117 protein-coding genes, 6 pseudogenes and 1 other annotated feature (1 of these 124 cut by a window edge) are annotated in these 107582 nt (G+C 59.7%); of the genes and pseudogenes, 52 read left to right on the forward strand and 71 right to left on the reverse strand.

What is annotated here, in order from left to right; genetic code table 11:
- Nucleotides 1-213, reverse strand: a pseudogene (locus NCHU2750_RS29390) (IS3 family transposase) (its annotated part extends 627 nt beyond the left edge of the window); the annotation flags it as partial.
- Nucleotides 214-277: 64 nt separating this feature from the next.
- On the opposite strand from NCHU2750_RS29390, the gene NCHU2750_RS29395 reads away from it, so the two are divergent.
- Nucleotides 278-1330, forward strand: a complete 1053-nt coding sequence (locus tag NCHU2750_RS29395; protein ID WP_119945155.1) for an IS110 family RNA-guided transposase — start codon at nt 278-280, stop codon at nt 1328-1330.
- Nucleotides 1331-1568: 238 nt separating this feature from the next.
- Here NCHU2750_RS29395 and NCHU2750_RS29400 read toward each other — a convergent pair.
- Nucleotides 1569-1832, reverse strand: a pseudogene (locus NCHU2750_RS29400) (transposase); the annotation flags it as partial.
- 98 nt (nt 1833-1930) lie between these two features.
- Between NCHU2750_RS29400 and NCHU2750_RS29405 the strand changes: the two are divergent.
- Nucleotides 1931-3033 (forward strand): IS3 family transposase gene (locus NCHU2750_RS29405; RefSeq protein WP_119945156.1). Its coding sequence is split into 2 segments (ribosomal slippage): nt 1931-2192 and nt 2192-3033, totalling 1104 coding nucleotides; the frame shifts between segments, so codons are not numbered across the junction.
- An 88-nt stretch (nt 3034-3121) separates the two neighbouring features.
- Here NCHU2750_RS29405 and NCHU2750_RS29410 read toward each other — a convergent pair.
- Entirely contained in the window at nt 3122-3832 is a 711-nt protein-coding gene (locus tag NCHU2750_RS29410) for an HlyD family secretion protein (protein ID WP_119945296.1), read from the reverse strand.
- A 133-nt stretch (nt 3833-3965) separates the two neighbouring features.
- Between NCHU2750_RS29410 and NCHU2750_RS29415 the strand changes: the two genes are divergently transcribed.
- Both NCHU2750_RS29415 and NCHU2750_RS29420 read left to right on the forward strand, forming a co-directional pair.
- Nucleotides 3966-4658, forward strand: coding sequence for a TetR/AcrR family transcriptional regulator (locus NCHU2750_RS29415; protein WP_119945157.1), 693 nt, complete (start codon nt 3966-3968; stop codon nt 4656-4658).
- A 275-nt stretch (nt 4659-4933) separates the two neighbouring features.
- The gene (locus tag NCHU2750_RS29420; RefSeq protein ID WP_245480575.1) at nt 4934-5959 is read left to right on the forward strand and encodes a sugar phosphate isomerase/epimerase family protein; all 1026 of its coding nucleotides are present in this window, start codon (nt 4934-4936) and stop codon (nt 5957-5959) included.
- Nucleotides 5960-6177: 218 nt separating this feature from the next.
- On the opposite strand, the gene NCHU2750_RS29425 is transcribed toward NCHU2750_RS29420, so the two are convergent.
- A complete protein-coding gene (locus NCHU2750_RS29425) occupies nt 6178-6597 on the reverse strand; it encodes a cupin domain-containing protein (RefSeq protein WP_245480576.1) in 420 nt (139 codons plus the stop codon).
- 10 nt (nt 6598-6607) lie between these two features.
- On the reverse strand, nt 6608-6895 hold the full coding sequence (locus tag NCHU2750_RS29430; RefSeq protein ID WP_119945159.1) for a putative quinol monooxygenase: 288 nt from the start codon (nt 6893-6895) through the stop codon (nt 6608-6610).
- 109 nt (nt 6896-7004) lie between these two features.
- On the opposite strand from NCHU2750_RS29430, the gene NCHU2750_RS29435 reads away from it, so the two are divergent.
- Nucleotides 7005-7859, forward strand: coding sequence for a LysR family transcriptional regulator (locus NCHU2750_RS29435; protein WP_119945298.1), 855 nt, complete (start codon nt 7005-7007; stop codon nt 7857-7859).
- Nucleotides 7860-8061: 202 nt separating this feature from the next.
- Here the strand turns inward: NCHU2750_RS29435 and NCHU2750_RS29440 are convergent, their stop codons facing one another.
- The 3 genes and pseudogenes from NCHU2750_RS29440 to amyA all read right to left on the reverse strand — a co-directional run bounded on the left by NCHU2750_RS29440 (nt 8062) and on the right by amyA (nt 12661).
- Nucleotides 8062-8754, reverse strand: coding sequence for an SDR family NAD(P)-dependent oxidoreductase (locus tag NCHU2750_RS29440; RefSeq protein WP_119945160.1), 693 nt, complete (start codon nt 8752-8754; stop codon nt 8062-8064).
- Between the two features lie 457 nt (nt 8755-9211).
- Nucleotides 9212-11086: pseudogene (malQ, locus tag NCHU2750_RS29445) on the reverse strand (4-alpha-glucanotransferase); the annotation flags it as partial.
- 113 nt (nt 11087-11199) lie between these two features.
- Nucleotides 11200-12661: pseudogene (gene amyA, locus NCHU2750_RS29450) on the reverse strand (alpha-amylase).
- A gap of 171 nt (nt 12662-12832) precedes the next feature.
- Here amyA and NCHU2750_RS30765 point away from each other — a divergent pair.
- Nucleotides 12833-12976 carry a hypothetical protein gene (locus tag NCHU2750_RS30765; RefSeq protein WP_162939854.1) on the forward strand — a complete coding sequence of 48 codons (144 nt, stop codon included), beginning with the start codon at nt 12833-12835 and terminating at the stop codon, nt 12974-12976.
- 400 nt (nt 12977-13376) lie between these two features.
- Here NCHU2750_RS30765 and NCHU2750_RS29455 read toward each other — a convergent pair whose 3' ends face one another.
- Nucleotides 13377-13895 carry a 2'-5' RNA ligase family protein gene (locus tag NCHU2750_RS29455; RefSeq protein WP_245480577.1) on the reverse strand — a complete coding sequence of 173 codons (519 nt, stop codon included), beginning with the start codon at nt 13893-13895 and terminating at the stop codon, nt 13377-13379.
- The gene (locus NCHU2750_RS29460) at nt 13892-14527 is read right to left on the reverse strand and encodes a TetR/AcrR family transcriptional regulator (protein WP_119945162.1); all 636 of its coding nucleotides are present in this window, start codon (nt 14525-14527) and stop codon (nt 13892-13894) included. The genes NCHU2750_RS29455 and NCHU2750_RS29460 overlap by 4 nt, the downstream gene beginning before the upstream one ends.
- Nucleotides 14528-14616: 89 nt before the next feature.
- Here NCHU2750_RS29460 and NCHU2750_RS29465 point away from each other — a divergent pair, with 89 nt between their 5' ends.
- The gene (locus NCHU2750_RS29465) at nt 14617-15390 is read left to right on the forward strand and encodes an SDR family oxidoreductase (protein WP_119945163.1); all 774 of its coding nucleotides are present in this window, start codon (nt 14617-14619) and stop codon (nt 15388-15390) included.
- A 22-nt stretch (nt 15391-15412) separates the two neighbouring features.
- On the opposite strand, the gene NCHU2750_RS29470 is transcribed toward NCHU2750_RS29465, so the two are convergent.
- The 5 genes and pseudogenes from NCHU2750_RS29470 to NCHU2750_RS29490 all read right to left on the reverse strand — a co-directional run bounded on the left by NCHU2750_RS29470 (nt 15413) and on the right by NCHU2750_RS29490 (nt 17702).
- Nucleotides 15413-15739: a hypothetical protein gene (locus NCHU2750_RS29470; RefSeq protein WP_119945164.1), complete on the reverse strand. Its 327-nt coding sequence runs from the start codon at nt 15737-15739 to the stop codon at nt 15413-15415.
- Nucleotides 15736-16479 carry an exonuclease domain-containing protein gene (locus tag NCHU2750_RS29475; protein WP_245480581.1) on the reverse strand — a complete coding sequence of 248 codons (744 nt, stop codon included), beginning with the start codon at nt 16477-16479 and terminating at the stop codon, nt 15736-15738. The genes NCHU2750_RS29470 and NCHU2750_RS29475 overlap by 4 nt, the downstream gene beginning before the upstream one ends.
- Nucleotides 16480-16573: 94 nt before the next feature.
- Nucleotides 16574-16860, reverse strand: a pseudogene (locus tag NCHU2750_RS31075) (endonuclease/exonuclease/phosphatase family protein); the annotation flags it as partial.
- An 81-nt stretch (nt 16861-16941) separates the two neighbouring features.
- On the reverse strand, nt 16942-17142 hold the full coding sequence (locus NCHU2750_RS29485) for a hypothetical protein (protein ID WP_119945166.1): 201 nt from the start codon (nt 17140-17142) through the stop codon (nt 16942-16944).
- 89 nt (nt 17143-17231) lie between these two features.
- Nucleotides 17232-17702: a hypothetical protein gene (locus NCHU2750_RS29490; protein ID WP_119945167.1), complete on the reverse strand. Its 471-nt coding sequence runs from the start codon at nt 17700-17702 to the stop codon at nt 17232-17234.
- A gap of 137 nt (nt 17703-17839) precedes the next feature.
- On the opposite strand from NCHU2750_RS29490, the gene NCHU2750_RS29495 reads away from it, so the two are divergent.
- Both NCHU2750_RS29495 and ligD (NCHU2750_RS29500) read left to right on the forward strand, forming a co-directional pair.
- Entirely contained in the window at nt 17840-18148 is a 309-nt protein-coding gene (locus tag NCHU2750_RS29495; protein ID WP_119945168.1) for a hypothetical protein, read from the forward strand.
- A gap of 61 nt (nt 18149-18209) precedes the next feature.
- Entirely contained in the window at nt 18210-20864 is a 2655-nt protein-coding gene (ligD, locus tag NCHU2750_RS29500; protein WP_119945169.1) for a DNA ligase D, read from the forward strand.
- 303 nt (nt 20865-21167) lie between these two features.
- Here the strand turns inward: ligD (NCHU2750_RS29500) and NCHU2750_RS29505 are convergent, their stop codons facing one another.
- The 3 genes from NCHU2750_RS29505 to NCHU2750_RS29515 form a co-directional block, all read right to left on the reverse strand.
- Complete coding sequence (locus NCHU2750_RS29505) at nt 21168-22025, reverse strand: SDR family oxidoreductase (protein ID WP_119945170.1); 858 nt, start codon at nt 22023-22025, stop codon at nt 21168-21170.
- Between the two features lie 67 nt (nt 22026-22092).
- Nucleotides 22093-22662: a type 1 glutamine amidotransferase domain-containing protein gene (locus NCHU2750_RS29510; RefSeq protein WP_119945171.1), complete on the reverse strand. Its 570-nt coding sequence runs from the start codon at nt 22660-22662 to the stop codon at nt 22093-22095.
- A gap of 47 nt (nt 22663-22709) precedes the next feature.
- Nucleotides 22710-23240, reverse strand: coding sequence for a DUF4142 domain-containing protein (locus tag NCHU2750_RS29515; protein WP_119945172.1), 531 nt, complete (start codon nt 23238-23240; stop codon nt 22710-22712).
- Between the two features lie 161 nt (nt 23241-23401).
- On the opposite strand from NCHU2750_RS29515, the gene NCHU2750_RS29520 reads away from it, so the two are divergent.
- From NCHU2750_RS29520 to NCHU2750_RS29540, 4 genes are all read left to right on the forward strand, one after another.
- Nucleotides 23402-23884 (forward strand): pyridoxamine 5'-phosphate oxidase family protein, encoded by a 483-nt coding sequence (locus NCHU2750_RS29520; RefSeq protein ID WP_119945173.1) that lies wholly within the window; start codon nt 23402-23404, stop codon nt 23882-23884.
- 562 nt (nt 23885-24446) lie between these two features.
- Nucleotides 24447-25196 carry an ImuA family protein gene (locus tag NCHU2750_RS29530; RefSeq protein ID WP_119945174.1) on the forward strand — a complete coding sequence of 250 codons (750 nt, stop codon included), beginning with the start codon at nt 24447-24449 and terminating at the stop codon, nt 25194-25196.
- Entirely contained in the window at nt 25120-26631 is a 1512-nt protein-coding gene (locus NCHU2750_RS29535; RefSeq protein WP_119945175.1) for a Y-family DNA polymerase, read from the forward strand. The genes NCHU2750_RS29530 and NCHU2750_RS29535 overlap by 77 nt, the downstream gene beginning before the upstream one ends.
- The gene (locus NCHU2750_RS29540) at nt 26628-29885 is read left to right on the forward strand and encodes an error-prone DNA polymerase (protein ID WP_119945176.1); all 3258 of its coding nucleotides are present in this window, start codon (nt 26628-26630) and stop codon (nt 29883-29885) included. Before NCHU2750_RS29535 ends, NCHU2750_RS29540 begins: the two co-directional genes overlap by 4 nt.
- A gap of 313 nt (nt 29886-30198) precedes the next feature.
- Here NCHU2750_RS29540 and NCHU2750_RS29545 read toward each other — a convergent pair whose 3' ends face one another.
- The 3 genes from NCHU2750_RS29545 to NCHU2750_RS29555 all read right to left on the reverse strand — a co-directional run bounded on the left by NCHU2750_RS29545 (nt 30199) and on the right by NCHU2750_RS29555 (nt 31612).
- The gene (locus NCHU2750_RS29545) at nt 30199-30459 is read right to left on the reverse strand and encodes a DUF982 domain-containing protein (RefSeq protein ID WP_119945177.1); all 261 of its coding nucleotides are present in this window, start codon (nt 30457-30459) and stop codon (nt 30199-30201) included.
- Between the two features lie 123 nt (nt 30460-30582).
- A complete protein-coding gene (locus NCHU2750_RS29550) occupies nt 30583-30801 on the reverse strand; it encodes a hypothetical protein (protein WP_162939855.1) in 219 nt (72 codons plus the stop codon).
- A gap of 178 nt (nt 30802-30979) precedes the next feature.
- Nucleotides 30980-31612: a hypothetical protein gene (locus NCHU2750_RS29555; RefSeq protein WP_119945179.1), complete on the reverse strand. Its 633-nt coding sequence runs from the start codon at nt 31610-31612 to the stop codon at nt 30980-30982.
- Between the two features lie 149 nt (nt 31613-31761).
- Between NCHU2750_RS29555 and NCHU2750_RS29560 the strand changes: the two genes are divergently transcribed.
- Together NCHU2750_RS29560 and NCHU2750_RS29565 are read left to right on the forward strand one after the other, a co-directional pair.
- The gene (locus NCHU2750_RS29560; protein ID WP_119945180.1) at nt 31762-32079 is read left to right on the forward strand and encodes a PepSY domain-containing protein; all 318 of its coding nucleotides are present in this window, start codon (nt 31762-31764) and stop codon (nt 32077-32079) included.
- A gap of 31 nt (nt 32080-32110) precedes the next feature.
- Nucleotides 32111-32722 (forward strand): general stress protein, encoded by a 612-nt coding sequence (locus NCHU2750_RS29565; protein ID WP_119945181.1) that lies wholly within the window; start codon nt 32111-32113, stop codon nt 32720-32722.
- A gap of 101 nt (nt 32723-32823) precedes the next feature.
- Here the strand turns inward: NCHU2750_RS29565 and alaE (NCHU2750_RS29570) are convergent, their stop codons facing one another.
- The 6 genes from alaE (NCHU2750_RS29570) to NCHU2750_RS29600 all read right to left on the reverse strand — a co-directional run bounded on the left by alaE (NCHU2750_RS29570) (nt 32824) and on the right by NCHU2750_RS29600 (nt 35850).
- Nucleotides 32824-33285, reverse strand: a complete 462-nt coding sequence (alaE, locus tag NCHU2750_RS29570; protein WP_119945182.1) for an L-alanine exporter AlaE — start codon at nt 33283-33285, stop codon at nt 32824-32826.
- Nucleotides 33282-33611: a hypothetical protein gene (locus tag NCHU2750_RS29575; protein WP_119945183.1), complete on the reverse strand. Its 330-nt coding sequence runs from the start codon at nt 33609-33611 to the stop codon at nt 33282-33284. Before NCHU2750_RS29575 ends, alaE (NCHU2750_RS29570) begins: the two co-directional genes overlap by 4 nt.
- The gene (locus tag NCHU2750_RS29580) at nt 33608-34285 is read right to left on the reverse strand and encodes an SOS response-associated peptidase (protein WP_119945184.1); all 678 of its coding nucleotides are present in this window, start codon (nt 34283-34285) and stop codon (nt 33608-33610) included. Before NCHU2750_RS29580 ends, NCHU2750_RS29575 begins: the two co-directional genes overlap by 4 nt.
- A gap of 4 nt (nt 34286-34289) precedes the next feature.
- Nucleotides 34290-34565: a hypothetical protein gene (locus NCHU2750_RS29585; protein ID WP_119945185.1), complete on the reverse strand. Its 276-nt coding sequence runs from the start codon at nt 34563-34565 to the stop codon at nt 34290-34292.
- A gap of 354 nt (nt 34566-34919) precedes the next feature.
- Complete coding sequence (locus tag NCHU2750_RS29595) at nt 34920-35444, reverse strand: hydrolase (RefSeq protein ID WP_119945186.1); 525 nt, start codon at nt 35442-35444, stop codon at nt 34920-34922.
- Nucleotides 35445-35448: 4 nt separating this feature from the next.
- Nucleotides 35449-35850, reverse strand: coding sequence for a DUF2177 family protein (locus NCHU2750_RS29600; RefSeq protein ID WP_119945187.1), 402 nt, complete (start codon nt 35848-35850; stop codon nt 35449-35451).
- A 125-nt stretch (nt 35851-35975) separates the two neighbouring features.
- Here NCHU2750_RS29600 and NCHU2750_RS29605 point away from each other — a divergent pair, with 125 nt between their 5' ends.
- Nucleotides 35976-36263 (forward strand): hypothetical protein, encoded by a 288-nt coding sequence (locus NCHU2750_RS29605; RefSeq protein WP_119945188.1) that lies wholly within the window; start codon nt 35976-35978, stop codon nt 36261-36263.
- 8 nt (nt 36264-36271) lie between these two features.
- Nucleotides 36272-38911, forward strand: a complete 2640-nt coding sequence (gene ligD, locus NCHU2750_RS29610; protein ID WP_119945189.1) for a DNA ligase D — start codon at nt 36272-36274, stop codon at nt 38909-38911.
- Nucleotides 38912-38914: 3 nt separating this feature from the next.
- On the opposite strand, the gene ku (NCHU2750_RS29615) is transcribed toward ligD (NCHU2750_RS29610), so the two are convergent.
- Together ku (NCHU2750_RS29615) and ku (NCHU2750_RS29620) are read right to left on the reverse strand one after the other, a co-directional pair.
- Nucleotides 38915-39727, reverse strand: coding sequence for a non-homologous end joining protein Ku (ku, locus tag NCHU2750_RS29615; RefSeq protein WP_119945302.1), 813 nt, complete (start codon nt 39725-39727; stop codon nt 38915-38917).
- 12 nt (nt 39728-39739) lie between these two features.
- On the reverse strand, nt 39740-40645 hold the full coding sequence (gene ku / locus NCHU2750_RS29620; protein ID WP_119945190.1) for a non-homologous end joining protein Ku: 906 nt from the start codon (nt 40643-40645) through the stop codon (nt 39740-39742).
- 206 nt (nt 40646-40851) lie between these two features.
- Between ku (NCHU2750_RS29620) and NCHU2750_RS30770 the strand changes: the two genes are divergently transcribed.
- On the forward strand, nt 40852-41016 hold the full coding sequence (locus NCHU2750_RS30770; RefSeq protein ID WP_162939856.1) for a hypothetical protein: 165 nt from the start codon (nt 40852-40854) through the stop codon (nt 41014-41016).
- 80 nt (nt 41017-41096) lie between these two features.
- Here the strand turns inward: NCHU2750_RS30770 and NCHU2750_RS29625 are convergent, their stop codons facing one another.
- The 4 genes from NCHU2750_RS29625 to NCHU2750_RS29640 form a co-directional block, all read right to left on the reverse strand.
- Nucleotides 41097-41315, reverse strand: coding sequence for a hypothetical protein (locus NCHU2750_RS29625; RefSeq protein ID WP_119945191.1), 219 nt, complete (start codon nt 41313-41315; stop codon nt 41097-41099).
- A 73-nt stretch (nt 41316-41388) separates the two neighbouring features.
- Nucleotides 41389-41850 carry a large conductance mechanosensitive channel protein MscL gene (mscL, locus tag NCHU2750_RS29630; protein WP_119945303.1) on the reverse strand — a complete coding sequence of 154 codons (462 nt, stop codon included), beginning with the start codon at nt 41848-41850 and terminating at the stop codon, nt 41389-41391.
- Between the two features lie 97 nt (nt 41851-41947).
- The gene (locus tag NCHU2750_RS29635; protein ID WP_162939857.1) at nt 41948-42613 is read right to left on the reverse strand and encodes a hypothetical protein; all 666 of its coding nucleotides are present in this window, start codon (nt 42611-42613) and stop codon (nt 41948-41950) included.
- 59 nt (nt 42614-42672) lie between these two features.
- Nucleotides 42673-44820, reverse strand: a complete 2148-nt coding sequence (locus NCHU2750_RS29640) for a histidine kinase dimerization/phosphoacceptor domain -containing protein (RefSeq protein WP_119945193.1) — start codon at nt 44818-44820, stop codon at nt 42673-42675.
- Between the two features lie 234 nt (nt 44821-45054).
- On the opposite strand from NCHU2750_RS29640, the gene NCHU2750_RS29645 reads away from it, so the two are divergent.
- The 3 genes from NCHU2750_RS29645 to NCHU2750_RS29655 all read left to right on the forward strand — a co-directional run bounded on the left by NCHU2750_RS29645 (nt 45055) and on the right by NCHU2750_RS29655 (nt 49828).
- A complete protein-coding gene (locus NCHU2750_RS29645) occupies nt 45055-46188 on the forward strand; it encodes a PAS domain-containing protein (protein WP_119945194.1) in 1134 nt (377 codons plus the stop codon).
- Nucleotides 46185-46610: a response regulator gene (locus NCHU2750_RS29650; RefSeq protein WP_119945195.1), complete on the forward strand. Its 426-nt coding sequence runs from the start codon at nt 46185-46187 to the stop codon at nt 46608-46610. The genes NCHU2750_RS29645 and NCHU2750_RS29650 overlap by 4 nt, the downstream gene beginning before the upstream one ends.
- A 179-nt stretch (nt 46611-46789) precedes the next feature.
- Nucleotides 46790-49828 carry a PAS domain-containing protein gene (locus NCHU2750_RS29655; protein ID WP_119945196.1) on the forward strand — a complete coding sequence of 1013 codons (3039 nt, stop codon included), beginning with the start codon at nt 46790-46792 and terminating at the stop codon, nt 49826-49828.
- Between the two features lie 44 nt (nt 49829-49872).
- On the opposite strand, the gene NCHU2750_RS29660 is transcribed toward NCHU2750_RS29655, so the two are convergent.
- On the reverse strand, nt 49873-50121 hold the full coding sequence (locus NCHU2750_RS29660; RefSeq protein WP_162939858.1) for a hypothetical protein: 249 nt from the start codon (nt 50119-50121) through the stop codon (nt 49873-49875).
- 245 nt (nt 50122-50366) lie between these two features.
- Between NCHU2750_RS29660 and NCHU2750_RS29665 the strand changes: the two genes are divergently transcribed.
- Both NCHU2750_RS29665 and NCHU2750_RS29675 read left to right on the forward strand, forming a co-directional pair.
- Nucleotides 50367-52208 carry a PAS domain S-box protein gene (locus NCHU2750_RS29665; RefSeq protein ID WP_119945198.1) on the forward strand — a complete coding sequence of 614 codons (1842 nt, stop codon included), beginning with the start codon at nt 50367-50369 and terminating at the stop codon, nt 52206-52208.
- A gap of 466 nt (nt 52209-52674) precedes the next feature.
- A complete protein-coding gene (locus NCHU2750_RS29675; RefSeq protein WP_502703887.1) occupies nt 52675-52980 on the forward strand; it encodes a response regulator in 306 nt (101 codons plus the stop codon).
- Between the two features lie 212 nt (nt 52981-53192).
- Here NCHU2750_RS29675 and NCHU2750_RS29680 read toward each other — a convergent pair whose 3' ends face one another.
- Nucleotides 53193-53897, reverse strand: a complete 705-nt coding sequence (locus tag NCHU2750_RS29680) for a Crp/Fnr family transcriptional regulator (protein ID WP_119945201.1) — start codon at nt 53895-53897, stop codon at nt 53193-53195.
- 136 nt (nt 53898-54033) lie between these two features.
- Here NCHU2750_RS29680 and NCHU2750_RS29685 point away from each other — a divergent pair, with 136 nt between their 5' ends.
- Entirely contained in the window at nt 54034-54276 is a 243-nt protein-coding gene (locus NCHU2750_RS29685) for a DUF6894 family protein (RefSeq protein ID WP_119945202.1), read from the forward strand.
- Between the two features lie 75 nt (nt 54277-54351).
- On the opposite strand, the gene NCHU2750_RS31360 is transcribed toward NCHU2750_RS29685, so the two are convergent.
- The 5 genes from NCHU2750_RS31360 to NCHU2750_RS29710 all read right to left on the reverse strand — a co-directional run bounded on the left by NCHU2750_RS31360 (nt 54352) and on the right by NCHU2750_RS29710 (nt 59430).
- Nucleotides 54352-54552 carry a DUF2934 domain-containing protein gene (locus NCHU2750_RS31360; RefSeq protein WP_119945203.1) on the reverse strand — a complete coding sequence of 67 codons (201 nt, stop codon included), beginning with the start codon at nt 54550-54552 and terminating at the stop codon, nt 54352-54354.
- Nucleotides 54553-54887: 335 nt separating this feature from the next.
- Nucleotides 54888-57020 carry a catalase gene (katE, locus tag NCHU2750_RS29695; RefSeq protein ID WP_119945204.1) on the reverse strand — a complete coding sequence of 711 codons (2133 nt, stop codon included), beginning with the start codon at nt 57018-57020 and terminating at the stop codon, nt 54888-54890.
- Nucleotides 57021-57089: 69 nt separating this feature from the next.
- Complete coding sequence (locus NCHU2750_RS29700; RefSeq protein ID WP_119945205.1) at nt 57090-57590, reverse strand: YciE/YciF ferroxidase family protein; 501 nt, start codon at nt 57588-57590, stop codon at nt 57090-57092.
- A 265-nt stretch (nt 57591-57855) separates the two neighbouring features.
- The gene (locus tag NCHU2750_RS29705; protein WP_119945206.1) at nt 57856-58047 is read right to left on the reverse strand and encodes a CsbD family protein; all 192 of its coding nucleotides are present in this window, start codon (nt 58045-58047) and stop codon (nt 57856-57858) included.
- A gap of 102 nt (nt 58048-58149) precedes the next feature.
- Entirely contained in the window at nt 58150-59430 is a 1281-nt protein-coding gene (locus NCHU2750_RS29710) for an MFS transporter (RefSeq protein WP_162939861.1), read from the reverse strand.
- Nucleotides 59431-59713: 283 nt separating this feature from the next.
- On the opposite strand from NCHU2750_RS29710, the gene NCHU2750_RS29715 reads away from it, so the two are divergent.
- The 7 genes from NCHU2750_RS29715 (at nt 59714) to NCHU2750_RS29745 (ending at nt 67946) form a co-directional block, all read left to right on the forward strand.
- Nucleotides 59714-60829: a Gfo/Idh/MocA family protein gene (locus NCHU2750_RS29715; RefSeq protein WP_119945208.1), complete on the forward strand. Its 1116-nt coding sequence runs from the start codon at nt 59714-59716 to the stop codon at nt 60827-60829.
- A 66-nt stretch (nt 60830-60895) separates the two neighbouring features.
- Nucleotides 60896-62728: a glycoside hydrolase family 15 protein gene (locus tag NCHU2750_RS29720; protein WP_119945209.1), complete on the forward strand. Its 1833-nt coding sequence runs from the start codon at nt 60896-60898 to the stop codon at nt 62726-62728.
- A 109-nt stretch (nt 62729-62837) separates the two neighbouring features.
- Nucleotides 62838-64259, forward strand: a complete 1422-nt coding sequence (locus NCHU2750_RS29725; protein ID WP_162939874.1) for a sugar porter family MFS transporter — start codon at nt 62838-62840, stop codon at nt 64257-64259.
- Between the two features lie 18 nt (nt 64260-64277).
- Nucleotides 64278-65951 carry an MFS transporter gene (locus NCHU2750_RS29730; protein WP_119945211.1) on the forward strand — a complete coding sequence of 558 codons (1674 nt, stop codon included), beginning with the start codon at nt 64278-64280 and terminating at the stop codon, nt 65949-65951.
- A gap of 59 nt (nt 65952-66010) precedes the next feature.
- Nucleotides 66011-67129, forward strand: coding sequence for an HlyD family secretion protein (locus NCHU2750_RS29735; protein ID WP_245480560.1), 1119 nt, complete (start codon nt 66011-66013; stop codon nt 67127-67129).
- 98 nt (nt 67130-67227) lie between these two features.
- Complete coding sequence (locus NCHU2750_RS29740; protein ID WP_119945212.1) at nt 67228-67461, forward strand: DUF2934 domain-containing protein; 234 nt, start codon at nt 67228-67230, stop codon at nt 67459-67461.
- Nucleotides 67462-67565: 104 nt separating this feature from the next.
- A complete protein-coding gene (locus tag NCHU2750_RS29745; protein WP_119945213.1) occupies nt 67566-67946 on the forward strand; it encodes a response regulator in 381 nt (126 codons plus the stop codon).
- Between the two features lie 155 nt (nt 67947-68101).
- Here the strand turns inward: NCHU2750_RS29745 and NCHU2750_RS29750 are convergent, their stop codons facing one another.
- The gene (locus NCHU2750_RS29750) at nt 68102-68608 is read right to left on the reverse strand and encodes a DUF1543 domain-containing protein (RefSeq protein ID WP_119945214.1); all 507 of its coding nucleotides are present in this window, start codon (nt 68606-68608) and stop codon (nt 68102-68104) included.
- Between the two features lie 140 nt (nt 68609-68748).
- On the opposite strand from NCHU2750_RS29750, the gene NCHU2750_RS29755 reads away from it, so the two are divergent.
- The 5 genes from NCHU2750_RS29755 to NCHU2750_RS29775 all read left to right on the forward strand — a co-directional run bounded on the left by NCHU2750_RS29755 (nt 68749) and on the right by NCHU2750_RS29775 (nt 75751).
- Nucleotides 68749-70440: an FAD/NAD(P)-binding protein gene (locus NCHU2750_RS29755; RefSeq protein WP_119945305.1), complete on the forward strand. Its 1692-nt coding sequence runs from the start codon at nt 68749-68751 to the stop codon at nt 70438-70440.
- 578 nt (nt 70441-71018) lie between these two features.
- On the forward strand, nt 71019-71654 hold the full coding sequence (gene paoA, locus NCHU2750_RS29760) for an aldehyde dehydrogenase iron-sulfur subunit PaoA (RefSeq protein WP_119945215.1): 636 nt from the start codon (nt 71019-71021) through the stop codon (nt 71652-71654).
- The gene (locus tag NCHU2750_RS29765) at nt 71651-72601 is read left to right on the forward strand and encodes an FAD binding domain-containing protein (RefSeq protein ID WP_119945216.1); all 951 of its coding nucleotides are present in this window, start codon (nt 71651-71653) and stop codon (nt 72599-72601) included. Before paoA ends, NCHU2750_RS29765 begins: the two co-directional genes overlap by 4 nt.
- Nucleotides 72602-72604: 3 nt before the next feature.
- On the forward strand, nt 72605-74809 hold the full coding sequence (paoC, locus tag NCHU2750_RS29770; protein WP_119945217.1) for an aldehyde oxidoreductase molybdenum-binding subunit PaoC: 2205 nt from the start codon (nt 72605-72607) through the stop codon (nt 74807-74809).
- Nucleotides 74810-75022: 213 nt separating this feature from the next.
- Entirely contained in the window at nt 75023-75751 is a 729-nt protein-coding gene (locus NCHU2750_RS29775) for a DUF4396 domain-containing protein (protein ID WP_119945218.1), read from the forward strand.
- Nucleotides 75752-75793: 42 nt separating this feature from the next.
- Here NCHU2750_RS29775 and NCHU2750_RS29780 read toward each other — a convergent pair whose 3' ends face one another.
- The 5 genes from NCHU2750_RS29780 to NCHU2750_RS29795 all read right to left on the reverse strand — a co-directional run bounded on the left by NCHU2750_RS29780 (nt 75794) and on the right by NCHU2750_RS29795 (nt 80598).
- Nucleotides 75794-78070 (reverse strand): FdhF/YdeP family oxidoreductase, encoded by a 2277-nt coding sequence (locus NCHU2750_RS29780; RefSeq protein WP_119945219.1) that lies wholly within the window; start codon nt 78068-78070, stop codon nt 75794-75796.
- Between the two features lie 70 nt (nt 78071-78140).
- Nucleotides 78141-79214: a catalase family protein gene (locus NCHU2750_RS29785; RefSeq protein WP_119945220.1), complete on the reverse strand. Its 1074-nt coding sequence runs from the start codon at nt 79212-79214 to the stop codon at nt 78141-78143.
- 250 nt (nt 79215-79464) lie between these two features.
- Nucleotides 79465-79809 (reverse strand): hypothetical protein, encoded by a 345-nt coding sequence (locus NCHU2750_RS30775; protein WP_162939862.1) that lies wholly within the window; start codon nt 79807-79809, stop codon nt 79465-79467.
- Nucleotides 79793-80137 (reverse strand): DUF3140 domain-containing protein, encoded by a 345-nt coding sequence (locus NCHU2750_RS29790; RefSeq protein ID WP_119945221.1) that lies wholly within the window; start codon nt 80135-80137, stop codon nt 79793-79795. Before NCHU2750_RS29790 ends, NCHU2750_RS30775 begins: the two co-directional genes overlap by 17 nt.
- A complete protein-coding gene (locus tag NCHU2750_RS29795) occupies nt 80134-80598 on the reverse strand; it encodes a pyridoxamine 5'-phosphate oxidase family protein (protein WP_119945222.1) in 465 nt (154 codons plus the stop codon). Before NCHU2750_RS29795 ends, NCHU2750_RS29790 begins: the two co-directional genes overlap by 4 nt.
- Nucleotides 80599-80854: 256 nt before the next feature.
- Here NCHU2750_RS29795 and NCHU2750_RS31085 point away from each other — a divergent pair, with 256 nt between their 5' ends.
- Both NCHU2750_RS31085 and NCHU2750_RS29805 read left to right on the forward strand, forming a co-directional pair.
- Nucleotides 80855-80989, forward strand: coding sequence for a DUF2934 domain-containing protein (locus tag NCHU2750_RS31085; RefSeq protein ID WP_245480561.1), 135 nt, complete (start codon nt 80855-80857; stop codon nt 80987-80989).
- A 116-nt stretch (nt 80990-81105) separates the two neighbouring features.
- On the forward strand, nt 81106-81315 hold the full coding sequence (locus NCHU2750_RS29805; protein WP_119945224.1) for a hypervirulence associated TUDOR domain-containing protein: 210 nt from the start codon (nt 81106-81108) through the stop codon (nt 81313-81315).
- 35 nt (nt 81316-81350) lie between these two features.
- Here the strand turns inward: NCHU2750_RS29805 and NCHU2750_RS29810 are convergent, their stop codons facing one another.
- The 4 genes and pseudogenes from NCHU2750_RS29810 to NCHU2750_RS29825 form a co-directional block, all read right to left on the reverse strand.
- A complete protein-coding gene (locus NCHU2750_RS29810) occupies nt 81351-81578 on the reverse strand; it encodes a hypothetical protein (protein ID WP_119945225.1) in 228 nt (75 codons plus the stop codon).
- A gap of 119 nt (nt 81579-81697) precedes the next feature.
- Nucleotides 81698-82194 (reverse strand): annotated as a pseudogene (locus NCHU2750_RS31090) (hydrolase).
- A 6-nt stretch (nt 82195-82200) separates the two neighbouring features.
- Nucleotides 82201-82602 carry a DUF2177 family protein gene (locus NCHU2750_RS29820; RefSeq protein WP_119945226.1) on the reverse strand — a complete coding sequence of 134 codons (402 nt, stop codon included), beginning with the start codon at nt 82600-82602 and terminating at the stop codon, nt 82201-82203.
- A gap of 112 nt (nt 82603-82714) precedes the next feature.
- A protein-coding gene (locus tag NCHU2750_RS29825) for an IS3 family transposase (RefSeq protein WP_119939629.1) occupies nt 82715-83946 on the reverse strand; the annotation gives its coding sequence in 2 pieces (ribosomal slippage) (nt 82715-83655 and nt 83655-83946; 1233 coding nt in all).
- Nucleotides 83546-83662: a sequence feature (AL1L pseudoknot), on the reverse strand. (Overlaps the previous gene by 117 nt.)
- A 50-nt stretch (nt 83947-83996) precedes the next feature.
- Between NCHU2750_RS29825 and NCHU2750_RS29830 the strand changes: the two genes are divergently transcribed.
- The 3 genes from NCHU2750_RS29830 to NCHU2750_RS31100 all read left to right on the forward strand — a co-directional run bounded on the left by NCHU2750_RS29830 (nt 83997) and on the right by NCHU2750_RS31100 (nt 86205).
- On the forward strand, nt 83997-84728 hold the full coding sequence (locus NCHU2750_RS29830) for a DMT family transporter (protein ID WP_119945227.1): 732 nt from the start codon (nt 83997-83999) through the stop codon (nt 84726-84728).
- 525 nt (nt 84729-85253) lie between these two features.
- Nucleotides 85254-85646: a helix-turn-helix domain-containing protein gene (locus tag NCHU2750_RS31095; protein WP_245480562.1), complete on the forward strand. Its 393-nt coding sequence runs from the start codon at nt 85254-85256 to the stop codon at nt 85644-85646.
- A 40-nt stretch (nt 85647-85686) separates the two neighbouring features.
- Nucleotides 85687-86205 (forward strand): IS630 family transposase, encoded by a 519-nt coding sequence (locus tag NCHU2750_RS31100; protein WP_245480563.1) that lies wholly within the window; start codon nt 85687-85689, stop codon nt 86203-86205.
- A 71-nt stretch (nt 86206-86276) separates the two neighbouring features.
- Here NCHU2750_RS31100 and NCHU2750_RS29845 read toward each other — a convergent pair whose 3' ends face one another.
- Complete coding sequence (locus NCHU2750_RS29845; RefSeq protein WP_119945229.1) at nt 86277-86906, reverse strand: hypothetical protein; 630 nt, start codon at nt 86904-86906, stop codon at nt 86277-86279.
- Between the two features lie 148 nt (nt 86907-87054).
- On the opposite strand from NCHU2750_RS29845, the gene NCHU2750_RS29850 reads away from it, so the two are divergent.
- Together NCHU2750_RS29850 and NCHU2750_RS29855 are read left to right on the forward strand one after the other, a co-directional pair.
- Nucleotides 87055-87372, forward strand: a complete 318-nt coding sequence (locus NCHU2750_RS29850; RefSeq protein ID WP_052820846.1) for a hypothetical protein — start codon at nt 87055-87057, stop codon at nt 87370-87372.
- A 31-nt stretch (nt 87373-87403) separates the two neighbouring features.
- Nucleotides 87404-88015: a general stress protein gene (locus NCHU2750_RS29855; RefSeq protein ID WP_119945230.1), complete on the forward strand. Its 612-nt coding sequence runs from the start codon at nt 87404-87406 to the stop codon at nt 88013-88015.
- Nucleotides 88016-88121: 106 nt separating this feature from the next.
- Here NCHU2750_RS29855 and alaE (NCHU2750_RS29860) read toward each other — a convergent pair whose 3' ends face one another.
- The 11 genes from alaE (NCHU2750_RS29860) to ku (NCHU2750_RS29910) all read right to left on the reverse strand — a co-directional run bounded on the left by alaE (NCHU2750_RS29860) (nt 88122) and on the right by ku (NCHU2750_RS29910) (nt 93815).
- Nucleotides 88122-88586, reverse strand: a complete 465-nt coding sequence (gene alaE, locus NCHU2750_RS29860; RefSeq protein ID WP_119945231.1) for an L-alanine exporter AlaE — start codon at nt 88584-88586, stop codon at nt 88122-88124.
- Nucleotides 88583-88912, reverse strand: a complete 330-nt coding sequence (locus tag NCHU2750_RS29865; protein ID WP_119945232.1) for a hypothetical protein — start codon at nt 88910-88912, stop codon at nt 88583-88585. The genes alaE (NCHU2750_RS29860) and NCHU2750_RS29865 overlap by 4 nt, the downstream gene beginning before the upstream one ends.
- Nucleotides 88909-89586 carry an SOS response-associated peptidase gene (locus tag NCHU2750_RS29870; RefSeq protein WP_119945233.1) on the reverse strand — a complete coding sequence of 226 codons (678 nt, stop codon included), beginning with the start codon at nt 89584-89586 and terminating at the stop codon, nt 88909-88911. The genes NCHU2750_RS29865 and NCHU2750_RS29870 overlap by 4 nt, the downstream gene beginning before the upstream one ends.
- 4 nt (nt 89587-89590) lie before the next feature.
- A complete protein-coding gene (locus tag NCHU2750_RS29875) occupies nt 89591-89818 on the reverse strand; it encodes a hypothetical protein (protein ID WP_119945234.1) in 228 nt (75 codons plus the stop codon).
- Between the two features lie 126 nt (nt 89819-89944).
- Entirely contained in the window at nt 89945-90154 is a 210-nt protein-coding gene (locus tag NCHU2750_RS29880) for a hypothetical protein (protein ID WP_245480564.1), read from the reverse strand.
- 74 nt (nt 90155-90228) lie between these two features.
- Entirely contained in the window at nt 90229-90777 is a 549-nt protein-coding gene (locus tag NCHU2750_RS29885) for an acyloxyacyl hydrolase (RefSeq protein ID WP_119945235.1), read from the reverse strand.
- Nucleotides 90778-90876: 99 nt separating this feature from the next.
- The gene (locus NCHU2750_RS29890) at nt 90877-91017 is read right to left on the reverse strand and encodes a hypothetical protein (protein WP_162939863.1); all 141 of its coding nucleotides are present in this window, start codon (nt 91015-91017) and stop codon (nt 90877-90879) included.
- A 58-nt stretch (nt 91018-91075) separates the two neighbouring features.
- Nucleotides 91076-91246, reverse strand: coding sequence for a hypothetical protein (locus NCHU2750_RS29895; RefSeq protein WP_162939864.1), 171 nt, complete (start codon nt 91244-91246; stop codon nt 91076-91078).
- Nucleotides 91247-91714: 468 nt separating this feature from the next.
- Nucleotides 91715-92089, reverse strand: coding sequence for a hypothetical protein (locus tag NCHU2750_RS29900; RefSeq protein ID WP_119945238.1), 375 nt, complete (start codon nt 92087-92089; stop codon nt 91715-91717).
- A complete protein-coding gene (ku, locus tag NCHU2750_RS29905; RefSeq protein WP_119945239.1) occupies nt 92089-92898 on the reverse strand; it encodes a non-homologous end joining protein Ku in 810 nt (269 codons plus the stop codon). Before ku (NCHU2750_RS29905) ends, NCHU2750_RS29900 begins: the two co-directional genes overlap by 1 nt.
- 11 nt (nt 92899-92909) lie before the next feature.
- Entirely contained in the window at nt 92910-93815 is a 906-nt protein-coding gene (ku, locus tag NCHU2750_RS29910) for a non-homologous end joining protein Ku (RefSeq protein WP_119945240.1), read from the reverse strand.
- Between the two features lie 765 nt (nt 93816-94580).
- On the opposite strand from ku (NCHU2750_RS29910), the gene NCHU2750_RS29915 reads away from it, so the two are divergent.
- Complete coding sequence (locus NCHU2750_RS29915) at nt 94581-95582, forward strand: IS30 family transposase (protein WP_119945241.1); 1002 nt, start codon at nt 94581-94583, stop codon at nt 95580-95582.
- A gap of 48 nt (nt 95583-95630) precedes the next feature.
- Here NCHU2750_RS29915 and NCHU2750_RS30780 read toward each other — a convergent pair whose 3' ends face one another.
- The 3 genes from NCHU2750_RS30780 to NCHU2750_RS29935 form a co-directional block, all read right to left on the reverse strand.
- Nucleotides 95631-96326 carry a hypothetical protein gene (locus tag NCHU2750_RS30780; protein ID WP_162939846.1) on the reverse strand — a complete coding sequence of 232 codons (696 nt, stop codon included), beginning with the start codon at nt 96324-96326 and terminating at the stop codon, nt 95631-95633.
- A 352-nt stretch (nt 96327-96678) separates the two neighbouring features.
- Entirely contained in the window at nt 96679-96894 is a 216-nt protein-coding gene (locus tag NCHU2750_RS29930; RefSeq protein ID WP_119945244.1) for a hypothetical protein, read from the reverse strand.
- Between the two features lie 63 nt (nt 96895-96957).
- Nucleotides 96958-98208, reverse strand: coding sequence for an ATP-binding protein (locus tag NCHU2750_RS29935; protein ID WP_119945245.1), 1251 nt, complete (start codon nt 98206-98208; stop codon nt 96958-96960).
- 421 nt (nt 98209-98629) lie between these two features.
- On the opposite strand from NCHU2750_RS29935, the gene NCHU2750_RS29945 reads away from it, so the two are divergent.
- The gene (locus NCHU2750_RS29945; protein WP_119945247.1) at nt 98630-100378 is read left to right on the forward strand and encodes a ParB N-terminal domain-containing protein; all 1749 of its coding nucleotides are present in this window, start codon (nt 98630-98632) and stop codon (nt 100376-100378) included.
- Here NCHU2750_RS29945 and NCHU2750_RS30785 read toward each other — a convergent pair.
- Entirely contained in the window at nt 100360-100734 is a 375-nt protein-coding gene (locus NCHU2750_RS30785; protein ID WP_162939865.1) for a hypothetical protein, read from the reverse strand. The genes NCHU2750_RS29945 and NCHU2750_RS30785 overlap by 19 nt on opposite strands.
- Nucleotide 100735: 1 nt before the next feature.
- On the opposite strand from NCHU2750_RS30785, the gene NCHU2750_RS29955 reads away from it, so the two are divergent.
- Nucleotides 100736-100933: a hypothetical protein gene (locus NCHU2750_RS29955; RefSeq protein WP_205583936.1), complete on the forward strand. Its 198-nt coding sequence runs from the start codon at nt 100736-100738 to the stop codon at nt 100931-100933.
- Nucleotides 100934-101163: 230 nt separating this feature from the next.
- Here NCHU2750_RS29955 and NCHU2750_RS30790 read toward each other — a convergent pair whose 3' ends face one another.
- Nucleotides 101164-101319: a hypothetical protein gene (locus NCHU2750_RS30790; protein ID WP_162939866.1), complete on the reverse strand. Its 156-nt coding sequence runs from the start codon at nt 101317-101319 to the stop codon at nt 101164-101166.
- On the opposite strand from NCHU2750_RS30790, the gene NCHU2750_RS29960 reads away from it, so the two are divergent.
- Nucleotides 101318-101905 (forward strand): hypothetical protein, encoded by a 588-nt coding sequence (locus NCHU2750_RS29960; protein ID WP_119945248.1) that lies wholly within the window; start codon nt 101318-101320, stop codon nt 101903-101905. The two genes, NCHU2750_RS30790 and NCHU2750_RS29960, sit on opposite strands and share 2 nt — an antisense overlap.
- Before the next feature lie 284 nt (nt 101906-102189).
- A complete protein-coding gene (locus NCHU2750_RS29965; protein WP_119945249.1) occupies nt 102190-103116 on the forward strand; it encodes an ArdC family protein in 927 nt (308 codons plus the stop codon).
- A 19-nt stretch (nt 103117-103135) separates the two neighbouring features.
- On the opposite strand, the gene NCHU2750_RS30795 is transcribed toward NCHU2750_RS29965, so the two are convergent.
- Nucleotides 103136-103309, reverse strand: a complete 174-nt coding sequence (locus NCHU2750_RS30795) for a hypothetical protein (RefSeq protein WP_162939867.1) — start codon at nt 103307-103309, stop codon at nt 103136-103138.
- Between the two features lie 470 nt (nt 103310-103779).
- Here NCHU2750_RS30795 and NCHU2750_RS29975 point away from each other — a divergent pair, with 470 nt between their 5' ends.
- Nucleotides 103780-104088 (forward strand): DUF736 domain-containing protein, encoded by a 309-nt coding sequence (locus tag NCHU2750_RS29975; protein WP_119945251.1) that lies wholly within the window; start codon nt 103780-103782, stop codon nt 104086-104088.
- A 62-nt stretch (nt 104089-104150) separates the two neighbouring features.
- Here the strand turns inward: NCHU2750_RS29975 and NCHU2750_RS29980 are convergent, their stop codons facing one another.
- Entirely contained in the window at nt 104151-104777 is a 627-nt protein-coding gene (locus tag NCHU2750_RS29980; protein ID WP_162939847.1) for a hypothetical protein, read from the reverse strand.
- A gap of 94 nt (nt 104778-104871) precedes the next feature.
- Nucleotides 104872-105276, reverse strand: coding sequence for a transcriptional regulator (locus tag NCHU2750_RS29985; RefSeq protein WP_119945253.1), 405 nt, complete (start codon nt 105274-105276; stop codon nt 104872-104874).
- Nucleotides 105277-105669: 393 nt separating this feature from the next.
- Between NCHU2750_RS29985 and NCHU2750_RS29990 the strand changes: the two genes are divergently transcribed.
- The 3 genes from NCHU2750_RS29990 to NCHU2750_RS29995 all read left to right on the forward strand — a co-directional run bounded on the left by NCHU2750_RS29990 (nt 105670) and on the right by NCHU2750_RS29995 (nt 107018).
- Entirely contained in the window at nt 105670-105978 is a 309-nt protein-coding gene (locus tag NCHU2750_RS29990; protein ID WP_119945254.1) for a DUF736 domain-containing protein, read from the forward strand.
- Nucleotides 105979-106298: 320 nt separating this feature from the next.
- Nucleotides 106299-106469, forward strand: coding sequence for a hypothetical protein (locus NCHU2750_RS30800; RefSeq protein ID WP_162939868.1), 171 nt, complete (start codon nt 106299-106301; stop codon nt 106467-106469).
- Nucleotides 106470-106562: 93 nt separating this feature from the next.
- On the forward strand, nt 106563-107018 hold the full coding sequence (locus tag NCHU2750_RS29995; protein WP_119945255.1) for a hypothetical protein: 456 nt from the start codon (nt 106563-106565) through the stop codon (nt 107016-107018).
- A gap of 206 nt (nt 107019-107224) precedes the next feature.
- Here NCHU2750_RS29995 and NCHU2750_RS30000 read toward each other — a convergent pair whose 3' ends face one another.
- A complete protein-coding gene (locus NCHU2750_RS30000) occupies nt 107225-107557 on the reverse strand; it encodes a WGR domain-containing protein (RefSeq protein ID WP_119945256.1) in 333 nt (110 codons plus the stop codon).
- Nucleotides 107558-107582: the final 25 nt, after the last annotated feature.

Genomic DNA, 107582 nt, shown 5'->3' on the forward strand with positions numbered 1-107582 from the left:
CAGCATGACGTGAATGCGGCGATAGCCGAAACGGCGGCGCTCGGACGCCACCAGCTTCATTGCCTCACGAATATCAGCGTCATCCGGCCGAATGCTACGATATCGCACACTCGACCGGTCAACGGACAAAACCTCACACGCCCGACGCTGGCTCACCCCATGTTGCTTGCAAACATGAGCCACAGCGTCTCGCTTCACATCGGGCGTCACCACTAATGGGATGGTCCGCCTCGTCCTCCTGCCGCATCATGAGGCGGCCAAACCGAAGGAGGTTGCAATGCCACAGCGCAATATGCCGCGCCCAGCGGCTGTCTACGGAATTGATATTGGCAAGAACATCTTTCACGTTGTCGGTCTCGGAAGCGATGGCGTCCCAGTCCAGAAGGTTCGTTTCCGACGCGACACGCTGCTACAGTTCTTCGAGCGCGCGGCGCCGGCGATCGTAGGGATGGAATCGTGTGCAGGATCTCAGTGGATTGCTAGGAAGATACAGGCGCTTGGACATAAGGTGCGCTTGATCCCCGCGCAGTTCGTGAAGCCCTACGTAAAGTCGAACAAGAGCGACATCATCGATGCGGAAGCGATCGCTGAAGCTGCCACACGTCCAACAATGCGATTTGCTGCACTTAAGAGCGAGGAACAAGCCGACCTTCAGGCTTTACACAGGGTCCGAGATCAGATGATAGGAACGAGAACGCGTCTGATCAATCAGATGAGAGCTTTCTGTCTCGAATACGGGATTGCATTGCGCCAAGGCGCGGGCCTATTCAAGGTCGACCTGCCGCAGGCTGTCGAAGATCAATCCAACGATCTCTCGTCGGCAATGCGTAAGCTGCTTGCAGACCTGTTTGCAGATCTGCGCCAGTTGGAACGGCGCATTGGTGACGTCACACGCGAGATCGAGGCGGTCGCTAATCGCGAGGATGTCGCACGACGGCTCATGACGATCCCTGGAATCGGAGCGTTGGGGGCAACTGCGCTCCTTGCCGCCATCGGAAACGGCCGACAATTCCAGAAAGCTCGCGATCTGGCCGCGTGGCTTGGCCTTGTGCCACGGGAATACTCGACCGGAGGAAAGCAGAAGCTTCTCGGCATCAGCAAGCGGGGAAACCGCTATGTTCGTAAGCTCCTCGTTCATGGAGCGCGATCCTGCTTTCGGCACCTCGACCGAACACGAGATCGATTGGGGAACTGGCTGGATGGCCTTCAGGCTCGGATGCACCCCAACAAAGCTGTCGTCGCACTTGCCGCTAAAATGGCCCGGATTGTCTGGGTCGTCCTGACAAAGCCTGGAGCGCTCTACGAACGCAGGGACCCTGCCTTCATCTGACGCTCCTGGCTCGATTGCAAGGCTCGGGAATAGTGATGACGAAACAGTGGATCAGCATGCCGTAAGTCCTGTGCAAAAAAGCGGGCCTCGTGCCTGAACCATTTATTGGGAACGGCGTGTGCGGATCTCATCATGGCCTGGCTGCAACCGCAGCCCACTCGCGAGAGGCCGGATACATTTATGCAACTGGAATCGTCATTTATGATGTCGCGTACCCTTGCACGGACGAGGCGGACCATACATTTTTTGAGGCGACATCTTTCAGAATGGCATTGTCCAGCATGGTCTCGGCCAGCAGCTTCTTCAGCTTGGCGTTCTCGTCTTCCAAAGCCTTCAGCTTGCGGGCATCGGACACCTCCATGCCGCCGAACTTCGCCTTGTATTTGTAGAACGTCGCCTCGGATATCCCGTGCTTGCGGCAGACATCGGCCGTCCGCATGCCGCTCTCCTGCTCTTTCAATATCCCGATGATCTGCTCGTCCGTGAACCGTGAATGCTTCATTCCGTCCGTCTCCTTGATGCTCTGATCCCCAAAAACTGGATCGTTCATAACTAGAGTTTTCCGCGTTAAATTCCCGGCTGGGAACAGGAGCGGAAGTGATGAAGGCATCGAAGTTTTCGGACGCCCAGAAAGCGTTCATTCTGAAGCAGGGCGATGACGGAGTGCCGGTGGCAGAGATTTGCCGCAAGGCGGGCATCAGCCAGGCGACTTATTTCAATTGGCGCAAGAAGTATGCTGGGCTGCTGCCCGACGAGATGCGCCGATTGAAAGCTCTGGAAGACGAGAATTCGCGGCTGAAGAAGATCGTCGCTGATCTGACGCTGGACCGCGAGATGTTGCAGGACGTCATCCGGCGAAAGCTCTGAGGCTTGTCCGACAGCGAAAGCTGATCGACGGGATGCTGGTGGATTGGGGCATCTCGATCCGACGGGCCTGCAAGGTCCTGAGGTTCGATACGTCGACCTACCACTACAAGCCCCGCCGCACCGGACAGGCCCCCCTCGAACGACGCATCAAGGAGATTTGTGAGACACGTGTGCGGTATGGCTACCGGCGTGTCCATGTCCACCTGCGTCGAGATGGCTGGAAGATCAACATGAAGAAGACACGCAGGATTTACAGCGAGTTAGGTCTTCAGCTGCGCAACAAGCATCCGAAGCGCCGGGTGAAGGCAAAGCTCAGAGACGATCGTCAGGAGGCCGTCGGGCCGAACGATGTCTGGGCGATGGACTTCGTTCACGACCAGCTCGCAACCGGCAAGAAGCTACGGATACTCACCGTTGTCGACACGCATTCGCGCTACTGCCCTACAGCCGACGCACGCTCCACCTACAGAGGCGAAGACGTAGTCCAGACCCTGGAAGGCATCTGCCGGAAGACCGGCTATCCGAAGACGATAAGGGTGGATAACGGCAGTGAGTTCATCTCTCGTGATCTCGACCTGTGGGCCTATGCCAACAACGTCACCCTGGACTTCTCGCGGCCGGGCAAGCCGACCGACAACGGCTTCATCGAGGCGTTCAACAGCAAGCTGCGGGCGGAGTGCCTGAACGCCCATTGGTTCCTGACCCTTGCGGATTCGCGCGAAAAGTTGGAGACTTGGCGTCGATACTACAACGAGGAACGTCCTCACTCGGCGATCGGATATAACGTCCCGATTGACCTGCATAATCCCGGTGGCACAACCAGCCAGCCATCGTGATCAGAGCCGGAAAACTCCAGCTTCCGGCGATCCAAGGTTCGGTCCCAGAGCATTGATACGACGGACTCTACCAAAATCTGGAGGAAGTTCAGGGTCTCAGGTCAAGTACCGTATCGTCGAGATCGATCTGGGCTTTGCCGAGACTCTCGCGCGCTGCGATAAGCTCCGCCCGAGTTTGTTCGACCTGCGCTCTCAGAGAGGCGATCTGCTGGCGCGCAGCGTCAAGGACGGCCTGTTTCAGTCGAATTACCGATTTTGCCTGCTCAAGGGCACTTTTGGCCTGATCGCTCTTTTGCGCGCTTTCGATCCCGCGTGTTGCAAGCGGCGAAATGCGATCGAAATCCTTCTGGGCGAGGTCGCTGTTTTCCCTGGCGTTATCGAGATCCGCCTCAGCCTGCGCGATCACCGAACCCTGTTGCTCCAAGTCCGCCTGGCTTTTGGCAACGTCCGCTTCCTGGGCGTTGACGTTGGCTCTGGCTTCACGAACCGCCATCTCATAGCGGCGCGGATCGATCTTCACCAGCGGCTGCCCGACGGTGACGGGTTGGTTGTCGGAGATGTAGATCTCTGCGATCTGTCCTGAGACAACGGGAGCCATCGAGACCTGGTCCGCGCGAAGGTAGGCGTTGTCAGTGCTCTCGATAAATCGGCCATGCACATACCAGTCGTATCCATAGTAGCCGCCAGCCAACAGGGCGATGATCCCAACGGCGATTAGTAGATAGCGGGTGCGCTGCTTTTTGGAGCCTGCGTTGGCTTCTGCCGCTACGACTGGCGGAGTGGATACGGGCGCATTCATAAGCATGCCATTCTGGAGAACAGTTCCGATGCCCCAAATTATTGCATCCGGAAGAATTATGTCAATTGGAAGAATTCTGCCGATTGGAATATCTCGTGCGATATTGTAAAAGATCGGAGGAATAGGGCTAGCGATGATGAGTTTGAGACGCCGAAACGCCGAGAGCGGCTACCCACGCGGGGAAGAAACTAGGGCCAAAATCATCGATACGGCGATCGTGCTGTTCGGTGAAAAAGGGTTCGCAGGCGTGTCGACCAGAGAGATCGCCAGCGCTGCCGGCGTGCCGCCTCCGTCGTTGCAATATTATTTCGAAAACAAGGAAGGTTTGTACGAAGCGTGCATTGACGACATTCATGCAGTTGCGTGGCAAGCGATTGGTCCCGCCGTCTGCAGGGCCGAAGATATGCTCTCAAACGAGGTGGATCCCGGCCAACTCATTGATGCATACTGCACCATTCTAGGGGCGTTTGCCGATTTCCTTTTTTCGACGCCTGACGGGTCACGCCGCGCGCTGTTTATCGCACAGCATCGCTCTCCTGGGAGTTCGGTCGCAAAGCCTCCGAAAAGCAAGAGTGAACACGGACAACGTGTCCGAAAGTGTTGCGCCGCTATCGTGGCTAGGGTGTGCGAAAACAGTCTCAGCGAAGACGAGGTCAACATCGTCGCCACCACGATCAATGGTCAATTGCTGATCGTCCACCTTGCCAGGGAGCATATCGAGGACATGGTCGGATGGAAGGAAATGACGCTCGATAGAGTCAAAGTGCTCAAGTCGGTGGTGACACGACAGACAACAGCTATTCTTGAAGCTTATCGCGCGAAATAGCCTCACTCTCCACAGCCGCTCCTAATGTTCGCACGGAAGACGGGGAGGGGGTCATCATTCCGAAGCTATCGGGCGTTTGCTTGGTAGACAGCTGGGTTCGTCCACGAGCCGTGTAGTCTCAAGCTTTTCCATGACGGGTCATCTCATTCTTTCTTGCCCCCACCGCGGTCATGCTTTTTGAAGCAGGCGATTTTCCAGCTTAACTTCGGCCAGTGCCTCGCTCACGTCGCAGATTTTGCGGTGTAGCGCTATCATCTCAAAGCTACTCTTCCGCCATGGACGAAATCTCTACAATAGAGCCCGATGAACTTGGATCGCAGCTCATGCCTGCTGCAGCACGACGGCTGGACGTAGTGCGCGCGTCGAGGTGCGGCGTTTCGCTGCACGCAATAATATTGTTGAACCCTTTTCGTGATGACGATGTTCTCATCCGTGAGCAAAGAGCTGCCACCGGTCTACAAGGCCGTTTTATAGACCGAGACGGGGCAAACTTGAATCAGCTATTTCTGAACACTGTACTTTTGGGCGGGACAACGAATGATAAAATTCAGGCGGTGTCCGCGGCAGGGTTCGACCAAATCGAGCTTTGGCAGCAGGATCTGGATGCCTTTCCACAAGGCGCCCAGCGACTTGGTTTGCAGCTACGGCAGGCTCGTGTCGGCCTTACGGATTATCAAGTGCTACTCGATTTCGATGGTGCCCCTAATGAGATCCGCGGGGAGAAACGCACCGAAGCTCTGCGCATGTTCGATGATGCGATTTGTCTTGGAGCGAAAACTATTCTGGTACCAGCGTCGACACGGAAGGATTGTGTTCCGGGCAGGATAGACGAAGACATGAAGTGGCTTTGCAGCGAGGCCGCGCAACGCGGCTTGAGAATTGCGTATGAAGCAATGGCCTGGAGCACAGTAAATTCAACCACGCCTGCTGCGTGGGAACTCGTGAAGAGGCTCGACCAATCCAATCTTGGTCTGGTCATTGATGCCTTCCACTTATTCTCAAAAGGGCGAACCATAAATGATGTCGTGGACATACCTGACGATCGCATTTACCTCGTGCAACTTTCCGATCACGCTGGCGAAATTGACCCGGCCCGTATCGTCCAGATCGCGCGCCACAATCGGCTTCTGCCCGGAAATGGGAGTTTTCCGCTTACAGACCTTGTCCGACATCTTCAAGATATAGATTATGGTGGTCCCATTGGTCTTGAGGTTTTTAATGATGAGCTAAAGTCACAACCGCCTCATCAAGCCGCGGGCAAGGCCATGGCATCTTTGCTGAAAACATGGCATGGACTTTGAGAGGCCATCCATCAACACACCATGTGAAGATGGGACCTCCAAAGCGGTTCGCCCGCCGACCGATCGGCCATGCGCGCCACCTTGCCACACGCCTATGCCAACTGGAGATCGATGGCATACCGATCTCCCCGGTCGAGCTGCTTACAGTCGCCGGTGAGATGCAAGTAGGGTAGTTCACCCGGCGCCGCCGGCAAGGTGCCGGCGACGGAAGCGGCGCGTCAGAGGTAATCCGACAGTGGCGACACGAACTGTCGATCTCCTGGGTTCGGAGCAACGAATGTGACGTCATCCGGTGCTCGGCGTGGCGTGTCGAACGACACGAAGATCGCTGGTTCCTTGCGGACCTCAAGAATGGCATGAACGGTATCACGCTTGAAGGTGATAAGCTGGCCCGGCGTCAGGACCCGCGGTTCATCGTCACCAATTTGGAAAAGCAGCTCTCCAGAATAGAGATAGAGATGTTCGTCGCAGTTTCGATGGAAATGCGCGGGCAGGGGATGGAAGATCTTGAAGACCCTGGCGCTCGCCTCCGGTTCATCACTCAAATAGGTGTCGACCAGGATGGTCTCGGCCGTGTCGGGGAATTTGGCCGCGATCGACGCGATGTCGTGATAGTGGGATTGGGTCTGATCTGGCATGTCTGCCTCCTCATCCATAGACCTTGACGATGTGGAGCTTGAGTGGCTCGGCCAGTAGCGTCTTATGCTGCTCGACCAGCGCTTGGAGGTGCGGTGTTGCGAAGTGGGCATCGAGCGCCGCCTGATCCTCCCAGGTCTCGCGCAGGAAGAATGTGCCGGGGCTTTCGAGATCTTCGTGCAGTACGAACTGGTGGCAGCCCGGTTCTGCCAATGTCGGTTCAAGCACGGCGACAGTTGCGTCGCGCAGTGCACTTTCTTTTCCCGGCAGCGCTTTGAAGACGGCGATGACTTCGAGCATCGTGATTTCCTTTCAATGTGGCTTCTCTCAACCAGACTTAGGTCTCGCCATCCATTCCGGAAAATGAAAAGATCGGAATATCGCATTCGTAAAATCGGAATGGATGGAAATGCAGATCCCTCAATTGCGCGCCTTCTGCGCCGTTGCTCAAACCGGCTCCGTCAGCGCCGCCGCCAAAGTCCTGAACAAGGTTCCATCGGGGATCACGGTGAGGATCAAACAGCTCGAGGATGACCTCGGCCGAGAGCTGTTCTTGCGCGACCGGCAACGCATGTCGCTGTCGCCGGCAGGGCGGCAACTGCTCGAACATGCCCAGCGCATCCTCGACCTTGCCGATGGTACCCGTGCCCTGATGCGTGATGAGGAAATCAGCGGACCCTTGGTCATCGGTGCGCTCGACGTCGTGCTCGTCGACTATATGCCTGCGCTGATCGGCAGGTTGCGACAGCGTCATCGCGGGATCACGCTTGAAGTCCGCCATCAGGCCTCGGAGGATCTCGTCGCGCATGTCGCCGACGGCAGTCTCGATATCGCGTTGACCGAAGGCCCGATCGTGACGAAATCGCTGCAGAGCCGGGTCGCGTTTGTCGATGAGATGCTGCTCGTGACCGAGATCGGCCATCCTGATGTCACCAGTCCTGAAGAACTCGACTGCACCGAGCTCTATGGGTTTCGGCACGATTGCTCGTTCCGCTTTCGAATGGATCGCTGGCTGGCCGCCGGCGGCCGAGCGCATATGCCGGTCCTCGAAATCGAGTCCTATCATACGATGCTGGCCTGTGTGAGTGCCGGCATGGGAGCGGCCTGGATGCTGCGCTCGGTGTTCAAGACGCTTCCCGGTCATCATCAGGTCAAGGCGCATTCGCTTGGGGATGCAGGCCGCACGGAAATCCATTTCGTCTGGCGTGATGGCCATTTATCGAGGAATGCGAGCTTGCTCATGGACGTGGCTGAGGCGATGTAACATCGACCGACAAGAGAGGGCGGCCTTGAGCAGTGAGGGCTGAAAGCCATCATTTCCATGATAGCAGCTGATGCCGCTCGTCTGCGCCTTGCGCATCGGGCTGCTGCAATTGCAGCTAGTTACAAAAACCTCATGAGTGTGTCGATGGTTCGATACCGCTCAAGCGCGTGTATCAGTCGAGAGCAAACGGATGTCTGGCCAGCTACCAGACGATATTTCGACCGTCATATGCCACGAAGCTGCCGCTGCGATCGGCTGAAAGGTCATCCAACGTCTGCAGCATGTTCATCGCGGCAACTTCGGGTCCTATCGTGATATGGCCCCTCGAATAGGGCGCTGAGAGCGTGGTTTCTACCGTTCCCGGATGGATGGCGACCGCGACGGCGTCTGGATTCGTCCTGCGCAGCTCGATAGACGCCGTCCTGACGATCTGATTGAGCGCGGCCTTCGACGCCCGATAGGAGACCCAGCCACCGAGGCGGTTGTCAGCGATCGACCCGACCCTGGCGGATAGGAAGGCTGCGATCGAACGCTCATCTCGCGCCAGGAGAGGAAGGAAATGCTTTGCGCCCAGCGCAGGTCCGACGGCGTTGACGCGAAACTGCGCCAGCATGACATCAGGATCGATCTGCTTCAGCGCCTTTTCAGGAGGATGACCGTCAAATGTCAGGACCCCGGTCGCGCAGAGCAGAAGATGGACAGGCTTTTCGGCAAGACGTCGCGCATGAAACGCGACGCTCTCCTCGTCGGTGATGTCGAACCCATCGCGACTTCGGGAAAGCGGGACAAGGTCGCCACAACGCGCGTCGAGCCGCAGGATCTCGGTGAATACATTTCCGATACCGCCGCTCGCGCCGAGAACCACCGCGCGATAGCCGGTCGGCAGGGAATGCATGAGATTTCCAGGCCCGGTTTGCATCATGCCTCTGCCATTGTCGCGGGCTCTGGCGCCTCGCGCCTGTCCACGCCGTCGTCACTTAGCTCCCGAACTTCTTTTCGAGCCATTCGATGGCTTTCAACGTCGGACGCTGCAGCCATTTGCTGTCCTGGGCAAGGATAATCAGACCGAGCGGCACCATCCAGAAGCCGAGGATCGGCAGAAACCCGGCGCAGCCGCACAGCACGAACAGGATGCCTGCGACCAGGCGGATCCAGCGCAATTCCGGCTTTCGCATCCAACGGACGAAGCGTCCGAGGGGCCGTGGTATCTTGTCGGCGTATTTCTCGACGATCGCATCGAGCTTCTGGGCGTCTGTCTTGTTGTCGTCTGAAACGCTGTTCTCGGGAACTCCGCGATGGTCACGGTCGCCGGGATTGTCGAGATGAGGTTTACGGTCGGACGCGCTCGCCTGCCGACCTTCGTTGACCGCACCGGCTACATTAGCAAGCAGAGGCAGCTCGGGCAGGTTTTCCATCGCGACGGAGAGTTTCGGTTGCCAGTTGGGGTAACTGCTGCTCGTGCCCGGGACGTTCGTCGGCTGCTTCTCGTCGGTCAGATCCGCCAGCCGAACGGCCATCAGCACGCTCGGTGTCCCGGCGACAAAACGATGCGCCCGTATTGTCAGGTCTTGCAAGGCAGGCTCTGCAGTGTCCCCGGCCGTGCTGTCTGCACGCGCATCGCCGATCGCCTGGGCTAGTTGCTGACGCTCCGCCTTGCGCGCTGCCTCGTGAAGTCGCGTCAGATCCGGCGAAACAATGCCATGCTCGGCACGGAGCGCGATGTCGGCGCTGCGCCACCATCCGGCCAGCGTCTGATGGTCATGCGTCGAGATGCAGGCGAGCGCGAGCAACGGGTAGTCGGAGGCGGGTTTGAAGCGCTTGTCATCGCGCTCGTAGGACAAGATGCGGTAGGAGAGAATTCTGGCTGCCGTCAGATCGCGCTGGAGGCCATCTGGCAGCAATCCCAGATCTTCGCCGATGACGAGGCAGCGATACTTCGCGGACGTTTCTGCGAGAATCCTGATCAAATCTTCCTGCGGATAGCCGACATAGGCGCCATCGGCCGGCGTTCCGTCAATCGGAACAAGAAACAGTCGACTGATCGCTGCGGCATGGTCGATCCTGATCGCGCCGGCATATCGCATCGCCGCCGTGACCATCCGCTGGAATGGCGAGTTTTTGCCGGAGGCGATCCGCGAAGGCTGAAAGCCCGCGAGATGCCAGTCCTGCCCGTTTGGGGCAAACGGATCTGGCGGACTGCCGATCGTCGCATCCGTGAGGTAGACCCCGCGCTCGCTCCATGTCGCCGACCCGTCGAGCGCCTCGCCAACAGCGAGGTCGAGATAGAGCCCGATCCGCAGACCGGCAGCGCGGGCGTGAATCGCTGCCTCCTGAAGCTGGCGATGGGTGATCCACTGCAGCCACAGGTGAAATCGAACGTCGTCGTCATGCTCGGCGGCGAAGGACACGACGACGGCTGAGCCGGGATCTTGGAACGCCTCCGGCCAGGCGTGCCAGCCAGCCGCGTACCCGCTTTCCACCATATGTGCCGACAAGGCTTCGAAGAGCGCGTGGCGTCGAAGCGGCTCTCCACCGTCGCGGACGAAGGACTGAAACGCGGCAAGATCATCGTCGCCGCTGTTGTCACGCGCCGACCGCATCCATATCGAACGCAAGGCTGCGAGCTTGGCGGACGCGACCGCTGGGTAGGCGACCAGATCGGTGTCGCGCAGAGCGGCGATCGTCTGCTGCGGGTTCGGATCCGCCTGGAAGCCCGGCAGCCTGTCGACCGCGATATAGAGAGGGTTGAGGAACAGCCGGCTGGACGGCTCATAGGGGCTGCAGCGTCCGGCATCGGCAAGAAAGGGCGCGTGCAGCGGGTTCAACCCGATGAAATCTCCTCCGAGCGACGCGACCAGATCGATCATGACCCGAAGGTCTTCGAAATCGCCTATCCCCCAGTTTCTAGCAGAGCGCAGCTCATAAAGCTGAAGACTGACGCCCCACACCCGTTCACTGGACAGGAATTCCGGCACGAAGCAGGTGGTCGCCTCTTCCGAGCCGGGCGCTCGCGGATTTGAGGCTACTGGCCATGATGTCGGTTCTGCGGCAATGTCCACATTTAGAGCACGCAGAAGTTTTGCCTTGGTCTCCTGCGAAATTGTCACAGCCGGCCCGTCAGGCGTTGGACGAGCCGGATCTATCCCATGCGCCTCGGCCAGCCGGTCGAGAACATCTCGATCAGGTACGGACGAAGATATGTCCGGTGCGATTTTCGTCTGCGTCATGGCGATTGTCCAATCGGTTCGGCACTCTCTAACCGGCGGCCGGGACTTTCGTTTCCCGAGCGCAGCTCAGGCGGCCTACATTCGTGGTCCGCCCCACCGCAGAGCAACGGCTGTCAGAGCACCTCGTTATCGACCCAGACGCTGACGCTGCCGCCGTTGGTCGGGAAAGTCGCCTTGCCATCATCGCCAACCACAATCTGTGCGTCGTGATGACCAAGGAAATCGATATAGGTCTTACCGGCGTGTCCCGCGCCAAGATCCGCGAGTTTCTCGCCCGCGTCGCCATTGGACATGACCACGACGCATCCCGGCTGCTCCACCGTACCGTGGCGGACAAAGGCGATGCAGTTCTGATGATCGAAGATGTCGGTCTGGGGTCCGTTGGCAAAGCGGGCTCTTGCCTCCATCAGCTTCGGCAGGCAGCCGATTGCCGGCATCTCTACCGAATGGGTCTGCCCTTCCTTCTCGTCCTGATAGGACGCGCCGTAGAGGTCGGGGTAGAAGATGCAGGGCGTGCCGTTTTCGCGCAGCAGGATCAAGGCATAGGCAAGCGGCTTGAACCAGGGCTCGACGGTCGCTTCGAGCGACTGCAGCGGCTGGGTGTCGTGGTTGTCAACGATCGTCACAGCATGCTCGGGATAGATCGAGACCAATGACCCCTCGAAGATCGTGCGCATGTCGAAAGCGTTGCCCTGCTTCGACGCATCATGAAAGCGGTGGTGGAGGGCGACATCGAACAGCGTCAGCTGGCGATCGACGAGATCCAGATAGGATTTGAGCGTATCCATGTCCGGATGCCAGTATTCCGCAACCACGAACAGGTCCTGGCTGACGCTGTCGCGCATATGGCCGACCCAGTCACGGAAGAACCAGGCGGGAATATGCTTGGCGGCGTCGAGCCGGAAGCCGTCGACCGGGATCTGCTCGGCAACCCAGCGCCCCCAGTATTTCAGTTCCTCGTAGACGGCACGATTGCGGAACTCCACATCGGCGCCCATCAGGTAGTCGAAATTGCCAAGCTCCTGGTCAACTTCCTCGTTCCACTCGCCTTCGCCATATTCGTTCACAAGCCGGAACACGCCTTTCTCGTCCGGCTCCTCGATGACGTCGACGCCGCTGAAGCATTTCTGGTCCCAGACGAATTGCGAATGCTGCCCGCCGCGGGCGGGGAAGGTGAAGCGCGTATAGGCCAGCGCCTCGATCGCCTCATCGTCGATCTGGTTGCGATCGTTCTCGTCAACGCGGCGGACGTGGACCTGTTCCTTCTCGTCCGCCCATCTTGTGATTGAAGACCACATCCAGCATGACGCCGATGCCATTATCCTTCAGCGCCCTGGCGGCGGCCTCCAGCGAGGCCCGGTCGCCGTATTTCGTGGCGATGCTTCCTTTCTGGTCGAACTCGCCGAGATCGAAGAGATCGTAGGTGTCGTAGCCTATCGAAGCTGGCCCGGCAGCGCCCTTGTAGGCCGGCGGAAGCCAGACGTCCGTGACACCCAGTTCCGAGAGCCTGGGCGCTTGGTCCGCCACCTCCTTCCAGAGCTTTCCGCCATCCGGATAATACCAGTGAGGTGCCATGAAATTTCCCGTTGCCGTTGGGTGCCGATCAAACCGGCAAATGAACGGGTACACCGCATGAATGTTCCAGCACGTAAAAGGTGGAATGCGCACTTTTTTCGCGCGGCGCCCAGATACGACGGAACCGGAAAGTCGGTCCTTCGTTTGAGCGGAAAATCGCGGAGAGCAGCCATGTCAGACATCGAAAGCGCCTTCGAATATCCAGCAGCACGCGCCGAGAAAACGGCTCGGCCGATCGTCCAATTCGCTTCAGGCGGCAATCATTACTTACCAGAAAGTACAGATTACGACCCAACAGGGTCTAAAGCTGCGTAACGACCTCTCAGACTACGAGAAGATGATGAGGCAGGCGCTAGACGGTCGCTATTGACCGACGTGCATTATACGCAGGCCCGACTGCAGCGAAAGCCGATAAACAACGCTGGGAACCACCATGGCATGAAGGCGCTAGGGCGGACATCTATCTGACAGAGATCGTCGAAATTTGAATGCAGCGTGTCGCGACCATAAGCTCCTGGCCGACAGGTATCTACTTGACGCTACGTCTCATTCGCTTCAACATCCTGTCGCAATAACGATCGACTAAGAATCTCCTGATCCGGGCTAAGGCACATCCTATCATCCTGCGGTCGCCGACGAGGTCATGCTGGCCGGCCTTCGACCGTTTCGACGCCTGACTAACAATTGCCCGGGCTCCCCGATTATTCTTGCCCGTTCAACAGTTGAGGTCAAAGGGAGCGAAATCTGCGTGCTGCCATGGGCCATCGAGATAGTCCCACAGGTCCAGCCCGATGATCCGGATAGTGCGCGGACGAAAGCCATCACTGAGATCCCGGTGAAGCGCATCCGCCTTCATGCGCGCCACCTTGTTCTGGACGGTGATGTGCGGCTGCCATTTCTGCATGTCTTGCGAGCCAAGCCACGCGACGAATTCCGCTTTCAGGGCTGCGGGGACGTGGTGCAGTGCCGGGGCCGTGATGACATAGGCGACGCCCGCGCCGAGATGCCGGAGTCCGCTGACCTCGGCCTCGAACATCCCTGCCTGTGCGGCGACAGCTGTAAGCGTTTCCCCGATCCGCTCGCGAAATTCGCCCGGCAGCCGGTGGAACATCGTCAAATGCGCGCCGAGGAAATTCCTGTCCGGCGGAAAATGCGCCTTGCGCAGGCGATCGAACGGCTCAATATCCTCCTTCGCAATTCTCGCGGTGAGGATCAGCGGCTTGTGCGTCTTCAAGCCAAATTCCCGCTCGCGGTCGCGCGGTTTCCCGGCCAGGCAGTGAGCGCTACATCGATCAGCCGTTTCAGCAGCGCATTGCAGGCGCCGTCGCAGGCCTGCGCCGACATGCCTTGAATGATCGCACCGTAGAACCGCGCGAGCGTGTCCGTATCGGTCCCAGCCGGCAGTTCGCCCTCCGTGACCGCGCGGTCGAAACGCGCCTTGAGAATCTGCATCGATGCCTCGCGGAGCGCCGCTGTCATTTTGGCAACGGACGCATTCTCTTCCGCATGCTGGAGAACCGCCGTCGAGACCATGCAGCCCCGTGGCTTGTCGGGCTGGGTGTCGCCATCGGCAATGCTATACAGGTACCGGCTCAAGGCTTTGTAAGCTGGCAGATCGGATGCCAGGATGTCTGCGCGGCAGCTGTTTTCCTGCGCGATGCCGAAGTCGAGGGCCTGACGGTAAAGCTCCTCCTTCGACCCGAAATTCGAATAGAGCGTCGGCGGATTGATCCCCATGGCCTTGGTTAGGTCGGCGGTCGATGTACCCTCGTAGCCACGCTCCCAGAACAGGCGCGCCGCGATATCGAGCCCGGTGTCACGATCAAGAACGCGCGGCCTTCCTCTTTTGCGAACAGGTTCATTCATTAAAATAGTGACCCCTATTTTATTTGTTGACATGGGCTTCTCTTCTCATAATATAGGGATCACTATTTTAATTGGCAACGGAGTGACGCATGTCCCAGAAACTGGCAGACAAGACTGCACTGATTACCGGAAGCTCGAGAGGCATCGGCCGTGCGGTCGCACTTGCATTCGCAAAGGAGGGCGCTGGCTTAATCGGCGTACATTACACCGCCAATCCCGACGCAGCGCAGTCAACCACCCGGGATATCGAAGCACTCGGCGTCAAGGCCGTGGCTGTGCAAGCCGATCTCCGGCAAGGCAAGCAGGCCGCCGACAATCTCTGCGCGCAATTTAGTGAGGCGGCACGCGCCGAGACGGGCTCAGCTGGGCTCGATATCCTCGTCAACAATGCCGGGATCGCGCCGGCCGTGCCACTGAAGCACACCACAGAGGCTGTCTTCGACGAGGTGATGACAATCAATTACAAGGCCCCGTTCTTCCTGATCCAGGCCGTGGCCGACCATATCCGTGACAATGGGCGCATCGTCAATGTTTCGACGGGGTTCACCCGGATCGCGGCACCCACGCATCCTGCCTATGCTGCATCCAAGGGCGCGCTAGAGACCTTGACCTTGGCACTTGCGCCTGACTTTGCGACCCGCGGGATCACAGTCAATGCCGTCATGCCGGGCGTGACCGAGACGGATATGAACGCCGAATGGCTGGCCTCGCCGGAAGCTCGCGCCAGCGCAGAAGCGCTTTCCGTCTTCTCACGTGTCGGCCGCGCCGACGACGTTGCCGATGTCATCGCTTTTCTGGCATCGAACGACGCACGCTGGACGACAGGTCAGATCATCGACGCCACGGGCGGCGCCCGGATTTGATCGATGCCCGAGCTCAATAGGTCTACAAGCTGTCGAACCACCGAGCATAGGGCGTGTTCCTGACGAGGTACCGGTTGAAGTCCGGGTCTCCATCGGTCCACCAGACCGGACCGCGCTCGCCGAGCGCGATCTTGGCGTCGTCGACCTGGCGGCGTGCATCCGCAAGCCTGACCGGGTCACCCTTTGCGTCCCGAACGGCTCGGCGCGCCGCCATCAATTCATTGACCAGTAGCTGTCGGGTCCCCTCATCGAGCGCAGGATTGCCTCTTCGCCAGAGGCGACCGCGCACCACGAAATAGCGTCCGTCCGGCGTGTCGGGATGGGCCGCAGGCGCGCGAGCTTTCGTCATAGCAACGTCCGCTGCTGCGGCTCGGCAGTTTCGGGCCGATGACGGTCACCCCGCCTGGCAAGTTCAGTTTGAGCCGTGAAGCGCACGTCGGCATCCCGATCCCGCAGGAATTCTTTGAGCGCCTCCAGCCCAAGGCGATCCCAGCTTTTGCCGCGATCCGGTCCGGCTGGCACCCGGGGCAGGAGACCCGGCTCTGCACTCCATGCCAGGCACCGTTCGAGCGATGCCGCGTTCAAAAGATCGCGTAGATGATGCGCCGTGACATAGGCGTCCGGCATCGCCCGATGCGCCGGCAGGCCGATCTCGTGAACGAGGCCCTCCGGCATTCTCTGGTAGCGCAACATCTGATTGGAAAACCGGGGCAGCTCGGGCCAGACCCGGAGCGCGCATTTCCAGGTGCAAATCCAGGGCAGACCGCCGGTCAGGCGAGGGGTGCAATAGCGCTGTTCGAAGGCGGCACGATGGGCGGCTAGAGCAATGACACCTTCCGCTTGACGCAAGACACCTGGCGCCACCTCTTTCCAGTAAGGAGCTCTTGCGACGTCCTCGTCGCGGATATGATGAATCGCCATGGTCTCAGGCGAAATAGGCCGCCCCGGATTGACGAGGTATGCGCCGAGTTCTTCGTTTATGGTCCAGCGCCCATCGTCGCCGAGCACCACGTCCTGCCAACCGATCTCGCAGACATCGTTCGCGCCATTACCGGCCGTTTCCAGATCTATGACGCGCACGCGAGATATTGACACGATTTCCTGTTCCCGATTTCCATTAGCTCATAGATCGAAACCGAGGTGCAGTTGTTCCTCGTCGTCGTTGTCGTCACCCCGCTAGCTCATCGACGATGACAGGTTTACGCCGAGCAGGCGAACCGGGAGCTTGAATGGGTATCCCCTTCCGGGAGAGGATCGACTCTTGTCCGCGGGCCAGGATGGCGAGCCCGTTCCAGGACTTCTGACCCTGACAGATGGCACCATATCCCGCGTGCTCCATCTCTCTCGACGGAAAAGCGGTTGTCTTGAGCTCCTGCAGGCAGACGACATCTGGTTTGTCGTCTTTCAGCCAACGAAGAAGAATATCGAGGAGCCGCGGACACCGTTCACGTTATAGGTCGCGATCTTCATGTTGCGTCGACACCATTCCACGGTCGCCGTCGGAACGATTGTCAGTTGTGCTCTCGTGGTTCCAACTAGAACCCGTGCTTTTCAATCTCTGCTTTTGTCGGCGGGGTCGAAATTTATGTCCCAATCCTTTTTGGGGCCTTTCTGACCGGGCGGGATCTTGTTTTCCGTCGCATCCTCCGAGCCGGTGATCACGGCCGGCTTCGCACTGTGGACGCCCGAGGCATGAGGATCTGCCTGGGACGGAGCGTATTGACCTTTAGCATCGTCTTCCGGATTGGCCATTTTTTCCTCCCTTTGGATTTCACTACGAACCTTCACTCAGGTGCGTAAGCCGACCAAACGTTACCGCGCTCGACTTGAGATCTTTTCGGTCAACGCCTCATGCCCCAGACGAAGCCTATGACGGCTGCAATGCCGACCGCGGGTAGTGGCTTCCTGCGGATCCTCTCCGCCATGTCTACGATGAGGTCAGAAGCTTGCGCCTTTGCAACGCGCACCGTCGCGGATCCAATCTCGCTGGCACTTTCTCGCAGCCGTGCAACTTCTGCCTTCAAGGCAGCAAGTTCTTCATCGGATGATAAAAGTGGTGACTCACCGATATTTTCCGGTTCACTCGTAGATGCAAGAGCCTCATCGACGAGCGGCGCATCCGAGTTGTTGCTGCGATCCAGCGCAGCAGGGGGCGCGAGTCCAGCAGGGATGGACGTCGTTGTCGCCGAGACAGGGTCCGAAGCCGGGAATGTGTCTTTCAGGCCAACGTCGAGTGCGGATTCGTGTTTTTTAGACTCTTGAGCTGTTTCCTGCTCGAGAGCCTCGACTGCTGGTGATTTCGAGGGGGTCATAGGCATCCTCCTGGGTTCCATCCACGAACACTTTCCGGGGTCGTTAGTTCCGTCGAATTCGATCATCTTCAGGCGACGAAACCACCAGCTCGTCCCTGCGTTTGAAGACGTGAACTTGCAAAACAGGAGAACGTCTTATGGCTGACGACAGCACAACTACGATCCGGGCGGTTTTCGACACGCGCGAAGCAGCAGACCTTGCCGTAGAGCATCTGGTCCAGCAGCATGGAATTTCGCGCCCTGAATTCTTCATCCAGTCAACGACCGATTGGAACACAACGGGCTCCAAGCCTTCAGGTGCCGACGCGTCGCGTACGGGAGGCGCGCGTGACGACGCCGCACTTGAAGGAGAAATCGAAGTTTCAGCCGACATCTCGGCCGACCGGTTCGCGGGGGTCCAGCGCAGTCTCGGCGATGCGGGCGCGATACGAGTATCTGGCCGGTGAATAGGTTCGGGCCGGCATCTTGCCGGCTCCGATCAGTGTGCGTGCAAGGATCACCAAACCGATGGCCGACAACCTCTCGACATACCGAGCCAAACGCGACTTCAAGAAAACCGCCGAACCAAGGGGCGAGGTCGATGTTACATCCTCGAACCGCCGACGGTTCGTGATCCAGAAGCATGATGCCACTCGGCTCCATTACGATCTTCGCCTCGAGTTGGACGGGGTGTTCAAGTCCTGGGCGGTGACCAAAGGCCCGTCCCTCGATCCCGGCGACAAGCGGCTCGCCGTCGAAGTCGAGGATCATCCGCTCGATTACGGCGATTTCGAAGGTACGATACCGAAAGGTGAGTATGGCGGCGGCACGGTCATGCTGTGGGATCGCGGATACTGGGAGCCGGAAGGTCGCAGTTCACCGGAAGAAGCACTTGCCAAGGGCGACTTCAAGTTCTCACTGGAGGGAGACCGACTGCATGGCAGCTTCGTGCTGGTGCGTATGCGTCACGACCGGGACGGCGGCAAGCGCACCAACTGGCTCCTGATCAAGCATCATGACGAGTTCTCCGTCGACGAGGATGGTGCTGCCGTTTTGGAAACGAACATGAAGTCCGTCGCCTCGGGCCGGACGATGGATGCAATCGCGTCGGGCAAGGGACGGAAACCGAAGCCCTTCATGCTGAGCGAAGCGGTAGTCGAGGCGGACGCCGTCTGGGATAGCAGCCAGGGGCTGGCGGCGGAGGAACGCCAGGCTGGCCACAACATCAAGCCAAAGGCGTCGAAGAAGCCGGCTATGGCAAAAGGTGTATCGTCGGAGATGCCGGACTTCATTGCGCCGCAGCTCTGCGAGACCCTGGATCGCCCACCCTCCGGCAAGGGCTGGATCCACGAGATCAAGTTCGATGGCTACCGCATCCAGATGCGGGTGGAGGATGGAGATGTTACACTCAAGACCCGCAAGGGTGTCGACTGGACGAAAAAGTGGGCGGCTATCTCCGCCGCTGCGTCATCTCTTCCCGACTGCATCATCGATGGCGAAATCTGCGCACTTGATGAAAACGGAGCACCCGATTTTGCCGCGCTGCAGGCGGCGCTATCGGAAGGCAAGACGGACGAACTTGTTTACTTTGCCTTCGACCTCCCATTTGCCAGTGATGAGGATATGCGCGAATTGCCCCTCACCAAGCGTAAGGACCGACTAGCCGGACTTCTCTCTCACGCTAGCGGCGATCCGCTTCTGCGGTTTGTCGAGCATTTCGAGACCGGCGGCGATGCCGTGCTGAAGTCCGCCTGCCGTCTATCATTGGAGGGAATCGTATCGAAGCAGGCCACCGCGCCATATCGATCCGGCCGCTCAGATACCTGGGCTAAGTCGAAATGTCGTGCCGGGCATGAGGTAGTGATTGGCGCATATGCGAAGACCAAAGGCCGGTTCCGCTCGCTGCTTGTCGGCGTCAATCGTGGCAGTCACTTCGTATATGTCGGCCGGGTCGGCACGGGTTACGGGGCAAAGGTCGTGGAGAGATTGTTGCCGAAGCTTAAGGCGATGGAGGCATCGAAATCGCCATTCACCGGCATCGGCGCGCCAAAGAAATCGGTCGACATCGTCTGGCTGAAACCTGAACTTGTCGCAGAAATCGAGTTCGCCGGATGGACCGCCGACGGTCAGGTCAGGCAGGCTGCCTTCAAAGGCTTGCGGGAAGACAAGCCGGCGCAGGAGGTGGAAGCGGAAACGCCGACATCTCCTTTGCAAACCAAAGTGCCTGGCCCTGAGGCGGACAAGCCTGCCCCGAAGGGCCTTCGCAAGGGTGCGAAGGTGGACGTCATGGGCGTGATGATCTCAAGCCCGGATAAGCCGCTCTGGCCGGATGCCGGCGACAAAAAGCCAGTGACCAAGCTTGATCTGGCTCGCTATCATGAGGCTGTTGGGTCATGGTTGATCGAGCACATCAAAGGTCGTCCCTGTTCGATTATCCGTACGCCTGACGGGATTGGCGGCGAGCAGTTCTTCCAGCGCCATGCCATGCCGGGCACATCCAACTTGCTCGAACTCGTCACAGTGTTCGGCGACAAGAAAGCATATCTGCAGATTGACCGGATCGAAGGGCTGGTGGCGATTGCCCAGCTCGGCGGCGTCGAACTTCATCCGTGGAATTGCGAACCCGGTCAGCCCGAGGTGCCAGGCCGCCTGGTCTTCGATCTCGATCCCGGTTCAGATGTCGAATTCTCTGCCGTGGTGGACGCAGCGCGGGAAATCCGTGATCGCCTAGAGGAAGTGGGCCTCGTCAGCTTCTGCAAGACGACGGGTGGAAAGGGCCTGCATGTCGTCACACCCTTGGCTGTGCAGAAGGGCAAGAAACTGAGCTGGGACGACGCGAAGGGCTTTGCCCATGACATCTGCGAACAGATGGCCCTCGAAAACCCGGAGCTTTACCTCATCAAGATGGCAAAGAACCAGCGCGATGGCCGCATCTTCCTCGACTATCTGCGCAACGATCGGATGGCGACGGCTGTGGCACCGTTGTCTCCGCGGGCTCGCCCCGGCGCGACAGTTTCCATGCCGCTCAATTGGACACAGGTCAGAGCGGACCTCGACCCGAAGCGATTCACGGTAAGGACCGTGCCTGATCTTTTGAAGAAGAGTACGGCTTGGCAAGATTATCGTGACGGAGAAAGACCTCTTGCGCAGGCTATCACACGGTTGGCGAAGCTAACGAAATGACAAGCTCGGGCCGCAGCCTGCGGAAGCTCTCAGAGCTTTTGACGAGTTCAGGTTTTTAATGAGGGCGTGCGTAATTTCGTTTGGGCTCAATTTGTCGCGAGATCGGCGCGATCACTCACCGCGAAACAGCCCAACAACCTGCCTGAATAGGCGAGTTCTTTTGATGCGATCCTTTGCCATCTCTTTTCGTGCGCGGTCCTGATAGAGGCTTAAAAGGCCGGCACTGATGATAAGTTGCTCGGCTAGACGAGAGGCCGTAGTGAGTACAACGGCCTCTCGTCGTTATGCCGAACGCGGCGGGGCTCAAATGATTGGCTTGCCGCCAGTAACGGCGATCGTCGCGCCGGAGACGTAGCTCGACAACGGGTCGGCGAGCATCACGTATGACGTTGCCAGCTCCGCCGGCTGTCCCGGCCGCTGCATGGGAACCTGCTTGCCGAAATTCTTCACGTTCTCATCCGGCATGGTCGATGGGATCAGCGGCGTCCAGATCGGGCCGGGTGCAACCGCATTGGCACGAATGCCCTTGTCCGCCAGCATCTGCGCAAGGCCGGCCGTGAAGTTCTGGATCGCTCCCTTGGTAGTCGCATAGGCGAGGAGATGCGGGCTGGGGCTGTCGGCATTGATCGAGGCCGTGTTAATAATCGCACTGCCGGGCTTCATGTGCGCGACAGCGGCCTTCGTCAGATAGAACATCGCGTGGATATTCGTCCTGAAGGTCAGCTCCCATTCCTCGTCGCTGATATCGCCGATATCCGAAAAGCTTGCCTGGTGCGCGGCATTGTTGACGAGAATGTCGATCCCGCCGAGTTCAGCGACCGCGGTCTCGATGATGTGACGGCAGTGCTCCGAGTTCTGGATGTCGCCGGGGACGAGAACAGCTTTGCGGCCAGCCTTTTCGACCCAGGATTTCGTCTGCTCGGCGTCGCTGTCCTCGTCCAGGTAGGAGATCAACACGTCCGCGCCCTCGCGCGCATATGCAATCGCAACGGCGCGTCCGATCCCACTGTCGCCGCCAGTGATGACGGCTCTCTTTCCGGCAAGGCGACCGGAGCCGCGGTAGCTGTCTTCGCCGTGATCAGGGATCGGCGACATCGCATTAGTCGATCCTGGCATCTGCTGGCGTGGCGTCTGGAACGGTGGTGTCGGATAGTTGGTCATATCTCTTCCTTGTTATCTGAGTTGGTCGCCGACGGCCCTTCAATGACACCGCCGGCCGTTCCAACAATTAGGCGCTGCGAGCCTGCGCCGGGTGACGACCTTCGGCGAACTCTTCGACGATTTTCGCGCAGAAGGCGGGCAGGTCGTTCGGGTTGCGGCTTGTCACCAGGCCCTTGTCGGTGACGACTTCCTGGTCCACCCACGTGCCGCCGGCATTGCGGATGTCGGTCGAGACAGTCGGATAGGACGTCAGCGTGCGCCCCTTCACGACATCGGCTTCGACTAGGATCCAGGGTCCGTGGCAGATAACGCCGACCGGCTTCTGCTGCGCGAAGAAGTCGTGCACAAACGAAACGATTTTTTCGTCTCCGCGTAGCTTGTCAGCCCCCACACTGCCGCCAGGGATTACGAGGCCGTCGAAATCACTTGCCGAAACCTCGGATACCGCCTTGTCGACCGTGTAGCTGTTGCCGGGATCCAGATCGCCGTTGACCGTGTCTGCCGATCCGGGCTTCGACCCGATGACGACCACCGTGCCGCCTGCGTCTTCCACAGCCTGTCTGGGCTTGGAGAATTCCACGTCTTCCGTCCCGCGGGGTGCGATGAGGATTGCAATAGTCTTGCCCTCAAGGGTCATGTCTCTCTCCTGGTTTTTTTGTTGAAGGTGTTCGACGAAGTGGAACCTTACTTGTTCAGGTCGGTCGCCATCTGCAGATGGTGCTCCAGCGCCGGACGGGTACTGGCGGCCCATGCCTTCAGGTCGGCATTGTCGCCGCTGTCGCCGTAACGCTTGAACAGATCAACGGCGTCCTTGTGGGCGTCTTCCTGATCCGAATGGTACTGCTTGGTGAAATCGGCGCCCTGCAGGCCCTTCAGCTTGTTCAGCATGTCCTGCTGCGACGACGTCATCGCTGTCGGGATCTGGGCCTGGACCTTTCCGCTGGTCACCAGGCCCTTGAGCTCGCCCGTCGTCTTTTCATGGTCGGCGATCATCTGCTGAGCGAACGCCTTGGTAGCGTCATCAGAGCGTTCCAGAGCGAGCTTGCTGGATTCGATCTCGAACATATCGCTGGTGGCGGCTTCTGCCACGAAGTCCTCGGTTTTCGGGGCCATCCCGAGCATGGAGTTCACACCGGTCTTCTCGGCTGCGGACTGGGCGAATACGGGGGATGCGATCAGCAAGGCGAGGCCTGCGAAGGCAATGGTCTTCTTCATGAGGGTGAGCTCCGTTTGCGGGGTTGCTCTGTGAGAACCTTCACTGCGCCGGATTGTTCCTGCCGACGACTGTAATCATCTTGAAGCGGAAGCTCTTATAACGAATGGAACATCGCTCCGGGCCTTTCGTTTCGTCCCGCTCAACAAGCAAAGAGGCAGAGATGGCACACGAAGACGACGATCTGGGCAAGGTATGGAAGCTGATCGAGAAGATCGGGTTCTGCATGTTGACGACACAGTCAGGCAGTGACCTGCGCGCCCGACCGATGGCTGCCCACGCCGAGGAGATCGAGAACGCGATCTACTTCTTGACAGACGTTGCCAGCCACAAAGACGACGAGATCGCCCGCCACCCGAACGTCTGCCTCGCCTTCGCGGATTCGAAAGGACAGAAATACGTCTCGATCTCCGGCACGGCGGAAGTGCAGAACGACCGTGAAAAGATCCACGACCTCTGGGCGACGCCCGCAAAGGCTTGGTGGGACAATGCCGACGATCCGTCCATCCGGGTGCTGAAGATCATCCCGTCATATGCGGAATACTGGGACAGGCCCGGCACGGTCATCAGCTACATCAAGATGGCGGCAGCAGCGGTGAGCAGCTCGCGTCCGGACATGGGCGACAGCGCCAAAGTGGAGATGTAGGCGCAGTCAAGACTGGTCGGTGTCGAGGCAGGGGAACCGTGTCTGGCACCGATCCCCGTCCGGGCCGGTCATAAATTCGCATCCCATGGCTGCTCGCCGTCGCAGTGTCGAGAAGCTCACGCCCGCGCCAAACGACTTCACCAGCTCTGTCCTTACATATGAGCCCTTGGTCCCGCAGCGTCGGCACTCGACGTCGATAACTTGCAAGCGGACATCCTTCAGTTTCGGACCGGTACAGCTCTCGGGTGGCGGGCAGCGTCGCGCCATCGTCTCTCCATGGCCGGCCTCATGCCGGAGCGGGGGCTGACTATACGACACGGAATCCACAGACAAGGCGCCGGGAATGATAAAAATATTTTCAATGGCGACGCCCATTTCGCGCGGATGCCTACGAAATTGATTCCGCTTGCTAATCTTCCGAATAACTAATTCACAGGAATACATTCCTCAATCTCGGTCGCCTTGACACCCGTTTCTGAAAATGGAACATACGCAGAACATCAGCTTTTGTACGGCATGAGGCCGTCGGATTAAACGCTACCCGGAAGGATTCTAGCGAACGATGTCGGCTGTGCGGGCGATAGCGATCTCTGAACTGCGTGAACGCATAGCCGCCATGGAGGGCGGCCTGGCGAAGCAGAAGGTATGCCTGCCATTTGGAGTGCCGGACATCGATGCTCATCTGCCCGGAGGCGGGCTCGCTTATGGTGCGCTGCACGAGTTCGCAGGCGGTGGATCGGGCACGGTCGATGGAGCGGCTGCAGCCCTCTTCGCAGCTGGGGTCGCCGCGCGGACGAGAGGGCCGGTGGTCTGGTGCCTGACGAGGCCAGACCTGTTCTTTCCAGCACTCGCTCAGGTCGGTCTGCATCCGAGCCGAGTTGTCTTCGTGGAAGCGGGCAAGGAAGAGGAGGTGCTCGCATCAATGGAAGAGGCGCTGTCATATGGGGGTCTCGGTGTCGTCGTCGGAGAGCTCGTCCGCCTGCCGATGGTCGCCTCCCGTCGTCTGCAACTCGCTGCTGAGCGAACGGGGACGATGGCTATCGTGGTGAGACGCTGGCGTCGGCAGACGGAGGCGTCGGATTTCGGCCAGCCGACCGCGGCCACGACGCGTTGGAGGGTCAGCGTCCTTCCGTCCGAGACGCTGCCCGTTCCGGGCGTCGGCCGGGCGCGGTGGTTTCTCGAGCTAATGAGAGTAAAGGCGGGGGAATGTGCTGAGTTTTGCGTAGGAGCATGTGATGGGCAGGGTCGTATCGATATATCTTCCGGATCTGCCAACGGATCGAATACGGCGCGACGATCCGTCAATTCCTGACGACCAGCCCATCGCCGTCGTCGCCCGGAGCGGTTCGAAGCGCTGGGTAGCGGCCTCTGACGCCGCCGCGAAGGCGGTGGGCGTGAAGGTCGGGATGCCGGCCGCCAAAGCACAGGCTCTCTTTCGCGACCTCATGCTCGTCGATGCTGACCCTGCAGCGGATGCCCGAGCGCTGGAGCTCATCGCACTGTGGGCGCTCCGGCACTATTCGCCGATCGTCGCGGTGGACGGTACGGACGGCCTCGTCCTCGACACAGAAGGTGCTGATCACCTGCAGGGCGGGGAACTTCGGATGGTGACCACCATGTTCAATTCTTTCCACGGCAAGAAGCTCAAAGCCCGCATCGCTATAGCCGATAGCTGGGGTGCGGCCCACGCGTGCGCCCGAGCGATCAAGCGCGAGACCGTCATCGTTCCACCGACCGAGACATTCCGGGCTGTCGAGAAGCTGCCGATCTCGTTGCTGCGGTTGCCGGAAAAAGTCGTCGCTGACCTCCGAGTTCTTGGTTTCCAAACCATCGGAGAGCTGTCGAACACTCCGCGCGCGCCGCTCGCCCTGCGCTTCGGGCCCGAAGTCGGGCGTCGCATCGACCAGACCCGTGGCACCATGGCAGAACCGATCGATCCCATCCGAACCGCCGAGATGGTCGAAGTCTCCCGCAATTTCCAGGAACCGATCGGCTCGGCTGAGACAATCAACAAATACGTAGGCCGCCTGGTGGTCCAGCTCGTCGCCGAACTCGAGACGCGGGGACTGGGCGTCCGACGCACCGATCTCTTCGTCGAGAAGGTCGACAATACCCGCCAGGTTATCCGCGCCGGAACCGCCAAGCCCGCCCGCGACATCGCGTGGCTGACCAAGCTCTTCCGCGACCGCACCGAGAAGATCGAGCCGGGTTTCGGCATCGAAAAGCTGACCCTCGTCGCTGCGGCCGCCGAGCCGCTCGAAGAAGAGCAGCGCGCGTCCTTGCTCATAGAAGAAAAAATAAAGGACATCACTCCGTTGATCGACATCTTCGGCAACCGTGGCCAGCGCGTGTACCGTCTCGCTCCTGTCGCGTCCGACGTTCCGGAGCGCAGCGTCCATCGCATCTCCGCCGTCGCCGACGTCGCTGAGGAAAGCTGGGTCGGGCACTGGCGTCGTCCCGTCCGGCTGCTCGCGCGCCCGGATCAGATCGAGGCCATCGCGCTACTGCCCGACCACCCGCCGCGCGCCATTGTCTGGCGTGGCAATCGCCACAAGGTCGTCCGAGCCGACGGGCCGGAACGCATCTTCGGCGAATGGTGGCGCAGGCCCGCGGAGCTGGAGGCCGTGAGGGATTATTTCACGATCGAGAACGACCACGGCGAGCGCTTCTGGATCTACAGGGCCGGCGACGGCGTCGATCCGGAGACCGGAAGCCATCGCTGGTTCATGCACGGGATATTTGCATGAGGTACGCCGAACTCCAGACCACGACCCATTTCTCTTTCCTGCGCGGCGCGTCTTCGGCGGACGAACTGTTCGCGACCGCCAAGGAGCTCGGGATCGAAGCGCTGGGCGTCGTCGACCGCAACTCGCTCGCCGGGATCGTCCGGGCGCTCGAGGCGTCGCGCGCGACCGGCCTTCGCCTCGTCGTCGGATGCCGGCTCGATCTTCAGGACGGCATGTCGATCCTCGTCTATCCCACGGACAAGGCGGCATACTCCCGCCTGACGCGTCTGATAACACTCGGCAAGCGCAGGGGCGGGAAGAACAACTGCATCTTGCACTTCGACGATCTTCCACTCTACGCCGAGGGACTCATCGGCATCCTCATTCCGGACCTGCCCGACGATGCTTGCGCCGTCCAGCTCCGGCGGATGAAGGACGTGTTCGCAGACCGGGCTTACGTCTCGCTCTGTCTCCGGCGTCGGCCAAACGACCAGATGCGGCTCCACGAGCTGTCGAACATGGCGTCTCGTTACAAGGTGAAGACGGTCGTCACCAACGATGTCCTGTTCCATGAGCCCGGCAGGCGTCAGCTTCAGGACATCGTCACCTGCATCCGCGAGGGCACGACGATCGACGATGTCGGGTTCGAGCGCGAGCGGTTCGCCGACCGTTACCTCAAGCCTCCGCAGGAGATGGAACGGCTGTTCCCACGCTGTCCGGAGGCGCTCGCCCGCACGATGGAGATCGTCGATCGCTGCAGGTTCTCGCTCGAGGAGCTGACCTACGAATACCCAGAAGAAGCAATCGTCGACGGCATGAGCCCCCAACAATCGCTCGAGCACTACGTTCGGGAATGCATCCCCGACCGATATCCGGAGGGACTGCCGCAGAAGGTGCTCCGATCCGTCCGGCACGAGCTCGACCTTATCAAAGAGATGGACTACGCGCCCTACTTCTTGACGGTCTTCAGCATCGTCAAGTTCGCGCGCAGTCAGGGTATCCTCTGCCAGGGCCGTGGCTCCGCGGCGAATAGCGCTATCTGCTACATCCTCGGCATCACGAGCATCGACCCGGAGACGAACGACTTGTTGTTTGAGCGTTTTGTGTCGAAAGAGCGCAACGAACCGCCTGACATCGACGTGGATTTTGAACATGCCCGACGCGAGGAGGTTATCCAATGGATCTACCGAACCTATGGACGCGACCGGGCGGCGCTCGTCTGCACCGTCACAAGATACCGCGCAAAGGGCGCGATCCACGACGTCGGCAAGGCGATGGGACTGCCTGAGGACGTCACGAAGGCGCTGTCATCCGGACTATGGTCCTGGAGCGAGGAAATCACCGAGAAGAACGTCACCGACCTCAACCTCAACCCGGATGACTACCGTCTGGTGATGACGCTCCGGCTGGCCCGCGAACTCATGGGCGCGCCCCGGCATCTCGGGCAGCACGTCGGTGGCTTCGTTCTGACCCGCTCTCGCCTCGACGACCTCGTTCCGATCGAGCCGGCACGGATGGAAGACCGGCAGGTTATCGAGTGGGATAAGGACGACGTCGAAGCCCTGAAGATGATGAAGGTCGACGTTCTCGCGCTCGGCATGCTGACGTGCATGCAGAAGGCCTTCGATCTTATCCGCGAGCACAAGGGCGAGGATCTGGACCTTGCCAAGGTGAAGCAGGAGGACGCAGCGACATATGCCATGATCCGGAAGGCGGACACCTTGGGGACCTTCCAGGTCGAAAGCCGGGCGCAGATGTCGATGCTGCCACGCCTCAAGCCGCGCACCTTCTATGATTTGGTCGTCCAGGTCGCCATCGTTCGTCCGGGGCCGATACAGGGCGACATGGTGCATCCATACCTTCGACGCCGCGAGGGCAAGGAAAAGATCGAATACCCGACGCCGGAATTGGAGGCCGTTCTTGGTAAGACCCTCGGCGTGCCGCTTTTTCAAGAGTCCGCGATGAAGGTGGCGATGGTCTGCGCAGGATTTACGGGCGGCGAGGCCGATCAGCTCCGCAAGAGCATGGCGACCTTTAAATTCACGGGCGGGGTCTCGCGCTTCCAGACGAAGCTGGTCGAGGGCATGGTCAACAACGGCTACACAAGGAAGTTTGCCGAACGGACGTTCAAGCAGCTCGAGGGGTTCGGGTCCTACGGCTTCCCGGAATCCCACGCGGCGTCCTTCGCGCTAATCGCCTATGCGAGCTGCTACATCAAGTGCCACTTCCCGGACGCATTCTGCGCTGCTCTCGTCAACAGCCAGCCGATGGGTTTCTACGCGGTCGCACAGATCGTCGACTGCGCGAAGAGGCATGGTGTCGAGATCCGTCCGGTGTCGGTCGCCCACTCCCGCTGGGACTGCACGCTCGAGTCCGTTCCAGGCACGGATCGCCATGCCGTCCGTCTGGGAATGCGGCTCGTAAAAGGGCTGGCCACCCTCGACGCCGCGAAGATCGTCGCCGCCCGCTTGGAACGGGACTTCGAATCCGTCGACGATGTCTGGCGACGATCCGGAGTGCCGGCCGAGGCCCTGACACAGCTCGCGGAGGCCGACGCCTTCAGGCCCGCCTTCGGTCTTGAGCGTCGCGATGCGTTGTGGGCCATCAAGGCCCTCAGGGACGAGCCCCTGCCGTTGTTCGCGGCCGCTGCCGAACGCGAGCAGAAGGCCGTCGCCGAGCAGAACGAGCCAGAAGTCGAGCTTCGACAGATGACCGAAGGCCACAACGTGATCGAAGATTACCAGCATGCCGGGCTGACACTCCGACAGCACCCGGTCGCCTTCTTGCGAAGTGATCTGGAAGCGCGCCGTATCGTGACGTGCGGGGACGCGATGAACGGAAAGGACGGCCGCTTCATGATGATCGCTGGCCTCGTCCTCGTGCGCCAGAAGCCGGGTTCCGCGAAGGGGGTCATGTTCCTGACCGTTGAAGATGAGACCGGACCAGCGAATGTCGTTGTCTGGCCGACGCTGTTCGAGAAGCAGCGGCGGATCGTCCTCGGAGCGAGCATGATGGGGATCCATGGCAAGATCCAGAGGGAAGGCGAGGTCGTCCATCTCATCGCGCGGCAACTCTACGATCTGTCAGGCGACTTGGCTGCGCTGGGCGACCGCGACCTCGACGTCAAGATACCAACCGGCAGGGGAGATGAGTTTGCCCACGGATCGCCTGGGAGCGGAGACCACCGTGATCGAGCTGCGGTAAAGACGAGAGATATCTTCATTCCGGACCTGCACATCGAAACCCTTAAAGTGAAGGCAAGGAATTTTCACTGACTTTGCCAAATCTCAAGACGGAACTACACATTGTCCGATCGCGTGGCAATCTAGCCGTGATCACGAGGAACCGACAGCCTACACGTGCGTTACCGCCTTCCAACAAGGGGGCATATGATGAACGCACAGCTTTTCCGAACACGTTTCATGAAAGAAATCGTCCTTCGCTGGCAGGCCCGTCAGCAGCGGCAGCATGAAGCTGCGCTTAAAGCTTTTCTTGAACAGGAGCGCCGGCTGGCCGAAGTGCTCGAGGCATCGAAAGCTTAAAAGAAAAAGCCCCGAGATAAATCGGGGCTTTTCGGTTTTGAGACCGTTAGTTCCTGTGCTTCTCGAACTGCTTTCTCGCTTTAGCAGCTGCGGTCTCAAACGCGGCACGGGCTTCGTCAACCGTCTTATGACCCGCAAGCGCGCCACGGCAAGCACTACGCGCCTTCACATAATGCAGGTCCTGCTCTGCAGGCCAGCTATCAGTGAGATAGGCTAGTGCCTCAAACGGACCGGAAACTTCAGTTTTACCAGTTGAAGCGAATTTTACTTCGACCGGCGTACTCCAACGTGCGTCGGGACCAGACATGCTCTTTCCTTCCGTACCATCAGCGGCACACCAACGCTTTCCAATAACCTAGGTTCCGGTCATTGAGGCAATATTAGAAATCTCTAATTGTGCATAGCCGAGATAGTGTTTTTAGTGGTCACGTTAGGGGTGGGCGCGGAGTTTGTTCCGCTGGAAGGAATAGAATCCATCAAACCAAACGTCCATGCGCTCTGTCGTCTGATCGAACATATAGGGATTTGCGATGGCCTGAATGCCATCTCTGGCTGCCGTGTAGCCTTCATCAAAATATTGCCTGGCAATGGTTCGAAGACCCTTTGGCCCTGGACTGTGCTGATCACGGCCATCCGGAATGACTGACATTATCAAATCTCCTTGCGACGCCACGGCATCTAGCGCGAGCAAACAGATAGAGAACCCTTTGACTGGATAATTTTCCAGATCTGCGCCTGGGCCAAAAGGGCCTTTATGCGAAGATACCTATGGTCGAATATACCCGCTGAAATGTGCAAGATATCACGGGATGCTCGTGATCATCCGGCTATCGTAGGAAACCATCGCTGTCGAACTCCTCCCAGCCACGGAGTTGTTGGGCGCGCTCGTCGATGGCGCGGTCATCCTTCTTTATAGCCTTCGGATTCTTCCTGAGCGAGCGCTCCACCTTCCTTTGATACGTGGCCTTCTCACGCTTAGCCGCTTTGGCTTCAGCATCTTCAACCCGCCATTCGTCGACAACGCCTCTGTCAAGAAGGTCCTCCACTACCTTTGGATCGAAGACATGAAAGGTGATCTGCCGGGCACGACCGTTCAGTCGGACTGTCCTCGTTCCTGCGCTCGGAAGTCGTCCGTCCGCAAGCCAGCGGTGACGCTCGCTCGGCTTAATGACGAGGATGTCCTGGATTTCGCGCGGTATCACCGGAAGTGTCTCGGCTTCGTTCATCACCCCTGAGACTACACCTGCAGCAGCATTGAACGCGGTCTTCTCGCTGGCCCTCATCGCGAGAGTGAGCTCGTTGCCATCGAGGCTGATCGACTTTTTGGAAGCCGCCGGGAGGCGAGCCTGGATCTCGTGGAGGATACCTTTCGCGCGGACCGACGATCCCAAGGTCATCGCGGTCGACAAGGTCCACGTCCTGAACAGTTCGATGTCGCACTTTTTGTCTGTCTTCGGCATGCTCTTTAAATGGTGTGACATCCCTCATGCGTCAACGAGCGAAAGGCGAGCGGCGTGGTCGCCAGCGCGCACTAAGCTCTGGAACCAAATCTGTCCGAGCGTGTTACTTACTCGCATTCCAGCGAGGATGCGGAAATTGGAGGAACACCATGAAAAAACTAGCTTTTGTCGCCGCCGCCGCTCTCCTCTCGGCATCCGCCGCTTTTGCGCAGAGCGAGACCCCGAAGACATCGCAGACCACGCCAGCCATCTCCACTTCGGGTGAGCAGAACCCCGGTGCGCCCGTCGCAGGCAAGAACAGCTTCACCGAAGCTCAGGCGAAGTCGCGCATCGAAGGGGCGGGCTACACCGACGTGTCCGGCCTGAAGCTTGATGACCAGGGCGTCTGGCGCGCGACCGGCACCAAGGACGGCAAGGCTGGAAACGTCTCTCTGGATTTCCAGGGCAACGTGACGATGGCCAAGTAATCCACACCAACGATAAGAAGAGGAAACAACCATGCAGACCGTAACAGGACTCTACGATTCCTACGAAGACGCTCGCTCGACCGTCAAGGCACTGGAAGATGCCGGCGTTCCCTCGGATGACATCAGCATCGTCTATTACAAGGACGGCAAGGAAGAGGTAGAAGGCCAGGGCAACAACGCGGCCGAAGGCGCTGGCACTGGTGCCGGCATCGGTGCCGTCGCCGGTGGCGCGGGCGGCCTTCTCACTGGCCTCGGCATGATGGCGATCCCAGGCGTCGGCCCGGTCGTCGCGGCCGGCTGGCTTGCAGCGACGGCGGCAGGTGCAGTGGCAGGCGCGGTCGTGGGTGGTGCCGCAGGCGGCATCGTCGGTGCGATGATCGAGTCCGGCGTGCCGGAAAAGGACGCTCATGTCTATGCCGAGGGCATCCGTCGCGGCGGTGCCGTTGTTGCCGCGAAGGTTGAGAGCGACAAGATCGCGACTGCGCAGACCATTCTCGATCGGTCGCGCCGTGTTGATCTTAACACCCGCCGTGAGGCTTACGCTACTGAAGGTTGGGCGCGCTTCGACGAAGCGGCGGACCCGTACACAGCCGATCAGATCGCTGCGGACCGTGGCCGTTATCGAACCGATCCGCGCATCTGATGCCGTTGCATCATGAGTGAACTGAACAGCGCCGCTTCGTCATGGAGCGGCGCTTTTACATTAAAGGGGCGAACTCGAGACCTTACCGTGGAGCAGGTCTTTCATTCGCTGCGGCTCATGGGTCTCTCGCCGCCTGCAGGAAGACCGAACATTCCCCTGACCCAGTTTAGGAATGCACCGTAAGGGCGCCCAAGCACCAGCATCATCACCGTCGCTCCGACTATGCCGGACAGAAGCCCGATACCACTTGCACCATTCACCGCGATGATGGCGGCGTAGATCGGCACCTGAAAGGTTACGAGCGCGACGCTGTCCCAAAGCGTGCGCGATAGTCGGCTGTCCGAGGCTCGACGCATCACCCAGTCGCGCCAGATTCCATAGGGGCGGGCGACCGGCACCATAAGGACCGCGCCAAGGATACGGGCATGGAGAACCTGGTCCCACTGCATCCCGGCCACGAACCGTTCGTTCAGAGCGCCTGTGGCCGTGAAGAACAACAGCAGCGCAACGGTATCGGCAAGGAACTCAAGCCGTCTATCGGTAGCTCGTGATAAATCGGTCATGGCTTGCCCGCCCCGTTCCGGGCTCGGATTGCGGGCGGCTCGTGGTTCAGTATCCGGAGGGTGCGGATCTGACCTGCGAGTGCAAGCAGGGCCTTGGACACGGTTTCGTCGGGCACCTCGATGATGTTGCGGGCGATGTCGACGACGACGCTTTCCAAAGCCTCGTCGAAAGGAGCGATCTTGCCGGTCTTCACGAGGAGACCGCGCATCGCTTCGGACACCGTGATCCCACGCTCGAGTAGATGTTGCCGCTCCTGCGCTGGCACCTGCTGTAGTCGGTTCGCCGCCCGGACAAAATCAGCAACTAGGTCGGTCGTCACCGTCACAGTGGGTTGACCTCTGGCGCGGGTTTCCCGGTGAACCTCGACGAGTTCACATCCCTCGACACCCGATGGAATTCGAGCCGACCATCTAAATTCTCTTTCTCCAAGAGTTCCTTCGCCCGAGCGCCGGAGGTCTTTGGATTAAGCCACTCCGCGAAGACGGCAGGGTCGAGGATCGCAGGTTGCCTATTGTGAATCTTCGCCATCGGCTCTGCAGCCGGCATGGTAACGATCGTACAGCTCGTGACATCCAGCTTGGAATTGTGCGCCCATAGCCCCGCGAAGGCGAACGGTGCTTGATCCGGCTGGGTTGTAAGCCATGGGTCCTTCTTGCCGTCATCCTCGCTGACCGTCCATTCATAGAATCCATCAGCGGGGATCAGGCATCTCCGGGATTTGAAAGCATCTCGGAAGGCGGGGGAGGTGCCAATTGTCTCGATCCTTGCATTGAACATGGCCGCCTTCGGCATCTCCGTCGCCCAATGCGGCACAAGCCACCAGCGCGCGGTCTGAGCGGTCTGCTGGCCGTTGTCGTCGTTATGAACGATGAGGACATCCTGTGTCGGCGAAATGTTGAAGCGTGCCTGAGTATTGCGACCACGCTCGTGGTCCCATGGGAGATCGAACATGTCCTTGAAGGCCTGCCATTCATGTTGGAGCACGAACCTTCCGCACATGTGGTCACTTCCTTTCCATGGATGCGAGATCGATCGCCACCTGACGGTTGGCAATCATTCCGAGCATGATGTTGTCGGCCAGCTCGACCAGCGCGGCGGCGACCTCCTCCGCCTGCCATCCCGCTTTGATCGCGGCTAGGGCGACGTCGGATACGCCATCGGACATCGCTTCCTGGCACCGCAGGAATCGGTCGGGGTCAAAGGTGTTCGGCGGTGGTTGGATCGACTTCATTCTAAAGAGAATGGGTTCGCGCAGGCCGCCGTCAAGGCGCCGCTTCATCGGATTTCGATGCAGTGGCCGATCCTTGTAAGCACCACAACCACCAGCGCTCCAAAAAACTAATGCCGCATGCCCCTCAAGGCCTAATGAGCCTGATCAAGAATGTAAATTCGGACAGGCTGCGATGTTGGTCCGAACCAATCACTGCAACGGACCAGTACTGCCTGTCCCGACCGAAGATGTCGGAAACTTGGACTACCTCGGCATCGTCTTCTATGAAGCGTCGCGCCCAATAGTAAGATCCCGCGCGGAGATCATCATGGTCAATCGCAATCTCGTCTGTCACGCGGGCACCTTGGCCTTTTGAACCTGATTGTCGGAGACTTCGCATGTGGCGATTTTCCCGCCCCCCGGTCAAGGCACCGCGTCCGCGGGTGGAACCTTTCCACTCTTTCTGCTGGAAAGAACCTCCGCGAGCGATACAGGCCGCAGTCCTTGAGCGTCAACGCCGACGTCGAACTGTCGCGGAACCGGTTTGAGCCGTCCATGGGAATGACCGTGAAGGTCGATCGATCCTTTGCCCATCTGGTTCCAGGTGCGAAACGCATAGTGGCACAGGATGAGATGATGATCGTGGGCGCGGAGCTCCGCGTAGTGCTGGACGCTGGTCCAGCCTTGCGAACCCGTCGTCGTCTCGGGATCGTTGTTGCCGACGATCAAATGCTTGAGACCGTTCAGTGATGCCAGCAGCTCCGCACAGTCGCCTGTCTTCGCAGACATGAAGTCGCCAAGATGCCAGACTTCGTCATCTTTGCCAACGACTCTGTTCCAGTTGCCGATGAGCTCCGCGTCGTGCTCCGCCATGTTCGAAAATGGCCGCCGGTCAATTCGAAGCACGCGGGGGTCGCCGAAATGCGTATCGCCTGTGAAGAAGAGCATGGTACTAGCCGAAGTAGCGGGCGGCAGCGTATCCACACGCGCTGGCCACGCTCGTCAGGACGGTGCCCCAGATCAGATCGGCGATGGTCATCGGGACTGGCCAATTCTTGAGCGTCGACAGGTTCGTCATGTCGTAGGTGCCGTAGGCAGCCAGGCCCAGAACCGCCGCGTACCCGACTGCAGTCCAGATCGACCCGACCTCGAGACCGGGACGAACCGCAAGCACGACGATGGCGACGGCGAAGAATAGATAGAAGACCGCGGCGACGCCGAAGTTGGGGGAGGGAAGCATCATGTCGCCGAGCTGACGCTGATAGAAGCTCCGGGCGACGAGACCAAGCCAGATGGCGTCGATCAGAAGAAAGGAAATCAACGTCCCAACATATGCAATGCCCATCGTCTTCATTCGGCTACTCTCCTTGTGTGGCGTTGAGCAGAAACCGCGCACCGGCGCGCGTGGTTCCGCGGCGAACCTGAACATCTTATTGACGGCCTTCGGAACTTCGCACGGTCGGATGCCTTTAAGGAGTCATGGAAATTCAGAGCACTGAAATCGACCGGCTGAAGCAAGATCTCGCACTCGACGAGGCGCTGATCCATGCGCTGTATCTTCGTCTGAAGTCGGAGATCGAAACACGCGAAGCGATCGTGGATGCCGCAGCACATGGGGCAGGCGTGGAGGTTCTCGAAGCGATCGCCGTCGATCCGGTCCCGATCATCGACGAACTCGGCGCTGAGAAGACAGTGGCAGGTCTGATCGACGCCTTCAAACGCGCTCGGACCGGGCGGCGAAGCGACATCCTCGATATCGGCCACTGAGGCCATCGATGACGACGAGGCTCTCCACCTATCATAGCAAGCGCGACTTCCAAAAGACGACGGAGCCGTACGGGACCGTGGAGGTCCGCCCCTCGAAGCGCTTGCGGTTCGTCATCCAGAAGCACGACGCGACCCGGCTGCACTATGACCTCAGGCTGGAACTCGACGGCGTCTTCAAGTCCTGGGCCGTCACCCGCGGTCCTTCTCTGGATCCGGCGGACAAGCGCCTCGCAGTCGAGGTCGAGGACCATCCACTCGACTACGGCGACTTCGAAGGCACGATCCCCAAGGGAGAGTATGGCGGCGGGACGGTCATGCTTTGGGACCGCGGCTACTGGGAGCCGGATGGCGATATTTCCCCGGAGCAAGCCTTGAAGAAGGGCGACCTGAAGTTCGTCCTCGACGGTGACCGCCTAAAGGGCAGCTTCGTACTCGTCCGGATGAAGAAGGACCGCGACGGGGGCAAGCGTACGAACTGGCTCCTCATCAAGCATCATGACGATACCGCGGTGAATGGAAACGGTGATGTCATCCTTGAGCGGAAGAAAACGTCGGTCGCGTCTGGTCGGGCCATGTCAGCCATCGCTTCGGGCAGAGGTCGGAAACCGAAACCGTTCATGCTGACGGCCCCTGCCGTTCCAGCCGACGCCGTCTGGGACAGCAGCGAGGGACTGGCAGCGGAGGAGCGCAAGAAAACTGAGAAGGGTGCCGCGCCCCGATGCTCGCGGAAGGGCGAAGGCGCGATGCCGCCGTTCATCCCGCCGCAGCTCTGCAGGTCGGAGGACCGGCCGCCGTCGGGCAAGGGATGGCTGCACGAGATCAAGTTCGACGGGTACAGGGTTCAGATGCGCATCGAGGGCGGCACCGTCCACCTGCTGACCCGCAAGGGGCTGGACTGGACGAAGCGCTTCAAGCAGATCGCCGCCGATGCCAGCGACCTAGCCGATGCCATCATCGACGGCGAGGTCTGCGCACTCGACGAGAACGGCGCGCCGGACTTCGCCAGCCTTCAGGCGGCCTTGTCGGAGGGCAAGACGGAAAGCCTGGTCTTCTTCGCCTTCGATCTCCTGTTCGAGGGAGGCGACGACCTTCGCGACCAGCCGCTGAAGGCGCGGAAATTCAGGCTGGAGACACTGTTGAAAAACGCAGATGCAGGAGAGCGTCTCAGGTTCGTCGATCATTTCGAGACCGGTGGCGACGCCGTTCTTCGTTCCGCCTGTCGCCTCTCGCTGGAGGGCATCGTCTCGAAGAAGGTCGACGCGCCCTATCGGTCGGGTCGGAGCGATAGCTGGGTAAAGTCGAAATGCCGGGCCGGTCATGAAGTTGTCATCGGCGGATATGCCACCAATGGCGATACGTTCAGGTCGCTTCTGGCAGGCGTCTACCGCGACGATCACTTCGTCTATGTCGGCCGTGTCGGCACAGGTTTCGGTGCGGGCAGGGCGGCAATGCTGACGGAGAAGCTGCAGCCGCTGCTCACCACCCGGTCGCCCTTCACAGGGATAGGCGCACCGAAGAAGACCGCCGAGATCCACTGGGTCAAACCGGAACTCGTCGCCGAAATTCAGTTCGCCGGCTGGACCGCCGACGAACAGGTTCGCCAAGGCGCCTTCAAAGGTCTGCGGGAAGACAAGCCCGCACATGAAGTGACGACGGAGCGGCCCTCATCTCCTGATCACGAAACGCCGGAACCGGACGCCGCGCCTGATGCGACATCCAGGCAGAGATCACCTCCGAAGCAATCCCGGAAGAACGCCAAGGCCGAGGTCATGGGCGTCCTAATTTCCCATCCGGACAAGGCCCTGTGGAGCGACACCGATCCGCCTGTCACCAAGCAAGACCTCGCTCTCTATTTCGAGGCGGTCGGTCCGTGGCTGATCGAACATGTCCGCGGAAGACCGTGTTCCGTCGTCCGAGCGCCCGATGGTGTCGGCCATCAGCAGTTCTTCCAGCGGCATGCGATGCCCGGAACTTCCAACCTGCTCGAGCTCGTGAAAGTCTCCGGAGATCGCAAGCCGTACCTGCAGATCGACCGCGTCGAAGGACTGGCCGATCTCGCGCAGGCGGGTGCGCTCGAACTGCATCCGTGGAATTGCATTCCCGACAAGCCTGAAGTTCCAGGGAGACTGGTCTTCGATCTCGATCCGGGACCCGGCGTCGAATTCGACACGGTCGTTGAAGCCGCCCGCGAGCTTCGTGACAGGCTCGACAAGCTCGGGCTGGTTGGCTTCTGCAAGACGACAGGTGGCAAGGGCCTGCATGTCGTCGTACCGCTCAAGGCAGCCAGAGGAAAGTCGCCCGGATGGGACGAGGCGAAGGAATTTGCTCGCCGTCTCTGCGAACAGATGGCGCAGGAGAAGCCGGACCTTTATCTGATCAAGATGGCGAAGAAGCTGCGCAACGGCCGCATCTTCCTCGACTATCTGCGCAACGACAGGATGGCGACCGCGGTCGCGCCGCTGTCCCCGCGCGCCAGACCCGGCGCATCGGTTTCGATGCCCCTGACCTGGTCACAGGTGAAGGTCGGCCTCGATCCAATGAAGTTCACGGTGCGGAGCGTGCCGTCATTGCTGAAGAAGAGCGAAGCATGGGCGGACTATGACAGCTCCGCGAGGTCGCTCGCCGCCGCGATCAGAACGCTACGCTAAGCCTCAGCTTGCCTTCTTCTTTTTCTCATCGCGCTCGATCGACTTGCGCAGGACATCCATGATGTTCACGACGTTCGAGGCCGCGGCGGGCTCGCTCTTCTTCGATTTCGTCTTCTTCACGGGCTTGAGGGACTTCTTCTTCTCGTCGATGAGCGCGAGCAGCGCATCCTGGATCGGATCGCTGACCATCTTCGGCGACCATGCCTTCGTCTTCTGCTTGATGAGCTTCCGAACCAGGGGCAGGGCGTCGTCATCCGCCTCTTCGCCGATGTCCTCGAAGTAGTCGCCCTCGGGCCGTACCTCGTCACCGAACCGCAGGGTCCAGAGCAAGATCCCGTTGTCCCGTGGCTCGAGGACGACCGCACGTTCTCGACGGCCGACGACCAGCTTGGAAATTCCGACGACCTTGGAAGCCTTCATGGCTTCCCGGATGACCGAGAACGCTTCGTCGCCGACCTTATCGCCGGGCGTCAGGTAGTGCGGCTTCTCAAGATAGATCCATGGAATGCTGTCTGCCGGCACGAACCGTGAGATGTCGATCGTCTTGACCGTGTCCAGCGCGACGGCATCGATCTCGTCGTCGGTCAACACCACGTAGTCGTCCTCGCCGCGGGCGTAGCCCTTGCCCTGCTTTGAATCCGGCACCGGCTTGCCCGTGACGGAATCCACATACTGGGCCATCACCCGGTTGCCGGTCTCCTTGTTCATGGTGTGGAAACGGACCTTCTCGGATTCTGAAGTCGCCGGCATCATCTCGACCGGACATGTGACGAGCGAGAGCTTCAGGTAGCCTTTCCAGTATGGACGGAGTGCCATCGTCATTACTCCTCACCCGGCCTTGCGCTGCGGAGCGGCCTTGGAAGCGGCGGACTTCCGGGCCGCCCCGCGCGCAGCGCCCTGCCGGCCCGTGCCCTTGTTGGCGTTGGCCGCAGTGCGTTTCGGTTTCTCGTCGGATTTCTTCGCGAGCCCTGCGCTCTCACGGAGAGCGGCCAACAGGTCGTTCGGTTTCGAGACCTCTACCTTCTTCCTCTTCGGCAGCGGCTTGCCTTCAATCTTCGCCTTGACCAGCGCGGCGAGCGCCTCTTCGTAACGGTCGTCGAAGCTCGCCGGATCGAACTCGCCGATCTTGGTCGAGATGATGTGCTTGGCGAGGTCCAGCATCTCGCCTTCGATCTTGATCTTCGGCACGCTCTCGAAAGCCTTCTTCGACGAGCGGACCTCGTAGTCGTATTGCAGGGTGGATGCGATCAGTCCCTTGCCATGCGGCCGGATGAGCACCGTCCGCATCCGGCGGAACAGCACCGTCCGGGCGATGGCTGCGACCTTGTCCGCCTTCATGCCGTCACGCAGCAGGGCGAAGGCGTCGCCGGAGGTCTTGTCCGGGGTGAGATAGTAGGGCTTGTCGAAGTAGACGTCGTCGACCGTACCGCATGGTATGAAGGCTTCGATCTCAAGCGTCTTGTTGCTCTCGGGGATTGTCGCAGCGATCTCCTCCGGATCGATCAGGACGTAGCGACCGTTCTCAAGCTCGAAGCCCTTCACCTGGTGATCCTTCTCGACAGGCTCCTCGCTCTCGCTGTCGACGAAGACGCGGTTCACGCGGTTTCCGGTCGTGGTGTTGATGGTGTTGAAAGTGATCCGGTCCGATGTCGATGCCGCCGTGTAGAGCGCGACGCCGCAGCTCACTTCACCGACCTTCAGGAAGCCTTTCCACTGCGCTCGATGCCCTGCCATACGCTTCTACTCCGAATCTCCTGGATGGCGACTCAAAGGTGCGAGCGAGTGATTCGTTCCGAGTCGAAACGAATCAAAATTCAATGGCTTAGGAATCCGCGCTCAGAGATTGATTCAGGAGTTCAGCGCCGTGTCGATAAGACAGACTGCTTGCAGAGCGGCGCCTGGGTTCCCATCTCCAGTATACCCCCGTGACGAGAGCACCCATGCCCGACGATCAGTTGTCGAACCTGTTGATCGATATCATTCCGCCCGAGCGCGAAGACGACGGCATGGATTCGAGGACCTGCCTCTGCTGCGAGCGCCGCCGCCCCGCATCCTGCATGGACGACGACGGATGCGGCATCTGCGAAGAATGCCTATCTCCGTGACCGCAACGCGAGAGCAAACTGACAAATTTCGAACAAGCTCTGGGTGAGCTATGTCGCGAATGCCCGGTATGCGACAAGGGCTACTTGTCGTTCATCGAAGGCAGGAGCGTCTCGACCTGGCTTCGCTGATCTTCAGGAAGCGAGGCGATGTGCTCCTTCCAGAACCGTGACGCCTCGACTGGCTCGTCTTCCCATTTCCGGGTGCTGACGATGTTGTCGTCCAGCTTCGAGAGGCGTTTCCCACCAAGCGCGAGATAGCGCTCGGCAAGCTGATGCGCATTTGTCTCGATGTTTGACATTGTCAATTCCTTTCATTAATTGCCCGGCAGTCCTAGCGGGCGTGCCGGGCCGAAGGTTAACGAGGTTGCGGGATCAAAGTTTCGTGGGCACCGCGGCTGCTGGGTCGTCCTTCTTTGCGAGCAGGTCGCGGATCTCCGTCAGAAGCCGGACATCGGCCGTAGGCGGGGCGGGCGGTGTCGCACCAGTCTTCTCGTGGTGCTCGACCTGATGCCGAACGAAGTTTACACCCTTCACCATCAGGAAGATGATCCAGGCGAGGATCAGGAAGTTGATGAGCACGGTGATGAAGTTGCCGTAGGCGAACACTGCTCCCTGTGCGCGGGCCGCCGCCAGCGTCGGGGCATTCACAGCGGACGAAAGGGGGATAAAATAGTTCGAGAAGTCGAAGCCGCCGAAAAGCGCGCCGACGACCGGCATGATGACATCGTCTGTCAGGGACTTCACGATGCCGCCAAACGCCCCGCCGATGATAACGCCGACTGCGAGGTCCATGACGTTGCCGCGTGCGATGAACGACTTAAACTCGTTGATAATGCTCATTTTCAGCCTTGTATTCTTGGGAGGAGCAGGCTGAACGTGGAAACTCCGAGCGTTGTTCCGACAAAAAGACGCTTGATCGCCACCGATGCGATCAGTGCCGTCGGTCGTGGCCGTACCATCTGTAGGTTCCGTCATCGCGGAAGCCCGGCAGAACCGACACTCCGAAGCGACGGTTAGCAACCTCATCTGCGTGCTCAAACATCGCGCTCAGACGGATGTGATCTATTTCCATCAATGCCAGGAGCCGCTCAAGGTGACGAGAGGACATGGCACCGAACAGACCGTCCCCGCCGCCATCAATTGCTGGCTTCAACGAAATCCTCGATCCGACATCGTCCTGAAACTGGGCGAGCACCTTCCCGGCAGCAACGAGCCGGCGGCGAACGTTAAGTCGCGGCTCGGTAACGATAGATAGGCGGAATCCGTTTTCGATACGGGTCTTACTGTTCGGCAGCAGGCCGGTGTCTAGGATATCGCTTCCTGGAGCCTGATCCCGGATCGTCGTGAGGAAGGCATCGACCAAACCGCCGGCTGCCTCTAGGAGATCGGCATCTGACATGAACTCGTTTTCGCGATACAGACGCGCCTTGGATGTGTGCATTGTGGTTCCTTCCCCCCGGATAACGCCCGGTTTCCAGGAAAGTTGCTCACCGACAGCGACGCACGATGGGTCAAAACCTTTCCAACGATGCCGCGTCCCCATCTGATGCTCACCAACACGTCGTCGATGACCGCCTGCAGCGATCATGTCGCGCATTCGTGGTCGTCCGGGATAAAGAGGGCGCTCCCGGCGACGGGTCGAGCGCCCTTCGTGCTTCAGTGGGCTTCGATCTCAATCGGCGCGGTGACGATCGTCCGCAAACCCGGACGGTTGTCTTGCTCGTCGATGGTACCCTTCAGCCTGTCGATGATGGCTGCCAGCATGCGCTTGCCGAACCCTGATCCGCCGCCGCCGGACTTCTTGCCGACGCCGCTGTCGGAAACGATCAACCGGAACTTGTCACGATGCTGTTCGAGAACGATGGAAAGTGGTCCCGGACGGCCCTTGTAGGCGTACTTTTGCGCATTGATGACCAGCTCGGTCAGCACGAGGCCGACATTGACGGCGCGGTCAGTAGAGATCAGTACCGGCGCGAGCTCAAGGTTGAGATGACGGCCCCATGCCTCGTCCATCGATAACTGCATCTCGTGAAGCAGGTCCTCGAGATAGCGGGCGAGGTCGACGATTTCGACGCTGTCGTCCCGATAGAGACGGCGATGCACGAGGGCTACCGCGCTGAGGCGCTTGTCGGCCTCTTCAAGCTGCAGCCGCACCGCATCGTCGCCCGACGCCTTGCCCTGCAGACGCAGAAAGGCGGCAACGAGCTGAAGGCTGTTCTGGACGCGATGATTGACCTCCTTCAGGAGGAAATCCTTCTGCCTGATCAGGCTTTCGTTCTCGGCGACGGTTGTCGTCAGTTCCTTGTTCAGCTCCCGAAGCCGCAGCTCGTTGCGGCGGTCGAGCATCAGCTTCACGACCCGGCCGGCCGCATCGATCTCGCCGTTCGACCAGACCTGCGCCTTGTGGCGGACCTCTTCCGTCCAGGCCTCGAAGGAGGCCCGCGGGGTCAGCACCGCACCCGGTTCCGCCGGAACGCCCTTGTGCGGGTTTCCGGCCCATTCAAGCACCTGCAAATGCTCCGCGCGGAACCACATCAGGATGGTCGGCACCTCGGTCGACATGGTGACGGCGAGAAGGCCGCTCGCACGGTCGGCATAGGCTTTCGCAGCCGGCAGCTTGGTAGCGAGGCTCGCAGTGGCGAGCGGCTGCATGGCGGCCGGCTTCCGGACGAAGTCGGCGACCTCGCGGATGTCGATGTTGTCCGGGCACTTTCCAAAGGTGTAGAGGTCGCCACCCTGGACGGCCGCGAAGCCGTCGGCATTCAGAAGTTTGGCGAGTTCGCGCCCCGAGCGCTCGAAGAAGTCGCCGAGCGTCCCGTCGTTGCCGAGCTTGGAAAGGACCGTCTCCTCCTGCGACCGGAGGCGAAGGCGCTCGCGATAGAGTTCGGCCTCTTCCTTCGCCCGGATCTGGCGGGCGAGCGATCCGGCGATGGCCCGGCAGGCGATCCGGATGTTGAGCGGGATTTCCTTCGGCTCATGATGATGGCAAGCCACCAGTCCCCAGAGGACGCCGTCCTTGACGATGGAGACCGACGCCGAGGCGGCGACGCCCATGTTCTTCAGGTACTGGATGTGGACCGGCGAGACGCTGCGCAGCGTGGAATCGCTGAGGTCAAGTTCTCGGAGGTCTTCCGATACCGAGCGGATCGGCTGCGGCACGTATCCCACGTCCGGGATGACGCGGACCTTGTTGCGGATGTAGAGCGCGCGGGCCTGCTTCGGAATGTCCGAGGCTGGGAAGTGATGGTTCATGAAGCTCGTGGACGCATCGTCGAGGCTCTCGCCGACGACCACGCCCGCGTCGCCATCGATGAACTGGTAGATCATGACGCGGCCGTAGCCCGTCAGCTCCCGGAACGTCCTTGCGGCCTGCCTGCAGAGGGCGTCGACCGTCGCCGACCGTTCGAACACGCTGACCGCGGCATCGAGACCGAACAGGAAGGGCGCGCTTAAGGTGGGTTCGGCTTCCCCGGCATCCATCTCGACGACGAGCTTGTCGCCGGACCGATAGGCGAAGGCGTTCATCGCTCCTGCGGGACCGTCTACTCGCCCAAGGATGACAGGGCCGCTGTCGTCGGCCTCGGCAGCCTTGCTGGCGCATTCGGCACCGATCAGATCAGCGAGAGGTCGATCTGCCCAGCCTTTCGACAGCCTGCCTTCCACGTCGCCTGCAGCCCCGACAACGGTCAGGCTGCGGTCGGCAACCAGCATGATGCCGTGCGGCTGGATGGAGCCCGGAATGTGAATGGGTTCGAGATCGCACGACGTAACGTCGGCGTCGCGGGGAACGGCTTCGTTCAGCATGGTCGTCTTCCTGCCTGTGATCAGGCGTTCGACCGCGTACGGAAGGCGTGTACCGGCACTTCACCGGAACTTTGCAAGAACGTCGTATCAGGTCCGGACTGATAAGTCGCGTAAAATCAGTGGAGTAACGGATTCGTGGCAATTGTCGAATTGTTAACCACGCCCTAGTTGTCCGCTCGGAACCAAAACGCCGCCGGGTCATTTGGGTTTCTCTACAGAATTACAGGATCAGGAATGTCGGGGCAGGACGAACAGCAGCATCAGACAGACGCAAGAAACGCAGGCGACCGCCTCGTCGCAGGACATGTGAGCGAGGACCCGTTCGCGGCCGCGTTCAAGGCAACGCGCATGCCGATGATCGTCACCGATCCGCACCAGCACGACAATCCCATCATCTTCTGCAATGCGGCCTTCCTGAAGCTTTCCGGCTACTCCGACGAGGACGTGATCGGTCGGAACTGCCGGTTCCTGCAGGGTCCCGACACAGACACCGAAACCGTGGCGAAGATCCGCGATGCGATCGCCGCGGGGGAGGACGTCGCCGTCGACATCCTCAACTACAAGAAAGACGGCAGCCCCTTCTGGAATGCCGTCTTCATCAGCCCCGTCCGCGACGAGGCCGGCAAGATCGTCTACTTCTTCGCCTCCCAGCTCGACTTCACCAATGTGAAGAGCCGCGAGGCTGATCTGGCGGCTGCTCGCCACAAGGCCGAAGCGGAGGTCGCCAAGCACACGGCGGAACTCCGCAAGGGGTTGGCAGCCCGCTCGCTGCTCGTCCATGAGGTCGACCATCGCGTGAAAAACAACCTTCTGACGATGGCCTCCATCGTGAAGATGCAGGCGCGCGTGACGAAGGACGAAGCCCAAAAGCAGACGCTGATGTCCGTCCTTAACAGGATCGAAGCCCTGAGCACCGTCCAGCGGAAACTCTTCACATTGGACGACGTTTCCAAGTTCGACATGTCGGACTTCACGCGCGAACTCGTCACCGATCTCGTTGGCGCGACCGGCCGCAAGGACATCCGGCTGACACTCGAACTGTCGCCCGTCTTCGTGCCGGCCGTGAAGGCGACACCGCTCTCCCTGATCGTCAACGAGATCGTGGGAGATGCCGTCCGCCGTGGCCTCAGCGACGGCGGCGGGGACATCCATGTCGAGGTCCGCCGCACGAACGGCCACTTCCACATCAGGGTCGAAGATACCTCCGAACAGATCGAGGTCGATCGTGAAGCGGCGGAGTTCGGCCGGATGCTGCTCGACGCCTCGGCGAAGCAGCTCGACGCCACGATCGAGCGACGGACGGAACACGGAAAGACGACGGTGGAGGTCAATCTCCTCGTCGATGGAAATCAGGAGCAGGCGCATTGAAGGTGATGATTGTCGAAGACGAGATGCTTCTCGCGATGGAGCTGGAGAGCGAAGTCGAGATGGCTGGCCATCAGGTGACCGGGCTTGCCATGAACAGCGAGCAGGCGCGCAGGGAGATGGAAACGGGGCGCCCAGACTTCGCGTTCGTCGATATCCATCTGCAGGACGGACCGACCGGCATCGATGTCGGCCGAAATCTCGCCAAGATGGGCATTCCTTACGTGTTCGTTAGCGGCAATATCAAGAAGATCCCGGCTGATTTCGCGGGCGCGCTGGGTGCCATCGAGAAGCCCTACACCATGAATGGCATGAAAAACGCCCTGACATATATCTCGTCCATCGTCGCAGGCGACGAATCCGCCGAACCGCCAGCCAGTCTTGTGCTGGCGGACGATGTGATGGCGGGTAAGAAGTATGCCTGAACCCACCGGTCTCTTGGTGGTGATGTAAGGGTTTCTACCGGATTGAATTCGGCGCCCATTTCTCCATATATGCCGCATTCCCTCCGACCTTGGCGAAGCGACCCGTCTCGACGACGATCGTTGCCGTCAATGGCTTGGGATGATACCGCCCCTAGCAACCTGTGAGACTTCAGCATTAGATGGACACGCTAGAATCCCCGCCGCTCGTCTTCCTCGACGCAGACCGCAAGATCGCCGGATGGACGGAAGGGGCGACACGTATCCTCGGTAGGGATGAGAATGAAGTCGTCGGCACGCGGTTCGAAGCGCTGCGCGCTGGAACTGACTGGACATACCGCAGGAAGGACGGCTCCCAAATCGAGCTCGTCGTATCGAGCGCTCCCGTTCCTGGTAGCCTGCAGGCGCTGGCCCTGAGATCGACGGCGCGGATGAACGCGCAGGAACAGCTCGAGCTAACCCTGACGAACTCGGACGTGATCGGATCCTGGGATTGGAACGTAACGAGCGACAACGTCTATGCGGACGCGCGGTTTGCAAATACGTTCGGCGTCGATCCCGTAGAGGCGAAGCGTGGCCTTCCCCTGGATACCTTCGTGAATGGAATTCTTGAAGCGGACCGGCCACGGGTCTCGGCCGAAATCCAGCACACGCTCCAAACAGGAGAAGCATTCCGCTGCGAGTACCGCGTGCGTCATGCCGACGGGTCCATCCGAGATGTCATCGCTCGAGGCCGTCTCGTCGCCGGCAAGGACGGGCAGGCAACTCGTTTTCCAGGCGTGCTTTTCGATATCACAGGAAAACGTGCCGCCGAGCGGGCGGCCGCCAAGTCCGACCTTCGATACCGTTCGCTCTTCGACGCCATCGATGCCGGGTTCTGCGTCATCCGGATGATCTGGGACGAGGCTGGAAAGCCGGTGGACTATGAGTTCATCGAGATCAACAGGGCATTCGTCGCGCAGACGGGCATCGAGGACGGTGTCGGCCGCCGGATGCGCGACATCGCACCCAACCACGAGCAGTACTGGTTCGACATCTACGGAGAGGTCGCCCGCAGCCAGCAGAAGACATCCTTTGTCCACGAGGCGGCCGCGCTCGGCTTCTTCTACGAAGTCCAAGCCTTTCCGACTGACGGCCCCGGCTCCGACCACGTCGCCATTCTGTTCAGCGACCGCAGCGAACAGCGCAAGTTCGAGAACGCGCTCAAGGCCAGCGAAGCCGAGTTCCGGACGCTGTCGCAGTCCATGATGAATCATGTCTGGATCGCGAACGCCGAAGGCATTCCCACCTGGTTCAACGACCGGGCATACGAATACTCGGGCGTCGAAGCAGGTGGCCTGACGGGGCAAGGCCTCTGGCCGCTCGTCCATGCTGAAGACCTCCCAAAACTTGGCGACCTTTGGAAGTCGGCCATGGCGTCCGGCGGCATTTTTCAGGCAGAATGCCGGATCATGCGCGTCGATGGCGCTTATCGCTGGCATCTCGTCCGTGGAGTCCCGATCACTGGGGAAGATGGCACCATCCAACGATGGGTCGGCACCAATACCGACATCGATCACGCTAAGCGCAACGAGGCCGCGCTCGCGACCCTCAACGCAACGCTCGAGGAGCGGATTGAGGAGCGCACCTCGGAACTTCTCCGGTCCCGTCGCGCGCTCGAACAGGCTCAGAAGATGGAGACACTCGGCCAGCTCACCGGCGGCGTCGCGCACGACTTCAACAACTTGCTGCAAGTCATCGGCGGCAATCTTCACCTTCTCGTCAAGGACGTCGCGGGCAACGAACGGGCCGAACGCCGCGTCACCAATGCGCTCGGCGGCGTGAGCCGAGGCGCGAAGCTCGCGAGCCAACTTCTCGCATTCGGTCGTCGTCAGCCCCTCGAGCCGAAGGTCGTCAATCTCGGCCGCTTCCTCGTCGGCATGGAAGACCTTCTGCGCCGGTCTATCGGAGAGGCCGTGGAAGTCGAGGTCGCGACAGCCGGCGGCCTGTGGAACACCTTCGCCGATCCGACCCAGGTCGAAAACGCCGTCCTGAACCTCGCCATCAACGCCCGCGACGCTATGGAGGGAACCGGCCGGCTGACCATCGAGGCATCGAACGCATTCCTCGACCAGGATTACGCTAGCACCCATGACGAGGTCGAACCCGGCCAGTATGTCATGATCGCAGTGAGCGACACTGGCTCCGGCATGTCGCCCGAAATCATCGAGAAGGTCTTCGAACCCTTCTTCTCCACGAAGCCGGAAGGCAAGGGCACCGGTCTCGGCCTGTCAATGGTCTACGGTTTCGTCAAGCAGTCCGGCGGCCATGTGAAAATCTACAGCGAGGTCGGGCAGGGGACAACCGTCCGCATCTACCTGCCGCGGGCGCTTGCCGACGAAGACCGCGAAGTCGTGATCAACAAAGGTCCGATCGAGGGCGGTCAGGAGACCATCCTCGTGGTCGAGGACGACGAGGACGTGCGGGGAACCGTCGTCGAGATGCTCGGCGAACTCGGCTACCGCGTGCTGACGGCGAAGGACGCACAGGCTGGCCTGACGGTCGTGGAAAGTGGCATCCCGATCGACGTGGTCTTCACCGATGTCGTAATGCCCGGCCCGCTCAAGAGCCGCGAGATGGCCCGTCGCGCCAAGGAACGGCTTCCGAACCTCATCATCTTGTTTACCTCCGGCTATACCGAGAACTCCATCGTCCATGGTGGTCGTCTCGATGCCGGGGTCGAGCTGCTTTCGAAGCCTTACACGCGGGAAGCTCTAGCGCGAAGGCTCCGGCATCTCATCAACAACCAGAAGCAGCGGGAGCAGGCTGTGGCGCAGACGCTCTCCGCGAACCCGATCGTCGTCGCCCCGACAAGCGGGCCGTCGCTGAACATTCTTCTGGTCGAGGACGATATCCTCATTCGGATGAACACCGCCGAAATGCTGATGGACATCGGCCATCAGGTGGTCGAAGCCGGTTCCGGCGGCGAGGCCCTTCACATCGTGGCGAAGGGGGGCGTCGACCTTCTTGTGACGGATCTCGGGCTCCCGGACATGCGCGGCGGCGAGCTTGTGGTAAAGATCCGAGAGCTTTTTCCGGACATGGGCGTCATCCTTGCCACTGGCGAGAACCACAAGCCCGACGGCGCGGAGAACGCGGTACTTCTGAGCAAGCCCTACGATGAAGATGCCCTTCGGCTCGCGATCGGTGATGCCCAGCGGACGTCACGCGATGGAGCGTGACCAAGGGCGGGGCGAGCACTCGGAAATCCGCAAGCGCCACGCACTCAGGCGGCGCTTTGGTCGGTCGGACTTCCAGCCATGTCGACCGACAGCCACTTGTGTCGGGCGATCGCAGCCTGAAGCGACGTGAGGTCTCGGTTGCCTTCCCGGAACAGGTTCAGGATTGCGGACGCTGCCATCTCGAACTCCGGCATATTCCTCGCAACGCTCTGCTGACGGCTCCAGCCATCGAGTGCAGCCGCGACAATCTCGAGATCGCCTGGCATCAGCGTTGCGTGCAGAAAGTCCTTCATGTCGTCCCCTTGGTAATGGTCGCCGACATATAGGTGGTGCGACGTCACCTCCCAACCATCTGGAGCTTGCCTCAGCATTGTGCCCGCTTTGCAAGTCACTCGTCCCTCGCATGCCGCGCGGCGGTCGGCCGCTGGTGCGTGGTGCATTCGTGAATGAGCAGCAAGATCCAGCAACGAATTTCCGGTGCAGATACTTGCCATCAAGCCCTTCACTCCATGCGCATCCCCCCTAATTACTTGGGCACATGAGCAACTTTTCAGGCATCAACTCAACGAGCAGGCTTTCCGTCCTGCGGCGCAGCGGTCTTCTAAACCGTCCCGGCAGAGAGCAGTTCGGCGTCCTTACGGACCACGTCCGCACGATGCTGGACGCTCCTGTCGCGATCATCTCGATCGTGGACTCCGACCGTCAGGTTTTCGCAGGCCATTGCGGTCTTCCAGAGCCGTGGGCGTCTCGCGGCGAGACTCCGATGACGCACTCGTTTTGTCAGCATGTGGTCGAGACAAACGAGACTTTCATCGTTCGCGACGCGAACATCGATGAGCTCGTCAAGCACAACATGGCGATCGGCGATCTCGGCGTCGTGGCCTATCTGGGCGTGCCGGTCGCATTGCCGACAGGGGAGATTGCAGGCGCGCTGGCTGCCATCGACAGCGAGCCGCGCGACTGGACGGAGCGCGATCTCGACTGTCTGAAATCCCTGGCGAAGGTCGTTGAACGCGAAATCTCGATCTTCCTGTCCGAAGTCCGCTATCGCAGCTTCTTTGAGGAGATGCAGGAAGGCTACTACGTCGCCCGCGCGATCCGAGGCGACAACGGCATCCTGACAGATGTCGAGTTCCAGGAGGTCAATGCCGCGTTCGAACGCCTCACCAGCTTCACCGCGGCGGCGGTCGTCGGGACACGCCTGTCCGACCTGGTTCCCGAGGCGCTGCCGGAGATGCTTCCGCCATACGACCGCGTGCTGAGAACGGGAGAACTCGTCGAACACGCCAACACGGTGTCGTCGCTCGGAGGACGCTGGTTTGAAAACCGGATCCGCAAGATAGACGACGATCATATTGCCTCCCTCGTCACCGATGTAACGGCAAGGAAGCGTGCCGAGATCGAACTGCGCGAAAGCGAGACCTATTGGCGCGGCCTATTTGAGCAGATGTCGGAGGGTTTCATTCTCGGGACGGCGGTGCGCGACGCCGAGGGCAGGGTCGTCGACTGGCGCTACAAGGACGTGAACCGGGCATGGGGCGAATTTGTTGGCCTGCGTGCCGACGAGGCGGTCGGCCGGACGATCCGAGAGCTGTTTCCAGGCATCGAAGAAGAGTGGATCACCGAGGTCACACGTGCTCTCGACACCGGTCGCCCGAACGTCTTCGTAAGGCAGGTTGGCGCGATCGGCCGGACCTACGAGGGCCATGTTCATCCGCTGCAGGGGGACGACTTCGTCATTCTCTTCCTGGAGATCACCGAACGCATCGGGATGGAGGCCGCACTCGAAAACCGCGAGAAGCTGCTCCAGACCGTGATCGAGAGCATGCCGGTCGGCGTCCTTCTGGCGGAGGCGCCGTCCGGCCGCATCGTTATGCAGAACCGCCGCCTCGTGGACATGATCGGCCACGACGCATTGATCGCCCAGTCGCGCGAGGAATACGCCGAGTTCAAGGCATGGCATGCCGATGGCCGTCCGGTGCGGCCAGAGGAATATCCTCTTGCAATCATCACCTCAGGAAGCGCTGAGGAGTCCTACCTCGAGGTTCGCTACACGCGGCCTGACGGATCTGACATCTGGCTTTCCGTCGACGGAGAAGCTGTGAAGGACACGGGTGGTCGACTGACAGGCGCCGTCGTCGCCGTCTCCGACATCACCGACCGCAAGGCCGAGGAGGAGATGCAGACGGTCATCAACAGGGAGATGAGCCATCGCCTGAAGAACACACTGGCCATGGTCCAGGCGATCGCGATGCAGACGCTGCGCCCCGTCACCGACCGGGAACCGGTCCAGGCATTGGAAAACCGCATCCAGGCCCTTACTCAGCCCACGACATCCTCTTCGACAAGTACTGGAACTCTGCGCCTATCAGCAGGCTGATCTCCTCCACCCTCCAGCGCGTCGTACCGAGCGACCGGCTCGACGCCGAGGGCCCGGACATCACCGTCGGGCCGAAGGGCGCGCTGTCACTCTCGCTGGTTCTCCACGAACTCGCCACGAATGCCGTCAAGTATGGCTCGCTCTCCAATGAAGCCGGGCGAATCAAGCTAGACTGGATGGTCGAGGGAGCAGGTCCCGAGGCCGTATTCCGGCTCGTCTGGGCGGAGGACGGCGGGCCGCCGGTGCAGGAGCCGTCCCGGAACGGGTTCGGCTCCAAGCTCATCCGGATGGGTCTCATCGGAACAGGGGGCGTGGTGACGAGTTATCAGCCCTCGGGGTTCAAGGCCGAGATGACGGCAACCCTGGCGCAGCTTCAGCATACGGAATGACGATGGGGCAGTATCAGCAACCAAAGCGCAAGCCGATCCTTGTAGTGGAAGATGAGCCGCTCCTAAGGATGATGGCAATGGAACTGGTCGAGGAGGCCGGCTTCGATCCGGTCGAGGCCCGCGACGCCGACGAGGCGATCGCGATCCTCGAAGCAAGGACCGACATTGTCGTCGTGTTCACCGACATCGACATGCCCGGCTCCATGAACGGCCTCAAGCTGGCAGCGGCGATCAGGGACCGCTGGCCGCCGATCAAGATCATCATCACGTCAGGTAAGTTTCGGCTGGACGACAGCAGCATCCCGGCCCGGACCGTTTTCTTCCCGAAGCCGTACAGCCACGGCGAGGTCATCGCGACGATGAAGCGGATGTCCTCTCAATAGTCATTCTTCGTCGTAGGGCGAGGGTAAGCCGCACGCGCCGTGACGTTCTGCATCGGAAGACATCATATGCCGCCCGGTGGTCCCTCGCGTCGTTCGTGAGGAAGGTCGGAGGGCTATCGGGGCTTCAGTCTCGGATTGATGGATGCGCGATGGACATCGCTTTTCCCGGCGCTACTTTTCCACTTATTAAGCGGGGTCTGGATCATGGGCGGCTAGTACCGCCAGTCGGGCCGGATGTGCCGCTCGTATTCCTTCTCTGCAATGCCGTAGATTGGGCTCGCTAGCTCCTTGAGCTTTTCGATGTCCTTGATCACGACGAGGCCTCGCTCCGCCTTGATTGCATGTCTGCCTTCGAGACGATGAAGCGCATCTGTGACGCTCGGGCGGCGAACACCGAGCATAAGAGCCAGAAAATCATGCGTCAGTGGCAATTCGTGGCCTATCCGATCGCGCGCCATCAGTACCCAACGCGCAAGCCGCCGTTCGACGCCGTATCGCCCATCGGCGAGAGCGGTTGTGGCGACCTGGATCAGGAAGACATGTGCGTAACGCATCAAAAGTTCGCGCAATGGGCGGTCTTCGCGCATTGCAGCACGAAGCGCATCAACCTCAACTCTCAAGGCGGGACCACCGCATTGCATGAACGCGAAATGCGGTGTGCTGTCGACGCCGAGGATCGCCGGAACGCTCGAGAACCCTTCCAAACCTATACAACCGACTTCGATGGTCTTGGCACCTTTTCCACCGGCAATTTCAGAGGACAGTCCTCCTTCGAAAAAGAACACGTGGCTTAGCTGCTGATCGGATTCAAACAAGTGCTCGCCCTGCTGCAACTCGACTGGCTCAAGATGAGGCCTTAGACGTGTGACGACATCGTCCGAGAGCATCGATAGGATCCTGTTTGTCGTCCAGCTCATGAGATCAGCTCCGGTTCCCGGCGTGGGTCTATCCAGCTACCTAGCGCGGCAAACCGAGATATCCATAAAAACAAAAGGTTCGCAGGAAACCTATGAGGCTCTCTCAAGTTATGCAGGAGCTATCAGGGAGTGAAACATGATCCGACTTTATTTCCATATTCGCGATGGAGATCGGCTGTCCAAGGATCCGGAAGGTGCCGAGTTCCAGGACGTCGAAACGGCACGAGCAGAAGCCGTTCGCTCGGCGCGCGAGCTTTTGTCCCAGCGGGTTTTGAATGGAGAGGAAATCGATGGGCAATCTTTTGAGCTGACCGACGAGAGCGGTGCTGTCGTGGATACCGTCAAGTTTCGCGACGTGCTTCGGCTGCACCAAGGTTAAAATAATCAGCCTAAGTAAGAAATACGCATGAACGGCGGGTGAGGTCGATCACCCGCCTACGCACCTGCATTCAGATTACTCTTCGTCGTCCCATGAGGGGCGTTCAGGCTCGACTGCGTCCGGTCGAGCATCCCATTCGGCGCTGGCCTGGGACCAATGCTCATGCTCTTGACCCTCTGGCTGTCCAGCCTGCTCCCACAGCTCGTAAGCTCGACGAGCAATCCATTCCTCACGATTTTCGTCCATTTTAACCTCCCTGCAGGAAAGCGAAGACATCCTCGCCACCCAGTTGCTGTCATTCTCGAATTGCTGATCCCGTCAGAGCCGCGAAGGGTGATTAATACCTCGGCGCGACACCTCCCGAAGGAACAGCGGGCGGAGAACGTCAGCTTCTCTAGGTAGGTTCCTGACGAAAGAGAAAAGTGGGTCAAGGGTACGATGCCGTACCAACGCGGCCGCGGATTTCTCCCGTGACGCGTAGCTCGCATAAGAGGTGATCGCTAGAGAAGTGTGACGCCGGGAGCCTTACGGCTGATCTGGCGGCCATCCCTGAAGCGATGTCGACGTCAAAGACATCGGCGCGAGCCTATGACCCGCGCCGATGATCGTGTTTAAGCTGCAGTTGCCGACGCCGCGCCGAGCTTGACTGACGGCTCACGTCCCCAGACACGAAGCTTGCCAAGCTCTTCGACGAAACTTGTTAAAGTTGTGCCGCCCGAAAGCTCCAGAACACCTTCGTCAATGTCCTTTCCGATACCGGCCTTCTCAAGCAGTGGCAGGGCGACATCGCTGTAGCCGATGAACTTGCAATGGTGGAACGCGTCCGCCACGAAATCTCGTGCGGTCGCCTCCTTCAGCAGATCTTCGACACCTGCCTCAGACGGGAGGAGTCCAACAGCATCGAAAAGCACCGACGGGCCACCGTCGATCATGTGGTGGGCCGCGATGAAGCTTCCGTCGGAAGTCGTTACGCCGCCAACCTTCGGTGCGATGAGTTCGACAAGGCCCTTTTCCTTCAAGACGGCGCTCGTCAGAGCCTTCAACAGTTTCGCATCGACGCCGTCGGTAACGAGGATGCCAAGCTTGCGCCCTTCGAAACGCTTCGGGCCACGCTCGACGATACTGAGCGCCGGGGACGGCTCAAGATCCTGTCGTGTTGGTACGGCCGCCGTTGCTGCCTTCGGCATGGCAGCCATTCCCAACCGATGAGCAACCTCGGACGCGAGTGTCTCATCGATATTGAGCAGATGAGAAACCATGCGCTCGCGGATCGCAACTGTCTCGACTTTGCTGAGCTCGAAGGTCAGCGCCATGATGATATGACGCTGTTCCGGCGGTGTCTGGCTGATAAAAAACTGCCGCGCCTGACTATAGTGGTCAGCGAAGCTTTCGGGACGAAGCTGGACCTTGGTGCCGGATTCTTCCGCCGGAAAATGCCTGTAGCCGCGAGTTTTGCTTTCACGCGGACCTTCACCGAACGAGTTCGGCTCATAGTTTACCCGACCGACCGGATTGTGCATTGCCATATGGCCGTCCTGCTGGAAATGCGCGAAGGGACACTTTGGGGCATTAATCGGCAGATGGGTGAAGTTCGGGCCACCCAGCCGCTTCAGTTGGGTGTCGAGATAAGAGAAGTTGCGGCCCTGCAGCAGAGGATCGTTACTGAAGCCAATTCCCGGCGGCACATTCTGTGTCATGAACGCGACCTGTTCGGTTTCGGCAAAGAAGTTGTCCGGCATCCGGTCCAGCACCAAACGACCAATAGGCTTTACGGGCACTACCTCCTCAGGAATGATCTTTGTGGGGTCGAGGACGTCGAAATCGAACCTGTCGGCGAATTCCTGATCGAAGAGCTGAACCCCCAGCTCCCACTCCGGGAAGTCGCCCGTTGTAATCGCCTGCCACAGATCACGACGGTGGAAGTCGGGATCAGCACCGTTGATTTTCACCGCCTCGTTCCAGGCGACAGACTGCAGGCCGAGCTTTGGTTTCCAGTGAAACTTGACGAAGGTCGATTGATCCTTGTCGTTGATGAACCGGAAAGTGTGGACCCCAAAACCTTCCATAAAGCGCAGCGATCTTGGGATGGTTCGGTCCGACATGATCCACATGACCATGTTCATGCTCTCGGGCGTGAGACTGATGAAGTCCCAAAAATTGTCGTGCGCCGTCTGAGCCTGCGGGAACGCTCGGTCCGGCTCTTGCTTGGCCGCATGGATGAGATCAGGAAACTTGATCGCGTCCTGGATGAAGAAGACCGGAATGTTGTTGCCGACCAGGTCCCAGTTGCCTTCCTTGGTGTACATCTTGACGGCAAAGCCGCGGACGTCGCGCGCAAGGTCTGCCGAACCCTTGTTGCCGGCAACCGTCGAGAAGCGAACAAAGACTGGCGTCTTCTCACCAGCCCGCTGGAATACGTCGGCACGGGTATATTTGGCGAGAGATTCGTATGTCTCGAAATAACCGTGCGCCCCATAGCCGCGCGCATGGACCACCCGCTCGGGAATGCGCTCATGGTCGAAATGAAAAATCTTCTCTCTGAAGTGGAAGTCTTCCATCAATGCCGGGCCACGAGGACCCACACGCAAGGTGTTCTGATCGTCGGCGACCGGACCGCCCTGTGATGTCGTCAGCACCTCGAAGCCATCTTCTGCTGTCTGATGAAGCTCGCCGCCTGCACCGCGCGAAAGTGTCTGATCGTGGATGGCGACGTGATCGGTTGATGATTGTGTCTTCTTGGCCATTTGCCCGTCCTCAGGTTTAAGAAACAGAAAAAGGCCGCCTTGCGGGCGGCCTCTCGTCATTCCGGTTGATCAGGCAGCTTTCTTGCCCTTGTCGTTGGCGGAAGCTTTTGCCAGTGCCGTCAACTTTTTGTCGGTTGCCACCTCTTCCGACAGGTTCTGCTCGAGCATCGGCACGGCGTCCTTCAGGCCGAGCTGCTTGGCCCACTCAATGAGGGTGCCGTAACGCGCGATCTCATAATGTTCGACAGCCTGGGCAGACGATATGAGACCGGCATCAAGTGCGGACGATCCCTTGAATTCCTCGATGATCTCTTCACCCTCGGCGATGATGCCCTGGATGGCTTCGCAGGTCTTGCCGCGCGCCGACTTGCCGAGGAGCTCGAACACCTGTTCAAGGCGCTCGATCTGGCCCTGTGTTTCCTCGCGATGCTGAAGGAAGCCCTGCTTGCCTTCTTCAGACTGGGATGCTCGTGCCATTTTCGGCAGAGCCTTCAGAATCTGCTTTTCTGCGAAGTAGATATCTTTCAGCGTATCCAAAAACAAGTCGTCGAGTGTTTTGGCAGTTGCCATAGTTTTCCTCCATCGATTTCGAGATGTTGCATGGCTGAGCGGGCCGTTGGCCACATAGGTGACGCTGACTAACGACCGCGATGCGGACTCGTTCCCGTTCGGCAGCGTACTAAACGTATCTTTCCCTCGAACGCATTGAAGCAAACGACGGATCCGCGTGATTGACGAGCTCTTCAAGGATTGAGGAACTCTTTGCTGCGTTGCCGAGGGGAGCATAAAAAAGCCCGCCAGAAAGGCGGGCTCTTTTGAGGTTTGGTGGCGCCAATTAGGCCCGATCGACAACATCCTTGGCGGCGTCCTTCGCCTTGCCTTTGAACTGCTGCGCGTCGCCCTTGGCTTCCTGCGCTGCGCCCTTGGCCTGCATCTTGCGGTCACCCATCGCGTCGCCGGCAGCCTGACGTGCCTTGCCGGCCAGTTCGTTGGTCTTACCTGCGACCTTGTCTGAGGTGCTACCCATATCGGTTCTCCTTAGTGAAGCGTTGATGATGACTAAAGAACTCGAAGCTACCGGCGTTCGTTCCGAATAAACCTGCGTCCTATCTCGATGGCATCCGGAAGATCATTCCGCGGGAACCATCTCCTCGCGCCGCCCGTCGCGGATATTTGCTGCCGCCATGAGCGTCCCGGCCCCGGCAACAGCCAGCATGATGCAAACACCGCTCGATCCGAAGGTGTCGATAAGCCAGGAGGCGACCACCGGCGTGAGGGCGGCACCAATGATCCAGCTTAAGTCGGTGGCAATCGCAGAACCGGTGTAACGATCTCGACGAGAAAATTGGCGAGCGACGAGCCGAGGGTTCTGTCCATATGTCAGGCCCAGCAGTGCGAAGCCGATAATGATGAACGCGCCGGTGCCAATGCCATCGCTCTGAAGAAAGATCAGGCTTAGCAATGCGAAGACGACAGTTGCGGCACCACCGGTTCTGACGACGCGCAATGCCCCGGCTCGCTTGCTCAGAAAAGCACCGGCGAAGATGGACGCGATGCCAACACTGACGCCGATGATCTCATAGACGAACAACGACCCGACCGAAGCCGCGTCGCGGGCGACCGCACGGCCTAGCGGATAGAGCGTGATCAGAACAAGCGTGGCAATGCCTGCAAAGGGAACAATCGCTCCTGTCCATACGGCGCGCCAGTTCTCAATTCTGGAAATCGGCTTGGGGTCGAGCTGGAAGTCTTTTGTCGCCTCAACGAATTCGGAACTGGCGACGATGCGAAGCCTTGCGAAAAGGGCGACGACATTGATGGCAAATGCCACATACATCGGATAGCGCCAGCCGAATGCCAGAAAGTCTTCTGTCGACAGCGAGCTATGGATGTAGGTGAAGATCAGAAGCGCAAGCCCGAACCCGATTGGTGCGCCAAGCTGCGGCATCGTCGTGTACCAGGTTCGTTCTGACGGCTGGGCACTTGCTGCAGCGACAGAGGTCAGGCCGTCGAAGGCGCCGCCGAGCGCAAGTCCCTGAAGTGCGCGAAAAACGATCAGCAGAGTGACGGACGTCGATCCGATCGATGCGTAGGGAGGAATGAACGCCGTGCCGGCTGTGGACGCCCCAAGCAGAAGCAAGGCTGCGGTCAATTTCGACCCACGTCCAAACCGCCGCTGGATGGCCAAGAACAGGGCAGATCCGAACGGGCGGGTGAGATAGCCGATGGCGAAAACGAGAAGCGAATAGGTCAGCCCGATCGTGGGATCGCCCGCAAAGGAGAAGATCAACGCGGGAAACACGAGGATCGAGGCGATCCCGTAGGTGAAGAAGTCGAAGAATTCCGACGCCTTGCCGATCACCATGCCGAGTGCAACGCTCTCGGCCTTCGGTTCATGATCGTCGTACATGGACTGTACTGAGTGCTCTTGTGGTGTCGAAGATGGAATCGATCCGGCTGACATGAGGACCTCGTTTCAGATTTGCATGATGGATGAGCGCAAAACTCGCCGCCTGCCAAACCGTTCCGCGTCGCAGCATTTCCTGCAGAAAGCCTCGACTTGAATGCTGCGGTGCAGCAAATTGTCGCGCCTCGGCGGGGAACTGTTAGCCTTCGGCGTCCATTTCGGTTTGGCACGTCATGGCAAGGCTTTGATGTGAGCATCTGCAACGAAGAATGGAGACGTGACCACCATGGCATCAGACACGAAGAAGGTACGCTACGCCGTTGTGGGCGGCGGTCAGATCTCGCAGCAGGCTTTCATGCCAGGAGTAGGACAGACCGACAACTCGGAGCTGGCGGCCCTGGTGACCGGCGACCCAGTCAAGGCCGACAAGCTGGCGAAGAAGTACGGCATCAAGCCTTGGACCTATGATCAGTACGGAGATATGCTGAAATCCGGTGAGATCGACGTCGTCTATGTGGCGACCCCGAATGCCCATCACACCGATCTGGTCGTGCAGGCACTTGAGGCGGGCATCCACGTCCTTCTGGAAAAACCGATGACCTCCAGCGTCGAAGATGCGGAGAAGGTGGTTGAGGCACAGAAGGCGAGCAAAGCCAAGCTGATGATTGCCTATCGCTTGCATCATGAGCCCGGCACGGTCGAGATGTTCACGCGCGCCCGAAACGGCGACTTCGGTGAGCTTCGGGCGTTCTCTTCGACCTTCACCCAGAATGTCGCCGAGGAAAATTCCCGCGGTCACAACGGCTATTGGGGCGGCCCCGTGCCGGACATGGGGACCTATCCGTTGAACGCCGTTCGCAACCTGTTTGGCGAAGAGCCGGTCTCGGTCCATGCCGTCGGGACGAAGGCGTCCGATCGAGGCTTCGATTTTCATGATACGGTGGCGGTCACACTGCGCTTTCCCGACGAGAAGACGGCTCAGTTCACCGTCAGCTATGCCACGGCTGCAGCCGAAAGCTTCACGCTTATCGGCACGAAGGCGACCATCCATGCGACGCCGTGCTTCATGTTCGGCCCGAAGACCGGCATCACCTATGTCGAGAAGACTGAGGACGGCGAGAAGACGCATGCCTTCGATCCCGTCGAGCAGTTTGGCAACGAAACCCAGTATTTCTCGGACTGTATCCTGAATGGCCGCGACCCAGAAGCGGACGGAGAGGAAGGTCTGATGGATATGCGCGTTCTCGCAGCCGTGGAGAAGTCGCTCGAAACGGGTGAAACCGTGGTGCTCCCGCCAGCGAAAAGGGCGAAGCGCGTGTCTTCGGATCAGGCGCTTAGACTGCCGCCTGCGAAAGAGCCTTCCGAGGACGAGATGATCAGCATCGTCCCGCAGTCGAAGTGACCCCCTTGGCAGCGCGGTGCTCCGTCAAGGGGCGGCGCGCCGCTGTCCGCCGACAGACATCCCTCCATGACAGAGAACCCTTCCTTGCTCGAAAAATCTGCACAAGACGGCTGCACCGCCGGGCGGACCGATGGCTTCCTAAATATAGACGACTATGGCGCACTCGGAGACGGCCGATCCGTGGCACTCAGCGGTGTCGATGGATCGATCGACTGGTGGTGCGTTCCCAACATGGATTCGATGCCGCTGTTCGACAGGCTTCTGGAGCCGGAGGAGGGCGGACACTTCACCATCGTCCCGCGCGATGCCTTTACCGTTTCCCGGCGGTATCGGCCCGGCAGCAACGTGCTGGAAACTGACTTCCAGACAGCTTCCGGCCGTGCTCGGATGACCGAGTCAATAAACAGCGGACATGCCGGCAGACTGCCATGGGCGGAACTCGCCCGGCGCATCGAGGGGCTCGAAGGCTCCGTCGCGTTCGATGTCGTGATGCAGGTCGGCCGTCGTGGCGGGACTGTCAGCCCCTATATCTCAGGGATCGGAGGCCGTCAGGTCTTCCATGCCGGTCGAGTGCTCGGGCTGTTCCTGTGTACGGAAGGCGTCGCGGCTCGCATTTCTGACGAAGGTGTGACGGCGGAACTGCGTGTCTTCGCCGGTCAGAGGGAGACCGTTGCGATCGTCGCAGGCGAAGACGAGCCGCTGGTTGTGCCATCGATGCAGGAAATCGACGAGCGTATCGACGTTTCGGATCGCGCCTGGCGGACATGGTCGCAAGGCGTCCGTTACAATGGTGAAGACCGCGACGCCTTCGTCCGCAGCGCGCTGGTTCTGAAGCTACTTCTCTATTCGCCGTCTGGCGCAATCGCCGCCGCAGCCACGACCTCCCTGCCTGAGGGCATTGGCGGCGAAAAGAACTACGACTACCGCTACGCCTGGGTCCGGGATGCCGGCTACACCATCAATGCCTTCCTGGCGGGAGGCGCGGAGGCCGAGGCGAAGGCGGCGTTCTCCTGGCTGGTCGCACAGTTGAAGCGTCACGGCTCGCGCGTCTGCTATCGGCTGGATGGTGGGCTTGTCGACAACATCGAGGAGCTCGCCTACTCCGGGTATCGACAGTCCAGGCCTGTGGTTGTTGGCAATCTCGCCACGGAACAGCAGCAGCACGGCGTCTACGGCGACATCCTGGAGACCGCTTCTCAGTTCGTCAGTCGTGGCAACATTCTCGACAGCGCGACTGCAGAACTCCTCTCCCATCTGGCGGACGAATGTGCCGACGTGTGGCGAACGCCGGATTCGGGTATCTGGGAGCTGCCGGAAACGCAGCACTATACGATGTCGAAGATCAGTTGCTGGCAGGCGCTCACACGGGCGGCGGAGCTTGCCGACGGCGGTCAGCTTCCCACGACCTGCCGTGACCGCTGGCAGCGGGAGGCGGGCCGCATCAAGGACTGGGTAGAACAGAATTGCTGGTCGGAGCAGAAGCGGGCATTCGTCATGTATCCGGGTTCCGACAAGCTGGACGCTTCTCTTGCGCTCGCCGTGCGGTTTGGGTTCGACGGACATGACAAGCTGGACGCCACCATGGAAGCAATTGATCGCGAGCTCGGCAGAGGTCCTTATCACTATCGCTACTCTGGGGTGGAGGCGGAGGAGGGGTTTTTCGTTGCCTGTTCCTTCTGGATGGTCGAAGCCTGGGTCGCGCTCGGACATCTGGACAAGGCGCGTTCAAGGCTCCGTTTGCTGACCGATGAACTCAAGCGTGACGCGGGATTGTTCGCCGAGATGGTCGATCCGGACACCAAAAAGTTTCTTGGAAATCTTCCGCAAGGCCTCAGTCATCTCGCACACGTCATGGCGCTGACCTCGATCGAAGAGGCTTTCCGATGTAAACCTGACTGACGCTGTAGGCTTGCGCCGTTTCGCCGCACTGGGAAGCACGGAACAATCGCTTCTGACTTACATTGTTGCGGTGCAGCAATTCAGGGGCAGGGCTTTCCTTCATATGGCAATAAGCAGCGACACTACTTCATCCGGTTCGGACGGGTCCACGCCGAAGCAGATCAAGTATTTGAACTTCATCACCGCGGTTGCGACCTTCGGGGCGCTGGCATTTGGATACGACACGGGCGTCATTGCCGGTGCCCTTCCGTTCATGAGCAAGGCGGTGCAGGAAGGCGGTCTGGGGTTGACCGCGTTCTCAGAGGGCCTTGTCACTTCAGCGCTGATTATCGGGGCTGCTCTCGGTTCTTTCGCGGCCGGTCAGCTCTCGGATCGCTTCGGAAGGCGGAAATGTCTTCTCGCTCTGGCGATCATCTTTTTCGTTGGCGCGCTTGGGACTGCCTTCTCTCCTGATATCCCAATCATGGTGGCAATGCGCTTCATCCTCGGGATTGGAGTGGGCGGCTCTTCTACAATTGTCCCGCTATTCATAGCTGAAGTCGCCCCTCCGAAACGTCGGGCACGATTGGTCACGAGAAGCGAACTAATGATCGTCAGCGGCCAAATGGTTGCATACGTGACCAGCGCTGTCCTCGCTCATGTCGTCGATAACCCCGAAGTCTGGCGCATCATGCTGGGGCTTGCCGCGGTACCGGCGATCCTGCTTTGGGTCGGCATGATCTTCGCGCCTGAATCGCCACGTTGGCTGGCCCAACATGGCCGTGAGGACGAGGCCCACGAAGTCATGAAGGCAATTCGCCGAGATCCTCAGCAGCGAGAAAAAGAGATGGCGTCGATGACGGATGCGTCCTCTGACGAGGAGCCGGCGTCCTTCAGTGATCTGCGCGAACCCTGGATTCGAAACCTTCTTCTGATCGGGATCGGGCTTGGCTTCGTCGCGCAGTTCTCCGGCATTAACGCCTTCATGTACTTCACGCCCATCATCCTGCAGTCGACGGGCCTCACGACCGAGGCAGCGCTGACGGCCACGATCGGCAACGGAGTGGTTTCTCTTCTTGCCACATGTCTGGGGCTGTGGCTGATCGGCCGCGTCCCGCGCCGTCGCATGCTGCTGACTGGCCTGTCCGGAGTTCTCTTGGCACAGCTCGCTCTTGGCCTCGCCCTCCAGATGATGCCGGATGGCGCTCTTCGAAGCTACACAGCGCTTGGCATCATCTTCGCCTTCCTCTTCTGCTACCAGAGCATGGTATCGACGACCTACTGGCTGATGATGTCCGAACTGTTCCCTCAGCGCATGCGTGGCATGATTGCCGGCATTGCGGTCGCCCTTCAGTGGGTGTTCAACGCCACGGTCGCATTCCTTTTCCCGATGATCATGGCGGCTGTTGGCTACTCGACCTTCTTCATCTTCTTCGCCATCAACGTGCTCTCGCTCCTCTTCGTCGCGCGCTTCGTCCCGGAGACACGCGGCAAGTCACTCGAGAAGCTGGAGGCACATCTCGAGCAGGAACTCACGCCAGAGCCGGCGTGAGACGGTAAGGAGATACGAATGTCGCCTCGGCCGTACGACGAACCTTTGCCCGACTGGACGCCAGAAGAGCGCCCGGTCATGCCGGGCTCGCCGTCGACACCATCTCATCCTCCCCTGCGACGGATCGCCTACTTCTTCGTCGGTGCGCTTGTCATGGTCACCTACGCCTTGTCTAACGGCTTCGTCACTGCAAACCTGCCGCAGATCCAGGGCACGTTCGGTCTGACAAATTCCAAAGGCGGGTGGGTGACGAGCGCCTATTTCATGGCCTACATGTCAGCCAATCTCTTGGTGTTCAAGGCGCGCCAACAGTTCGGCGTCCAGCGTTTCGCACAGGTCGCCGTCCTCGCCTTCGCATGCGTCATCCTTCTTCACCTATGGGCGGTTGATTTCACCACGCTCATCGCTGTGCGCGTTCTTCTGGGGTTGGCGGCAGCCCCGATGGTCGCAATCGGGCTGTTCTATCTCATACAGGCTTTCCCGAAGGTCCATGTCGGCCGTGGCCTGTGTATCGCCCTCGGGTTCGCGCAACTGTCCATCCCGCTCGGTTGGGTCGTATCCCCTTACCTCACCGAGAACGCTGCCTGGCAACCGCTCTATCTCTTCGAATTCGGCATGGCGCTCCTGGTGGTGGCGGCCGTGTCCGTCTTGAAACTCCCTCGAAGCGTCCGTCTTCACGCCTTCGAGTGGCAAGACCTTGTCAGCTACTGTTTCTTCGCTCCGGCACTGGCGCTGATAGGAGCCGTCCTCGGACAGGTCAGAATCCTCTGGTGGTCGGACAATGCTTGGATGGCTGCATGTCTGATCGCCGCGATCCTTCTCCTGTTCGGTGGACTGACCGTCGAAAGCCGTAGGTCGAACCCGCTGATCCAGACAAGTTGGCTCGGCACCAGGAAACTCATTCAATTCTTCGTCGGGTCGTTCTTCATCCGCTTCATCCTTTCGGAACAATCCTATGCGGCGGTCGGGGTGATGCGGTCCCTGGGGATGGGGCACGACCAGTTGCAACCTCTCTACCTGCTGATCGCAGGCAGTATGATCCTCGGCGCCGTCGTCGCGGCCGCGTCTTTCGGCCCGAAGCGGATCGTCCCGCTCATCACGGCATCCATCGTCCTGATCGTGCTCGCCGGATATCATGACAGCAATCTGACGAGCGTGACGCGGCCGCATGACCTGTTTCCAGGCCAGTTCGCCATCTCGTGCGCCGCTGGCATGTTCATGGGACCGCTTCTGATCATGGGCGTGACCAAGGCACTTTCGCACGGCGTCTCGTATATGATTACCTTCGCGGTCCTGTTCGGTGTCAGCCAGAGCGTCGGCGGCCTTTCGGGCGCGGCGGTCTACAGTTTGTTTCAACAGCATCGGGAGCAGGAATATTCCTCGCAAATGATCTCGCATCTCGACAAAGGGGATCCGCTGGTCGCGGCGCGGATATCGCAGCAGGCACAAGCTCTGTCGTCACGTATCACCGACCCTGTCATCCGGCAGGCGGAGAGCGCGGCCCAGTTATCCCAGACGACGACGCAGCAGGCCAATGTCCGTGCCTATATCGACGTCTTCATTCTCAACTGCATCATCGGCATTGCACTGTTTTCGTGGTCGCTTCTGAACATCTTGCGTGAACTCTGGCAGCAGCGCCCGAGACCGACGCCTATATCCCATCACTCCAGCTCGCAGACGGTCAGACCATGAACGCAAACGTTTCGCCAGATCAACTCAAGGAGCCGGTAGAGGCTCGCGACGATAGGCCGATGAAGAAGGAAAGTCCGCGACGGGCGGATGAAAAACCCTCGGAAACCGACGGGCCGCCTGAGAAGACCTCCAAGGCGAGCTGGTCGACAATCGCCATCATGGCGATTGTTGCCGCGGTGGGAATCGGGACGATCCTCTACGCCTGGAATATCTGGCCCTTCGCCGGTCCGGTTGTGACCACAGAGGACAGTTATGTGAAGGGGCGGGTGACGACGCTCGCTCCCCAAGTGACCGGATATGTGGCGGAAGTCCCCGTCCAGGATTATCAACGGGTTTCTGCGGGCCAGATCCTAGTTAAGATCGACGACAAGACCTATCGGCAGGCATTCGAAAAGGCGCAAGGCAATCTTGAGGTTGCACAGGCGAACCTCGACAATGTGCAGCAGACGATCGCTCAAAACGAGGCCGACATCGTTGCAAAGCAGGCCGACTTGAAGTCTGCCCAGGCACAATACGCACAGGCCCACGCTGCGCGCGAGCGGAGCGAGGAGCTTACCTCGAAGGGAGTTTCGACAACCGCGGAGCTGGAGCAGGCCGTCGCGACAGAACAGACCGCTCAGGCGTCCATCGAAAGCGCCAAGGCAGCGATCCGCGTGGCGGAAACCACGCGCGACAGCACGACCGTGTCGAAGCGTGTTTTGGAGGCGGACGTCAAGGTGGCGATGGCAGATCGTGACACTGCTCAGACCAATCTCGACCGAACTGTCATCCGGGCGCCGCGAGCCGGACAGATCGGGGCGGCCTCGGTGAGGACGGGACAATACGTGACCTCGGGCACGACGCTGATGTCGCTGGTCCCCGACGACGTGTGGGTTATCGCCAACTTCAAGGAGACGCAGATGAACCACATGGCCGTCGGCCAGCCGGCGACCATGGCCGTCGATGCGTTGGATGGCGAGATCGTCAGAGGCGTCGTGGAGGAGATTTCTCCGGCGACCGGGTCAGAGTTCAGCGTCCTGCAGGCCGACAATGCAAGCGGCAACTTCACCAAGGTCGTTCAGCGTGTTCCAGTGAAGATCCATCTGGACGCCACCGACCCAGTGACGCAGACGCTGCGTCCGGGAATGTCTGTCCGCACGAGCGTGGACCGGTCGGTCGACAAGCCTGACAGACCTTGACCGCTGTCTTCGGGATAAAATGCGGTAGACGGCACGAGCGTCTCCGGAACGTCGCGGGTTTTCGACCGTTCAGGCGATCTGAACCACCGGAGGAAACCATGAGCGAGCACGACATCCGCGAAGCAGCGTATAGGAAGTGGGAAAGCGAGGGCAGGCCAGAAGGCGAGCACGAGCGCCACTGGAGGGAAGCCGAGGACGAGCATCGCAAGTCGACAGGCACGCCGCAGACGATGCCGTCCGACCACAACAGCGGCGTCGCCCCGCCTGCAACTTCGTCACCATCCGAGGTCGAGGAGCCGTCGAACGACTGGCCGGCCGCCGACAAGAAGTGAGTTCATTCGCATTTTATTAAATATGTTGGCGAACAATCCGCTTCGAGGGGCGATCCATAACGGGACAAGCGAGTTCATCTCGTAACCACGAAGCGGAGACTGCCATGTGCCAGCGTACAGTGCTCATCGTTGAAGACGAATTCCTCATCAGGATGGTGCTCGCCGACACCCTTCTCGACGAGGGATACGATGTTGTCGAAGCCGGAAACGTCCTGGAGGCTGTGGGCATCCTCGGGCAGCGGAAGATCGACGCCGTCATCACGGATGTCGATATGCCTGGCGGTCTGAGCGGCTTCGATCTTGCCCGAATGATTTCGGATACGCACATGAACGTGCCCGTGATCGTGGCATCGGGCAGACACCGACCGCTTCCGGAAGAGATGCCGGGCGATGCCGTGTTCGTCGCCAAGCCTTATGGGATGGAAGTCATCGCCGCCATGGTCGGCGACATGACCTCTGAGGAGGGGCGTAGGTTGGCCGGCTAGTCGAAGTCGCCGATCCTTCCCGTGGAAGACGATAACAGCCTCGCCTTCTTCTCTGGCTCGCTCAACAAGCCGTCCTTCGTCGAAGACCCCGTCATATGGAGTTTCAGCGCCATCGGATATTCTGGGATGGGCGACCAATGGTGCAATGATAGAGACTAAGTGAGCCTGAGATATTTGCACACGAACGTGAACGGGCGCTCTTCTTTGGCCTTCGTCAGCCGGACCGAGAAGCCATAGGCCTCAGCTTGCGCGCTGACATCGATCGCCTTCTCGACCTCGAAGACTTTATCTTTATGCGGCAAGGTCCAGTGTCGAATTTCCGACAATGCCTTTTTCGTAGCTGCTCTGGCGCCCGGTGCGATCAGCAGAATGTTTTTGTGTAGCTCTTCGAACTCGGTGACGTCATATCCCCCGAGATTGAGGAAGAATAGCTTGTCCTCGCTTGGTTCGGTCGAGCCGGTTACCAACTCGATGTCAAATCCGTCAGCTTGTGTGAGTTCACCCCAGCAATCGAGGTGGAGACTTTTGGGATCGCCCCACCATTGCCGTCGCAGATCGTCATGGCAGGCCTCCGGACTTTCACCAATTGAAAACCGTATGTCGTGCAGCTCGATGTTCGACCCACCACAATCGCCGCCAATATAGAACATAAATAGCTTCATACGCCGTCTCTTCCCTCTGCAATTTAAGCGTAAATGGCCTATTCCGCCATCTCGTCAATGAAGAACGAGCCGACCGGGAACTGGTTGGTGTGATGATCGTTTGGAGGGAGCGAAGCGCGTTGTGCGCTATTGGAGCCCTCATGCGTAAACGCATTGCTATCGTCGGGTCTGGCCCGACGGCTCTCTATGCCCTGCGAGATCTGATCAAATCCAAGCCATCCATAGACATCGTCATTTTTGAATCGTCGGATGTGGCCGGTAAGGGAATTCCCTACCAGCGCGGCATCAATGATCCAGCTATGCTGTCGAATATTCCAAGCGTTGAGATTCCTGATCTGCCAGAAAGCCTTGTTGCGTGGCTTGTAGTACAGTGCGACGAATATCTGGCGGCATGTGAGATAGAGCGGGGCGACATCTCTGACCGCGCCTTCTATCCACGCGTGGTGATCGGTGATTATTTTCGGGCACAGTTCGAGGCGCTTGTCGCATCGGGTGAACAGGCGAGACACGCGATCGACGTTCATGAGGGCTGTCAGGTTTCAGACATCCTTCCTTCAGGCCTAGGGTATCTCGTTCGGTTAGGTGACGGTTGCGATGATGAGTTCTTCGACTACGTCATCGTAGCGACGGGTCATAGCTTCCCATCCGCACCAGAAATCGCACCAGGTTACTTCGAGGCTCCGTGGCCTGCGTATGCCTTGAAATCGATACCCAGTGGCAAAATCGGTGTGCTTGGTACGTCGCTCAGCGCCATCGACGCAGTCATGACGGTCGCCACCTCATTCGGGCACTTTGTCCGAAAGGCTGATGGGTTTCTCCTCTACCAGATCGACGAGGGTCACGAGCGGTTTGGGGTCTCGATGATGTCCCGAAAAGGGCTTCTTCCAGAGGCCGATTTCTACTTTCCGATCCCCTATGAAAAGCCGAAGATCTGTACCGCAGAGGCCGTTTCGGATCGCGTAAAGCTGGGAAGCGGCGGCCTTCTTGACGCCGTGTTCGAACTCTTCCGAGAGGAACTGACGCTTGCTGATCCGCAATACGCTCGGGATATCGGCCTTCAAGATCTAACGGTCGATACGTTCGCGGCCGCCTACTACGGTATGAGAGATAAGTGCAATCCATTCGAATGGGCGGCGGCCAATCTCAAGGAAGCCAAAGGGAATTACAGGAAGCAGCAAACCGTCGCGTGGCGGTATGCGATCCTCATCACCCACGAAATCATCGAGAGTGCAGTCGGCCATTTCACCGCCGATGACCTCGTCCGTTTCAACCGGTCCTTCAAGAGCATTTTTGCTGACGATTATGCCACCGTGCCACACCTATCGATCGAGCGCCTCCTTGCGCTGCATGACGCGGGCAGGCTCGACATTATCGCGCTGGGTGACCAGTCAGCGATTTCCCACGCCGAACTTGAGAGAGGCGCGACCCTGACTTTTGCGGGTGGGACACTGCGGTTTGATACTTTCATCGATGCGACTAGCCAGAAAACCAAGTCTGCTGACGATCTGCCGTTTCCGTCACTAAAAGAGCACGGCCTCGTCTCGCACGCCCGAACGATCACGCCGCGTGGCAATCAAAGGCGTACAGGGGGTATTGACGTCGATGATCACTGTCGGCCTTTAATCGCCGGCATAAAACCGGTCCGGCGGCTCTACATTCCGGCGATTTCTTATCTGCTTCACAAACGGCCCTTTGTTCAGGGCATCACCAGTGCTGCAGAACTCGGACAGACAGTAGCTCGATCAATCATCACGGATATTATGCGGCCAACCCGCAGTCGTCGCGCTCCGCGAGCAACCAGGTCGATGATAGGGATCGCCGAAATTGCGTGATGGTATCGTGCCGTAGAGGAGTGACGCGGAGGTGAGTGGACGCAGTCAAGGCGCGGCGGCCACCAGATCGCCGGAGAGACATCGGACAAAAGGAGATCCCGCTTCTGGGCGATGGTACCGAAAAATCGGTGTCGTAATCCGCTTCGATGACCGCTTAACAGCTCTGATTGCCTATTTTGTAGTGAACCCTGTGCGATCTCGCGCCAAAATCGATCTTGCCGCGACAGCGCGCGCGCCTCGTCGCCGCGGCATGAAAAAATGCTGATCTTGAGCGATGAAGAGCCGGCGTTGAATGTCAGCAGTATGGCGTCGGACATACCAGGCGCCGGTTATGGCGTGTGACCCGAAAGCTCGAGCGGAAACGGTCATTGGCAAGCATGCAGGACAACCGCCAGGCCAAAGGTACATAGGGCGGCCGATCGGGTCAAAAAGAAGTGACCTCACAGTGGATCGGGAACCTCTCGACGTTTCAATGATTTAGCAAAGAAGTTCGGCAAGGCCGAATAGGCAGTCACTTCCTCCACCTCACTTGAAACGCCCTACGCCAAGCGGGCATTTTTCAGTCAGCGGAGCCTTTCATGCTGGATGTTACCCCACTCGAAATATCTCGACGAGACCTTCTTATCTCATCTGTCGCAACGGCTGCAGTTACCGGCGTGGTCGGCGAGGCGACGGCCCAAATCCCAGGACAGAATATGACACATAATTCCAAGGTTTCCCTCACCGTCAACGGTGAGCCGAGGTCTCTCGATATAGACAATCGAACCACGTTGCTCGACGCGCTGCGCGAGCACCTGCATCTGACCGGCACGAAGAAGGGTTGCGACCACGGCCAGTGTGGCGCATGCACGGTGGTCGTGGATGGTCGTCGGATCAATTCCTGCCTGTCACTGGCCGTCATGCATGAAGGCGACGAGATCACCACGATCGAGGGCTACGGCGAGCCGGGCAATCTGCATCCGATGCAGGCCGCCTTCGTCAAGCATGACGGGTTCCAGTGCGGCTATTGCACGCCGGGGCAGATCTGTTCCTCCATCGCCGTGCTCAAGGAAATCGCGGCAAATATCCCGAGCCATGTCACTGGCGACCTTACAGAGACGATCGGCGTGTCGCGGGCCGAAATCCGCGAGCGCATGAGCGGCAACATCTGTCGATGCGGCGCCTATTCCAACATCGTGGACGCGATCACCGAAGTTGCGGGGAGCAAAGCATGAGAGCCTTTACGTACGAACGCGCATCGTCCGCGACCGCTGCCGCGCAATCGGCTGCGACGAATGCAGGCGCAAAGTTCATCGCTGGCGGCACCAACCTGCTCGACCTGATGAAGCTCGAAATAGAAACGCCAACGCATCTGATCGACGTCAACGGGCTCAGCCTCGACGCTATCGAGAAAACGGAAAGCGGCGGCCTGCGCATCGGCGCGCTGGTGCGAAACACCGATCTCGCGTCCCACGAGATTGTCCGCCGCGATTACAGCTTGCTATCGCGCGCGCTTGTCGCCGGCGCGTCCGGCCAGTTGCGCAACAAGGCGACCACCGCCGGTAACCTTCTGCAAAGGACGCGCTGTCCGTATTTCTACGACACCGCCCAGCCCTGCAACAAGCGCCAGCCGGGCAGCGGCTGTTCGGCAATCGGCGGCGTGACGCGCCAGCTGGGCGTTGTCGGCACGAGCCAGGCCTGTATCGCCACCCATCCGAGCGACATGGCGGTGGCCATGCGGGCGCTCGATGCGGTGGTCGAGACGGTAAAGCCCGACGGCAGCAAGCGGTCGATCCCGGTCGCCGATTTCCATCGCCTCCCGGGCGATACGCCGCATATCGAGACTGCGCTGGAACAGGGCGAGATGATCACCTCTGTCAGCTTACCAAAGCCTGTCGGCGGCAAACACGTCTACCGCAAGGTCCGCGATCGAGCTTCCTACGCCTTCGCGCTCGTTTCGGTCGGCGCCATTGTCCAGGAAGATGGCTCGGGCAGCGTTGCCGTCGGCGGTGTGGCGCACAAGCCCTGGCGGGTCGCAGCCGCCGACGCGGCTCTGCCGCAAGGTGCGAAGGCTGCGGCTGGTGCCCTGATGGCCGATGCCAAGCCGACAGACGAAAACCGTTTCAAGGTCGCGCTCGTGGAGCGAACGCTTGCCGCCGCACTCGAAGAGGCTAGGGGATAAGTCATGAAATTCGAAAAGCCAGCAACACGCAACCCGATCGACAACCTCACGGTGGTCGGCAAGCCGATCCACCGCATCGACGGCGAACTGAAGACGACCGGCCACGCAAAATATGCCTATGAATGGCATGATCCCGACTTTCGATACGCCTATGGCTACCCAGTCGGCTCGACTATCGCCAAGGGGCGCATCAAGACCATGGACACCTCCGCTGCGGAGAAAGCAGAGGGTGTCATCGCCGTCGTTACGACGCTCGACGTCGGCGAACGCGATCTCGGCGCCAAGAACACGGCGAACCTGTTCGGCGGCGAAAAGGTGCAGCACTACCACCAGGCGATTGCTGTCGTGGTCGCCGAGACGTTCGAAGCCGCGCGCGGGGCAGCCAGCCTCATCAAAGTCGACTATGAGGTCGAGAAGGGCGTCTTCGACCTTTCAGCCGCAAGGTCCGATGCGAAGAAGCCGAAGGCCGAAGGCGGCACCGAACCGGATTCTGCTGTCGGAGATTTCGCCGGGGCTTTTGCCCAGGCCGCCGTCAGGCTCGATCAATCCTATACGACGCCGGATCAGGCGCATTCGATGATGGAGCCCTTCGCTTCGATCGCCGCTTGGAACGATGACGCGCTGACGGTCTGGACGTCGAGCCAGATGATCGACTGGTGGCGCACCGACCTTGCGACGACGCTCGGCATCGACAAGGAAAAAATCCATCTGATGTCGCCCTTCATCGGCGGCGGCTTCGGTGGCAAACTGTTTTTGCGCGCCGATGCAGTCTTGGCGGCCTACGGCGCAAAAGCCGCGAAGCTGCCGGTCAAGGTAGCACTCCCGCGACCGTTCTTGGTCAACAACAGCACCCATAGGCCGGCCACGATCCAGCGAATCCGCATCGGCGCCGGCCGTGACGGCAAAATCACCGCGATTGGCCACGAAAGCTGGTCAGGCGATCTCCCGAACGGGCAACCGGAAACGGCCGTTATGCAGACCCGACTTCTCTATGCCGGTGAGAACCGGATGACGGCGATGCGGCTTGCGACGCTCGATCTCCCGGAAGGCAATTCGATGCGCGCGCCGGGCGAGGCGCCCGGTCTGATGGCGCTCGAGATCGCCATAGACGAGATGGCGGAAAAGCTCGGACTGGACCCGATCGAGTTTCGCAGGATCAACGACACGCAGGTCGATCCTGAAAAGCCCGAGCGTCCATTCTCGCATCGCAATCTTATCGGATGCATGAAACTCGGCGCGGAAAAATTCGGCTGGAAGGATCGCGGGAAGCCGGCAACCAGGCGCGAGGGGAGCCTGATGATCGGGATCGGCATGGCAGCCGCCTTCCGCAACAATCTCGTCCTGCCTTCCGGCGCGCGGGTGAAGCTCGACGCCAAGGGCGACGTCACCGTCGAGACGGACATGACCGATATTGGCACCGGCAGCTATACGATCATCGCCCAGACAGCTGCGGAAATGATGGGAGTGCCGATGGAAAAGGTCGGTGTGCATCTTGGCGATTCCCGTTTCCCGATCTCCTCCGGTTCGGGGGGCCAGTTCGGTGCCAACTCCTCGACGTCCGGGGTTTATGCGGCCTGCGTCAAGCTGCGAGAGGCGGTGGCACAAAAGCTCGGCTTCAATTCCGAGAATGTTGTCTTTGAAGGCGGCCAGGTGCGTTCTGGTAACCGGTCCGTGCCGCTGTCCGAGGCGGCCGGTGAGGATGGGCTCGTCGGCGAAGACACGATGGAGTGGGGCGATCTCACCAAGACACACCAGCAATCGACCTTTGGCGCGCATTTCGTCGAGGTTGGCGTCGATGTCGCGACCGGGGAAATCCGGCTTCGGCGGATGCTGGCGGTTTGCGCCGCCGGCCGTATCCTCAACCCGATCACGGCTCGCAGCCAGGTGATCGGCGCAATGACGATGGGCGCCGGACTTGCGCTGTCGGAGGAACTTTCCGTCGATAAGCGGCGCGGCTTCTTCGTCAACCACGATCTCGCCGGCTACGAGGTGGCCGTCCATGCCGACATTCCGCATCAGGAAGTTATCTTCATGGACGAGACCGATCCGATGTCGTCGCCGATGAAGGCAAAGGGCATCGGCGAGCTTGGGCTATGCGGCGTCTCGGCGGCGATCGCTAACGCGGTGTACAACGCGACAGGCATTCGGGTGCGCGATTACCCGGTGACGCTCGACAAGCTCATCGGTGAATTGCCCGACGTCGCGTGAGGCGGTTCGACAATATGGGCTGGGACAAATAGCTGTCCCAGCGGTCGTATTTCATGGTCTCACTATGTCAAAGCCACTTAGGTGCCTGAGTCGAAGCGACTGCGCTCTCACTCACCAGGGACCTTTCAAATCCGATGAATTGATTCTGAGCGACAGAGCGTTGCCGTGCCTGTCTTCCCAGGAAGCAGCATTCTTGGAGTTTGCTTTCCCAACATGTTTCCGATCTGGTTTCATTGCCTCGCCATAGCCTTCGTCTCGCTTGGCTTTCTCTGCGCCGTCATCATCGTGATCGATGTCGTTCGACGACCTCAGCCAATGGGCATCATGAATATCGTCTGGCCAGTCACTGCGCTTTTCGGGACCGTGCCGCTGCTCGTGTTCTACTTACGCGCCGGCCGAAGCCCAGGGGCTGAAACCGCGGACGGTCATCACGAGCACCATCATCATATGAAAACCTCCACGCCGCGTGCCTTGGCGGTTGCCAAGGGCGCACTTCATTGCGGGAGCGGTTGCACGCTCGGCGACATTGCGGCCGAGTGGCTCGCCTTCATGGTGCCCTCTGTTGCAATAACATTCGGCTGGCAGTGGCTTTTTACGGAAAAGATGTTCGCGGTCTGGGTGCTGGATTTCCTGTTCGCCTTCATTCTCGGCATCGTGTTTCAGTATTTTGCCATCGCGCCGATGCGAAACCTGTCTGTCGGTGACGGGGTAATGACTGCGCTCAAGGCGGATGCGCTGTCGCTGATAGCATGGCAGATCGGGATGTATGGCGGGATGGCGTTGCTGCAGTTTGTTATCTTTCCCGCCCAGTTTGGGGTGCGGGCGCAAGTCGACAGCGCGGAATTCTGGTTCGCCATGCAGATCGCGATGATATGCGGCTTCGTTACCAGCTATCCGATCAACTGGTATCTGGTCTCATCCGGCATCAAGGAACCGATGTAGCGGCGGGCGCTAGAGACCTCGGCAATACGAAGCGCTCCATCCCTAGGCCTCGATCCGCACGGGGATGGCCTTGGAGGCCGGCGTCTTCGACAGCTCGTCGTGATGATCGATGGCGTTCAACACGTTGGCCTCTGGATAGTAGGCGCCAATCGTGCCCTTTGGCAGATTGTGAGGCGTGACAACAAGCCCACCCAGTTCGCGGCGCACACCATCGCCGAAGTCGCTCACCAGTTTGACGACCTGGCCCTTCTTCAATCCCGCCGCCTCGATATCGGAAGCGCTCATTAGCAGCACGTCGCGCGTTCCCTCGATGCCACGAAAACGATCTGAGTAGCCATAGATCGTCGTGTTGAACTGGTCGTTAGAGCGCATGGTGATCAATCGGAAGCGGCCATCGGCATCTTCGAAGTCGAGCGCGTTCAACTGCTTCGGCGTGGTGAAGACGGCCTTCTTTTCCGGGGTGTGCCAGATCCGCTCGTGGGCACCATTGCCGCGATAGAAGCCGCCGGGCTCGAACATGCGTGCATTGAAATCCTTGAAATCCTTGGGGTAGGTGAATTCGATCAGGTCCCGCACCAGGCTGTAGTCACCCGTCCACTCGTCCCATTTGAGTTTAGAACTTGCTTCGAGCGCCGCCTTGGCAATGCCGGCGACGATGGCGAGTTCGCTCTTCAGGTGCCTTGAGGCCGGCGGACGTTTGCCGATGGAGCCGGAGATGTGGGAAAAGCTGTCTTCCGTCGTCACCGACTGGTTCCCCGTCGCCTGTTCATCGATCTCCAGCCGCGAGAGGCATGGCAGGATGTAGGCGTCCTTGCCGGGAAAGAGATGGCTGCGGTTGAGCTTGGTCGAGACGATCACCGTCAGCTCCTGATCCGCCCAGGCGCGCTCCATCTCCTTCTGCTCGGGAACGGCGCGCACGAGATTGCCGCCGAGAGAGATGAAGGCCTTGATCTTGCCGGCCATCAGGCCCTTTACCGCGTCGACGATCGTGGTTCCGTCTTCGGTCGGCGGGTCGAAGTCGAAGAACTGCTTCAACTTGTCCATCGGGATGAGTTTGGCCTTTTCGGCAATTCCGACCGTCCTCTGCCCCTGCACGTTGGAGTGCCCGCGCACGGGACAGCAACCGGCACCCTCGCGACCGATATTACCGCATAGCATCAGCAGATTAACGACCATTCCGACGTTCAGCGCACCTTGCGAATGCTGGGTCAGGCCCATGCCGTAGACGCCGATGACACGCTCGGCGCCGATATAGATCTCGCCTGCCTTTCGCAGATCGGCTTCGGTCAATCCGCTCTCGCGTTCGATGTCGCTCCATGGTGTCTCACGGACCATGGCGATAAAGCTGTCGAAGCCAGTCGTGTGCTTATCGATGAAATCGACGTCGAGAACGCGTTGCGAGCCGCTTGCCACGGCCGCGTCGTCTGCCTCGATCACCACCTTGCAAAGCCCGAGGATCGCCGCAATGTCGCCGCCGGCGCGGACCTGGAGATATTGGTCGGAAATCGGCGTCTCGTGCCCGGTCAGCATGTCGAAGGGACTTTGCGGATTGACGAAGGATACCAGCCCCTGCTCGATCACCGGATTGAAGGTGACGATGCGTGCCCCGCGCTTTTTTGCCTCCTGCAATGGATGTAAAAATCGGGGGCTGTTGGAGCCAGGGTTCTGGCCGAAGAAGAAGAATGCGTCAGCCTTTTCGAGGTCGTCCCAAACCACGGTGCCGACCGGCGAGCCGATCACCTTGTTCAACCCGACCGACGTCGTCTCGTGGCACATGTTCGAGCTCTGCGGCAGGTTGTTGTTGCCGTAGACGCGTGCCAACAGGGCATAGAGATAGGATGCTTCCAGCCCGGCATGACCGGAAGAATAGAAGACGACGCTCTCTTTCGGCAGGCCTCTGAGAGTAGCGCCGATCTTGTCGAACGCCTCGTCCCACGTCACCTCGACATAGCGGTCCGTGCCAGCGTCGTAGCGCAGGGGATGCGTCAGGCGGCCGGTCTTTTCCAGATCATAGTCCTTCCAGCCGAGCAGTTCGCTCACAGTGTGGTCGTTCCAGAAATCCGGCGTGCAGCGCGCGCTGGTGAGATCAGACAGGGTCGCCTTGGCGCCGTTCTCGCAGAACTCGAAGGGGTGATAGTTCACCGGCTTCGGCCAGGCGCAGGAGACGCACATGAAGCCGCCCGGCTTGTTCTGGCGCGCGAGTTCCTCAATCACGGCGGCGGGCGGCTGGGTGCCGCCATAGATGCGCGCCACGGACTTTACCGAGCCCCAGCCGCCGGCAGGACCCTCGGACTCTGGATTTTTGATTGTGTCGGCCATGTCAGGCGCCTCTACCGCGAAATGTGAGAATTGTCACCGTGATCGGCGACGCTTTGCAGCTCGATCGTCTCTACTGCTGCGGCTCGTGGAACGGGCAGCCGTTGAATGTCGCACGGAACTGGGCCGAATGTTCGTAAGGCAGCTTGCGGGCGCGGTTGATGTTGCCGAGCGGCTGGTGGGCGGCGAGCCCAGTCCAGACGCTAAACCGCATCTCCTCGTCCACCTTGCGAACCTTGTCGTCGCTCCAGCTGTCCTGCGGCACGGCGGTCACCGTCGCGACAGTGACGAAGGGCGCATCCTCTTCCTTCCACTCTACCGTAGGGTCTTCGATCGGCTGTGCATCGGTGTCACGACAGAGCTGGACCTGAAACTCCCATTCGCCGCGTGTTTCCTGCATCTCCGCCCGAACGGTTTCGCGGATCGCATCTTCCCGCACGCTGGCGTCGATCAAGGTGCCGGTCCGCTGCGTCAGATCGGCGGAGACTGGCTTCAGGCGAAACTTGGCGACATAATCGCCGTAGCGGAAGGGCGTGACGCTGAAATAGGTCTCTCCGAGGGGATCCAGATTGGGTGCGCCGCCGAGAGACTGGATGGTCGGGCTGGCGACACCGACGGCTGCAAGTCCCTGATTGACTGTTTGCAGCACGCTCGACAGGACGGTCTTGGTGCCTTCCATCCGGTCCGTCGTCCTGGCGAGGAGCTTTAGGCTGGAGAGAAATTTCTCGGCATCCGGTGCTTGAAACACAGGACCGTTGACCATGACGAAATCCTGGCTGTCACCATCCGCACCGGGAAGGCGGGGGCCGACGGCTCCAACCACCTTTATCGCCAGACCGCGCGGCAACGAGATGGCATCCGGAAGGATATCGCCGGCATTGGTGGAGAGCCGCAGATAGACCTTGTGCTCCCCGGCGCCCGCGAACAGGCCTTGGGCGAATTCCGGTGGCAGTCCATCGTTGACGATCATCGTGCCCTCGATAATGCCATGCGACTTGGCATGGACGGAGCGGACGGCATAGCCGTAGTCCTTCGCTGTCCTATCGAGAATGACGTCGAACTGATCGATCAACCCGGCGATAACCTTTGGCTCGTCGGGTTTGATGGTCTCAAGGTCGGGGGAAAATCGGACGGGTGCAACAGTCATGCGGAACTCCGTGAAAGAGAAGAGAACGCTGCACGTAGACCGACGGTTCCTGCGATGTTCCTTAATTCAAATACGGAACAATCACGTCGGCGACATGCTCTTCTCCATTACACAGAGCCCGACCCAAGCCAGAAACCTTGGACCAGTCTCAATGGGCATGCAACGCGAAATAGCCTTTGTGCGCACTTGATCGAAAATCATTCGCCCCTTGTCGCTGTCGAGCGCCAAACGGGATTTCCGCTAAATCAGACTATGCTTGGAGAAAGGCCGCGAGACCTGCCGTATTGACAACAAAGATGAACTCTTCCCATGCCTCATGAGGAGATGCGAAGGGTTCGTTCCAGTCAGTGAGCTGTTCCTCCAGGCTAGTCACTTCCATTCGCCAATGATCTCCGCCTGATGGAGGGAAGATTTCGACAACAACAGTGATGCCGCCTTCGGTGTAACGACCGGAGAGGTCTGAGCGTTCGGATTGCGGTGAATGGTGATCCATCTGCGTCACCAAGAAGATTTGCTCTGGACCGATATTATGCAGCCGCCACTCGGTTGCACGCCGGGTCAATCGAATGTCAGCCGGCTTATTTGAGCGGATCATGCCCCCAATTCATCAACGAGTAGCGCCATGGCGACGTCTTCCGATCTTTCTCGGGCCCTCCCTGAGCAAGATGCCGATGCACATAACCGACGACCTTCCTCATGTGAGCAAAATCATCGTCAGTTAGATCTGTTTTCTTCTTGTGCTTGATCTCGACGATCCTACGTCCAGAGTGATGGCCCACTGTCTCGCCGACACCATCGCTGGACCACCCGACTGCCTTGCTCTCATCGGTCTTCAACCATTTTTCCAGTTCAGCCGGCGCCATGTTTACCGCGTCACGGAAATCGTCCCAGATTTGGTCTCTGTCGAGTGCTTTATCGGTCATACTGCACCTGCCTCGGCGGCATCGACAATGGACAGTTGCAATCGCCCGTTTTCCTCACCGTCCCAGTATTCGATTGTTTGAGCCGACACCTTGATCAGAACGATGCCGGGTGTGTCGTTCCCCTCTGGGAACCACCGGTCGAGATCCTTTGTCCAATGCGCCTCGAACTGCGCTTTGTCATGGATCAGCTCCGCTTCCCCATCTACGGCAATGAAAATGCCCGGCTTGCCAAGCATGCTCGGTGGAGCGGTGAAGGTCAGGGTGACCCCGGTGTTACGATTGATATCTGCGACCTTCTTTGTGTCGGCGTAGGAGAAGAACCACGAGTCGCCGTCATACTCCACGTCCCCGTTGTTGCTCATCGGTCTGCTAACGATGCTTTCTGGACCATTTGTGTTGAACATGCAAAAATCGATCTTGCTCAGCTTTTTCGAAAGCTCTTCCATCGTCATCGAAGCCATTGGACCCTCCTGGAACTGGTCTGGCGTAAACCTTCTGTAAGCGCGTTCGTTCCTCGCAGGCGACAATGGTCCTTGGCCGAAAGGCCAGGCGACAATCCTTACCCATCCGTCACGGTATCGGACTTGGCCCACGGCTCAAAACCGCCTCCATCGGGCGGATGGACGTCGGCCCGGCGATATGTTCGTTTTCCTTCGCGCTCTTCGGAAACAACAGCGGCGCATGGAAGTTATCTCTCCGCAACAAAGGGAGGCAGTGATGAATAAGAAAGAACAGCAGCAACGAGAGCGGGCCTACAAAATCTGGGAGGACGAAGGTCGCCCGGAGGGAGCGCACGGGGACCATTGGAGACGTGCGCATGAACAGCACGAGCTAGCTGCAGGCATCCGATGACGTGACAAAGGTCAATCAGGGAGCCGATGACAAGTTCGCGAAGGAAGACACGGACCTCGTGGACACGGCGGACATCAGGCCTCCATCTACGATCAGCCCGGTTTAAGGAGACCACTATGAGCGATAACCCGAAAAAGGGCGATAAGGTCTCGTGGGAGACAAGCCAGGGAAAGACGACGGGCAAGGTCGTCAAGAGACAAACCTCGGAGACGCATATCAAAGGCCACAAGGTCAAGGCATCCAAGGATGATCCACAAATCATCGTCGAAAGCGAGAAATCCGGAAAGCGGGCGGCCCATAAGCCTGGATCGCTCAAGAAAGCTTAGTTGGTCAAGGGAATGCCTCGGGGCAGACCATGGTTTTAGACCTCCGGAAGTTCCTTCAAAATAAGCAGCCGTCCACCCGGAACGACAGTTGCGATCTTGTCCTGCTCAAGAGCATTGAGGACGGCAGTCACCTCGTCGTTAGAGAAGCCGGCAGCTTCCAAGGGTGAATGGATGTCGAGAAGGTTGATCGACATGTCCGGAGATGCCTTCAGGACGCGAAGTCGCGCAACAAGTGCGTTTTCGGTATCTGCAAATCTATCCATTTATCTTCCAATGTCTCGCAGTTCATCTCGCATACGTGTCTTCATGGCATGTCAGGACGCGACGTACCAATAGAGGGGGTGCATTGCCCTGACACTGCCGGATAGTCGGTTCACGAGGGCTATGATCTCCCGCGCGATAATAGCACCTGCGCCAGTGACACCGGGCGCCGCCCCTGCGCATCGACGCCAACGTCGAATTGCCTGGGGATCGGCTTCAGTCTCCCGTGGGAGTGGCCGTGGAGATTTATCGATCCTTTCCCCATCTGGTTCCAGGTCCGGAAGGCGTAGTGACATAGGATGAGGTGGTGTCCGGCCTCACGGAGTTCTGCGTAATGCTGGACGCTTGCCCAGCCATTTGAGCCGGTCGTCTCCTCCGGATCGTTATTGCCAATGATCAGGTGTTTACGCCCATTCAGTTTGGCGAGGAGGTCAGCGCTGGGTCCGGCCTTGACCGACATGAATCTCCAAGATGCCAGACGTCGTCATCCCCTCCTACGATATTGTTCCAGCTGGAGATGAGCGCTGAGTCGTGCTCGGCCATGTCGGAGAATGGACGTCGGTCGATGCGCAGGACGCGCGGATCGCCGAAATGCGTGTCGCCCGTGAAGTATATCATAAAGGTCTACCCAAAGGCTCGAGGCGCTGCGTAACCGCAGGCGCTTGCCGCAGCCGTCAAGACCGTACCCCATAGAAGATCGACAAGGGTTAGAGCGATCGGCCACCCTTTGAGCGTCGACAGGTTCGTCATGTCATAGGTGCCGTAGGCGGCCAGACCTAAAAGTGCGCCATAGCCGACTGCCATCCAGATCGAGCCGGATTCCAAGGCAGGTCTGACAGCGAGCACGACAATCGCCGCGGCAAAGAAGAGATAAAAGACGGCGGCGACTGCAAAATTCGGAGATGGAAGCATCATGTCGCCGAGCTGATTTCGGTAGAAATTTTTGGCGACAAGCCCGAGCCAGATGGCATCGACCAGCAAGAATGAGATGAGCGTGCCGGCGTAGGCGATACCGAAAATCTTCATGGAGCGGCGTCCTTTGCTGGATCTCTGTAGGGCAGGAACATCGCAGTGTTCGAACTTGTTCCGATCGAGGGCATGAACCGCCCCGGCTTTTCCGGAGACCGTTTGGCTTAAGTTATGCGGCCATGGCTGGTGCGTCCAGCATGGCGTAGTATCGCTCTTCGGCCTCGGCTGGCGGTATGTTGCCGATGGGCTCCAGAAGGCGGCGGTTGTTGAACCAATCGACCCATTCGAGCGTGGCGAACTCCACGGCTTCGAAGTTGCGCCATGGTCCTCGCCGATGGATGACCTCGGCCTTGTAAAGACCGTTGATCGTTTCGGCGAGAGCATTGTCGTAACTATCACCAACGCTTCCGACCGACGGCTCGATGCCTGCCTCCGCCAGCCGTTCGGAATAACGAATGGACACATATTGCGAGCCGCGGTCGGAATGATGAACCAGCCCGCCACGTTTGACGGGCCGCCGATCATGAAGCGCCTGGTCGAGGGCATCGAGCACAAAGCCCGCATGGGCCGTTCGGCTTGCCCGCCAACCGACGATACGGCGGGCGAAGGCATCAATGACGAACGCCACGTAAACGAAGCCCTGCCAGGTCGCGACATAGGTGAAATCGGATAACCACAGCATGTTCGGCGCGGGAGCGAAGAACTGTCGGTTCACCCGGTCTAGCGGACACGGGGCAGACTTGTCCGACATGGTTGTTTTGACTGGCTTGCCGCGAATGACGCCTTGAAGCCCCATCATTCTCATAAGCCGAGCGACGGTGCAGCGGGCAATATCGTAACCCTCTCGCTGCAACTGCCGCCAGACTTTGCGCACGCCATAGACCTGGAAGTTCTCGTTGAACACCCGGCGTATCTCGACTTTCATGGCAATATCATTCCGTTCGCGGGCTGACAGGCGGTCCACGTCCGTGCGTTTGGCAACGACCTCATAGTAGGTGGACGGGGCAATCGGCAGCAGCCTGCAAATCGGCTCGACCCCGAGCACCGAGCGGTGTGCATCGATGAAGGAAATCATCGCTTCAGTGGGCGGTCGAGCTCCGCCTGGGCAAAATACGCCGAGGCTTTGCGTAAAATCTCATTCGCCTGACGAAGCTCCCGGTTCTCCCGCTCCAAAGCCTTCATCTTCTCCGCCACGTCACTCGGCAAACCTGCACGCTTGCCGCTGTCGACCTCGGCCTTCTTCACCCATTCATTGAGCGTATGCGCCGAGCAGCCGATCTTGGCCGCTATGGAAGATACAGCCGCCCACCGGGAAGGATGTTCGGCTTCATGATCGGCCACCATTCGAACGGCCCGGGCGCGGACTTCAGGAGAAAATTTGTTCGTCGTCTTGCTTGTCATAGACCCTACTTCTCACGAGTTGGGGTCTCCGGCAAAGCCGGGGCGGTTCAATGTTCAACAGAGCGAATGTCTTGAAGGGTATGGTAGCGGGGTTCAGCCTGTATGCCGTTGTGTGGTTGAGTGCCGTGGCGCTGTCGATGACGACTGCGACGGAAACTGCATTCTTTCCCGCATTGAATGGCTTATTCGCAGCGTTGATAGCCTGGGCATTTCTGCGAAGATCAGTCAGTCGGGTGACATGGGTAGGCGCGATTGTAGCGTCCGGGGGTGTCTTTTTTGTCATGTGGGGCGTCGAAGGGCGGCTATGGGGCAATTCGGTCGCACTTGCCAGTGCAGTGGCTTACACTGTCTACATCTACGTTGCCGCGTGGGCTACCAAGGATGAGACGTGTGATCTCTGGCTGATTTTTGGTGTTGAGCTTCTTACAATGATTGCCTTGGGAACGATCTTTTCCGCACAAGACCTTCCCAGCCTGTCGAGGCAAAGTGAAACCATATATTGGACTGCACTCTACGTCGGCATCGTAACTACAGTCGTGCCAACCGCTATTTCTATCTTTTTCCAAAGATATGTCAGTCCCGTGACGACCGGTTTTTTGTATTCAATCGAACCAGTGTGGAGCGCCGTTTTCGCCGGCGTATGGCTGGGGGAAAGTCTGCATTTAAGCAGCTATGTTGGGGGAGCCTGTATTGTTGCAGGAGCGGCGATATATACGATAGACCAAGCCCGAAGACATGGATCACGTTCTGACCCACATCCCGCAATTTCGCGAAAATCCTGATTTTGCGATGCTGCAAAAGCCAGGTGCTCAAATAGAGCAAAAGTCGGGAGTTTCGGCATTTCGGGGATACAACGCTAAGGGCGCTCGGCTCTGGGTGACCGAATGCTGATTGCCAACTGCGCTAGACCCGCGATAACCGCAACAGCCAGCATGACTGATCCGAGGGCAGTCGCCGTGCTCCCATCGTAGAGGTAGCTGACCAGCGCGCTGGCGATTGCAGCCACGACCATCTGCAGGAAACGAAATGCAGCCGACGTCACGCCGGTCAATCTGCCATAGACTGAAGCGCTTCGTGAATGGTGCTTGGCGCCATCAGACCACCTCCGAAAATCGACAGGGCTGCGCAGGCAGGAAACGAGAACTGATTGAGAAGGCCGGCCAGTGACAGAAGAAGAATTCCCAAACCACCTGGAGTGCTCCCCGTTTAACCGGACAGGTCGGCTAAAGCGTGTCGCGCCAAACCAGATTCGAGATTCCGGTTTGGACTGATTTGTGATTCACTTGGCCCATGGAGGGGGAAGCGCCATGGGCAAGCCGCATCCGATCGAGTTGCGTGAGCGTGTCGTTGCGTTTGTAAAAGAGGGTAATACCAAACGGGAGGCCGCGCGGCATTTCCGCGTTTCCCCTCGTTTTGTCAACAATATGATGATCCTGCACCGTTCGTCTGATTCGCTTGCCGCCGCCAGGCAGGGCCATCCGCTTGGCAGCAAACTTTCGGCCCACGAAAACTGGATCAGCGAGCGTGTGGCTCTCCAAGGCGAAGTGACCCTGGACGAGCTGTGTGTCTTACTTGCCGAGTGCGGCTTTGACGTTCACCGCGCCACGGTCGGGCGGTTTTTGCACCGGCTCGGGCTGAGCAATAAAAAAAAGCCTCAAGGCAAGCGAGCAGCGCAGACCGGAGATCGCCAAGGCGCGTGATCTTTGGATCAACCGCCGAAAGCGGTTCTTCAACAAGGCATTGTCACGTCTCATCTTTATCGATGAGACTTCCACGAACACACGCCTGACAAAACGCACCGGATGGTCCCGAAAGGGCAGCCGCTTTGCCGCCTATGCTCCCTTCGGCCATTGGAAAACCCAGACCTTCATTGCCGGCCTGCGATGCCATGGCCTGATCGCGCCATGGATCGTCGATGCGCCGATGAACAGCCGCATCTTCGAAACATGGATCGAAACGCAGCTCGCCCCAACACTGTCGTCAGGTGACGTTGTCATCCTCGACAATGTTGGCTTCCACAAAAGCGAGCACGCCGAGCAACTGGTCAAGGTGGAGGGCGCGTGGCTTCTCTTCCTGCCGCCCTATTCGCCAGACCTGAACCCCATCGAAATGGCGTTCTCAAAACTCAAGGCACTCCTACGAAAGCGAGCTGCACGAAGCTTCGATGCAATCGCGAATGCTCTCGGCGACATCATCAGCCTCTTCTCCGTCACCGAATGCCTAAACTTCTTCAAAGCAGCAGGATATGAGGCTGAATAAATGAGACACGCTTTAACCGCAAGTGCTACCGACTTGCGCACGGTATCGCGAGGATACTCGACCTCGGCCGGCTACCGCAGGAAACCATCCCCGTCGAACTCTTTCCAGCCAAGAAGCTTTTCGGTGCCCTCGTCGATGGTGCGATCATCCTTCTTGCCACCCTTCGTGTTCTTCGTGAGCGAGCGCTGCAGCTTCCTCTGATACGCGGCCTTCTGCCGCTTCTCCACCTTCGCCTCGGCATCGTCAACCCTCCACTCATCGACGGCACCGCGGTCGAGCAGGTCTTCCACCACCTTGGGATCGAAGACGTGGAAGGTGATCTGTCGCGCTCGTCCATTCAGCCTTACCGTCCTCGTCCCCGCGCTTGGAAGACGGCCATCTGCGAGCCAGCGATGGCGCTCACTCGTTTTGATGGCGAGGATGTCCTGGATCTCGCGTGGGATCACCGGCAAGGTCTCAGCTTCCATCATCACTCCAGAAACGATGCCTGCCGCGGCATTGAACGCGGTTTTCTCGCTGGCCGTCATCTCAAGGGTAAGCTCGTTGCCGTCAAGGCTGATCGACTTCTTGGAAAACGTTGGAAGCCGCGCCTGAATCTCCTGCAGGATGCCCTTCGCGCGAACGGAAGACCCCAGGGTCATCGCCGTCGACAAGGTCCACGTCCTGATCAGTTCGATGTCGCTCTTCTCGGTTTTCGGCATGCCATTTACATGGTGCGTGATGCCGATTGGTTCAACGGGAAAATCAGCCGGCCGTAATCGCCGGCTGGCGGTCGACCTTGGAACCAAACCTGTCCGAACGTGTTTCCCCCTCGCATTCCAAAGAGGATGCTGGAATTGGAGGAACACCATGAAAAAACTAGCTTTTGTCACCGCAGCCGCTCTCCTTTCGGCATCCGCCGCATTCGCGCAGAGCGAGACCCCGAAGACGTCCCAGACCACGCCGGCTGTCTCTACCTCCGGTGAACAGAATCCCGGCGCGCCGGTCGCTGGCAAGAACAGCTTCACCGAAGCTCAGGCCAAGTCGCGCATCGAAGACGCCGGATACACGGACGTGTCGGGCCTGAAACTTGACGACCAGGGCGTCTGGCGCGCGACCGGGACCAAGGATGGCAAGGCCGGAAACGTCTCTCTGGATTTCCAGGGCAACGTGACGATGGCCAAGTAATCCAAATCAACGAAAAGAAGAGGAAACAACCATGCAGACCGTGACAGGACTTTACGACTCCTACGAAGACGCCCGCTCGACCGTCAAGGCATTGGAAGATGCCGGCGTCCCATCCGATGATATAAGCATCGTCTACTACAAGGATGGCAAGGAAGAGGTCGAAGGCCAGGGCAACAACGCAGCCGAAGGTGCTGGCACGGGTGCCGGCATCGGTGCCGTAGCCGGCGGCGCGGGCGGTCTTCTGACTGGTCTCGGCATGATGGCGATCCCAGGCGTCGGCCCGGTCGTCGCGGCCGGATGGCTTGCCGCGACCGCGGCAGGTGCAGTCGCGGGTGCCGTCGTCGGTGGCGCAGCAGGGGGCATCGTCGGTGCGATGATCGAGTCCGGCGTGCCGGAGAGGGACGCCCATGTCTACGCCGAGGGCATCCGCCGCGGCGGTGCTGTCGTTGCCGCGAAGGTCGAGAGCGACAAAGTTGCGACCGCGGAAACCATTCTCAACCGCTCGCGCCGGGTCGATCTGAACACCCGTCGTGATGCCTATGTTGCCGAAGGATGGACACGCTTTGACGACGCGGCCGATCCGTACACCGCCGATCAGATCGCTGCCGACCGTGGCCGTTATCGGACCGATCCGCGCATCTGATGCCCTTGAATCAAGAATGAACTGAACGGCGCCGCTCCGCTCTGGAGCGGCGCTTTCATTTTGGGCCGGGACGAAATCACGACCGTGCCCGTGCAGTGGAGTGGGCCTATGGCTCGCTGAGGCTCATGGGCCTTTCGCCACCTGCAGGAAGACAAAACATCCCTCTGACAAAGTTCAGGAATGCACCGTAAGGGCGCCCAAGCACCAGCATCATTACGGTCGCTCCCAATATACCGTACAGAAGGCCGATGCCGCTTGCACCGTTCACCGCAATGATGGCGGCGTAGATCGGCACCTGGAAGGTCACGAGTGCAATGCTGTCCCAGAGAATGCGCGAAAACCGGCCGTCCGAGGCCCGACGCATCACCCAGTCTCGCCAGATGCCGTAGGGGCGTGCAACCGGCACCATGAGAACCGCACCCAAGAGCCGGGCATGGAGAACCTGATCCCACTGCATCCCGGCCACGAACCGTTCGTTCAGCGCGCCTGTTGTCGTGAAGAAGAGCAGCAGCGCGAGAGTGTCGGCAAGAAACTCAAGCCGCCGGTCGGCAACAGGCGATCCGCTGCTCATATCGCACTCGCACCATTCGGGGTTCGATTTGCGGGCGGCTCGCGGTTCAGAATACGAAGAGTGCGGATCTGGCCGGCCAAGGCAAGCAGCGCCTTGGAAACGGTCTCGTCGGACATCTCGATGATGTTGCGGGCGATGTCGTCGACGACGCGTTCCAAAGCCTCGTCGAACGGAGCGAGCTTGCCCGTCTCCAATAGGAGACCGCGCATTGCCCCGGATACCGTGACCCCGCGTTCGAGAAGACGTTGCCGCTCCTGCGTCGACACCTGCGGCAGTCGGTTTGCCGCGCGGACAAAATCAGCAACCAGGTCGGTCGTCACCGTCATAGCGGATTGACCTCTGGCGCGGGTTTCCCGGCGAACCTCGATGAGTTCACATCCCTCGACACCCGATGGAATTCGAGCCGGCCATCTAGGTTCTCGTTCTCCAAGAGTTCCTTTGCTCGAGCGCCAGAGTTCTTTGGATCAAGCCACTCCTTGAAAACCGTTGGATCGAGGATGGCAGGTTGTCGATCATGCAGCTTCGACATTGGCTCTGCGGTCGGCATGGTAACGATCGTGCAGCTCGTGACATCGAGCTTCGAATTGTGCGCCCATAGCCCTGCGAAGGCGAACGGTGCCTGTCCGGGTTGGTAGATCAGCCACGGAGCCTTCTTGCCGTCGTCGTCGCTGACCGTCCATTCGTAGAAACCGTCCGCCGGTATCAGGCACCTCTTCGACTTAAACGCATCCCGGAAGGCAGGGGAGGTGCCGATTGTCTCGATCCTGGCGTTGAACATCGCGGCCTTCGGCATCTCCTTTGCCCAATGTGGGACGAGCCACCAGCGTGCGGTCTCCGCCGCCTGCTGGCCGTTGGCGTCGTTGTGAACGATGAGAACTTCCTGTGTCGGCGAAATGTTGTACCGGGCCTGTGTATTGCGACCACGCTCCTCGTCCCAGGGCAAATCGAACATGGTTTTGAAGGCCGGCCATTCATGTTGGAGCACGAACCTTCCGCACATGTGCTTACTTCCTTTCGAGGGAGGCGAGATCAATCGCGACCTGCCGATTGGCGATCATCCCTAGCATAATGTTGTCGGCCAGCTCGACCAGCGCGGCGGCGACTTCCTCGGCCTGCCATCCAGCTTTGATCGCTGCTAGGGCGACGTCGGATACACTGTCGGCAAGCGCCTCCTGGCAGCGCAGGAACCGGTCGGGGTCGAAAGTGTGAGGTGGTGGTTGGATCGGCTTCATTTCAATGAGAATGGGTTCGTGCCGGCCGCCGTCAAGGCGCCGCGATCAACGAAATGAAAGAAGAGGCCGATCCTTGCGAGCGCGGGGGCACGATGAGCGCTCTCAGAAACTCGTGCCACACGCCTCTCAAGGTCTAATGAGCTTGATCAAGAACGTGAATTCCGACAGGCTGTGATGCTGGTCCGATCCAACTACCGCGACCGACCAGAACTGCCTGTCCTGACCGAAGACGTCGGAAATCTGCACGACCTCGGCATTGTCTTCCGATGAGCGTCGCGCCCAGTAGTATGACCCCGCTCGCAGGTCCTCATGGTCGATCGCAATCTGGTCTATCACGGTTACCTGTTCTGTCGGATGCCCACACGCATATGACCTCATTGGTGCTGACGCACGTAATTGAGAGATGAACCCTAGAACTTGTAGCCGACTTGCAGTCCGGCGCGTGTCATACCGTTATTCGGTCCGTCGCAAAGATTGGCGTGAGACGAATGCGAAATCTGGGCGATGACATTCCAGTGCTTGTCGAAGCGGTATCCAACGCCGGCATACTCGTGAAAGAGAAGATGACAGCCTAGGTCCGGGCCATCGTCGTTGCCGCGCAGCGTTCCGTCGTGCCAGACCCCGCCGAAGCCGGCCTCGGCGAACAGCCGCTCGTTGAAGTTTACTTGCCAGGAGAGGCCACCAAAGACCTGCGTAGCCCCGGCGGAGGTCCCAATCGATGTACCGACGTTAACGCGAGGCCGGGCGAGCTCCTGCTTCCAGGTGGTCGCCTGGTCGAACCCGAACGGATCAAAGAATACCGTGACCTCGGGGAAAATTCCATCTTCATGAGAATGGCCGCTTTGGACTGACGCCGATGCGCCGAACCGCAGCTCGTCGAATAACGTTCCATTGGCGAATGCTGCTTCGGTAGAAACCGCTATCGCGGCGACCATTACGACCGCGCGAAACCTGTTCATGCTCTTCCTCTCGAAAAAACTGAACGAAACGTAAATGGAGATGGTTACGATAGAATTAACGGAGGTCGCCGTCTCCAGCAGCCTCCGAAGCAGGAGCTGTCAAAACGGCCCATTTGAACCGCTCACGGTGGCGTTCGCCAGTTCTTCCAGGCTGTACCTTTTTGCGATGCGCTCTTTGAGTTGGCTGTCAATGGGAGTGCTTGTGCCGTTTGACGGCTTTTCGATGTTGATCTGACCCATACTGAACTCCGAGATGCGGCGAGAAATCTGCGCGACGAGGCCGGGTTCCAAATACGGGTCATTCCGAGGAGGAATTCGAAGCGGCAAGCCTCATCTTTCGGAGCCGGTCGCTTTTCTGCTCGCGAAGGCGCCGCTCTTCTTCCGCGGCCTCGACGGCCACCTTGTTCGTGTGTTCGAAAGCTGCCGCGCGTTCCTGCACGGTCAGGGTTCTTCTAATCCTGCTCACCATGACCATCATCCTTGAGAGTTTCCTCATATGTGGGGAGATTGCGAAGCAGCTTCAACAGATTGAGAGGCAACATCCAGTGGTGTACGCGCCGTCGACGATCCTTGCTGTCCGACCACAGAACCCAAGCAGTAAGTGAACCGTCGATCCGATCCTGTTAACTAATGGCATCCGTCTCCTTACAAGCGGCGAGTAGCTTCATCAGGCCCTGATAGGAATTCAGTTTCCCACTCCTCCTCAAGAAAGGAATTCCATTAACATCTCCGCCGGGTGCCCCAGAGTTCATGCCGGAGATACTGCAGAGAGGCCTTCGACTAGGGTCTGCGCACGCTATAAGCAGATCAGCGGACCTTCGGCGACGGTGGCTCGAGGCTGCCTCTCTTTGAGATTGATCACCAGGTTGCTTTCCGGCGGGTTATGACAGCGAAATGGTCGTTCGGGCTGTATATCGCTATTCGGTAGCCCTTGTAATCATGCACGATGCTGGGCATGTCCGACTTCCTTCGCGACGGGCGACAATCCGCGACGCCCAGATCGAGCTCGAGCTACACCGAATCCTGCGAGCTGCGGAAGAGGCGACGACCGCACCATCGCCTCGTTCACCCACACCTTTTCGCCGACATCTTCGCCACGGCGGATCGCTGCCGCCGCCAGGTCACGATAGTACCCGACGTAGCGCACAAGCCTGCGAAGGGACTTCTCGGGCGGTGGCGCGGTTGCTCTCATCGCCTCGCAGGTGACTATCACCTGGTAGACGGTCGACCCGTCCGTGATGGCGAATTGGCCGTTTTCGAAGTAGATGAAGGGTTCCGGCTGGCAGATTTCGAACTCTCTCGGGTCGTCCATCAGCTCGCCTTCTTCTTTCTCTGGTCCTGTTCGAGGCTCTTCCTAAGCACGTCCATGATGTTCACGACGTTGGACGGAGCGGCCTCGCCTTTCTTCGCCTTCGTCTTCCTTGCAGGCTTCAGCGACCCCTTCTTCTCGTCGATGAGCGCCAGCAGCGCATCCTGAATCGGATCGCTGACCATCGTCGGCGACCAGGTCTTCGTCTTCTGCTTGATGAGCTTCCGCAATAAGGGCAGGGCTTCGTCGTCCGCTTCGTCGTCGATGTCCTCGAAGTACTCTGCCTCGGGCCGAACCTCGTCGCCGAACCGCAGGGTCCAGAGCACGATCCCGTTGTCCCGTGGCTCGAGGACCACGGCGCGTTCGCGACGGCCGACGACCAGCTTGGAGATGCCGACGACATCAGACGCCTTCATCGCCTCCCGGATGACGCTGAACGCCTCGTCACCGACTTTGTCGCCGGGCGCCAGGTAGTGCGGCTTCTCAAGGTAGATCCATGGGATGCTGTCGGCCGGCACGAAGCGGGAGATGTCGATCGTCTTGACGGTGTCGAGCGCGACGGCGTCGATCTCGTCCTCGCTCAGGACCACGTATTCGTTCTCGCCGCGTGCGTATCCTTTGCCCTGCTTGTCGTCACGGACCGGCTTCCCCGTGACGGAGTCCACGTATTGGGACATGACCCGGTTGCCGGTCTTCTCGTTGATGGTGTGGAACCTGACCTTCTCGGATTCCGAAGTGGCCGGCATCATCTCGACGGGACAAGTGACGAGCGACAATTTGAGGTAGCCTTTCCAATATGGACGGATTGCCATCGTCGTTCTCCTCACCCGGCCTTGCGCTGCGGGGCGGCCTTTGAACTGGCGGACTTCTGGCCCGCCCCGCGCGCGGCGCGCTGCCGACCCACACCTTTGTTGGCATTGGCAGCAGTGCGGTTTGGTTTGTCGTCCGACTTCGTCGAGAGGCCGGCACTCTCTCGAAGGGCGGCAAGCAGATCGTTCGGCCGCGATACCTCGACCTTCTTCCGCTTTGGCAGGGACTTGCCATCGACCTTCGCTTTGACCAGCGCGGCCAGCGCCTGTTCGTAGCGGTCGTCGAAGGTTGCCGGATCGAACTCTCCGATCTTGGTGGAGATGATGTGCTTGGCGAGATCGAGCATCTCGTGTTCGATCTTGATCTTCGGCAGGCTCTCGAAGGCCTTCTTCGATGACCGAACCTCATAGTCGTATTGTAGCGTCGTGGCGATCAGCCCCTTGCCATGCGGCCGTATGAGCACGGTACGCATTCGCCGGAACAGGACCGTCCGTGCGATGGCAGCAACCTTGTCGCCCTTCATGCCGTCACGCAGCAGGGCGAACGCATCGCTGGAGGTCTTGTCCGGAGTGAGGTAGTAGGGTTTGTCAAAGTAGACGTCGTCGACGGTGCCGCACGGTATAAAGGCTTCGATCTCGAGCGTCTTGTTACTCTCGGGGACGGTCGCCGCGATCTCCTCAGGATCGATCAAGAGATAGCTGCCGTTCTCCAGCTCGAAGCCCTTCACCTGATCTTCCTTCGGCACCGGAGCCTCAGTCTCGGAATCTACGAAGACCCGGTTCACGCGGTTGCCGGTCGCGGTGTTGATGGTGTTGAAGGCGATCCGGTCCGACGTCGATGCCGCGGTATAAAGCGCGACGCCGCAGCTCACTTCGCCGACCTTCAGGAACCCTTTCCACTGCGCTCGATGCCCTGCCATACGCTTTACTCCGAATCACCTGGATGGCGACTCAAAGGTGCGACGAGCTGATTCGTTCCGAGTCGAAACGAATCAAATTTCAATAGCTTAGGAATCGGCGTTCAGAGTTTGATTCAAAGTCACACATGTCGCCCTCCGCCATCGGACGACCATTCAGCTTCTCCATCGTTCTGATCTGACATGACGACATTCTTCGTCGCTGCATCTGCAAATCAGGAAGGATCCGCCCTTCTCAACTGGGGACCGGACGTCCCGTGACGCAGCCGTCCAATCTGTCTGACGAAGGTAATGTCTTGCGATCAGCAATGGCACTGTTAAGCGTCGACCTGACGGCTGGCTGTCAAGCCGAAATCATCCCGCCCGACCGCGAAAGCGCCGTTATGGATTCTAAAACATGCCTCTGCCGCGAGCAGCTTCGGCCAATGTCTTGCATGGGCGAGGACGGAGGCGGTTTTTGCGAGAAGTGCCTCTCCCTGCAACATAGTCGTCCGAGCGAGAGCATCAGCCGTCGAGGCTGCCGAAGCCGTTTTCCGCTACTGGCAAGCCGGTCAAATCTTGCCTGGAAAAAAGACGCCGGGAAGCGATGAGTACACTCAGTAGGGAGACCCAGCTGCGTGAACCACAAAAGCACCAACAAATTCAGAGGACACTGCACGTGAAAGTTCCATAAGGTATCTTATGCGATTTCGCTATGTAAGGGGGCACATTCTATTTCCAAGTGCGACATGCCAATAATTTCAATGGCTTCACTTTGGAGACTTTGGCATGTCCCGATGCTACACGCAGATCACCCTCGCCGATCGCCGACGCCTGCATCACCTGGTGGCGGCAAAGGTTCCGGTCAACGAGATGGCGCGGCAGCTTGGCCGTCATCGCTCGACCATTTACCGCGAGATCAAACGCAACACGTTTCGGGATCGTGAACTGCCGGACTACGACGGCTACTACAGCACCGTTGCGCACGACATCTCCAGGGGCCGTCGGCGCCGGCTGAGGAAACTGCGGCGCTATCTGGCTTTGCGCACCGAGATCATCAACCAGTTGAAAGCTCGCTGGTCCCCGGAACAGATTGCCGGACGTCTGCAGTCGGACGGCCTCAGTCGTGTCCGCGTGTGCAAGGAGACAATCTACCGCTTCATCTACAGCAGGGAAGATTACGAGCTTGGTCTCCATCAGTATCTGCCTGAGGCGCGCCTCAAACGCCGTCCAATGCGTTCCAGGAAGCCGCGCGACGGTGCGTTTCCCGCCGCCCACCGGATATCCCAAAGGCCTGATTTCGTTGGAGATAGATCGCAGTTCGGGCATTGGGAGGGAGACTTGCTCATCTTCGAGCGCCCACTCGGCCATGCCAATGTCACCACGCTCTTGGAGCGCAAGAGCCGCTACACCGTTCTCATCAAGAATCCGAGCCGCCACTCACGCCCGATCATGGACAAGATCATCAGAACGTTTTCGCCTTTGCCGGCTTTTGCGCGTCAGAGCTTCACGTTTGATCGCGGTACGGAGTTTGCCGGGTTCAGGGCTTTGGAGGAAGGGATCGGCGCGCGTAGCTGGTTTTGCGACCCGAGTGCGCCGTGGCAGAAGGGCGCCGTGGAAAACGCAAACAAGCGCATCCGCCGCTTCATGCCCGGCACAACGGATCTGGCAGCTGTGTCACAACGCGACCTGATCCAACTCGCACGTTATCTGAACGACCAACCCCGCAAATGCCTCGGCTACAAGACCCCAGCCGAGATGTTCCTGGCGCATTTGCAGGATGAGGCGTGATCCCCTACCCTGCAAAACGGACATGATGCACTTGGGTTAGCTTCTCCATTATTCATCCGTTGGCTCATCCGATGAGGCCGTCCGGGCTCTGCCAATACGGCTCTTCCAGCTTCCACGCCGTTCGGCGGCCTGGAGTGCCAACAGATCCAGATATCGCTCGCGCACCTCCTTGAACTCGATCTGACCTTGGACCCACTCGTCCAGCAAAGCGACGAAGGCCGGATCCTGATCGATCGGTGCGCCGCGGGCTGCTGCGCGATCGATGGCGCGCTCTGCGATTGCTTTTCGGGTCTCGGGATCAGTGGCCATATGGACCTCGAACATGTTTGAGCGTGGGCCGAGACATGTACCAGCCACCGAAGCGGGCCGCGACTTGAAATTCGGCCTCGTCAACAATATCTGAGGATCACTTCCCGATGAAACGATGTCCTGCTCGCGGCAGTTGCCGCGGCGTTCGACATTGTGCCGGGATAAAGAGAAAGGCGCTCCCCGCTCGGGTTGAGCGCCTTTTTTATATCGATGAAGACGGCAAGACGGATGCGGTAGCTTGACCGTAGCAGCAACGCGGATGAGATCGACGTCAGAAAAACACAGCGGGAACATATGCCATTCTATCTTGTAACGCAGACATTGCTGGTCGAAGCCGAAAACGAACAGGAAGCCGGCGAGAGGGCAACTGCACGGATCCGCTCCGGAGAGAAGATCACCGTTTCCGTCAAAGCCGACGAAGCAACCATAACGCATATCACTGTCGCCGCGACGGTTGATTCAGGGCCTGCGGTCTTGCCTGTGACTACGGAAGTCAGTGATCAGTCACTGGCCGTTGAGCCCGAAATTCTCATTGCCAGTCCAGCTGACAGGAAACATATCTTGAAGCGTATGGTAGCCGATGCACTGTCGCTGGTGAGGCCGAGAATCTAGAAGGCATCATTCGATGGCCCCACTCTGTTCTGATTTGTTTTTATGGGAGGTGTTGCGTCCAATCTCAGGATTGTCGTGGGCCTCGCGCTGCGACAGGTTCAGCATCGGATCGATCCGGTAGGGTGCCGCATCGATAATCTCTATCTCCAGGGCCGGGATGCTGGACTGAAGTGGACTATTTGCTGCCTCTCGTGCGCCGGATGATGGGCGTCGATTGTACAGGGATCGATACCAAGGCTTCGCACTTGTCGCAGACCGCAGCCAGGATCCCTCTGACCATACCGGTTCCGTCATCGAATGGCACATCGCGATAGGCTAAGGTCGTGGAAACGAGCGTGCCACAGTGCGGGCAGATCGCCTTGCTCGTGTCGCCGGGTTGATAAAGCTTCATGGGTTGCCTCATTCATGCACGTCGACTCTGACGCCGGTCGGACCTCGCCTTATGGATAGATGATCAACTGCTCCAGAGACAGGAAAGTGGGACGGCAGCCAGCTTATCGCCAAATGGCAGGATCTTATCGCCGTCATGGAGGACCAAGCCTGCCTTGAAAGCGTTTCCGGATGCAGCGGCGACCTTTCGCAGGCCTTTGAAATCGTGGGAGGTCACGGTCGCAGCGGCCTTTACCTCAAGGCCGATCAAGTCTCCGGCTTCGTCCTCCAGGATGATATCGACCTCGTCCTGGTCCTTGTCGCGATAATGATGGACGGTCGGGCGAACCTCGCTCCAAGTCGCGAGCCTGAGGATCTCATTGGCGACGAACGTCTCCAGGAGTGCTCCGACCACGGATCTGTCTTTCGCTATGCGATCTGCCGTCAATCCCGTCAGCGCCGCGAGAAGCCCGCTATCCAGGAAGACCAGCTTTGGAGTCTTTATAAGGCGCTTCAGCGGATTGCGAAACCAGGGTTCTATGCGGTGGACGAGAAACAGGTTTTCGAAAATGCCGATATAGCGACGCGCCGTCTTGTCATCGAGACCGATCTGGCCCGCGAGCTGCGCGAAATTCAACAATTGTCCGGAATGATGTGCCAGTGCGCGAAGGAGCTGAGGCATTTGGTCGAGGCGCTCGACATCGGCAATTTCGGTTACGTCGCGCTCCACGATTGCGCGAATATACTCCCTGGCCCAAGCAGAGCGGCGACGAGGATCGGCGCGCGCGACCATTTCCGGATACCCCCCGGTCAGGGCGCACTCTATCAGATCCGGCCCCGTCACGAGGTTTCGCGGCGCTGTGAGGTCTCCGGCGTACGCCCTGTCGAGAAAATTGCCTGTCTCCTGCCGGATTTCTGCCTGTGCTAGGGGCAAAAGCGTGACAACTTCCATCCTGCCGGCAAGGCTTTCCGAGACTGTGGGGAGTGCGAGGATATTGGCGGATCCCGTCAGAAGAAAGCGACCGGGACGTCGGTCATTGTCGACCGCGCTCTTGATTGCGCGCAGCAGTTCGGGAGCGCGCTGCACCTCGTCGAGGATTGCGGTATCGATCTGCCGGACGAACCCGACGGGGTCGGCTTTTGCGGATGCAAGCGTCGTCTCGTCGTCCAGGGTGAAATAGGGCCGATCGCCGCTTAAGAGCGAGCGCACCAGCGTAGTCTTGCCGCATTGTCGCGGCCCATTCACCAGAACCACCGGCGTGTCGCTGGTCGCCACGGCCACACGTGCGGCAGCACCTCTGGGATAGAGCTCGTTTCCTTTGTTTGCGCCGGTCATCAACTAAAGTCCCATGAAACGATCGCAATGATCCGTCCGATTCGGAGAATATGATCGTCTAATTCGGATTTCAAGTGCGTCCAATCCGGAATGTAACGCCGTCCAATTCGGATGCACACGATGCCATGCCAAGCAATGTTCCCATCTGTGGCGAGAAGCATAAAGGAGGAAAAGAAGAAGAGAGGAGTAGATCCCTCTCGCAGATCGCCCGGCCCGCCGCCGCTTCGCTCAACCGCCCCCTACACAACCCTGCCCGTCGGTCTCGCAGGGCTGAACGCCCCGCTCACCCTGCCAGGCAGGGTCGCTCGGGCGCCGTTGCGCCGGCCCGTTCGCTCCGCGGTCCGGGAAATGTCTTCGGAAAGAACTGAAGGCAGGAAGGGGTGGCGACCGCCGCTCTAGAAACCCACAAGGAGCAAACCACATGCAGATCCTCAAAATCGATCCTCGTACGCTGAAGGGCAATCCCGACGATGCCCGCCGGTCCAAGTCCTCGCCGCAGGCCGACGCTCTGCTTCTGGCCACGGTGAAGGCCGTCGGCATCATCCAGCCACCGATCGTTTCGCCCGAGACCGATGGCGGTAATGGCCTCATCATCCAGGCCGGCCACCGCCGCGTGGCCCAGGCGATCGCAGCCGGTCACGAGGAGATCGAGGTCATCGTCTGCGAGGCCGCCAACGACAACGGTGCCATGCGCTCGATGGTGGAGAATATCGCCCGCGAGCCGCTCAACCCGATCGACCAGTGGCGTGGCATCGAACGACTCGTGGCCCTTGGCTGGACCGAGGAGGCAATCAGCGTGGCGCTGGCGCTTCCCGTCCGCCAGATCCGCAAGCTGAGGCTACTGGCCAATGTCCTGGGCTCGATGCTCGATCATATGGCGCTCGGCGATATGCCGAACGAGCAGCATCTGCGCACGATCGCCGCGGCGTCGCTCGATGAGCAGAGGCAAGTCTGGAAGGCGAACAAGCCAAAGAAAGCCGAGCGGGCCGACTGGTATAATATCGCTCGCGCCCTCTCCAAGACCCGCATGTTCGCCAAGGATGCAAGCTTCGGCGATGATCTCGCAAACGCCTACGGTATCGAGTGGGTCGAGGATCTCTTCGCACCGGCCGATCAGGACAGCCGCTACACGACCAATGTCGAAGCGTTTCTTGGTGCACAGCAGGAATGGATGACAACAAATCTTCCGAAGAAAGGCGCGATCGTCGAGGTCAACAACTGGGCCCAGCCCGAGCTGCCGAAGAAGGCCGAGCGTATTTACGGTAAGCCGTCGAAGTCCGATCATGTCGGCATGTATCTCGACCGCGACGGCAAGGTTCAGTCGGTCGCGTATCGCATGCCCGAAGAGAAGAAGACCAAGGGCGCAGCGGTCAGCGGTGGGGGCGACAACAGCGCGGTGATTGACGCTCCGAAGGTCCGGCCTGACGTCACGCAGAAGGGGCAGGACATGATCGGCGACTTCCGCACCGATGCCCTGCATGAGGCGCTCGGTCGCGCCCCGATCGAAGACGACACGCTGATGGCGCTGCTCGTCATCGCGTTTGCGGGCCTGAATGTCCGCGTCGATTCCGGCGCGAGCGATACCGTGATCGGAGCGGGTCGGCTCCGCCGGCATGCCGCCCGTCTGCTCTCGGATGACGGCGAACTTAGCACGGACATGGAGACGGTGCGGGTCGTGGCGCGCTCAGTCCTCATTGATGTCCTGTCGTGCCGCCGTGGCATGTCGAACAGTGGCATGATCGCGCGCATCGCTGGCGACGCGATCGGTGCCGACAAATTCCTTCCGAACATGGGATCGGAGGATTTCCTCTTGTGCCTGTCGCGCCAGGCGCTTGAGGCATCCTGCACCGAAGCATCGGTTCAGCCGCGGTCCAAGGTCTGCGAAACCCGCGCAGCGCTGGTCGAGCATTTCGCAACTCAGCACTTCGTCCATCCCGCCGGCCGCTTCGCGCCGCCGGCCGACGAGCTGCTCGACTGGATCCGGGCAGGCGCGGCCACCGACGTCATCGGCGCGGGCTTCCAGGATGACGGCATTGGCGATGCCGGCGCCTCGGCTGAAGAGTATGAGGGGCAGCTCGAGGAGGGGGCGGATCAGGATGATCCGCACGACGCCGACGTCGAAGCCGACGATGGCCGCGACGAGTTTTTCGATCAGAGGGCGGCAGCATGACCGCCGCCCTCTAGTCGAACATGGCAGCAACCACCCCCAATCTTTCGGGGGTGGAGTTTGCCAAAAGCCCGGACGGCCTGCCCGTCGCCCGCATCGATGATCTGGTCCTCGGCATGGTCACCTCGCCGAATGGCTTTGCCTATCTCGCGAGTGCGGTCTTTGTCCGCCGGCCGCTTGTAGAACTGACCCGTGCCGATTTCATCGGACACAACGGCTGGGTGGCCGACGAGGACGAGTTTCGAACGCGCGTTGCCGAGACGGCTGGTCACAAACGCGATCTGGCGAAACTGAACCGCGTGCGGACGCGCATGTCGGCGAACACGCCTTGCTGCGCGCGCCGGACGCCAGGCGATCACGTTGAAAGTCCGGAGCCGGGCGCGACGTCGGTCCGGTCCCCGTCTCTACCATCAGGAGCTTGCCGATCGCCTGGCCTTCGAACGGTGGGGCGAACTCGACACGCTCGCATCAAGGCTTGCGGTGCAAGAGCAGATCATCGACGCGCTTGAGCATTGCGGTGACACGCCTCTATCGCCCTCGCGTGGTAGGTGGACCTGAGGCGGGGTGGACTGCGGGGAGGCTTCTGATCACCGTGCAGTCACGACATCTCCCAGGGTGGCGGGCTTGGCCATGTCGTCCCTCGTCGCCGTGCATCTGACATCGGACCCGTGCCGGACTGCCCTTCTTCTCGTTGCGGTCTGAACCGGCGGCCGGTCGTTTCAAGGCCGCTGTCGCGCCGCAGAGCGGCCGACCCAACCTCACTGCGCGAGGCCAGGCTCGCGGTCTGCTCAGGTTAAAACCTGCTGGCTCGCAAACCTGCCCTGCTGGCTTAGTCGGGTCGGACCTGTGAAGCCGCCCGTCCTTTGCCGGTTCTGGTCGTCCGCATCGAAGGGCAGACCGGCACGGGCCGGAACCGCTTCGGCAGCCACGGAAGGAACAGACATGGCCAAGCCCGCCACCCCCAATCGCTCCAACGCCAGATCAATGCAATCGCGCCGCGGCACCACACTCGAAATGGTCCGCCTCTCCTGCCCCGACGCCGTCCAGGCGCTCAAAATCGCCGAAAGCTTCGGCACCGCGGTCGTTGATAGCGATGGCATCCGCAGCCTGCATGAGCGGCTGATCGTCGAGACCGCCGACAGCCTCTCTGAAGGGCTCGGCGAGAAGGCGATGCAGATCCATCTGCAAAGGATCGTCGGAGCCTTCGTCGGATCGGCACATGGCGCCGGACAGTTCTACTCTCGCGCCGTCAGCGAGGCGCGCGACGCAACGGCCAAGGCATCGAACGATGCCCGCGACGAGGATCTCGACGGTCCGGTCGGCTACGATAGCGCCGCCCAGCGTAAGCGGGAATTCGCGGCCGATATGAGTGTCCAGTCCCACGCGCTGCGCATGGCAGCCGAGGGCGCGGTGACGGCCTACGAGCAGGTGGTCGGAGAGACCTGGAAGCCCTTCGATCGGCCGGTCGAGAACCCAGGCGCATCGCTCGACCGCAAGGCAGCCGAAGCTCAGATGGCCGCCTTCGGCTGATCGGGTCCGCGGGGCGACAGCCCCGCAACCCATCTCTAAACGCAAAGGCCGTCACCCACTGGTGTCGGCCTTTTGTCGTCTCAGCGAAGAGGGAGTGAAAGAAGGGTAGCGCCGCTTGCGGCCCGTCCGTTCAGCGGCCCTGCCGGAGCCGGGCTGTCGATGCAACGGCTATGCCGTCCTCCACGCTGTTGCGGCCGTTCCGGTGCATCACCATCCGATCGGCCCCGGCTTTTGGCCTCCGTGACGGACCGCGAGTGGCGCGGTCCTGGAAACGGAGAAGAGATATGGGAAAGAAAGCGGAAGCAGATCGCACGGACATCTACACGCGGATTACGGATCGTATTGTCGAGGATCTCGAACGAGGGGTGCGCCCCTGGCTCAAGCCATGGAGCGCCGCCAATACAAACGGCCGTATCACACGGCCATTGCGCCATAATGGCCTGCCCTACTCCGGCATGAACGTTCTGCTCCTCTGGTCGGAGCAGCTGTCGCGTGGCTTTGCCTCGCCATCTTGGATGACATTTAAACAGGCGCTCGAGCTGGGCGCGGCTGTGCGCAAGGGCGAAACCGGCTCGACGGTCGTCTTCGCAACGCGCTTCACCAAGGCGGAAGCGGACGAGAATGGCGGCGAGATCGATCGAGAGATTCCGTTCCTGAAAGCGTACTCTGTCTTCAATGTCGAGCAAATCGACGGATTGCCGGAGAGCTACCACGCACCGGTGGCCGAGGTGATCGATCCGGTGGCACGGATCGAGAATGCCGATCGCTTCTTCAAGAATACCGGCGCCGTGATCCGGCACGGCGGCAATCAGGCCTATTACTCGCCTGTCACCGACCACATCCAGATGCCACCCTTCGAGGCGTTCCGTGATGCTGCCGGATACGCGGCCGTCCTTGCGCATGAGTCCACCCATTGGACCGCTTCCAACGATCGCGTCGGGCGCGATCTCTCCCGCTATGCGAAGGATCGGACGGACCGCGCCCGCGAAGAGCTTATCGCCGAACTCGGCAGTTGCTTCCTTTGCGCCGATCTCGGCATCGCGCCGGAGCTGGAGCCGCGGCCGGACCATGCGTCCTACCTGCAGTCGTGGCTATCAGTGCTCGCGAATGACAAACGAGCCATCTTCCAGGCGGCGGCACATGCGCAGCGCGCGGTGGCGTTCCTGAATTCCCTGCAGCCGCAGGCGGATGAACTCAAGCAGGCGGCCTGAGCAGGCGCCGGCAGTTTGATCAGGTACGGTCGTCACCACCGTTGGCGGCCCGCCGATCCTTATCTTCCTGGTCCTTGAGACCTTGCGAGATGTCCGCACCCAGCCTTCCCCAGATCGACGGCTTTGCAACATCGGGCCTGGGCTTGCGGGATGGCTTTCGTTCAACGACGAACGGTTTAGTCGGTTGGCGCATGCGGTTTCTGTTGTCCTCCTGACGACGAATCGTACACGACGATACCGCACAGAGTATCGGTGGCAATGGCCCTAGCCGGGTACATCGACAGGGACATTCCGAACCAAACATGTCTGACCACGGTTCAGGTTGGGGCCGGTGAGAACCGGGTTCCATGGTGACATGGTGCCATGATGGCCGACGCCAGCCATTGCCGTGTTCCTTCAATCTCTTCCTGGGGCTCCATCTGCGGGCTCGATTGGGCATGTCTGACCGGAAAACCGGCTTCGCCTCGATCGTCCTCCCGCAACGGCAGGTCTCGGATTTCTTACCCCGTGCGGCGAGCCGCCCTCCTCTCCCTCCAAGAAATCCGACCCCAGCCGCCTTCCACTGCGTTTCAGCCCTTTGGGTGCGGTCCGATCGCTTCCGGTCTTGTCGACAGCCATCGAGGCCGCATTGGAGCGGCTCGAAACAGCGAAAGGAACGCAAAAATGGCTACGATCGGCACCTTCACCTCGGAAAAGAACGGCTTCACCGGCTCGATCCGCACTCTCGCCCTCAACGTCAAGGCTCGCATCACCCGCGTCGAGAACCCTTCGGAAAAAGGCCCGCAGTTCCGCGTCTATGCGGGAACGGTCGAGCTCGGCGCCGCCTGGCAGAAGACTTCTGAGCAAGGCCGCGACTACCTCTCGGTCAAGCTCGACGATCCGAGCTTCCCGGCCCCGATCTACGCGACACTCGCCGAAGTCGAAGGCGAAGATGGCCTTCAGCTCATCTGGTCCCGGCCGAATCGGGACTGATCTGGATCACGAGGCTCCGCCGCCGGCGGGGCCTCAACCTTTCTTCAGAAAGCGGCGAGCCGCTATCGCGCGTCGTATCTGGCGAGCATCTTTCGCAATTGCGCATTCTGCTCCGAGAGCTTCTTCGCCAACTGTCTCCGCAATGCTGCGACCTCAGCATCGAGATCGGCCATCTCGTCCAGGACCGATTTGGGGCCTGTGGGCGTAACTGGTGCTTCACCGACGGGCTCGGTTGTCGGCTTATCTTGCTTGGCGAGTGGCCCGGTAGCCGCTGGGCGATCCGGCGCGGGCTCCGCCGATTCCTCGCTCACCATTTGAGCCGGGGCTGCCCCGGGTTCCGCAGCTGCGGTGACGTCGCTGTCTTCAGGGGCGTCTGCGGCCGCCGCAGGTTCAGCGATGTCGACCCGCTCGGTCGGCTCATCGCCGACCGACGTCACCGATGAGATATCGGCGGCTTTAGCGCCTTCTGGACTTAGCTGCACGGCAGTCTGAGCCGTCTCCGTAGCATCTTGCTCGACCGGCTGGGGGTTAGCCTCCCGAGATTGGTCCTCAGCGGGCGGATGGTATTCGAGTGCGATGGCCTCAGGCGCGACCGCCTCGCGCTCGTTAAGTGTTTCCGTCTTTGGCTTACGCGACACCAGGTCAGCCACAAATCTCCATGGTGTTCTCATCGCACTCACCTTCGGCATGGCGACAGTGTCCTGCCGCATTCAATCAGATTGGCCGGGCCTCGAGGGCCCGGCGATGTCATGAGATCGATCGACGTGTCGATCAGAGCGGCACTCAAGCCTTGCCGAGGCGCTTGCGCAGATCGGCATTCTCAGCGCGAAGTTTCTCGGAGAGCTCCTTGCGCAACTGCTTGTTTTCTTCCTCAAGTTTGATGAGATCAGCGATATCGTCGATAACTTCGACCGAAGCAGCAGGGGCGGCAACCTTTGCGCGCGGCGTGCGGGTGACAGCCTTCTTCGGTTCAGCTACAACCTTCTCAGCCTTGACCGGAGCAGTTTTGGACCCGCGTTTTGCGCGCGCCTTCTTTGCTGGCTTTTCGGCAGATGCGGCAGCAATGTCAGCCCGTGCGTTCTCAGCAGCAGTCTTCGCAGCACGTGGCTTGCGGGTCTTCTTTTCGACCGGGGCAGCGGCCGGCGTTTCGGTCGTGGCAGTGGTTTCGGTCATCGTCTCGTCGGCCATCAGTGTTCTCCTCTGTCAGGCGCAAAAAACATGTGTTTCGCGCTTACGTGAAGTCAATCCGCAAGGATAGCCATTTCGCCGGCAAAAGACCGTCAAACAGGCGCCATCGTCGATTTCCCGTCCGAAACTGATGCGGGCCGACCTATCGCGGGCTCGATGGGGCATGTCTGATCGGGAGACCGGCTGCGCTTCGATTGTCCTCCCGCAACGGCAATGTTCAGATTTCCGACCCCGAAGCCCTGCGGCCTTCTCCTCTCCCACTAACAAATCTGTATCTTGCCGCCCTCCATTTCATTCCGTCCTGATCAGGTGCGGGCCAACGTCCCCGATCTATGCGACTGCCATCGAGGCCGCGATAGGCGCGGCTCGACCATCAGAAAAGGAAATCGAAAAATGGCGACCATTGGCACCTTCACCTCTACCGAAAATGGCTTCACCGGCTCGATCCGCACTCTCGCCCTCAACGTCAAAGCCCGCATCGCCCGGGTCGAAAACCCCTCAGACAAGGGACCGCAGTTCCGCGTCTACGCTGGCAGCGTCGAACTCGGCGCGGCCTGGCAGAAGACCTCCGAGCAGGGTCGCGACTACCTCTCGGTCAAGCTCGATGATCCGAGCTTCCCGGCCCCGATCTACGCGACGCTCGCAGAAGTCGAAGGCGAAGACGGCCTTCATCTCATCTGGTCCCGCCCGAACCGAGACTGATCGGGATCACGAGGCTCCGCCACCGGCGGGGCCTTCTCTTCTATCTAAGAACCAAAGCCGGACCGGGCATCGAGCCCGCTCCGGATTTTCTGGTGCCATATGGAGAGGTGGGTAGCTGCTCAGAATGCACGATGGTGCCAATCGGCAATACCGGCGTCAAGGATGAGCGGTACCCCCAATCTGCTCCTGCTGCCCTTTCGGCCACCCTCCGCATATCGGCTCCCCCACTCCCCAGCTCTGCCGGTCGCTTGCGCGATCCTTGACCCCGGCATCCCCTCTGGGACCCGCCGGTCATCTTTCACAAGCGTCAGGAGACGAAGATGACCTACGAACTCGAAATCCAGATCGAAGAGCTGCGGGCCGAGCTGCGTAACGCGGTCGACGGTGTAGAGCACCTTCAGATTCAGGCCGAGCTTGCAGCCGCGGAGCGGCAACATGCGGCCGAAAAGTCGGAATTCGAGGCTGTGCAGAATGCAGAGCCGCCCTATTGAGGGTGGCATCTCGGCCTACAGTCTAGCGTCGCTCGAACACCGACGATATATTTCCCATTGCATAACGTTCACTCATGAAGTTAGGGCTCCGGAATGACGACAAATGACGAGCGATTTATCTCATTCGCGGAATTTAAGCGTGGCTTATCTGAAGCGCGTCAACCTTGGACCGCAGAGAGGATGGCGTACCAAAGATTCACCATGCTCTACTTGGTGCCAACATTCTTTTTGATCGCAACGGTTACCATCGTCGTTGGTGGCATCGCGAAGTGGCCTGTCCTCGACAGCTTCGGCAAAATAATTGCTGCCGCGACGCTGACCTATCTGATGGGCATCATGGCTTTTGTCCTTGCTCGCGTTGATCGCGGACACGGATTTGGTGTCCTGATCGGTCGGATCATATGGCCTTTGCCAATTTTCTCTGACGTGAAAAAGAAGCTCAGGGAGCAGGCAGAATTCCGGATGAACGCCGACCCGAGAGAACTCTATGACCATGAACGTGCCCGCTACGAGCGTTTCGCAAAAAAGATGGGCGCAAGACGACGTTGAGTTTTCAGTGGGAATTCGCCAGCTGCACGGCGATATGGCGCGGCCTGACATGAAGGCTAAATTGACTCCAGCTCCTCTGCCGCACTCATGGCAAGGCTGGCCGGAGACCGGCGCCGCCACGACCGGGGCCATACTGCCACGATCGGCTAACAGACGGTGTCAGTGGACACGTGGGTCGGCCTTGGACTTAACCTAGGTTTGACAAATTATCTGCGCAACATCGGTTGCAGGGCAAAGGTCACGGGGCGGGGAAGTTCGATATCTGGAAGGCAAGACTGCCTCGCGGCGGATCCGCGTTTCCTCGGAGAGTACCCTCGGCGTCGCTTACGGCACGCGATGTCGAGAAACAGTGAAACTGCCTCTCTTTCGCTTTCAAAATAGTGGATCAGCTCTTGCCCTTGCGTTCCGATCCGCCCCCAGCGGCGCCGCAAGCAGATTTCTCCGAACAACGTTCGCTCAATGGCGAGGGCATAAAACCGCGACATGTCCTTTTGCCGATCGGTGCGCTCGATATAAATCCGGTAGGGTTGCGTGATCATGGCCAAGATTCGCCCGTTGTGACTC

It is taken from the genome of Neorhizobium sp. NCHU2750 (assembly GCF_003597675.1).
GTDB lineage: Bacteria > Pseudomonadota > Alphaproteobacteria > Rhizobiales > Rhizobiaceae > Neorhizobium.

What these genes read in the sequence shown, in the direction of transcription:
- NCHU2750_RS29565 (WP_119945181.1), top strand. Translation starts at nt 32,111, where the DNA reads ATGCAGACCGTAACAGGACTCTACGATTCCTACGAAGACGCTCGCTCG.
- NCHU2750_RS29585 (WP_119945185.1), bottom strand. Translation starts at nt 34,565, where the DNA reads ATGAAGCGGCGCCTTGACGGCGGCCTGCGCGAACCCATTCTCTTTAGA.
- NCHU2750_RS29735 (WP_245480560.1), top strand. Translation starts at nt 66,011, where the DNA reads ATGAAGAAGGAAAGTCCGCGACGGGCGGATGAAAAACCCTCGGAAACC.
- NCHU2750_RS30800 (WP_162939868.1), top strand. Translation starts at nt 106,299, where the DNA reads ATGACCTACGAACTCGAAATCCAGATCGAAGAGCTGCGGGCCGAGCTG.
- NCHU2750_RS29635 (WP_162939857.1), bottom strand. Translation starts at nt 42,613, where the DNA reads ATGCGCGACATGATCGCTGCAGGCGGTCATCGACGACGTGTTGGTGAG.
- paoC (WP_119945217.1), top strand. Translation starts at nt 72,605, where the DNA reads ATGAAATTCGAAAAGCCAGCAACACGCAACCCGATCGACAACCTCACG.
- NCHU2750_RS29935 (WP_119945245.1), bottom strand. Translation starts at nt 98,208, where the DNA reads ATGACCGGCGCAAACAAAGGAAACGAGCTCTATCCCAGAGGTGCTGCC.
- NCHU2750_RS29865 (WP_119945232.1), bottom strand. Translation starts at nt 88,912, where the DNA reads ATGACGGTGACGACCGACCTGGTTGCTGATTTTGTCCGCGCGGCAAAC.
- ku (WP_119945302.1), bottom strand. Translation starts at nt 39,727, where the DNA reads ATGGCACTCCGTCCATACTGGAAAGGCTACCTGAAGCTCTCGCTCGTC.
- ligD (WP_119945169.1), top strand. Translation starts at nt 18,210, where the DNA reads ATGGCCGACAACCTCTCGACATACCGAGCCAAACGCGACTTCAAGAAA.
- katE (WP_119945204.1), bottom strand. Translation starts at nt 57,020, where the DNA reads ATGGCCAAGAAGACACAATCATCAACCGATCACGTCGCCATCCACGAT.
- NCHU2750_RS29855 (WP_119945230.1), top strand. Translation starts at nt 87,404, where the DNA reads ATGCAGACCGTGACAGGACTTTACGACTCCTACGAAGACGCCCGCTCG.
- NCHU2750_RS29440 (WP_119945160.1), bottom strand. Translation starts at nt 8,754, where the DNA reads ATGCATTCCCTGCCGACCGGCTATCGCGCGGTGGTTCTCGGCGCGAGC.
- NCHU2750_RS29765 (WP_119945216.1), top strand. Translation starts at nt 71,651, where the DNA reads ATGAGAGCCTTTACGTACGAACGCGCATCGTCCGCGACCGCTGCCGCG.
- NCHU2750_RS29930 (WP_119945244.1), bottom strand. Translation starts at nt 96,894, where the DNA reads ATGAAGCTTTATCAACCCGGCGACACGAGCAAGGCGATCTGCCCGCAC.
- NCHU2750_RS29875 (WP_119945234.1), bottom strand. Translation starts at nt 89,818, where the DNA reads ATGAAGCCGATCCAACCACCACCTCACACTTTCGACCCCGACCGGTTC.
- NCHU2750_RS29680 (WP_119945201.1), bottom strand. Translation starts at nt 53,897, where the DNA reads ATGAGCTGGACGACAAACAGGATCCTATCGATGCTCTCGGACGATGTC.
- NCHU2750_RS29730 (WP_119945211.1), top strand. Translation starts at nt 64,278, where the DNA reads ATGTCGCCTCGGCCGTACGACGAACCTTTGCCCGACTGGACGCCAGAA.
- NCHU2750_RS29985 (WP_119945253.1), bottom strand. Translation starts at nt 105,276, where the DNA reads ATGGCCGACGAGACGATGACCGAAACCACTGCCACGACCGAAACGCCG.
- NCHU2750_RS29550 (WP_162939855.1), bottom strand. Translation starts at nt 30,801, where the DNA reads ATGTCAGTCATTCCGGATGGCCGTGATCAGCACAGTCCAGGGCCAAAG.
- NCHU2750_RS29780 (WP_119945219.1), bottom strand. Translation starts at nt 78,070, where the DNA reads ATGGCCGACACAATCAAAAATCCAGAGTCCGAGGGTCCTGCCGGCGGC.
- NCHU2750_RS29895 (WP_162939864.1), bottom strand. Translation starts at nt 91,246, where the DNA reads ATGGTGAGCAGGATTAGAAGAACCCTGACCGTGCAGGAACGCGCGGCA.
- NCHU2750_RS29750 (WP_119945214.1), bottom strand. Translation starts at nt 68,608, where the DNA reads ATGAAGCTATTTATGTTCTATATTGGCGGCGATTGTGGTGGGTCGAAC.
- ku (WP_119945190.1), bottom strand. Translation starts at nt 40,645, where the DNA reads ATGGCAGGGCATCGAGCGCAGTGGAAAGGCTTCCTGAAGGTCGGTGAA.
- NCHU2750_RS29720 (WP_119945209.1), top strand. Translation starts at nt 60,896, where the DNA reads ATGACAGAGAACCCTTCCTTGCTCGAAAAATCTGCACAAGACGGCTGC.
- NCHU2750_RS29470 (WP_119945164.1), bottom strand. Translation starts at nt 15,739, where the DNA reads ATGACGAAAGCTCGCGCGCCTGCGGCCCATCCCGACACGCCGGACGGA.
- NCHU2750_RS29900 (WP_119945238.1), bottom strand. Translation starts at nt 92,089, where the DNA reads ATGGACGACCCGAGAGAGTTCGAAATCTGCCAGCCGGAACCCTTCATC.
- ku (WP_119945239.1), bottom strand. Translation starts at nt 92,898, where the DNA reads ATGGCAATCCGTCCATATTGGAAAGGCTACCTCAAATTGTCGCTCGTC.
- NCHU2750_RS31360 (WP_119945203.1), bottom strand. Translation starts at nt 54,552, where the DNA reads ATGTCTTCGCTTTCCTGCAGGGAGGTTAAAATGGACGAAAATCGTGAG.
- NCHU2750_RS29435 (WP_119945298.1), top strand. Translation starts at nt 7,005, where the DNA reads ATGCAGATCCCTCAATTGCGCGCCTTCTGCGCCGTTGCTCAAACCGGC.
- NCHU2750_RS29785 (WP_119945220.1), bottom strand. Translation starts at nt 79,214, where the DNA reads ATGACTGTTGCACCCGTCCGATTTTCCCCCGACCTTGAGACCATCAAA.
- NCHU2750_RS29425 (WP_245480576.1), bottom strand. Translation starts at nt 6,597, where the DNA reads ATGCCAGATCAGACCCAATCCCACTATCACGACATCGCGTCGATCGCG.
- NCHU2750_RS29870 (WP_119945233.1), bottom strand. Translation starts at nt 89,586, where the DNA reads ATGTGCGGAAGGTTCGTGCTCCAACATGAATGGCCGGCCTTCAAAACC.
- NCHU2750_RS29740 (WP_119945212.1), top strand. Translation starts at nt 67,228, where the DNA reads ATGAGCGAGCACGACATCCGCGAAGCAGCGTATAGGAAGTGGGAAAGC.
- NCHU2750_RS29965 (WP_119945249.1), top strand. Translation starts at nt 102,190, where the DNA reads ATGGGAAAGAAAGCGGAAGCAGATCGCACGGACATCTACACGCGGATT.
- NCHU2750_RS29420 (WP_245480575.1), top strand. Translation starts at nt 4,934, where the DNA reads ATGGACGAAATCTCTACAATAGAGCCCGATGAACTTGGATCGCAGCTC.
- NCHU2750_RS29710 (WP_162939861.1), bottom strand. Translation starts at nt 59,430, where the DNA reads ATGTACGACGATCATGAACCGAAGGCCGAGAGCGTTGCACTCGGCATG.
- NCHU2750_RS29675 (WP_502703887.1), top strand. Translation starts at nt 52,675, where the DNA reads ATGGAACTGGTCGAGGAGGCCGGCTTCGATCCGGTCGAGGCCCGCGAC.
- NCHU2750_RS29705 (WP_119945206.1), bottom strand. Translation starts at nt 58,047, where the DNA reads ATGGGTAGCACCTCAGACAAGGTCGCAGGTAAGACCAACGAACTGGCC.
- NCHU2750_RS30000 (WP_119945256.1), bottom strand. Translation starts at nt 107,557, where the DNA reads ATGATCACGCAACCCTACCGGATTTATATCGAGCGCACCGATCGGCAA.
- NCHU2750_RS29510 (WP_119945171.1), bottom strand. Translation starts at nt 22,662, where the DNA reads ATGACCCTTGAGGGCAAGACTATTGCAATCCTCATCGCACCCCGCGGG.
- NCHU2750_RS30780 (WP_162939846.1), bottom strand. Translation starts at nt 96,326, where the DNA reads ATGCGTTATGGTTGCTTCGTCGGCTTTGACGGAAACGGTGATCTTCTC.
- NCHU2750_RS31095 (WP_245480562.1), top strand. Translation starts at nt 85,254, where the DNA reads ATGGGCAAGCCGCATCCGATCGAGTTGCGTGAGCGTGTCGTTGCGTTT.
- alaE (WP_119945231.1), bottom strand. Translation starts at nt 88,586, where the DNA reads ATGAGCAGCGGATCGCCTGTTGCCGACCGGCGGCTTGAGTTTCTTGCC.
- ligD (WP_119945189.1), top strand. Translation starts at nt 36,272, where the DNA reads ATGACGACGAGGCTCTCCACCTATCATAGCAAGCGCGACTTCCAAAAG.
- NCHU2750_RS29975 (WP_119945251.1), top strand. Translation starts at nt 103,780, where the DNA reads ATGGCTACGATCGGCACCTTCACCTCGGAAAAGAACGGCTTCACCGGC.
- NCHU2750_RS29465 (WP_119945163.1), top strand. Translation starts at nt 14,617, where the DNA reads ATGTCCCAGAAACTGGCAGACAAGACTGCACTGATTACCGGAAGCTCG.
- NCHU2750_RS29490 (WP_119945167.1), bottom strand. Translation starts at nt 17,702, where the DNA reads ATGACCCCCTCGAAATCACCAGCAGTCGAGGCTCTCGAGCAGGAAACA.
- NCHU2750_RS29505 (WP_119945170.1), bottom strand. Translation starts at nt 22,025, where the DNA reads ATGACCAACTATCCGACACCACCGTTCCAGACGCCACGCCAGCAGATG.
- NCHU2750_RS29790 (WP_119945221.1), bottom strand. Translation starts at nt 80,137, where the DNA reads ATGACCGATAAAGCACTCGACAGAGACCAAATCTGGGACGATTTCCGT.
- NCHU2750_RS29555 (WP_119945179.1), bottom strand. Translation starts at nt 31,612, where the DNA reads ATGCCGAAGACAGACAAAAAGTGCGACATCGAACTGTTCAGGACGTGG.
- NCHU2750_RS30795 (WP_162939867.1), bottom strand. Translation starts at nt 103,309, where the DNA reads ATGCGCCAACCGACTAAACCGTTCGTCGTTGAACGAAAGCCATCCCGC.
- NCHU2750_RS29495 (WP_119945168.1), top strand. Translation starts at nt 17,840, where the DNA reads ATGGCTGACGACAGCACAACTACGATCCGGGCGGTTTTCGACACGCGC.
- NCHU2750_RS29845 (WP_119945229.1), bottom strand. Translation starts at nt 86,906, where the DNA reads ATGCCGAAAACCGAGAAGAGCGACATCGAACTGATCAGGACGTGGACC.
- NCHU2750_RS29530 (WP_119945174.1), top strand. Translation starts at nt 24,447, where the DNA reads ATGTCGGCTGTGCGGGCGATAGCGATCTCTGAACTGCGTGAACGCATA.
- NCHU2750_RS29890 (WP_162939863.1), bottom strand. Translation starts at nt 91,017, where the DNA reads ATGGGTCAGATCAACATCGAAAAGCCGTCAAACGGCACAAGCACTCCC.
- NCHU2750_RS29560 (WP_119945180.1), top strand. Translation starts at nt 31,762, where the DNA reads ATGAAAAAACTAGCTTTTGTCGCCGCCGCCGCTCTCCTCTCGGCATCC.
- NCHU2750_RS29520 (WP_119945173.1), top strand. Translation starts at nt 23,402, where the DNA reads ATGGCACACGAAGACGACGATCTGGGCAAGGTATGGAAGCTGATCGAG.
- alaE (WP_119945182.1), bottom strand. Translation starts at nt 33,285, where the DNA reads ATGACCGATTTATCACGAGCTACCGATAGACGGCTTGAGTTCCTTGCC.
- NCHU2750_RS29745 (WP_119945213.1), top strand. Translation starts at nt 67,566, where the DNA reads ATGTGCCAGCGTACAGTGCTCATCGTTGAAGACGAATTCCTCATCAGG.
- NCHU2750_RS29850 (WP_052820846.1), top strand. Translation starts at nt 87,055, where the DNA reads ATGAAAAAACTAGCTTTTGTCACCGCAGCCGCTCTCCTTTCGGCATCC.
- NCHU2750_RS29580 (WP_119945184.1), bottom strand. Translation starts at nt 34,285, where the DNA reads ATGTGCGGAAGGTTCGTGCTCCAACATGAATGGCAGGCCTTCAAGGAC.
- NCHU2750_RS30770 (WP_162939856.1), top strand. Translation starts at nt 40,852, where the DNA reads ATGCCCGACGATCAGTTGTCGAACCTGTTGATCGATATCATTCCGCCC.
- NCHU2750_RS29980 (WP_162939847.1), bottom strand. Translation starts at nt 104,777, where the DNA reads ATGCCGAAGGTGAGTGCGATGAGAACACCATGGAGATTTGTGGCTGAC.
- NCHU2750_RS29805 (WP_119945224.1), top strand. Translation starts at nt 81,106, where the DNA reads ATGAGCGATAACCCGAAAAAGGGCGATAAGGTCTCGTGGGAGACAAGC.
- NCHU2750_RS29460 (WP_119945162.1), bottom strand. Translation starts at nt 14,527, where the DNA reads ATGAATGAACCTGTTCGCAAAAGAGGAAGGCCGCGCGTTCTTGATCGT.
- NCHU2750_RS29430 (WP_119945159.1), bottom strand. Translation starts at nt 6,895, where the DNA reads ATGCTCGAAGTCATCGCCGTCTTCAAAGCGCTGCCGGGAAAAGAAAGT.
- NCHU2750_RS29485 (WP_119945166.1), bottom strand. Translation starts at nt 17,142, where the DNA reads ATGGCCAATCCGGAAGACGATGCTAAAGGTCAATACGCTCCGTCCCAG.
- NCHU2750_RS29415 (WP_119945157.1), top strand. Translation starts at nt 3,966, where the DNA reads ATGATGAGTTTGAGACGCCGAAACGCCGAGAGCGGCTACCCACGCGGG.
- NCHU2750_RS29640 (WP_119945193.1), bottom strand. Translation starts at nt 44,820, where the DNA reads ATGCTGAACGAAGCCGTTCCCCGCGACGCCGACGTTACGTCGTGCGAT.
- NCHU2750_RS29540 (WP_119945176.1), top strand. Translation starts at nt 26,628, where the DNA reads ATGAGGTACGCCGAACTCCAGACCACGACCCATTTCTCTTTCCTGCGC.
- NCHU2750_RS29960 (WP_119945248.1), top strand. Translation starts at nt 101,318, where the DNA reads ATGGCCAAGCCCGCCACCCCCAATCGCTCCAACGCCAGATCAATGCAA.
- NCHU2750_RS29605 (WP_119945188.1), top strand. Translation starts at nt 35,976, where the DNA reads ATGGAAATTCAGAGCACTGAAATCGACCGGCTGAAGCAAGATCTCGCA.
- NCHU2750_RS29600 (WP_119945187.1), bottom strand. Translation starts at nt 35,850, where the DNA reads ATGAAGACGATGGGCATTGCATATGTTGGGACGTTGATTTCCTTTCTT.
- NCHU2750_RS29915 (WP_119945241.1), top strand. Translation starts at nt 94,581, where the DNA reads ATGTCCCGATGCTACACGCAGATCACCCTCGCCGATCGCCGACGCCTG.
- NCHU2750_RS29645 (WP_119945194.1), top strand. Translation starts at nt 45,055, where the DNA reads ATGTCGGGGCAGGACGAACAGCAGCATCAGACAGACGCAAGAAACGCA.
- NCHU2750_RS30775 (WP_162939862.1), bottom strand. Translation starts at nt 79,809, where the DNA reads ATGATCCGCTCAAATAAGCCGGCTGACATTCGATTGACCCGGCGTGCA.
- NCHU2750_RS29515 (WP_119945172.1), bottom strand. Translation starts at nt 23,240, where the DNA reads ATGAAGAAGACCATTGCCTTCGCAGGCCTCGCCTTGCTGATCGCATCC.
- NCHU2750_RS29820 (WP_119945226.1), bottom strand. Translation starts at nt 82,602, where the DNA reads ATGAAGATTTTCGGTATCGCCTACGCCGGCACGCTCATCTCATTCTTG.
- NCHU2750_RS31085 (WP_245480561.1), top strand. Translation starts at nt 80,855, where the DNA reads ATGAATAAGAAAGAACAGCAGCAACGAGAGCGGGCCTACAAAATCTGG.
- paoA (WP_119945215.1), top strand. Translation starts at nt 71,019, where the DNA reads ATGCTGGATGTTACCCCACTCGAAATATCTCGACGAGACCTTCTTATC.
- NCHU2750_RS29535 (WP_119945175.1), top strand. Translation starts at nt 25,120, where the DNA reads ATGGGCAGGGTCGTATCGATATATCTTCCGGATCTGCCAACGGATCGA.
- NCHU2750_RS29715 (WP_119945208.1), top strand. Translation starts at nt 59,714, where the DNA reads ATGGCATCAGACACGAAGAAGGTACGCTACGCCGTTGTGGGCGGCGGT.
- NCHU2750_RS29625 (WP_119945191.1), bottom strand. Translation starts at nt 41,315, where the DNA reads ATGTCAAACATCGAGACAAATGCGCATCAGCTTGCCGAGCGCTATCTC.
- NCHU2750_RS29660 (WP_162939858.1), bottom strand. Translation starts at nt 50,121, where the DNA reads ATGAAGGACTTTCTGCACGCAACGCTGATGCCAGGCGATCTCGAGATT.
- NCHU2750_RS29700 (WP_119945205.1), bottom strand. Translation starts at nt 57,590, where the DNA reads ATGGCAACTGCCAAAACACTCGACGACTTGTTTTTGGATACGCTGAAA.
- NCHU2750_RS30790 (WP_162939866.1), bottom strand. Translation starts at nt 101,319, where the DNA reads ATGTCTGTTCCTTCCGTGGCTGCCGAAGCGGTTCCGGCCCGTGCCGGT.
- NCHU2750_RS29995 (WP_119945255.1), top strand. Translation starts at nt 106,563, where the DNA reads ATGACGACAAATGACGAGCGATTTATCTCATTCGCGGAATTTAAGCGT.
- NCHU2750_RS29945 (WP_119945247.1), top strand. Translation starts at nt 98,630, where the DNA reads ATGCAGATCCTCAAAATCGATCCTCGTACGCTGAAGGGCAATCCCGAC.
- NCHU2750_RS29795 (WP_119945222.1), bottom strand. Translation starts at nt 80,598, where the DNA reads ATGGCTTCGATGACGATGGAAGAGCTTTCGAAAAAGCTGAGCAAGATC.
- NCHU2750_RS29655 (WP_119945196.1), top strand. Translation starts at nt 46,790, where the DNA reads ATGGACACGCTAGAATCCCCGCCGCTCGTCTTCCTCGACGCAGACCGC.
- NCHU2750_RS29755 (WP_119945305.1), top strand. Translation starts at nt 68,749, where the DNA reads ATGCGTAAACGCATTGCTATCGTCGGGTCTGGCCCGACGGCTCTCTAT.
- NCHU2750_RS29665 (WP_119945198.1), top strand. Translation starts at nt 50,367, where the DNA reads ATGAGCAACTTTTCAGGCATCAACTCAACGAGCAGGCTTTCCGTCCTG.
- NCHU2750_RS29685 (WP_119945202.1), top strand. Translation starts at nt 54,034, where the DNA reads ATGATCCGACTTTATTTCCATATTCGCGATGGAGATCGGCTGTCCAAG.
- NCHU2750_RS29395 (WP_119945155.1), top strand. Translation starts at nt 278, where the DNA reads ATGCCACAGCGCAATATGCCGCGCCCAGCGGCTGTCTACGGAATTGAT.
- NCHU2750_RS29595 (WP_119945186.1), bottom strand. Translation starts at nt 35,444, where the DNA reads ATGCTCTTCTTCACAGGCGATACGCATTTCGGCGACCCCCGCGTGCTT.
- NCHU2750_RS29410 (WP_119945296.1), bottom strand. Translation starts at nt 3,832, where the DNA reads ATGAATGCGCCCGTATCCACTCCGCCAGTCGTAGCGGCAGAAGCCAAC.
- NCHU2750_RS29545 (WP_119945177.1), bottom strand. Translation starts at nt 30,459, where the DNA reads ATGTCTGGTCCCGACGCACGTTGGAGTACGCCGGTCGAAGTAAAATTC.
- NCHU2750_RS29830 (WP_119945227.1), top strand. Translation starts at nt 83,997, where the DNA reads ATGTTCAACAGAGCGAATGTCTTGAAGGGTATGGTAGCGGGGTTCAGC.
- NCHU2750_RS29885 (WP_119945235.1), bottom strand. Translation starts at nt 90,777, where the DNA reads ATGAACAGGTTTCGCGCGGTCGTAATGGTCGCCGCGATAGCGGTTTCT.
- NCHU2750_RS29775 (WP_119945218.1), top strand. Translation starts at nt 75,023, where the DNA reads ATGTTTCCGATCTGGTTTCATTGCCTCGCCATAGCCTTCGTCTCGCTT.
- NCHU2750_RS29990 (WP_119945254.1), top strand. Translation starts at nt 105,670, where the DNA reads ATGGCGACCATTGGCACCTTCACCTCTACCGAAAATGGCTTCACCGGC.
- NCHU2750_RS30765 (WP_162939854.1), top strand. Translation starts at nt 12,833, where the DNA reads ATGTCAGACATCGAAAGCGCCTTCGAATATCCAGCAGCACGCGCCGAG.
- ku (WP_119945240.1), bottom strand. Translation starts at nt 93,815, where the DNA reads ATGGCAGGGCATCGAGCGCAGTGGAAAGGGTTCCTGAAGGTCGGCGAA.
- NCHU2750_RS29810 (WP_119945225.1), bottom strand. Translation starts at nt 81,578, where the DNA reads ATGGATAGATTTGCAGATACCGAAAACGCACTTGTTGCGCGACTTCGC.